Below are 111,562 nucleotides of genomic sequence, written 5' to 3'. Positions count from 1 at the left end.
TATTCTCCGAAGTGCCAAGATTACCGAAGTATTCTACGGACAGCTCCGCAGTATCACCCGCGCTGCCTGCGGTGGTTTCAGTCGCCGGCAGATTGACGCCAAGCGTCATTCGCGTGGTCGGTTCGCCGGTGAACTGGTTCACGTTGATTTGTATCGGTTCCAAACCGTCAGCCGTATCGCGGGGAAAGGTGGGAATCGTACCGTCTGCCTGCGCCGGCCAGCCCATCAGGACCAGACCAGAGTTCGAGCGGAGGTAGCCTTCGCTGTCAGTACGAAAAGATCCTGTCGTCGTCAGGAACATCGGCGTATCGGTGCCACCGGTCACGTCGGAAGCCTGTGAAACCGGAAGAAATCCCCGTCCGCGAACGGCAAGGTCTGTGGCATTAGCAGTCGATACAAGCGATCCGCGTTGATCGATCAAACGCTCTGTGACGGCGCGCACACCACCAGCTGAATACTGGCTGCCGCCAGAGGTAATCACGATGGAATGAAAATCGGTTTCAACCCGTTTGTACCCATGAGTGGACGAGTTCGCGATGTTATCCGAAATGGAGGCCAGCCGCGTCGCGTTCGCTTGAAGCCCCGCCACACCGGCATTGAGCGAAGAAGAAATGGTCATAAGTCAGACACGCCTTTCTGCTGTATCAATTACATTGACCCAACTGATAGACGCGCCGACTTAATTCCCTGCTAACAGATAAAATGCGCGATAATTGCCCGGTGTTAATGTCACTTGTCGTCGCGCAGCAGGACCACTTCGATCCGGTTGTTGCGCTTGGCCATGGTGTCCTGCAGGACAGGTTCGCGGTCGGCATGGCCGGTCACCCGCTTGATCCGATCCTTCGATATATCGACCCCTTCCAGCAGCAACCGCATCACATCGGCTCTGTCAGCGGAGGTTTTCCAGACCTGACTATCCGCCAGCACAATCGCATTGGACGCGACATGCCCGCCAATGGCGACCCCATTGGTCACCGCTTTGGCAGTGGCGGCAATGATGGTCGCCAGATCGCGCAGCAATTGAGTGGGACGGTTGCTGCCGGGTTCGAACAGGGGAATACCCTCAAGTTCAAACAACTCGATTACCAGACCCTCATCGGTGATGCGCGTCACGATATGGCGCATGGCATTTTCCATGACCATCGTTTCCCCACCGCGGCCCATCAGTTCCTCTTCCAGAGCTTCCAACGCTTCGGTTTGGCCCTGCTCATCGGTATCCGATGTGCCGCTGTCCCCGCGAGACTTGTCTTCCTGCGATGTCAGCTTGGTTGTGCCACCTGTACCGCTTTGCGGCAAAGTATTCTCGGAAAAGATACTCTCTCCGCCGAATGCTCCATCCCCGCCACCGGAAATTCGGTTCACCGGAATTGTCGGTGAAAAATAATCCGCAAGCCCTTTGCGTTGTTGTTCCGTTGTTGCATTCAGCAGCCACATCAACATGAAAAAGGCCATCATTGCGGTCACGAAGTCCGCATAGGCGACTTTCCAGGCCCCACCATGGTGCCCGCCGCCTTTAACAACCTTTTTCCGTTTGATGATGACCGGCGCTTCATTTGCTTGCGCACTCATCTCCACCACCTCTATTCACCCAAGGCGTTGGATAGCAGTGCGCTCCTAAAGACCGCTTAACATCTTCAATTGCATCTAATTTCGCGCAGCGAGAACGCGATTAGGTGTCATTGCCCGTCTGTTTAGCCGCGCGGGCCTCTGTCAGCTTGATCTGTTTCTGGCGTTCGCGAAACCGATCCTTGTCCCAATCACTGGTTTGGTCGAAACAATTGTGACAGCTGACGCCCTGTTCGTACTCGGGTCGCTGCATGTCTTGCGGCAGAATCGGCTGACGGCAGCCGTGGCACAAAAGGTGCGGCCCCTCGGTCAGCCCGTGCCCGACGCTCACCCGGGCATCAAAGACAAAGCAATCGCCTTCCCAGGTGCTTTCTTCCGGCGAAACCTCTTCAAGGTATTTCAGGATGCCACCCTTCAGATGAAAAACATCCTCAACACCCTGTCCCAGCAGATAATTGGTGGATTTTTCACAGCGGATACCGCCTGTGCAGAACATCGCCACCTTCTTGTTGTGAAACCGGTGCTTGTTCTGCTCCCACCACTCGGGAAATTCGCCAAAGCTCTTGGTTTGTGGATCGACCGCGCCCTCGAACGTGCCGATCGCGACCTCATAATCGTTGCGCGTGTCGATCACTGCCACATCGGGGCTTTGGATCAAGGCGTTCCAGTCTTTCGGGTCCACATAATTGCCAACCTTGCTGGCCGGATCGACATCGGGCTGACCCATCGTGACGATCTCGCGCTTGATCCGCACTTTCATGCGCGGAAAAGGCGGCGTTTCGCTGGAAGCTTCTTTCCACTCCAGATCCTGACACCCCGGCAGTCTTCGCAAATGTGCGATAACGGCATCAATACCGGCCCGTGGCCCCGCGATGGTACCATTCACACCTTCGCCAGCCAGCAACAACGTGCCCTTCACGCCCTCGCTCACGCAAAGGTCCAGCAGCGGCTCTTTCAGCGCGGCGGGGTTGTCAAACCGGGTAAAGTGATAAAGCGCGGCGATTGTATGCATGGGCGGGGAAATAGGCCTCAAGGGGGCTGTTTTGCAAGGGGGGCTTGGGTTAAAAACCATCACGCTTCACCGAGATAGGAAAGACCATGCAAGCCCTCATCGTGATCGACGTGCAAAACGATTTCTGCCCCGGCGGTGCATTGGCCGTCGCTGAAGGCGATGCGATTGTTCCCGGTATCAATGCGCTGATGAATGATTTCGACGCGGTAATCCTGACGCAGGACTGGCATCCAGCGGGTCATTCTTCATTTGCGTCCTCACATTCGGGTAAGGCTCCGATGGAGATGATCGACATGCCCTATGGCCCGCAGGTGCTTTGGCCGGATCATTGCATTCAAGGCAGCACGGGAGCGGCTTTTCACCCTGATCTGGCCCAAGACCGCGCTGATCTGATCATTCGCAAAGGGTACAATCCCGCCATCGACAGCTATTCTGCGTTTTTTGAGAACGATCATCAAACACCGACAGGGCTGGAAGGCTATCTTCGTACGCGCGGCATAACACAGGTCACACTGGTCGGTCTCGCGCTTGATTTTTGCGTGAATTATTCGGCGGTTGATGCGGCGAAACTGGGCTTCGATGTCACGGTCCGCCAGGACCTGTGTCGCGGGATCGACATGGGTGGGTCAATGGCCGCAGCGATGGAGGGAATGAAAGGGGCGGGGGTCGCGCTGGGCTAGCCTCTAGAACCCATGCAGCACAGGCTTGCCACCAGCGATCACACCCTTGATCAGTTTCAGTCCCTTGGCTTGCGCAGCGCGGTCTCCGAAACGGTCGTTTGAGACGACGGGCAACTGTCTTTCCTGCGCGAATTTCAGGATAAAGGCATCGGCTTCGGTCTTGGCCGGGCACACCATAACCCGGTTGCGCGGCAGCCCGAGGGCAGAGGCGAACCCCTTTTTGTCCAAGGAAGTATCGCCGAGATGGTGCCGCGAGGAAGCGTCCAGAAAGACATAGGGTGCCAGCTTGCGCGCCCGCAATGTGTCTACAACGCTGCGCAACGTTCGCAGGTCCGCTTCCCCATCCCAATACATCACGTTGGTGCCATCGATAACGATCTCCTGCTGCCCTTTCCGCGACGGTTCCGGGTCGGCACTGCCGATAGAGGGCGCACTTCTGACAGGAAGCAACGATTTCACCACCAGCGCAGTCACAAAGACACCAAACGCAGCCCCCCAATAGGTCAGCGTGCCTGCGTTCATGGGCATGCTGCGTGACATCTGAAACGCCAAAGCTGCCGACAGTGCTATAGTCAACCAAAGCCCCCGAGACAGGCACCAGACATAGCCGATGAACGCGAGGACCAGAACCGTGGCGGTCAGTATAAATTCGGGCGACATAAGTTTCTCCAGCGACATCGAACCGATGCTAAAGGGCGATTTTGGCAACCCCATGGCACCCTCACGGAAATCGCCCTTGCTCCGCCCGTGCCAGTTTTGCGACAAGGGAGCGATTGCACAAGGAATACCTCATGGTCGATATTGCCACCCGCGTCTGGAACCACAAATGGAAGATCGATCCAATTGTGCGGTCTGTGATCGACACAGATTTTTACAAACTGCTGATGTGTCAGTCGATCTTTCGCAACAAGCCGGACACACAGGTGACCTTCAGCTTGATCAACCGGTCCAAGCATATCCCGCTTGCCAAACTCATCGACGAGGGCGAGCTGCGCGAGCAACTGGACCATGTGCGTTCCCTGTCTCTCAGCCGCGGCGAATCGACATGGCTGCGCGGCAACACCTTTTACGGCAAGCGCCAGATGTTCCGTCCTGATTTCATGGAGTGGTTCGAGGGCATGACCCTCCCGCCCTATCACCTTGAGCGGAAAGGCGATCAGTACGAGCTGACCTTTGAGGGCAAATGGCACGAGGTCATGCTGTGGGAAATTCCTGCGCTGGCCATCCTGATGGAGCTGCGCGGCCGCGCGGTGCTCGACAACATGGGCAAGTTCGAGCTTCAGGTGCTTTATGCTCGCGCCATGACCCGTGTTTGGGAAAAGATCGGCGCGATGCGCGGCATACCCGATCTGTCCATTGCGGACTTCGGCACGCGGCGACGTCATTCCTATCTCTGGCAGGACTGGTGCGTACAGGCCATGAGCGAGGGTCTGGGCGGCGCCTTCACCGGTACCTCCAACTGCAAAATCGCGATGAGCCGTGAGGTGGAGGCGATCGGCACAAACGCCCATGAACTGCCGATGGTCTATGCGGCCCTCGCGCCCGACGACGCTGCACTGGCGCAGGCCCCCTACGATGTGTTGCAGGATTGGCAGGACGAACACGAAGGCAACCTGCGCATCATTCTGCCCGACACCTACGGCTCCAAAGGCTTTCTGGACAATGCCCCCGACTGGCTGGCTGGCTGGACCGGCATCCGCGTCGACAGCGGCGATCCGGCAACGGCAGCGCAAATTGCGATTGACTGGTGGAAGTCACGCGGCGAAGACCCGTCACAAAAGCGCGTGATCTTCAGCGACGGTCTGGATGTGGAAAAGATCAAAACGCTGCACAGCCAGTTCTCAGGCAAGGTCAATGTCTCTTTCGGCTGGGGCACCCTGCTGACCAATGATTTCCGCAACCTTGTACCCGACGACGCGCTAGCCCCGTTTTCGCTGGTGTGCAAGGCGGTCGCGGCTAACGGCAAGCCCACGGTTAAACTGTCGGACAACCCCAACAAGGCAATGGGCCCGCAGGCCGAGATCGACCGCTACAAGCGTGTCTTTGGTGTGGGGGATCAGGTGGCGGAAGATGTCGTGGTCTAGGCCACCCGCAGCCGCCGCTCTCGCCAAATGATGATCAACCCACCTGCGATGATCAGCAGCGCGCCGGGGAACAGCTCTGACCACGGCGCTTCATCGTAAAACACCCACCCCATCACAAAGGCGATGGGGATGCCGAAATAGCTGAACGGTGCCAGATCGCTTTGGTCCGCCATCCGGTAGGCGGTAATCAGCAGCAGCACGGCACAGCCGCCAAAGGCTCCCATGCCCTCAATCCAGATCAGGTCTGACGCTTCGCGCAGGGGCGTGAAGCCGCCGGTTACATAAGCCAAAACCAGGGATCCCACCGCGGCCAAGCCCGAAGAGTAGAGATTGATCAGCGCGGTGGGCACATCGTCATCCACCATGCGTGAGGTCACCCCGACCAGCGCATAGCAAAATGCCGCCGCCAGTGGCAGCAGGGCCGCGCCCGAAAACGTATCGCGCCCCGGTCCGACCACCAGCACCACGCCGACAAATCCGATCAACACCGCCGCCCAGCGCATCCGCCCCACCTTTTCACCCAGCAGTGGCACCGCCAGCGCAACCAGAAACAATGCATTGGCATATGTGATGGTCGATGCGGTGGCAAAGCTGAGGATGCCAAGCGACAGGTAAAAGCTGAACTGGGCCCCCGTCAGGATCACCCCGCGAAAAAGCGCCATGCGCCATTGCCTGATCCTCAGGATACGGCCTTTGCGATGCCAGTCTTTTGATCCCCAAAGCACCAGCGCCGCCGGGATAAGGCCAAAGAGATTGCGATAGGCCGAAAGCTCTGCCGCGCCATAGTGGGGCGATAGGTGTTTGATGATCAGACCCATCGCATCAAACAACACGATGGCAATCAGCGAGTACAAGATCGCAATTGTCGTTTTGTTCAGGGGCATCGGGACTCCGGCATCGCTGGGGGATTCGCACATTCTATAAGGCAAGCTCCCCCGAGGTTATGCGCAACGAACAGCCGTGACGCCAGTGACTGCGCGTTTTGAGGGGAAATTCGGTCGCAAATGAATCTTGCCTTTGAAGGGCCAAAATGCGAAGCCTGAGATGCTTGGTGTCCCGATGCACAAGTTTGCTTCGTGCGGGACCTAACAGGGAATTCAGTCAAGGCATCCGCCCCAAGCTGAAGCCGCCCCCGCGACTGTAAGCGGTGAGCCCGACCCGATATGCCACTTATCGCAAGATAGGGAAGGCGGGAAACGGCCACGACCCGCGAGCCAGGAGACCTGCCAAGCGCGAGTGAGACATATAAGCCGTCGGGTGTGACGGTAAGGAGAGATAATATGACGACAATGACAAACACACGCAGTGGCCTGCGCATTCTGCCCGCCCTTTTCGCACTGGCGCTGGGCGGTGCCGTAATCGCGTTGACGGGCCATGTTCAGGCAGCGGCATTGCACGATGCGGCACATGACGTGCGGCATGCCACAGGGTTCCCCTGCCACTAAAGCGGCAGACCAAGGGCCGCATCAGGCCGTTTGCCTTACAATCGGTCTGCAGCGCCAATCCCTTTATAGGCGGCGCAAAGCCGCGGCTTTTCATTCGTTTCAGGTATGATCGCGCTTCCGGCTTTCGGGGGCCCGGTTTTGCCGTTTTCCAGACGTGTGCGGCAATGTGGTATTCACATCCGTCCTCCCATACAGGAGCAAACGCAATGTATACGCGTATTCTTGTTTCCGCCCTCTTTGCAGGGGCATGTGCCGGTCTTATTGCCGGCATTCTTCAACTATATTTTGTGCAGCCTGTGCTTTTGCATGCTGAACTATACGAGACCGGCGCGCTGTCGCATTTTGGGGCGGTCCCGATCTCGGCCCATCCAGAGCTTCCCGGCTTTGATCTGATGCGGGACGGTTTGAGCCTGATTTTCACAATGCTGATCTACACCGGATACGGGCTTATCCTTTTGGCGCTGATGTCTTTGGCCGAAGATCGCGGTGCGGTCATCAGCGGGCGCAGTGGCATCCTGTGGGGCATTGCCGGTTTTGTTGCTTTCCACCTGGCCCCGGGGTTCAGCCTTCCGCCGGAAGTGCCAGGTGTGGCGGCTGCTGATGTGACTGTGCGACAGATTTGGTGGTTTGCGACCGTGGGCTGCGCTGCCGCCGCCATGTGGCTGATCGCCTTTGGCGCAAACTGGATGGTGTGGGGGCTGGCCGCAATCCTGCTTCTGGCACCTCATGTGATCGGCGCACCTGAACCTGAAGTCTTTGCGGGTCCTGTGCCTACCGAAATCGCAGCGCTCTTTGCGGCCCGTGCGTTCGGGGTCGGACTGGCGGCATGGGTTTTGCTTGGTTGTTTTGCCGGGTACTTTTGGCAACGCGAAGGCGTGTACGCCGACGCTACCCAAAGCGCGTAGGAGCATCACCATGAGCCGCAGTCTTTCCCTCTTTGCCATTGGCTTGGTTTTTGGTGGTGGTATCGGTTTCGTCACGGCGGCTGGCACGGGTGCCAGCTTTGACGGACACGATCATAGTGATCCTGCCCAGCATCAAGGGATGGACCACAGCATGATGGATCACAGCGCCATGGGCCACGGCACATCAGACCATGCCATGAGCCATGACGCACCCATCGAGGTGACCTCTGATACGCCGCCCACCGTTGCCATCGCGGTTACGCCTGACCCGATGGCGGGCTACAATCTGCATGTGATGACCAAGGATTTCACCTTCTCGCCGCAGAATGCCAGCGGTGCCAATGTTCCCGGCGAAGGCCACGCCCATGTCTATGTAAATGGCAACAAACTGGGCCGCCTGTATGGCGACTGGATGCATATCGACACGTTGCCCAAGGGCGCGGTCGAGATCAAAGTGACGTTGAATGCCAACGACCACAGCCCGCTGGCGGTTGACGGAACGCTCGTCTCCGCCACGCAAACCCTGAATGTGGAATAACCCATGACCGCAACACTCTATGTCTGTACCACCTGCCGCGCGGGCGAAGTGCTGGAAGAAGACGCGCCGCGCCCTGGTGCGCTGCTGCACGCGGCACTCAGCGCAGCGGATGCGCCCGACGACGTCGAGGTTGTCGGCGTTTCCTGTCTGTCCGCCTGTTCGCAAGGGGCCGCCGTTGCTCTGTCTGAACCGGGCAAATGGACTTACGTTTATGGCCGCATGACCCCGGCAGACGCACCTGATATCCTTGCAGGCGCTGCCGCCTATGCCGCCTCAACCGATGGCTTGGTGCCATGGCGCGAACGCCCCGTCCAATTCCGCAAGCAAAGCCTTGCCCGTGTCCCGCCCTTTCAAATGCCTCTGGAGGCCGCCGAATGAACGACCTGTCCAAAATTCCCGTCACCGTGATCACCGGCTTTCTTGGCTCCGGCAAGACGACGCTAATCCGCCATCTGATGCAAAACGCGGGCGGCAAACGCCTTGCGATCCTCGTCAATGAATTTGGCACCGTTGGCGTCGATGGCGAGATCCTCCAATCCTGCGCGATCGAGGATTGCCCGACGGAAAACATTGTGGAACTTGCCAACGGCTGCATCTGCTGCACCGTGGCAGATGATTTCATCCCGACAATCGAGGCGCTGATGGCTCTGCCGACACGGCCCGATCACATCCTAATCGAAACCTCTGGTCTCGCGTTGCCCAAACCTCTGCTCAAAGCCTTCGACTGGCCCGCGATCCGTTCCAAGATCACGGTCGACGGTGTCATCGCGCTGGCCGATGCCGAAGCGGTTGCCGCGGGCCGCTTTGCGCCCGATGTGCATGCCGTCGACGAACAGCGCAAGGCCGACGATAGCATCGACCACGAAACCCCACTGTCCGAAGTGTTCGAAGACCAGATCAGCTGTGCCGACATCATTCTGATGTCCAAGGCCGACCTTGCCGGCGAAACCGGCCTCGCTTCTGCCCGCAAGGTGATTGAAGCCGAAAGCCCCCGCGTGATCCCGATCCTGTCCATGTCCGAAGGCGTGATCGACCCGTCCGTCATCCTTGGCCTGAACGCACAGGCCGAAGACGATCTCGCCGCGCGGCCCTCGCATCATGACGGACACGAAGATCACGAGCATGACGACTTTGAAACTATCGTTGTCCCCATGCCCGAAGTTGAAGATGTGGACGCCCTGGTCGCAGCCATCGAGAAGCTGGCGAACGAACAGCATATTCTGCGCGTCAAAGGATATGTTGCCGTCTCGGGCAAACCCATGCGCCTGCTGGTCCAGGCTGTGGGTGCCCGTGTGCGCCAACAGTTCGACCGCCCTTGGGGCAGCGATGCGCGTCAGGGCCATCTCGTTGTGATAGCAGAGCATGACCACATCGACACAGCCGCCATTCGCGCGACCTTGGGTGCCTAGATAAATGCATGTCGTCTTCCGCGATAGCCACGGGCTGGACGAGACGGAGACCCCCTTTGATCCGGGCCAGACGTCTGCGGATCTGGTGGTCCTTTCTTTCTCGGACAGCGATCTGGGCGCTTTCGCGGCAGGCTGGCACCGGGGGGGCGGGCCGGAGGGCAAGCTGCCAACGCTGCGTCTTTGCAACCTCACGGCGCTGCGCCATCCCGCCTCGGTCGACAATTATGTGGAGCAAACGCTGACGGGTGCCAAAGGCATTCTGATCCGCCTGATCGGGGGCGAAAACTACTGGCCCTACGGCATTATGCAGGTGCAGGATTTTGCCCGCCGCAACGGAATCGCCCTTGCGGTCCTGCCCGCCGACGGGCGCGAAGACCCCGCACTTGATCAACATTCTACCTTGCCTGTCTCGACCCTGCGCCGCTTGTCGCATCTGTGCGACGCCGGCGGTGCCGTTGCCGCACAGGCCGCTTTGGCACAACTCGCCCTCGCGGCAGGGTTCTATGCCGGTCCCGTTACAGGCACAAAAACCGTTCCGGCCTGCGGCTATTACGACCCGGACTACGGTATCGTCACCGCCTGTCCGCACCGCCACGCTGCACCGACAAACCTGATCGCCGTCACCTTTTATCGCAGTTACCTGACCGCCGCCGATACAGCGCCCGTCGACGCATTGATCCGCGAATTGCGCGGGCGTGGGTTTATGGCGATGGGCCTCTTTGTTCCATCCTTGAAAAACCCGCAGGCACGCAATTTCCTTGCCAGCGCGCTTGCGGCCCACCCGCCATCCGCCATCGTCAACGCCACAGCATTTTCCGGGCGCGGTGCGGACGGCACATCGCCGCTGGATGCACCCGGATGTCCGGTGTTTCAGGTCGCTCTTTCCACCGCCCGCCAAAAGGACTGGGCCACCAGCGAACGCGGCCTGTCCCCCGCCGATTTGGCGATGCACGTTGTTCTGCCCGAAGTTGATGGCCGTCTGTTCACCGGCGTCGTCAGCTTCAAAGCGCCCGAGAAAAAAGACCCCTACCTGCAATTCTCGCGCTTTTCGCACCGTGCAAACGCCCCCCGTATCAAGGCCGTGGTCGACCGGATCGCAGGCTGGCACCGCCTTGCCACCACCCCCACAGACCAACGCAAACTCGCGCTTGTGCTGTCTACCTATCCCGGTCGCGAAGATCAGATCGCTCATGCCGTCGGGCTTGATGCGCTGGCCTCAACCGAAGACATGCTGCTGTCGCTTGCGGATGCGGGCTATGCCGTTGAACCCCAAATCGGCTTTGGCAAATCCCTGCCACATACCACAATCCCTTGGTCGATCAGCGCCTATAAAGAGGCGCTGCACCTATTGCCCGACCAATTGCGTCAAGACCTGCACACCGCATGGGGCGATCCGGCAACTGACCCGCTTTACGACGACGATGCTTTCCAGTTCCCTGCTCAAACTTGCGGCAACGCCCTCATCGCCCTGCAACCCGAACGTGGTGTCATCGATCAACGCGAGACCGATTACCACGACCTCGCCCGTGTGCCGCGCCATTCCTACGTTGCCTTCTATCTCTGGCTTCGCACGCAAGGCATTCATGCACTGGTTCACATCGGCGCGCATGGCACGCTGGAGTGGCTGCCGGGCAAATCTGTGGCCCTGTCGGATGACTGCTGGCCCGAAGCGCTGACCGCCGATCTGCCCGTGATCTATCCGTTCGTCGTGAACGATCCCGGAGAGGCCGCGCAGGCCAAACGCCGCATCGGCGCGCTGACCCTCGGCCATCTGCCGCCGCCAATGAAAGACAGCGCGACACCCGATGGCTTGCTACAACTCGAACGGTTGCTGGATGAATATTCCACCGCCGACGGGTTGGACCCCGCCCGGCGGGACCGGCTGATCGAGACCATCCGCTCCGAAGCGCAGGCGGCAGGTGTCGAAGACGATCTGGGCCTCGATGAAAACAGCTGCATGGCCGAAGCGATCACCCGCATCGACCGCTTTGTCTGTGACATCAAGGAATCGCAATACGGCGATGGCCTGCACGTCTATGGCGCGGGGCAGGGCGAAACAGAAGGTTTGCTGCACGCGCTGGATGGCAAACGGATCGAGGCGGGGCCGTCCGGTTCACCCTATCGGGGCCGTTCGGATGTTCTGCCCACAGGCCGCAATCTCTTTGCGGTCGATCCACGGTCGGTCCCGACCCGCTCCGCCTATGCGCAAGGGGTCAAACTGGCGGAGGAACTGATTCGCCGCCACTTGCAGGACAAGGGGGATTACCCAAACGGTCTTGTCGTCGATCTTTGGGGGTCTGCGACCATGCGCACTGCGGGCGAGGAAATCGCGATGGCGCTGCACCTGGCCGGTCTCGCGCCCGAATGGGACACAGGATCGGAGCGCGTATCAGGGTTCGAGGTGCTGCCGCTGACATTGCTGAACCGCCCGCGCATTGACGTGACATTGCGCATCTCGGGACTGTTTCGAGACGTATTTCCGGGCCTCAGCCAGCTGTTCGAGGCTGGCGCGCTGGCGCTGGCAGAGCGTGAAGAAGCGGTTGATATGAACCCCTATCTGACCAAAACACCCCGCGTATTCGGCCCCAAGCCGGGGCTTTACGGCATGAACATGGAAGCCGCGATGCTGGATTATTCTGACGGAGGTCGCGATGCCGCTGGAGAGGCGTGGCTGAAAGCCTCAGAATGGGCCATCGATACGCAGGGAGAAGCGCAGCAGAATCGCGCCGCACTTGAGACGCGCCTGCAAGCCGCCGATTCATTCGCCCATATTCAGGACCTCACTGAATCCGATGTCCTGCTTGCCTCCGACTACGCCAGCCACGAAGGCGGCTTTGCTGCCGCTATGGCGCATCTGGGGGCCGCAAAGCCCAGTATGTACCACGTTGATACAACACAGCTCGGCACGCCAAAGGCCCGCACCATGGCCGAAGAAATCGCCCGCGTGGTCCGTGCCCGTGCCGCCAATCCCGACTGGGCCAGCGGTATGATGGGACACGCCTTTCGCGGAGCAGCAGAAATCGCCGCCACTCTCGACAATCTCGCCGCTTTCGCGCATCTCACCCGTGAGGTGCCGGCCCATCTCTTTGATCTCTATTTTGATGCAACCCTTGGCCGGGACGATCTGGTAGACTTTATGACCCGCGAGAACCCAGCAGCTTTGCAAGCCATGCGTGACCGATTTGCCGCCCTGCGGGATGCGGGCCTATGGGTCACGCGCCGCAATTCCATAGGCGCACAGATGGACGCCGCCGAATGACCGCGCCCGAGGTCAAAGGCTATTGCCCCGGTGCCTTGCGCCCCATGCAATCGGGGGATGGCATTGTCGTGCGCATTCGCCCTTTCAACGGTCGTTTGCGCCGGGCACAGGCGGATGGCATCGCCACGCTGGCTGCCGCGCACGGTAATGGCATGCTGGACCTGTCCAGTCGTGGCAACCTGCAAATCAGGGGTGTGACTGAAAAAAGCTACCCTGCGCTGATCGAAGGCCTGCGGCACATGGGACTGCTTGATCCCGATCCCGAGATCGAAAGCCGGCGCAATTTGCTGGTGACACCCTTCTGGCAAACCGGTGGCGAAACCGAAACCCTCGCGCCGGCCTTGACCGAGGCTTTGTCGCAGCCGGGCGGCCCCGCGCTGCCAGGCAAGTTCGGCTTTGCCGTCGATACCGGGCGGGAGGCCGTGTTGCAGACGGCTTCCGCCGATATCCGCTTGGAACGGGACGCGGGGGGCGGTTTGATCCTTGTGGCGGATGGGTCCGGTAAGGGCAAACTGGTTACCACCGAGACAGCGATCGCGGAAGCAATGGCCTTGGCGGAATGGTTCATGGACACCCGTACCTCCGAGACCCGCATGGCAGCGCTTTTGGCCTCTGGCGCCAGCTTGCCAGCGGATCATTTTGTGCCGCGCCAGCAGCAAAGCTATGTGCCGACACCCGGCTATACCCCGCTGGGGGCGATGGTGGGATTGGCCTTTGGCCAACTGCCAGTGAAAACGCTGGCCAGCCTCGCCAAACAGGGCGGATTGCGGATGACCCCCTGGCGGATGCTGCTTGTTGAAAGCGCCCGCGACCTGCCGGATGTCAAAGGGTTGATCACAGATTCTGGCAATCCTCTGCTGCGGGTTGTGGCCTGTACCGGGGCACCCGACTGTGCGCAGGGGCTGGCCAAAACCCGGCCCATCGCCCGCAAGCTGGCTCCGCATCTTGGGCCGGATCAGATGCTGCATATCTCGGGTTGTGCCAAAGGCTGCGCCCATCCGCGTGCAGCACCGCTCACTGTGACAGCTACAACTGACGGCTTTGACCTGATCCGCAATGGCCGCGCCAGCGACCCGCCCGCGCAGACAGGGCTCTCCTCCGACGACATTATCAAGGCGCTCTGAATGCCCCATAGCTACATCACCGACGGTGCCGAAATTTACCGCCAGTCCTTCGCCACCATCCGGTCAGAAGCCAATCTCGCACGCTTTACGCCCGAGGAAGAAATCGTTGCCGTGCGCATGATTCACGCCGCCGGTATGGTCGGTCTGGAAGAGCATGTGCAATTCTCAGACGGTATGGTCATTGCGGCGCGTGCAGCGCTCGAGGCCGGTGCGCCGATCCTGTGCGACGCCTATATGGTAAGCGAAGGGATCACCCGCAAACGCCTTCCGCGCGAAAACGAGGTGATCTGCACCCTGCGTGACCCCCGCGTGCCCGATATGGCCGCAGATATGTCCAACACCCGCTCTGCCGCAGCGCTTGAATTGTGGCGCCCCGATCTGGAAGGCGCCGTGGTGGCTATCGGCAACGCGCCCACGGCGCTGTTTCATTTGCTCAATATGCTCCAAGATCCGAAGTGCCCGCGCCCTGCTGCAATCATCGGCTGCCCTGTAGGTTTTATCGGTGCGGCGGAATCCAAAGAGGCGCTGATGCAGGACCTGCCGGTCCCTTCAATGATTGTGCGGGGGCGTTTGGGCGGCTCTGCCATCACCGTCGCGGCGGTCAACGCACTGGCAAGCAGGGTGGAGTAGGCATGGGCAAGATCATCTGTGCAGGCCTCGGCCCCGGCGATCCGGAGCTGATGAGCGTTAAGTCCGATCGCATCATTCGGAGTGCTAAGCATCTCGCGTTTTTTCGCAAGAAAGGCCGCGCCGGACAGGCCCGCACCATTGTCAAAGGCATGCTGCGCGATGATGTCATCGAATACCCAATGGAATATCCCGTCACGACCGAGCTGCGCTTTGACAGCGCGGAATATCGCCAGTTGATGGTGGATTTCTACGCCGAATGGGCCGACAAGCTCGAGGCTTTGGCCCGTGATCACGATATTGTCGTGCTGTGCGAGGGCGATCCGTTCTTCTATGGCTCCTTCATGCATCTCCACACGCGCTTGCAAGGCCGCGCCGAGGTCGAGGTACTGCCTGCGATCCCCGGCATGGTGGGCTGCTGGAACGCGCTTGATACCCCGTTTACATGGGGCGATGATGTGATGACCGTACTGATGGGCACGCTGCCTGAGAACGATCTGCTGGATCATATGTCCCGCGCTGATGCGCTGGTGGTGATGAAGACAGGCCGCAACCTTCCAACAGTCAAACGCGCCTTAACCAAGGCTGGAAGGCTGGAGGATGCATGGCTGGTCGAGAAAGGCACAATGCCGGGCCAACGCATTGCGAAACTCGCTGATGTGGATGAAGACGACTGCCCCTACTTCGCGATTGTGCTGGTCCACGGACAGGGCCGCCGCCCCGAGTTCGAAGCGTGAAGGGCACCGTCACAATCGCGGGTCTGGGCCCGGGAAATGACGCGATGGTGACGCCCGAGGTGACAGAGGCGCTGGCCCGTGCCACAGATATCATAGGATATATTCCCTACGTCGCCCGCGTCGCAGAACGCCCCGGTCTGACGCTGCACCCGACGGACAACCGGGTCGAGCTGGACCGCGCATTGCACGCGCTGCAATTGGCCGCAAATGGTGCGCAGGTGGTGGTCGTGTCTTCCGGCGATCCGGGTGTCTTCGCGATGGCCTCTGCCGTATTCGAGGCGATAGAAACACACCCTGAATATGTGGAAACCGACATTCGTGTGCTCCCCGGCATCACCGCGATGTTGGCTGCTGCGGCGGCGGCAGGTGCCCCGTTGGGCCATGATTTCTGTGCCATCAACCTCAGCGATAACCTCAAACCATGGAACGTGATCGAGCACCGCTTGCGCATGGCCGCACGGGGTGATTTCGCGATGGCGTTCTATAACCCCCGCTCCAAATCGCGCCCGCATGGTCTTGAAAAGACGCTCGCGGTGCTGCTGGAGGAATGTGGCCCCGATCGTCTGATCACCTTCGCTCGCGCGGTCAGCACACCGGATCAAGCGCTGCGCACTGTGACATTGGGCGAGGCCACGCCGGAGATGGCCGATATGCGCACTGTGGTCATCGTGGGCAATGCGGCCACGCGCCGTGTCGGGCGCTATGTCTATACGCCGCGATCCGCATCGTGACCCAGCCAGCGCATTACCTCATCCGCATTTCGGGCAACGCGGTCTTCGGGCAGCTTGGGGCGGTCGGCCATCAGCACCGGCAGACCCAAAGCCCGCGCCGCGTCCAGCTTGGCCCGCGCGCCGCTGCCGCCACTGTTTTTGGCGACAACATGGGTGATCCGGTGCTCTTGCATCAAGGCTGTGTCACCCGCGATATCAAATGGGCCGCGCGCTATGACCACGGTTGTATGGGGCAAGGGCAACGGTGCGGCAGGCGGATCAACAAGGCGCAGAAGGTAGTGATGCTGCGGCCTGGCGGCGAACAATCCGACCTGTTGCTTGCCGATTGCCAGAAACACCCGCGCAGGTGCATTGGGCAAGGTATTGGGAATAGCCTCGACCGACGGAACAAGCTGCCAGATATCTCCGTCACTCGGCTCCCATGCAGGCCGTTCCAACCGGATCAGGGGCACCTGCGCCGCAGCGCAGGCGTTGCTGGCGTTTTGGCTCATCCGGGCAGCAAACGGATGGGTGGCGTCGATGACATGGGTGATCTTTTCGCGGTGCAAATAGGCACCAAGCCCGCCCGCGCCGCCAAATCCGCCAACGCGTACCGGCAAAGGTTGAGCCACCGGCGCATCCGTCCGACCCGCATAGGAAAAAACGGCATCCAGTCCAGTCGTGGCCAGTCTGCGCGCCATCATGCTTGCCTCGGTCGTGCCGCCCAGCAGAAGGATGCGCATGTTGGGTGACCCTTGGCTTACAATCATCGGAATGGCCGACGATAACGTGAGGGGACTGCCCCCTGCAAGCCGTGCCGCGATCGATGCCGCCGAAATGATTATCGGGGGTCCGCGCCATCTGGATTTGGTCGAGGCGGGAGAGCGTGGTTGTCCTTGGCCTGTCCCCTTCGACATCGCGCCGGTTCTGGCTGCCCAAGGCAAGTCTTGCGTGGTACTCGCCTCAGGTGACCCATTCTGGTTCGGCGCAGGTGGCAGCCTGATAGCGCATCTTGATCCCGATGACTGGACGGTTCTGCCCTCCCCCTCAACCTTCTCCCGCGTCGCGGGCCAGCTTGGCTGGCGGATGGAGGAGATTAGCTGTCATGGCCTGCATGCCGCCCCGTTTGCCCGCCTGCGACGCGTTCTGTCGCCCAAGGGGCGCATGATCTGCCTTGTACGTGACGGCAATTCACCCGCTGGTCTGGCCGCCTGGTTAAGCAATAACGGCGCAGGTGCAGCGACCCTCACGGTTTGCGAACGCATGGGCGGACCACATCAACGTATCCGCACCACTACGGCCGCTGACTTTGACATCGAAGGTATCGCGGCCCCCGTTGCCGTCGCAATAGAACTGCCTCCGGGCGTTGGCCTGCCCCGTGCCTCCGGCCTGCCGGATGACGTCTTCGCCCATGATCGGCAAATCACCAAACGCCCCGTTCGAGCACTGACCCTCTCGGCTTTGGCTCCGCGCCCCGGTGAAACACTGTGGGACATCGGTGCGGGATCGGGGTCTATCTCCGTCGAATGGTGCTTGGCAGGCGGGCGGTCCACGGCGTTCGAGATCAAGCCTGACCGCGTGGCAAACATCGCCCAAAATATCACGGACTTTGGCATCGACCACCTGATGAAAGTCGTCGAAGGCCCATCGCTGCAAATGATCAAAGAACACCCAAAGCCTGACGCGGTCTTTGTCGGTGGCGGCGGTTCCGCTGAATTGTTTGACCATCTCATGACCGACCTGCCACAGGGCACCCGATTGGTCGCCAATGGCGTCACACTTGAGACTGAGGCTCTTCTGGCGAACTTACATGCTACGCGTGGGGGGAGCCTGTTGCGCATTGAATTGGCTCAGTCACAGCCCCTGGGCACGATGCGGGGCTGGCAACCGGCACGCCCCGTAGTGCAATGGAGCGTGACGCTATGAGAGTGATGGGAATAGGCTTCCGGGCCGCCGCTGATCTGGCGAGTCTGCAAGACGCACTGCAGCGCGCTTTGTCCGCGACGGAAGGCCAGAGGATTGACGCGATTGTCACCGAGGCTGCAAAATCCCGCGAGAAGGTTTTTCAGGAGCTGGCGCAGCTTTTACGCCTGCCCGGTCTTGGTGTCACACAATCCGATCTCGCGCAGATGATCACGCCCACTCAGTCACAGCGCATTCAGGACAGGTTCGGCACTGGTTCTCTGGCCGAAGCTGCAGCTCTCGCCGCCGCAGGCCCCACTGCGCGACTGGTTGCAGAGCGCGTCGTGTCGGGCGATGGTAAAGCCACTGCCGCCATCGCCGAAAGCTAAAGGATAGACCCAAATGACCGTCCACTTCATCGGTGCAGGCCCCGGTGCCCCCGACCTGATCACCCTGCGGGGGCGCGACCTGATCGCGGCTTGCCCTGTTTGCCTCTATGCCGGTTCGCTCGTGCCCGAGGCGCTGCTGGACTATTGTCCGAAGGGTGCGAAAATCGTGAACACTGCTCGTATGTCGCTGGACGAAATCATGGATGAGATCAGCGCCGCCCATGCGGCGGGTCATGATGTGGCGCGATTGCATTCTGGCGATCTGTCGGTCTGGTCTGCAATGGGCGAACAGCTTCGTCGCTTGCGCGGTCTTGATATTCCCTATGATGTAACGCCGGGTGTGCCGTCTTTTGCCGCCGCTGCCGCTGCGCTGAACGCGGAACTTACGCTGCCCGGTGTGGCCCAATCGGTTGTCCTGACGCGCACCTCCGGGCGCGCTACCGCAATGCCCGAGGGCGAGGCGTTGGAGAATTTTGCCAAGACCGGTGCCACATTGGCCATTCATCTGTCGGTGCACATCCTTGAGAAAGTCGTCACGGACCTAACCCCGCATTACGGTGTGGACTGCCCGGTCGCGGTGGTCTGGCGGGCAAGCTGGCCCGACCAGCGCATCGTCAAAGCGACGCTTGAGACTTTGCAAACCGCGATCGGTGCCGAGATGGAGCGCACGGCTCTGATCCTCGTAGGCCATGCCATCGGTGCCGAAGACTTCGGCGAAAGCAGGCTCTATGCAGGCGATTATGACCGCCGCTTCCGCCCGGTCGGAACAGACCCAAGGTTTCCGGAGACAGCAGAATGATCCCGCCCGGCTTGATGATCTCGGCCCCCTCTTCGGGCACCGGAAAAACGACCCTGATGTTGGGCCTGTTGGCCGCATTCCGGGCGCAGGGGGTTACGGTGCAACCCTTCAAAGGGGGGCCGGACTACATTGATCCGGCATTCCACACGGCGGCATCGGGGCGGGCCTCGTTCAACCTTGATAGTTGGTCGATGGATCGCGCCTGCCTTGACGGGTTGGTCGGCAATGCCATCGGGGCCGACCTGATCCTCGCCGAAGGTTCCATGGGTCTGTTCGATGGCGTGGCGGTTCCCGGCCAGTGCGGCAATGGGGCCAGCGCAGACATCGCGGCATTGATGGGCTGGCCCGTGGTGTTGGTGCTGGATGCCTCTGGTGCTGCGCAATCGGTTGCGGCCACAGCGCTGGGTTTCAAGATGATGCGCCCGGATGTGACACTGGCGGGTGTCGTGCTGAACCGAGTCGCCTCGCCCCGGCACGAGACCCTGATCCGGGTGGGGATGGACACCGCCGGCATCACAGTTCTGGGTGCCTTGCCACGCCGCAAAGAGATCGAAATGCCCGAAAGGCACTTGGGCCTTGTGCAGGCGGGAGAGCAGGAAAACCTCCCGCAAATTCTCGGAGAAGCCGCTGGTTTTATCGCGGAGAACGTCGATCTTGCAGCCCTGCGCAGCGCCGCTGCCGGCACTTTAAAGACAGCCCCCGCACCCGCTGCTGTCATACCGCCCGGCAACCGCATCGCGCTTGCGCGGGACGATGCCTTTGCCTTTGTCTATCCGCATCTCCTTGCAGGTTGGCACGCCGCAGGGGCCGAGGTTTTGCCGTTCTCACCGCTTGCCGATCAGGTCCCTGACCCGTCCGCCGATGTGTGCTGGCTGCCCGGTGGGTATCCCGAATTACACGCGGGCAAGCTCGCGGCGGCCGAAAAGTTCCGCTCGGGTATCCAGAGCTTTGCACAAACCAAGCCCGTGCATGGCGAATGCGGAGGCTACATGGCGATGGGCAGTGTTTTGGTCGACAAAGACGGCACCGCGCATCAAATGGCGGGGCTTTTGGGACTGGAAACATCTTTCGAGAAACGTAAATTCCATTTGGGCTACCGTAAGGCCACTTTGAACACAGATATGCCCGGTCATGCATCGAACAGCCGCCTGCGCGGGCACGAGTTTCACTACGCGACGATCCTCAGCGAACCCGATGCGCCGCTGGCCCGTATCACCGACAGCAACGATATCGAGGTGGCCGAGACCGGATCGACCCGCACATTCGAAGGCGGCGGCCGCGCCACCGGCACCTTCTTTCATCTGATCGCGGAGGATGCATGAGCGGTTTTGTCTCTTTCGTTTCCTCCGGTCCCGGTGACCCTGATCTGTTGACCGTCAAGGCGGTGGACCGTCTTAAGAATGCCGAAGTTGTTCTTTTCGACGACCTTAGTGCCGGGCCAATACTGGAGCAGGCGAACCCCGATGCGGACCTGATCGGCGTTGGCAAACGCGCAGGCCGTGCCTCGCCGAAACAGCATCATGTCTCACAGGTTTTGGTGGATCACGCGGTGGCTGGGCTGCGTGTTGTCCGCCTGAAATCTGGCGACAGCGGTATGTTCGGACGGCTTGAGGAAGAGATCACCGCCTTGAATGCTGCGGGCATCGCGTTCGAAATTATTCCAGGCGTTACGTCTGCCTCTGCAGCGGCTGCAAGGGCGGGCATTCCGCTGACCCGTCGCCTGACTGCACGACGCGTGCAGTTCATCACAGGTGCCGATATGACGGGTGATCTGCCGGAAGATGTAAACATGGCTGCCCTTGCAGATCCGATGGCGACCACCGTTGTCTACATGGGAAAACGAACCTTCCCCGGATTGGCAAAGCGCCTGATCGACGCAGGTCTGCCCGGCGACACCCCCGCAATGTTGGCAGAGGCCGTCTCGACCCCGGCCGAGAAGGTGACACGCCACACCATTGCAACGCTGGCAGAGCATCTTGAGGAAACTTCCAGCACGACACCGGCCCTGATATTCTATGGTCCGTTGGCAGAGGGGGGGGCATGAAAGTCTTTGTCTGCCGTACCTGCACAGAAGACACCGCATTTGAGGCGAGTTTGCGCGAGACGCTGCCCGATACCACCGTGGAAAGCATCGACTGCATGTCAGGCTGCACCAGGCCGCAGACCGTCGCCTTTCGCGCGGCGGGCAAAGTGGCCTATCTGTTTGGCGACGTCGGGCCCGCGGACCTGAGCGATTTGCAAAACTTCACCCGGCTTTATGCCGCGTCTTCGGACGGCACCTTTGCCGATGCCCGTGTGCTGGGAAACCTGCGCACCAAAGCCATCGCCCGGATACCGGGGTAGGCTATGCATCTCACCCTCATCGGTATCGGCACCGGCAACCCCGAACACCTGACGCTTCAGGCCATTCGTGCGATGAATGCGCAGGATCTGATCCTGATCCCGCGCAAAGGGGCGGGCAAAGCCGATCTGGCCGAACTGCGCCAGGCGATCTGCGACGAGGTGCTGAGCAACCCCGAGGCGCAAGTGGTAGAGTTTGATCTGCCGGTGCGCGACGCCACGATCAGCAACTATCGCCAGCGTGTTGATCAGTGGCATGACCAGATTGCACTGGCATGGCAGGGGGCGATGACGGGACAGAAGGCCGATAATGTCGCACTCTTGGTTTGGGGCGATCCTTCGCTTTATGACAGCACCTTGCGTATTGCATCGCGGCTCGACCCGCTGCCGCAGGTAGAGGTCATTCCCGGCATTACATCGTTACAAGCATTGACGGCGGCCCATGCGATCCCTGTGAACGAAATCGGCGCACCCTTTACCGTTACCACGGGCCGACAGCTACGCGACAACGGCTGGCCAGATGGCATCGATACAATTGCGGTGATGCTGGACGGCGAGTGCGCCTTTCAGACCCTTCCGCCCGAAGGCATCCATATCTGGTGGGGCGGCTACGTCGGGATGAAAGAACAGATTATCTGCGAAGGACCACTGGTCGAGGTGGGCGCGCAGATTATTCAGATGCGTGCAGAAGCGCGCGAAAACCATGGCTGGATCATGGATATCTATCTGCTGCGCAAAAACAGCTAGCCGTCTCGCCGCCGCTCAGGTGTCCGGATCAACCTTGCCGCGCATGGCTTTGACTTCGCCACGCACCTTCTTGGCTTTCAGCCGCCGTTTTTTTGACCCCAATGTGGGCCGCGTGGCGATACGACGCTTTGGCGGGGTCAGCGCCTTTTTCACCAGTTCGGCCAACCGTTCCCGCGCCAGATCACGGTTGCGGGCTTGGCTGCGCGTCTCGTCACACTGGATCACAAGCGTGCCTTCAGTGGTCCATCGCCGTCCTGCCAGTCGCCGCAGCCGAGTCTTGACCGGGCCGGGCAAGGATGGCGACGATGCCGCCTCGAACCGCAGCTCGACCGCTGAGGAAACTTTGTTGACGTTCTGCCCGCCCGGACCAGAGGCCCGCACAAATTGCTCTGTCAGTTCCCAGTCCTGAATGCTGATTGTATCGCTGATCCGTATCATGGGACCAGCATCGCACCGGAACCCCCCAAGGTGAAGGGGCGTTGGGCTGCGAACTCAAACCAATAGGTGCCCCATGCTTAACCTGCAGTCCCTGATCCAGATCCAGACGACCCGCCAGGACCTCTACGCCTTTCGCATCACCGGCGAAGTCAGCCGCGAAGACATGACGGCAATGGCCGAATTCATGAATGACGTTTTCGATAAACACGAAAAGGTCGACATGCTGATGATCTTTGACCGCTACGAAGGTGCAGAAACCGGGGCCTCGTTCAGCTGGGAAGCACTGAAATCGCGGGTACGGTCAATCACCAATGTAGATCGCTACGTTGTGGTAGGCGCACCCGATGCTGCCCAGTCATTGATCGAAGTGATGGACAGTCTGATGCCCGTCGACGCCGAGACGTTTGATACCGAACCAGCGGCATGGCGTTCCTTGGATGCCGAAGCTGTCGCGCCCTAAGCCCGGAATGCGAAGAGGGCCGCCCCGGAAAGGAGCGGCCCAATCGAATGGTTTACCGAAGGTGTGCCGGTTAGACCGACGTCCACTTTGTGTTTTCGACTGTCAGGGGCTGCCCAAACAGGAACCCTCCAAAGCTGTTCCGACACCTCTCTCCAATACCGTTCTTGACACTGGATCACCTCCTTTACATTTGTTGAACTCACCTAAATCGTTGCACGACCTGGCCCAAACGCAAAGTGTTTTTTTGACGCAGGCCCCAGAAAAACCTACAGATGCCTGTTTTGGGATCAAACCGGTTTTGCCAGTCGCGCCGTGATCATACGGAACGGGATCAGGGCAATCAGCGCGATGCTCAGCTTGACCGCCCAATCCGCAACAGCCAGGGATACCCAGAGTGGCGCCAGCGGCCCGCCGCCCAACAGCGGCACGGCTTCGGCAGCCCAAGCGACATCTGTCGCGGGATGGATAAAGGACAAAGCCCCCGAAAAGGCGATGGAAAAAAACAGCGCTGTGTCGATGGTTGATCCGACCAGAGTGCTGACAAGGGGGGCCTGCCACCAGGCGCGTCCGCGCAAGGAAGCAAAAACAGATACGTCGATCAGTTGCGCCACAAGAAAGGCGACACCGGAGCCGATGGCGATGCGCAACGTAACCAACGGGCCAAATTCGCCCATGATCTGCGTGCCGATCAGCGAACAGATCAGGCCCACAACGAAACCCACCAACACAACGCGCCGGGCGGCGGACGTCCCGTAGACGCGGTTCATCACGTCCGTAACAAGAAAGGCCAGCGGATAGGTGAAAGCGCCGTAGGTCAGCCAGTTGCCGAATAGAAACTGAACGAGGATGTTGGAAGCCACAACGATGGCGGCCATAGCAATGATGCCGGGAAGATAGGTGCGTGTCATAATAAGATACCGTTTTGTGCAAGGGTGCGGCGACTTGGCCTGCGGGGATCGCAGACAGGGGGGCAATAGGGGGATCGCCCGCAATTGGCAAGTCACTCGGTCAGGACAAATTCGACAATCTGGGTAGTTTGCAGGGAAATGAAGTTATCGTCCGAGATTACAATCACACGGGTCGTGCCGGCGGCATCGGTCCAGACACTGAGTGCTTCGAGGTTGTCAAACGCGGCGGGAAACGTCGTAAGCAGCGTTTCAACGACCACCGGATCAGCGTTCAGGTCAAACCGGCGGATCTGACTGCGAAAACCTAACGGCGTGATCGTTCGCTCTAGCAGATAGAGCCGCCCGGCGTCATCAAAATCCGCGCCGACAGGGCGGAACGGTCCGGGAAGTGGTATCCTGTGAGAGATGCGCCAGTTACCGTTGCGAAATTTGAACAAAGGCGTGGTACCAGAACTGTCTGAGGGCATTTCCGACAAGGTAAAGAGCCGCCCGTCAGGGTGGACCGCCAAAGCCTCCAGCCCAGTATTGATGCTAAAATACGCAAAATCGGGATGATCGGGCAGGGGCGTGATCCGACCTGTTTTCAGGTCAAGCGCCCCGACACTTTTGTCATGGGCTTCGAACGAGACATAGGCTTGCCCGTCGCGCCCGATGGCCAACCCTTCGGAATCGCGCGATGTCCCACGAAGGCGACCCCCATCTTCAGTCTTGAGGGTGTCTTGCGACAAAAGCTGCACACCAAGGAGCCTACCCTGCTCTCGCACCAGCCGCGCCCGCACGACTGAGCTACGGTCCGTGATCAAGGTCAGTGCGTTGCCATCAGGCGACACTTCCATACCTGAAAAGCCGCCGAACCAGTCTTCTTCCAGCGTCCATTCAAACTGGGCGTCAACCCGCAGCCGGGGTTCCGCCGCAGCGAAGGTCGCCGCGCAAAACGCGACGATCACGGCGATCACTGTCTGTTTCAGTTGTCCAGAACCGCCTTGCACTGCGCGGGCAGGTCAGCCAGCACCAATTCGCGACGCGGCGGCTTGGGCTTGGCGTTCGGGTCTCGTGGCTTCGGCGGTGGTGGGTTCAAAATATTGGCCTGCCACTGTCGCGCATCGGCGCATCCATCGCCCGCGGGTGGCGGGTTTTGGTTCACGCAGCCACGCACACCTTTTGGACAGTTCAACCGCACATGGAAGTGATAGTGATGTCCATACCAAGGTCTGATTTTACGCAGATAGCTGCGGTCGCCCTTTTCATCGGCACACATCTGCACCTTGGCCCCTGGAAAAACAAAGATGCGCGCAGTGCGCGGGTCTTTCGCAGCGGCCTTGATGATCTCGTGATGAGACCGCGTCCAGGATGAATTGACATAGGCCCCGCTGGCCCGCCGCATGGAGATCGAAGAGATATTCTCGCGCTGCTTCCGGGTCAGGTTCAGTGATTTGGGCGGCAGCATCCAGATGTCGGCGTCGAGACCGATCTGATGGCTGCGGTGTCCGGTCAGCATCGGCCCGCCGCGCGGCTGGCTCAGGTCACCGACATAAAGACCTTTCCACCCCGGTTGCGTCGCCGCAAAGGCTGACAACTTCTTGACCATATCGACGGTTTCGGGATGCGCCCAGTTACGGTTGCGCGACAGCCGCATGGCTTGCCATGTCGGACCTGTTTCGGGCAACTGCGCGCCGCCGGCCATACACCCCTTGGCGTAGCTGCCGAAAGCGGCGGAAGACTGCGAGGTTGCCCTGCTTTTTGCCCCGAAGAGCTTTTTCGCCTGCACATTGCTCAGCGCACCGCCCGAAGAGCCGATGGTCGGCAGGACCTCGCGTGCTCCGCTGATGTCACGTCCCCCACCATTGCCACAGGAAACAAGGGCAAGGGCAAGTGCGGCACAGCCCAGAAAGCGCGAAAGGATCATGATGCGAAATCTCCATCTCGTTTCACCCACACTAGCAGAACCAATCCGATGATGAATAGCCCCACAACCGGTGAAATTCCCAACCTCTGGCTGCCGGTCAGGTCTGTGGTAAGTGCAATCAGCGCGGGGGCCAAAAAGGATGTTGCTTTGCCTGACAAAGCATAAAGCCCGAAGGCTTCGGTCATCCGCTCCGGGTTGCCCTGTCGCGTCAACATATTGCGCGAGGACGCCTGAAGCGCGCCACCCGCAGCGCCAATCAACGCCCCGGCGATATAGAATGCAATATCGGGCAGTGCAGACTCTGCACCGACATCAATGCCCATGATCGAACTGGGTGTGAGCGAGATGATCAGGATCGCAGTCAGGATCAGCGTTATACAGCAAAATACGATCACCGGCATCGGCCCGATGCGCCGGTCCACACGGCCGCCGATCCAGCAGAAAACCGCCCCGGATATGGCCGCGAGGATACCGAAAATTCCGATGTCGATGATGGACCAGTTCAGCACCCCCAAGGCATAAATGCCGCCAAAGGTATACATGCCGTTCAGCGCATCGCGGTAGAACATCGAGGATCCGAGGTAGGCCATGAGCGACCGGTGACGGGGTAGATTGCGCAAGGTACGCCCCAGGTCAGACATGGCCGCCCCAAGCTTGATGCCCGTTCCTTTCTGGGTTGGATCGTCGCGGGTATATAGGAAAAAGGGTACCATGAAGATGACAAACCAGATGGCGACAAACGGCCCTACAACCCGCGTATCCGCTTTGGTCGCCGGATCAAGCCCGAAGAGCGGTGAGAGACCGGCCATCGTGCGCCCGTTGTCACCGGCTTGGAACAAGGCGATCATTGCCACTAGCGCCAGCACGCCACCGACATATCCGAATGCCCACCCGGAGCCTGACAAACGCCCCCGTTCGGTCGGGTCAGGGTCCAGCTCTGGCAGAAATGAGTTGGTAAAGATCGTCGCAAACTCCATTCCGATCAGGCCGATGCCAAAGAAAAACAGCGCCCACAAAGTCGAGAAGTCCTGCGGGGCGGTCCACCACAGGGCGGCGGACCCGACGACATAAAGCGCCGAGAACAGCCAGATCCAGGGCAGCCGCTTGCCCGAGGAATCCGCAATAGCGCCTAGAACAGGGGCGAGAATGGCGATCGTTATGCCCGTGCCCGTCAATCCGTAGCCCCAATAGGCCTGTGCCTGCGCCTTGGCGGCGTCAATTGCCATGCCGTTTTCAACCAACACTGTCGTTGCAGTTTGGGCAAAATAAGGGCCAAAGATAAATGTCAGCAAGAGTGTGTTGTAGGGCTGGCTTGCCCAATCGAAAAAGTACCACCCCCAAATGCGCTTACGCGCTGATATCCGTGCCATATTGTTCCTCCGCCACTGCGCCAAGGGTAGAGCAGGCGCGCTTGTTTCTCGCAAGCTATGACTGACACCGACAATATCATCTGGCAACAATCCTGACGTCATATGAGGCGCTTTGCGGAAATATCTGCTTGCCCTTACTGGGGTTTTTCGTACAAATCCGCGCCACCAACCGTTCCAAACCGAGGCCTACTGTGATCAGAATTCTTTACTTTAGCACTGCGCGTACAAGTGTCAGTCATTCCGATGTCGATGATATTGTGACTCACGCCGTCGAAAACAACGCGCGCATGGGGATCACCGGTGCCCTGGCGTACAACGGTCGCAATTTTTGCCAGCTTCTGGAAGGCGATGAAGGCAAAGTGCGTGCGCTGATCGAGACAATCTCCAAGGATGACCGCCATTCTGGTTTCAAGGTAATCGACGAACGGGCCGTAGAGGCCCGGCACTATGCCGATTGGTCATTGAAGCGGGTATCGGAACTGGATTTCTCAGAGATCATCAACGCAATGCAGGCCTGAGCCGCGCAAGAGAGCAGGTCGATGCACCTTGCACCCCATGAGGCGGACGCTTAATTGTCACGCAACCGCTATTCAAAGGGCCTGCCATGACCTCGATTTTTCAAATCCTGATGTTGTTGCTGAACATCGTTTACTTCATCGTGATTGCCCATGTGATCATGTCATGGCTGATCAACTTTCAGGTGCTGAACCTGCGGCAGCCACTCGTTGCGCAGATATGGGACGGGTTGAACCGCCTATTGGAGCCGATCTACAGTCGTGTGCGCCGTGTGGTGCCGCCGATGGGCGGCCTTGATCTAGCTCCGCTGATCGTCTTGATTGGTGTCGCGGTGGCGCGGATCATTCTGGTGAATAACGCGGCAGCTTTCTACTGAAATTCATAGATACGGCCTGATGCAACCGTTGTGTCGGGTATTTATAAAAGGGTGAAGCCGGGGCCGCAGTGCCCTTGTTTCGCTCTTGTTCATCGTTTCCGGTTATGGGAATCTGCGTAAAAAGAGCAGACAAATTTAGACAGGTTCCCCATGCACACAGGCGCTGCCACGCTTTTACGCGATGTTTTCGGCTTTGACGGGTTTCGACCCGGCCAGCAGGAGATCGTCGAAGCGGTGACAGCAGGCGAAAACGTACTGGCGATCATGCCGACGGGCGGTGGGAAATCCCTGTGCTTTCAATTGCCGGCGCTGATGCGGGACGGGGTCACAGTGGTGATTTCGCCACTCATCGCCCTGATGCGCGATCAGGTGCGGTCTTTGCAAGAGGCAGGGGTCGGCGCGGGAGCGCTGACATCGGGCAATACGCCGGAAGAAACAAATGCGGTCTGGCAGGGGCTTGAGGACGGCACTTTGCGGCTTTTGTACATGGCACCCGAGCGGCTGGCGGCGGGGTCCGTCACGGGCATGTTGCGCCGCGTGGGTGTGAGCATGATTGCGGTAGACGAGGCCCATTGCGTCAGCCAATGGGGTCATGATTTTCGCCCTGATTATTTGCGTATCGGCGAATTGCGGCGTGCGCTTGATGTGCCCTTGGCGGCATTTACGGCAACGGCGGATGCGGAAACGCAGGCAGAAATTATCCAGAAGCTGTTTGACGGCACGCCGCCGAAATCCTTCTTGCGCGGGTTTGACCGGCCCAATATTCATCTGGCCTTTGCGTCGAAGAACAAGCCGCGCGATCAGATCCTGAATTTCGCCGCAGCGCGCAAAGGACAATCCGGCATTGTCTATTGCGGCACGCGGGCCAAGACCGAAGGCATCGCACGGGCGCTGCGTGAGGCCGGACAAAAGGCGATCCACTATCATGGTGGCATGGAGGCGGAAGACCGCCGCATCGCAGAGCGGCAGTTCCAGCAAGAAGACGGGTTGATTGTCTGCGCCACCGTCGCCTTTGGCATGGGGGTGGACAAGCCGGACATCCGTTGGGTTGCCCATGCCGATCTGCCCAAAAGCATCGAGGCCTATTATCAGGAGATCGGCCGTGCGGGGCGCGACGGTGCCCCGGCCGAGACGCTGACGCTTTTTGGACCCGACGATATTCGCCTGCGCCGCACCCAGATTGACGAAGGGCTTGCACCACCCGAAAGGCGGGCAGCCGACCACGGGCGGCTCAACGCGCTGTTGGGGCTGGCAGAGGCGTTGGAATGTCGGCGCAAAACCCTGTTGGGCTATTTTGACGAGACTGAAATCACCTGTGGTCGCTGCGATCTTTGCGACAACCCGGCTGAAGTGTTCGACGGCACTACTGCGGTGCGCAAAGCATTGTCAGCGATCCTGCGCACCGAAGAATGGTTTGGAGCGGGCCATTTGATCGACATCCTTTTGGGGGTTGATACCGACAAGGTACGCCAGCGAGGACACACCAGCCTGCCGACCTTCGGCGTGGGGCAGGAATACCGCCGCCCCGAATGGCAGGCAGTTTTTCGGCAGATGATGGGGCATGACCTGATCCGCCCCGACCCCGAACGCCACGGTGCCTTGCGGATGACCGACGCCGCCCTGCCGATTCTGCGCGACGAGGCCAAGATCAACCTGCGCCGCGATACGATAAAAAGCGCCGGTGCCACCCGCCGCCCGGCAGTCAAACAGATGGTCAGCGAAGAAGACGCACCGCTTCTCTCTGCGCTGAAGGCCAAGCGGCGCGGGCTGGCCGAAGCCGCCAAAGTGCCCGCCTATATCATCTTTACCGACCGGACATTGATCGAAATGGCCGAGGTGCGCCCCCGCGATCTGGATGGCATGGCGCAGATCAGCGGCATCGGCGCGAAAAAACTTGAAACCTATGGGGTGGCTTTTCTTGAGGTCATCAATGGCGAGGCGGAGGCGATGCACCCGACCCGGCGCAAACTGGCCGGGCGCGAGACGGGCCAGGTCTATGACCAGTTGCTGCAAGTGCAGGCGGACCTGTCCCGGGGGGAAGCGGGTACCGAGAAACCGCTGAGTTGCTCAGCGTCGTTGTTGGCCAAAGTGGCGCAGATGCGCAACGCAGATGAAAGCGCGATGGAGCGGGTGCTGGGCGAACGCCGCGCCTCGCGGTTTGGGCCTGCATTTCTCGATGTGCTGCGAGACGCCGGGTAGGCAGGTTTTCCCTTGTGATGGGGCAAACACAAACTATTTCAGTCAAAAGATTCAAAGGGGAACCGAATGCTGGTTGTAATTTCACCTGCCAAGAAACTGGATTGGGAGCCGCGTGATGTGAAGGTCACGCAACCCGATTTTCAGGAAGATGCCGTTCGGCTTGTGAAAACGGCGCGCAATCTGTCGCTGGGTGATCTGAAAGGGCTGATGCACCTGAGTGATGCGCTGGCCAAGTTGAACCGCGACAGGTTCAAATCCTTTGAGGAAGATCCAGCGCCCGATCTGACGCGCCCTGCGGCCTTGGCCTTTGCCGGCGATACCTATCAAGGGCTTGAGGCAAGCAGCCTTGATGCGGATGAAATGGCCTGGGCGCAGGACCATCTGCGTATTCTGTCAGGACTTTATGGTGTGCTTCGGCCGCTTGATGCGATTCAGGCGTACCGCCTTGAAATGGGCAGCAGGCTCAAGACGCGGCGGGGTGCGAACCTGTATGACTACTGGCGCGATGACCTGTCCAAAGCACTGAACGTGCAGGCGGAAAAGACCGGCAGCGCGGTTTTGGTCAATTGCGCAAGTCAGGAGTATTTTGGTGCGGTGGCCCCAAAAGCGCTGAAACCCAGCATCATCACGCCGCAATTCATGGAAGACAAACATGATGGCAAAGGCCCCAAGATCGTCAGCTTTTTCGCCAAGAAAGCGCGCGGGGCAATGGCACGTTTCATCGTGCAGAACCGGTTGACCGACCCGAAGGCCTTGCAAGATTTCGACACCGGTGGGTACGCTTGGCAGGCCGATACCTCAACGCCGGAACGCCCTGTTTTCGTGCGTGATTACCCCTCTTGAGGCACCGTTAAAGGTTCCATAGTGGTCGCATCATGCGCGGCCTCAATTTCGGCAAAAATCATGGGTTTGCGCAGGGGTTTGGTCAGGTAGCGGTCTAGCCCAACGGCCAGAATGTCAGCATCGTCGCCATCCATTGCATGGGCGGTCAGTGCCACAACGGGCGTACGGCGGTCAGTTTCAAGCGTCCGGATCGCAGCGGTTGCCGCGCGCCCGTCCATCTTGGGCATCGAAATATCCATAAAGACCAAATCGGGCGCGATGTTTCGAAACAGTTCGACCGCCTCTTCGCCGTTTCCGGCAAAGGTCAGATCGACATTCAGTTCTTTGAGCATTTTACCAAAGACCAACTGGTTGGTCTTATTGTCCTCCGCCGCGAGTATGCGCATCGGACGTAGTCCGGTCGCATCCTGCGTCAGAGTGGCATGCTGTTGGCCGGCATCTTCAAACTCGAGTTTATCGAGAAGGGAAAAGAGCTCCTGCCTTGGTGGCGGCGTATGAAGGTTGCCGAAAACGGGCACCGGCAAATCGGGCAGTGATCGACCCAGATCGGCCCTTAGCAAGATCAGGGGATAGGATTTAGTCTGTCGTTCCAGATGGGCAGCCACCAGTTCCGCACTGCTTTCTGCGGCAAGGACCAGGTCAATAGTGGGCTCCAGCTTGCGACTGAAATCCGCAGCGGTTGAGCAAGGGGTCACCTTGATCCCAAGCTGCGCCATCTGGCGGATCAGCACGCCGCGATACACATCTGCATCATCTACGACGGCAACGTGGCGCAGACCGTCGGGCGGCGTCCATTGCAGCTTGCTGTCCGTATCGACAAGGCCCAAGTCGATGCGGAATCCAAAGCAAGATCCGTCCCCTTCGGTCGAGCTGACCCAAATGTCGCCATCCATCAACTTGATCAGCCGTTGGGTGATCGCAAGACCCAGGCCTGTGCCGTCGAACTGGCGGTTGCGCTCGTTTTCAACCTGATTGAATTCACCAAACACATGCTCGACCATATCTTCGGGGATGCCGATGCCGGTATCTTCAATCGTGACATGTAGCGACAGTTTGCCAGCGGCTTGGTCGGGCATGCCGACCACACGGATCAGGACATGCCCTTCGCTCGTGAACTTCACGGCATTCCCGATCAGGTTCGTCAAAACCTGGCGAATACGACCCGGATCGCCGATCAAAAGGCCGGGCATGAACAGATCATAATCCATCAGCAAGGACAGCCCTTTATCCTGTGCAGAGGGTTGCAACAGCATCAAGACCTCAAGAATGGCGCGTTCCAGATCAAAAGGCTCCGGGTGAAGGCTCAGGCGGTTCGCGTCAATCTTCGAGTAGTCCAGCACATCGTTGATGATGACCAACAAAGCCTCGCCCGAGTTCTTGATCGTCTGGACAAACAACTGCTGTTCATCGTCCAGATCACCACTGGCCAGCAGGTCAGCCATCCCGATCACGCCGTTCATCGGCGTTCTGATCTCATGGCTCATATTGGCCAGAAACGCCGACTTCGCGCAGTTGGCGCTTTCGGCCACGGCGCGGGCCTCTCTCAGCTTCGCCTCATAGGCCACAGTTGCGGTGATGTTCAGCGCCAAGGACACCACATCGCCTTCGGGTCCGCGATGATCCACCAGTTTGATATGTTCGTCGTTCCAAAGCCGGAGCACAATCGGTTCGGGCCTGTTTTGGATAAACCGTTCAGACATCATCTGCCGCCAATCCGCAGCTGTCAGATCGCCGGTGTTCACGATGCCCTCGTCCGTCAGCGTTTGCAGGATCGTGACATAGTTAACGCCCGGTGCAATCACCTCAAGATCTTCGAAAACCGACAGATAGGAGCGGTTGGCCATGATCATTTCATTGTCAGCGTTGAAAAACGCAAAACCGTCGTGGATCGTCTCGATCGAATGCCAAAGTCGCCGTTCCGCGATGGCAATCTTCTGATTGGCGACGGATAGATCGGATTTGACGCGCTGGTTCTCCCCCCGGATGGTGGCAACCTGCGCGCGGGTTTCGACGATCTCCTCGGTCAACTGCTGGGCATGTTTGCCCAGTTTCCGGTTCGCGGCAAAAAGCTCGGCCTGCTTAAGCTCAAGCATCCGCTCGGCGGCAAGCCTGTTGCGCCGTTCTTCGGTTAATTTATCGGCAAGGCTCATATGCCGCTCCGCTGCCCTTTGGTATCGCGCACCATGCCGCGACAGCGTGAACATCCGCTTAAAACGGATGGCACGTCTTGTCGGGAATCGGGCCGCGTGTCAGGCTGAACCTATTCAAGCTGGAGATTTTCAGATGCGTGTGTTTTTATGGCTGACGGCCCTGTGCCTTCTCGGAAATTTGATTGCGGGACCATCCCTCGCTCAAGACCCTGTGCCAGATCATCGGTACCTCTATACCCGCGATACCGATCTGCCGGGAACGGATCTGGCCCAACTTTTCGACACCACCCAGGACGCCTGCGCGCGGGCCTGTTCGGCACAAGACACCTGTGTGGCCTTCACGTTCAATACCCGCAGCAAAGCCTGTTTCCCTAAATCTGCAGTTGGCAGCGCAACCGCCTATGTCGGTGCCATATCGGCCCGCAAAGTTGTCACACCCCCCGCGCTGACCCAGTCTGCGGCACGCCATAGGGCACAGGCCCCTTTCCTCAGTGATGCTGACATTGCCAGCGCCAATGAATTTGTTGCGACCAATACGCGGCGCTTTACCTTTGGCGGTGAAACCACCGCTGACCTGATCGCGGCCCTGTCGGCCGCTGAACAGTCCGGCGATACCCGCGCCGCGTTGCGCTGGGCGGGCAAGGCTGCAGCCCTATCGGACCGCCCCGATTTGTGGACGTCCTATGCCCGACTGGCCCTGATCCACGCGAAAACCGCCAAACGCGCAGAGCAACGACAGACACGAAGCGAGGCGCTTTCGGCGGCCATCAACGGCTATCTGCGGGCAGAGAGCCCTGCACTGCAGGTTGAAGCATTACGCGTTCTGGCACAGGTGCTGGAGATGACCAATAGGGGTCGTGACATGATCCCGGCGCTGCGTCAGGCATTGGCGGTCCAGCCCCGCGATGATCTGGAGCAGGCGCTTGAGAAGGCTATCGGAAAATATGGATTTCGCGTGACCGAAAACCGCTCCGACAACGATGCCGCGGCCCCCCGTATCTGCGTGCAATTTTCGGAAAACCTTGTTCAGGCAGGTGTCGACTACGAACCCTTCGTCCGCGTCGAGGGGCGCGGAATGGTGGTGCAGGTGGACGACAGTCAGCTTTGTATCGACGGGGTTGCACACGGTCAGCGGTACAGCGTGACCTTGCGTGCAGGTCTGCCTTCAGCCAGCGGCGAGGTCCTGAACCGCGATGTGACGGTGCAGCAATATGTGCGCGACAGAGCGCCCACCCTCCGCTTCCCGGGCCGCGCCTACGTCCTGCCGCGCAGCGCTGATGCGGCCCTGCCGATCGAGACGGTAAACACCAGCACGCTCGATCTGCGTCTGCGCCGGGTCAGCGACCGCAATCTGGTCCGCGCCATCCGCGAAAGCTATTTCGGTCGGCCACTCAGCGGTTATGAGGATGACCAGTTTTCTGCCGATATGGCAGAGGAGATCTGGACCGGTACAGCCGAGGTACAGAACGAACTGAACGTCGATATGACGACCCGCCTGCCAATGGGCGAGGCTCTGCAAGGGCAGTCACCCGGCATCTACACACTCAGCGCAGCGGTGCCGGGACAGGACCGCTACGACTCGCCGCCGGCAATGCAATGGTTTGTCCTGTCTGACCTAGGGCTAACTACATGGGCAGGGATCGACGGGATGCAGGTCGCCGTGCGCGGGCTGTCGGACGCGGCACCGCGCGAGGGGATCACCGTGAGCCTGATCAGCCGTGCTAACGCCGTATTGGGCAGTGCGACCACCGATGCGCAAGGGTTTGCCCGTTTCGCAGCGGGTCTGACCCGTGGCACCGGCGCGGCACGGCCAGCGCTTTTGATGGCGGAGGACGGTGACAAGGACATTGCCTTTCTGTCCCTCACCGATCCGGCATTTGATCTTTCTGATCGCGGGGTTGAGGGCAATCCGCCCGCGCCCCCCATCGACACATTCCTGACTACGGACAGAGGAGCCTACCGCGTGGGCGAGACGATCTTTGCCACGGTGCTGACCCGCGATGCACAGGCCGCGGCGCTGACCGGTCTACCGGTGACGGCAATCCTGAAACGCCCCGATGGTGTGGAATATGCCCGCCACCTAAGCACCAACGCGCAGGCTGGGGGCCATGTCTTTGCTCTGCCGCTGGGCGCGGATGTGCCGCGTGGTGCTTGGCGGCTTGATATCCTGTCTGATCTGGACGCCCCCGCGCTGGCCAGTCAGGTCCTGCTGGTTGAGGATTTCCTGCCCGAACGCCTTGATTTTGATCTGACGCTGCCGGACGCAGCTTTGCGGCTGGCGCAAACGCCGCCTTTGCACGTCGATGTCCGCTATCTTTTCGGCGCGCCGGGGGCCGGGCTCACGGTTGAGGGCGATCTGCGCCTGCGGCCTGCTGCGAAGCTGGCCGGGTGGGAGGGCTACCGCTTTGGCCGTCACGACGCAGGGTTCAGAACACGGACCAGCGGGATTGGCGATGCAAAGACCAATGCACAGGGCCGCGCAACAGTGGCGCTTGAACTGCCGACACTGGACCAGGACCCCGGCCTGCCGTTGGAGGCCGAGGTGATCTTGCGTGTCGCCGAAGGGTCGGGCCGCCCGGTAGAGCGCCGCCTGACACGCGCGATCACCTCCGATGACCCCCTGATCGGCATCAAACCCCGTTTCGAGGGAACACTGCCCGAAGGCAGCGAGGCTGCGTTTGATCTGATTGCTGTCGGCCCCGATGGTTCGGCCGTCGATATGCCGGTGCGCTGGACCCTGAACCGGGTCGAGACGCGCTATCAATGGTACCAGCTTTACGGCAATTGGGAGTGGGAACCGACCACCCGCCGGATTCGCGTTCAAAACGGCGATGTGATGTTGGGCCAAACGCCGACCACTGTGACTGCCCCTACCGAATGGGGCAGGTACGAGCTGATTGTCGAACGCACAGGCACACCCTACGCCGCATCGTCGATACCGTTTTCATCCGGGTGGTACGGCGGCGACAGTGCCACGGATACACCCGACCGGTTGGAATTGTCACTGGATGCAGAGGACTATGCGCCGGGCGACACCGCAACCCTGCGACTGGTCGCACAGGACGCGGGCGTCGCCCTTGTGTCGGTCCTGTCGAACCGGGTGATTGAACGGCGTGTAGTGCCGGTTGCTGCTGGCGAAAATACCGTGTCGCTGACGGTCACCGCCGACTGGGGCACGGGTGCCTACGTCACGGCTTCGGTGCTGCGTGGTATGGATGTGGCCGCCGGCCAGAACCCGTCACGCCAGATGGGGCTGGTCCATGCCGCCGTGCGCCCCGGCACCAGGGCGCTGAATGTGTCCATAGATGCGCCCGAAGCGACCGATGGTCAGGCGGGTGGTTTTCTCGCGGCGGTACAGGTCGATGGTTTGGACGAAGGCGATACCGCCTATGTCACCCTTGCGGCTGTTGATCTGGGTATCTTGAACCTCACCGGATTCACGCCGCCTATTGTTACCGGACATTACTTTGGCCAGCGCCGTTTAGGGGTCGAATTGCGCGATATCTACGGTCGTCTGATTGATGGTATGAACGGGGCCATGGGCGTTGTGCGGTCTGGCGGTGACGCGGCCGCAACGGCACAAGTTCAATCCCCGCCGCCCACGGAAAAGCTGATGGCATTCTTCAGTGGGCCTGTCACTGTCGGGCCGGAGGGCCGCGCAGAGATTGAGATAGAAAAACCTGCGTTCAACGGCACGATGCGCCTGATGGCGGTTGCGTGGTCAGACACCGCTGTTGGTCAGGCGACCCGCGATGTAATCGCCGCCGATCCTGTTGTAGTCAGCGCCTCCTTGCCCCGCTTTCTGGCACCCGGAGACACGAGCCGTTTGCTGCTGGAATTCACGCACACCAGCGGCCCGGCGGGAGAAATACCGTTGAAGGTTTACACCGATGCGGCTGTGGCCCTGGGCAAAACGCCCGAAACCGTCACAATGACGCCACAAGGCACCGCGCAGTTGAACATCCCCGTGACGGGGCGTGAATTGGGCGATCCTGTCATCACAGTTGTTTTAACGACGCCTGACGGCACAGAACTGCGCAAATCATTCACCCTCCCGGTGCGCGACAATGATCCAGAGGTTTCCACAACGCGCCAATTCACACTTGGAGTAGGTGAGAGCTTTACCTTTGACACTGAGGTCTTCGCGGGTTTCCGCCCTGGCATTGCCACGGCCACGCTGACGGCAGGCCCGCTGGCGCGGTTCGATGTGCCCGGATTGTTGCAGCAACTCGACCGCTACCCTTACGGCTGCACTGAACAGGTCACCTCGGGGGCGCTGCCGCTGCTGTATTTGTCGTCGCTGGCGCAAGACGCGGGGTTGGGCACGCCCGACCGTATCGAAGACAAGATCAGCCAATCCATCACCCGCATCCTGTCGCGGCAAGCCAGCAACGGGGCCTTCGGGCTGTGGGGCGCAGGGTCGGGGGAGTTTTGGCTTGATGCCTATGTCACCGATTTTCTGTCCCGTGCGCGGGCGCAGGGCCATGCGGTGCCGGACCTCGCCTTCTCTCTGGCGATGGACAATTTGCGCAACCGGATCAGCTATGCGCCCGATTTTGATAAGGGGGGCGAGGATATCGCCTATGCGCTTCTTGTGCTCGCCCGGGAAGGCGCGGCACGGATGGGTGATCTGCGATACTACGCGGATACCAAGGCGCAGGACTTTGCAACGCCGTTGGCGGTGGCGCAATTGGGTGCCGCACTCGCAGCCTACGGCGATCCGGTGCGCGCCGATGCTCTTTTTGCACACGCAGGCAGGATGCTGAATGCCCAGACCGATACGCGCGTCTGGCGCGATGATTTCGGTTCGCCCCTGCGCGATGCGGCAGCAGTGCTACGGCTGGGTGCCGAAGCGGGCAGCGCGGTTCTGGACAAGTCGGTATTATCCAACGCGATACAAGGCGGTGGCGCGTCCCTCTCAACGCAGGAAGCTGCGCAGGTTGTTATGGCTGCGCATGCGCTGGCTGCCCCTCAGTCCACCCCCGATCTGCGGGTCGATGGCGTGCCTGCAACAGGTCGGGTGGTACAGCGGCTGTCCGATCAGACCGGCGGCGCGTCTGTCATCGAGAATGTCAGCGCCCGTGGCATGGATGTGACCATGACGGCCTTCGGCGTACCAGAGGTGGCCCCGGAAGCGGGCGGTTATGGCTATCAGATCACTCGTCGCATCCTTACGATGGAGGGCGAGCCCGTCAGCGACAGCGTTGCCTCGGGCGAGCGGTTGGTCGTGGTCCTCAAAGTCACCCCCTTTGAGGAGATCGGTGCCCGGCTCATCATAGATGATCCACTGGCCGCAGGGTTCGAGATCGACAATCCCAACCTGATCCGCAGCGGGGATATCGCCGCACTCGATTGGCTGAAAGCCAAACAGACGGAGACTGCCGAGTTTCGCTCCGATCGCTTTGTAGCGGCTGTCAATCACAGCGGCACAGATCCGTTTGAACTGGCCTATATCCTGCGCGCTGTCAGTCCCGGCACCTACCATCATCCCGCCGCCACGGTCGAAGACATGTACCGCCCGGAATACCGCGCCAACACTGCCACAGCGCAAGTCACGATCACCCCATGATCCGCTGGGCACTCTTTGGCCTTGTGTTGGCCCTATGGGCTTTTGCGGCCTCGCGTGACCGTCTGGACAATTGGATCGCCCGCACCGATCTGCCGCCGGTTCTGGTAGAAACATCCGTTGAAGTACGCGATCGAAACGGCGCTTTGATGCGCGTCTTTCCGGTGGAAAACGGGCGGGTGCGGCTGGCGCTGGCCTTGCCTGAGGTGGACCCGGACTTTCTTGATATGCTGATTTCTTACGAGGACAAACGCTTCTTCAGCCATGCGGGCGTTGACCTCTTGGCACTAGCGCGGGCAGCAGCACAGGCGTTGTGGCAGGGCGAAGTGGTCTCTGGTGGTTCAACGCTCACCATGCAGGTAGCCCGACTGATGGAGAATTCGGGCACCGGTCGCTGGCGAGGCAAGTTGCGACAAATGCGGGTGGCACTGGCGCTGGAACGGCGGCTGGGCAAGCGTGAGATACTTGAGCTCTACCTCGCACACGCCCCCTATGGTGGCGCGGTGGAAGGGCTGCGAGCGGGCGCACTGGTGTGGTTTGGCAAGGAGCCGGCACGCTTGACCCCGGCAGAGATGGCTTTGCTGGTAGCATTGCCCCAAGCGCCCGAAGCCCGCCGTCCGGACCGCCACCCCCAAGCAGCCACAGCAGCCCGCGCAAGGGTGTTGAACCGCGTCAACGCGCCAGAACGGACGCATCTAGCGCCGGTGCCAGATCAAATGCTACCTTTCGTTCGGCTCGCGCCGCATTTGGCCGATCATCTGGTTAAGGCCAATCCGCTGGCCGGGCACCATGACCTTACGCTTGATGCAGTTGTGCAGAACCAGATGGAAGGGTTGATCAGGCGCGCTGTGCAAGGCCAGATGCGCGGCGTTTCCGCAGCGGTGGTGGTGGCGGATCACCGCACTTCAGAGGTGCTCGCCTCCGTCAGCGCACCGGTCTACGGCGCGGCAGAGGGCAGGCAGGGCTTTGTCGATATGACCCGCGCCCTGCGGTCGCCCGGATCGACATTGAAACCCTTCATCTACGCGATGGCCTTTGACGAGGGGTTGGCGCATCCCGATACCTTGATCAATGATTCACCAGTGGTATTCGGCCGCTATGCACCCCAGAACTTTGACGGGCGGTTTCGGGGCGAGCTGACGGTGCGCGAGGCGCTGCAACTCTCGCTCAATATACCGCCTGTCCTTTTGACGCAGGAACTCGGTCCGGCCCGCCTGATGGCGATGCTGCGCAAGGGGGGTGCTGCTCCTCAGCTTCCCAGCGGAACGGCGGGGCTGGCCGTCGCTTTGGGCGGCGTCGGTGTCACGCTGAATGATCTCGTGCAGCTTTACGCCGGGCTGGCGCAGGGGGGGCAGGGCCAACCCCTGATCTGGCAGCGTGGCGTCGCGGAACAACGCGGCCAGCGTATGGTCTCCGAAAGTGCCGCCTGGCAGGTGGGACATATCCTTGCTGCGCTGACGCCACCGCAGGGATACGGACGGCGCGGCGGTCAAATTGCGTATAAAACGGGCACGTCCTACGGCCACCGCGATGCCTGGGCGATCGGTTTTGATGGCGCACATGTAATAGGGCTCTGGCTGGGACGCCCTGAAGGAACCCCGGTGCCAGGGGCGTTCGGGGGTGATCTGGCAGCTCCCGTTCTGTTCGAGGCGTTCAATCTTCTGGGCAGCCGCCCGACGCCTCTGCCTCCACCACCGCCCGAGACTTTGATGCTAAGCACAGCATCCCTGCCTCAGCCTTTGCAGCGCTTTCGACCGCGCAATGCCGTGTTCAGCGCCCCTGCCGATGCCCCGCGTGTGGACTTCCCGCCGGATGGGGCGGTTTTGCAGCGGGACGGTGAAGGTGTTGCGCTGAAATTCGGGGCGGGCGTCTCTCCGTTCAGCGTGCTGTTGGATGGTGCGCCTGTGCTGACGAATCTTCACCGTCACGACGCGTTGCTCCCGCTGGTAGAGCCGGGTTTTTCCCGCATCACAGTGGTAGATGCCAAGGGACGCTCCGCTTCCGTTTCCGTGCAATTGCAATAGCGGGATTATGCCGGTGCGGTCGCTGGCAAATCTTGTTGTGCGGGATGGCATGATATATCTCAACGTTATGAAACATGCGCTCTCCCTTATCCTACTGGTGCTGTCGGCGCTGCCGCTGACGGCGCATCCGCATATCTTCGTGGATACCGGCCTCGATCTGCGGTTCGATGATCAGAACCGCCTGATCGAAGTACGCATGACATGGGCCTATGACGACCTCTATTCTTTGCTTATCACCGAGGATCGCGGCCTTGATCCCGACTTTGACGGTGTCCTGACCGAAGCTGAACAGGCCGATCTTCAGGGCTTCGATATGAACTGGAGTGAGGGGTTCAACGGCGATCTGGTGATCTTGCAAGATGGTGCACCGCTTGCGTTGTCTGGCCCCATGCAGGCGACGGCGGTTTATGCCGACGGTCGCATCACCACGACCCATGTGCGTCGCGTCAGTGGTGCGGAAGAGGCCGGCGTGATCGAAGTGAAACCCTACGACAAAACCTATTACACGGCCTATGACATCACGCTTCCAGTGCAGATAGAAGGGTCTGATGCTTGTGGCAAACGGATCGAGGTGCCGGATGTCGCGGCGGGTCTGGCCGCGATGGGTGACCAGTTGAACCAGATGGACGCTTTCATGACCGATGAGGAATGGGCCGCGATGCCGGACCTCGGCGTTCTGTTAACCTCGACCGTGGTGGTGACATGCGATATTTCCTGAGCATTGCCGCGCTTGTTGTGATTGCTGTGCTGGGCTGGCTTTGGTTCAGCGGCGGCTTTGACAGGCTGGGCTATTGGGCGGCGCTTCAACAGCGCGATTTTCAGAACGGCATCGCAGGATCATTGCGCCAGATACGCGGCGGCGAAAGCGGCGCGATAATCGCGCTGCTGGGGGGGTGTTTTGCCTATGGTCTGGTCCATGCGGCGGGGCCGGGGCACGGGAAGGTTCTGATTGGTGGCTACGGATTTGGCCGCAAGGTGCCGATGCTGCGCCTCTCGCTGATCGCGCTCGCCGCCTCGCTAGGGCAGGCGGTCACTGCGGTTGTTTTGGTCTATACGGGTGTTTTGCTGCTCAATCTTGGACGTCAGGCGATGGTGGATGTGACCGAAGCGGTGATGGCACCGCTCAGCTATGCCGCAATTGGATTGATCGGACTTTGGCTGATGTGGCGGGGTCAGCGCAAGCTCTTGCCGAAGCACCATGATCATGCCCATGACCACGGACATGATCATGCACATGAGGGTGACAGCGCAGTCTGTGCCAGTTGTGGGCACGCCCACGGCCCCTCTCTGGAAGAAGTGCAGCAGGCGACCACCCTGCGCGAGGCACTGGTCCTGATTGGCGGTATTGCGATGCGGCCTTGTACGGGGGCGCTTTTTGTCCTGATCATCACATGGCAGATGGGCATTGGTGGCCTTGGCATTGCAGGTGCCTTTGCGATGGCCTTTGGCACAGCGCTGATCACGATATTCGTGGGCCTCGCAGCAGGATCATTGCGAGGCGGTATGCTTGCAGGTCTAAGTGGATCACCGCAAGTGGCGCGCGCTGGCGCAGCCGTCGAGTTTGTGGCGGGTCTCACCGTGGCTCTGCTGGCCACCGGTCTACTGTTGCGCGCGCTTTAACGACGTCCTTCGCGCAGCCATGCAGCGGTGATCAACCCCGCCGAAAGGAGCAAAACGAGCCATCCCGGCAGGATTGCCGTCTGCCGGATGTCACGGGTCTCATAAGCACCACGCGGCGTGATCCCGATCCATCCACGGCCGGCAGCGGGTCGCCCGACCCGGACATCGCGCACACGCGGAAGGCCTTCTTCGACCCGTGCAACACCGCCACGCTGTGCGCTTACAAGCGGATTAAGCGCGTCGGCGCTGGCAATCGTTTCAACAAATTCTCGCGGGGCGGCGGGGCCAAGGCCGATCACCGCTGTTTGATCGCCGTTGTCCAAGCGGTACAGCCCAATCTCCGGCCCTTGATAGGTGCCTTCGAACACACCTGCGCTATTTTCGGTCAGGGGCACTTCGATTACGCTGCCATCGGGGGCTGTCACTGTGACGGGTGGCACCGTGGCTTCCAAGGTCCGCCGCGTGATGCGCATGGATTGACCATCGGCGTTTGCGGTCAACGCCTCCTCTTCCAGCTCCGGCTCTTTCATCATCCAGTGGGCGAGCCTGCGCAGCAGTTCCAACTGCGGTCCGCCGCCCTCATATCCACGGCTCCACAGCCATGCGTGATCCGACGCCAGCAGGGCAACGCGCCCTTCCTCCACCCGGTTCAGCACCAGAAGGGGCCTCCCATCGACGCCCTCCATCACCACATTGCCTTGGGGATCGGAGACATCAATCTGACGCAACCAGCGGCCCCAATCGCCGCCATCCGGCATGTTCGTTGTCACAGGATGCCGCTCTCCCAGATCGGTAACCTTGGGCAAATAGGGTTCTTCAATGACCCGCGCTGTCGGATTGGCGGGTAAAACGCTGCCCAGTGGTGACCGATAAATACTATCGGCGGCGGCAAAGTCCGGACCGGCGGCGACCAGAACCGCGCCGCCATTGCGCACATAATTTGCCACGTTATCGAGGTAGAGTGACGGCAGAATACCACGCCGCTGATAACGGTCAAAGATAATCAGATCGAAATCCTCGATCTTTTCCATAAACAATTCGCGTGTCGGAAAAGCGATCAGCGACAACTCGTTCACCGGCACCCCATCCTGCTTTTCCGGCGGGCGCAGGATAGTGAAATGTACCAGATCGACAGAACTGTCTGATTTCAGCAGGTTACGCCACGTTCTCCCGCCGGGATGCGGCTCTCCGCTGACCAGCAACACACTCAGGCGGTCGCGCACCCCGTTCATCTGGATCAGCGCGGTATTGTTGCGGTCAGTCAACTCGCCCTCGGCTTCGGGCAGGGAAAACCGGATCACGTTGCGCCCGCCATGGGGCAGGGTGATTGGCAGCTCAAGATCCTGTCCAATCGGCACGCGAAAGGTCTGTGCCGGCTCTCCGTCAATTGAAATCTCAAGCGGTGCAAGGTCCTCGCCCGCTGGCGCAGCCCCCAGATCGTCGATGCGTAACGTGAGGGTCACAGGTTCGCCAATGATGGCAAAGGCAGGCGCGTTGCGGACACTCAGGCGGCGGTCCCAATCCGTTTCTTCGCCCGTCATAAGCAAATGCATGGGCGCAGGCAGATCAAGGGGCAGATCGGCGTCATGCACACGCCCGTCACTGATTGCCAGAATGCCAGCGACCCGCGCGCGTGGCTCTTCGGCGAGGGCATCCGCGATGGCGGTCATGAGTTCGGTGCCTGCATCACCCGCGCCATCGGGCACGGACACCCGCCGCACTTCGGTATTGGAGCGGGCAGCAATCTGCGCAGCCAGCGTATCCGCCGCCTCTGTACTTTGCCCGGCGCGGTTGCCCAGCCGTTGGCTCGCGCTTTGGTCTTCGACCAGCAGAACGATATCGCTCAGCGGGGCGCGGTCTTCCTGCTGATAGGAAGGGTTGGCCAATGCGCCCAGCACCACCAAGGCCGCCAACCCGCGCAGCGGCCAGCCGTTCAACCCTCGCAAGATGGCAAGGATCAAGCCCAGCAACGCAATGATCGTCACCACGATCAGCAGCGACGTGGGGATCAGTGGATCATAGACGAGTGTTGCGGTCATTGTCCCAGCCGATCCAGAAGAGCAGGCACATGCACCTGATCTGATTTATAATTGCCCGTCAGCACATGCATGATCAAGTTCACGCCAAAACGGTTGGCAAGTTCGCGCTGCCGTTCGCCGGCATAGCCGCGCCCGATCGGCACCAAAGGACTACCATCGCTGCGCACGGCCCAAGCCGCAGCCCAGTCGTTGCCGCCGATTACCACGGGTGTCACCCCGTCGTTGAGATTGCGGAACGGCATCCCTTCGATCTGTTCGGCATTGGGGGGTGCCGCCTCGACCCAAACATCGCGGGAATTATGGCGGCCCGGAAAGTCCTGCAGGAGGTAAAAGGTGCGGGTAAGCACATGGTCGCCCGGCAGAGGCTCCATCGGTGGGATGTCCAGAGGTGCGGCAAGGTCTTGCAGCTTGCGCCCATTCGGGCTGGCCGCACCGAAGCCGGCGATATCTGCATCCCGCGTATCAAACAGGATTAACCCGCCCGAGCGGAGGTAATCGTTCAACTTGGTATAGGCTTCCGCCGAAGGGCGTGGCTGGTCAGGAGTGACAGGCCAATAAAGGATGGGAAAGAACGCCAGTTCATCCGTTTCAAGGTCAACCGCCGTTGGTGGTGCCGGTTCGATAGAGGTGCGGAAGAACAGCGTGTCGGACAGTCCTTGAAGCCCGGCGGCCGCGACCTCGTCCACGCGCGGGTCACCGGTCAAGACATGCGCCAGTGTCACCTCGGTTGTGGCACCTAGTGCAAATTCATCTGCCTCGGTTTGGGCATTCGCTTGAGGCGCAAAGCCGGGTACCAGAAGTGCCGCCAGGATCAACGCTGCTGTATTGCCGCGGTTCAGAAGCCGACCCGATAGCGCCAAGGACGCGACCACATCGGCCAGCAAAAGCAATATGGAAAGGCTTAGCAGCCAACCCGCCACGGGCTGTTCAGGGGCGACGGCAAGGCCGCGCACCGGCACATCCGAGGGCCATGTCGCGGGCGTTAGCGTATCATCAGCACGAAAGACATTTCGGGCCAGCCGCCGATCGCCGGACCGATAAATACCGGGGCGCAAGGCCGGACCGGCAGGCGCACCAATCAGATCTGCCCCGTCCACGCCCGGAAGCGTGCCTGCATCCGACAAAGCACCGTAGCCGTCCATCACACGTTCGGGTGTCCAAGTCGTGCCTGCAAGATCCCCCGCATCGGGCGATGCCGCAGCAGAGGACACCGCCAGCCGCTCCATCATTTCGACAAACAAGCCAGATAGCGGCAGTGTCGACCATTCGGCCGTAGCGGTTACGTGAAAAAGCACGATCTGGCCTTGGCCCAGCGTCTTGCGCGTGACCAGCGGCGTGCCGTCGCTGAGCGAGGCAATCACGCGGTTCGCTAATGTGGGATCCGGCTGTGCGACCACTTGTGCAGATACTACAACGTCATCCGGTATATTCAGCCCAAAAAAGGGCGAGGTTTCTTTGAAGGCATCAAGAGATTTTGGCTCACCCCAACTCATCGCGCCGCCAACGCTGCGGCCACCGGCCCGCAAGCGCACCGGCATCAGTGGATCTTCGTCAAAGCGGCTGATGTCGCTTGCAGCGACGCGCGGCCCGGCAAAACGGACCAGCATGCCGCCTTCTTCGATCCACTCAAGCAGCGGCGCCGCTTCGGCTTCGGCCAGGGTGGCCACATCGGCCAGGACAATCACATCGGGGTTGGCCGGAAGGACATCTGCGATGGACCCGTCGATCAGGTCTGCCGTCGGGGCCAATGCCTGTTCGATATAGTGGAGGGGGGCCAGCAGTTGCAGGCCTTCGCGGTCATTGCCTGCCCCGATCAGCGCCACTTCGCGGCGACGCAAGGCATCATCCACCAAAGATACCGCCCCGGCGGAACGTTGCCCCGCAATTGTGAAGCCGGTGATCCGGGCGCGCAGTTCGGAGGGAAGGGAAAGCTCGGCCGTTGCCCTAGTCGCGCTTTGGTCAAACGCCGCTGTGGCGGTTGCCAGAATACGCGCATTGCCAGCTGGATCGCGGCCTTCGGCGCGGATCACGACCTCTCGCGCCAGACCGGGGGCCGCACGGGTCACGCTCAGTTTGACAAGGCTGTCTTCGTAGGTGGCGGGAGCGATGGCCAGCACGTTGGCGGCGGTTTGATAGACCTCAACACTGCCCTGCGCCTGCATGGCGCTCAGAACGCGATCTCGGCCCTCATACTCCAGCGCATCGCTGAACCACAGGGTGTCAAATGCATCCAGTTCCGCCATGATCTCGACCGAGCGGTCGATGTTTTCCTGCGAAGGTTGCCAGGCGGCAGGCGTGAAACCGGTCAACCGGCTGCGCCAAACGTCAGCAGATTGGAACGCAGGCGCATCCGGGCGGCTGAGCGCCAGAAAACCCACGGGGCGTTCGGCGCGGCTGGCACGGGTCAGCTGTGCCTCGATCGCCTGTGTCTGTTCCGGCCAGCGGGTGGCACCGGCCCATGTGCCATCAAGCACGATTAACAGGGGGCCATTGCCTTCGGCCTGATCGACTTCGGGGTTCAGGACCGGCCCGGCAAGACCCAGTATGATCGCGGCAACCGCCAACATCCGCAGCAATAACAGCCACCATGGCGTGCGGTCTGATACGGTCTCGTCGTCGCTGAGACCCAAAAGAAGCGCCACGCCGGGAAAGCGGCGGCGGATCGGGGCCGGGGGCACGGCCCGCAGGATCAACCACAGGATCGGCAACGCCAAGAGAGCCGCCAGAAGCCAGGGTGCGGTAAATCCGATGCCGCCCAGAACTGTCATGCCGCCACCCCCGCACGCGCATCAAGCGCGCCATAAAGCCACAAAAGCGCCGATTGCGCCGAGGCATCCGTGTGGTGCAGCCCGTATTGCCAACCTGTCAGTGCGCAAAGCCTTTGCAATTCATCCTTGCGGGCAGCCAGCTGCTCCAGATAGCGGCCCTTCAAGTCATTTGCCTTCAGTGTCTCATGGCTCAGCGTGCCGCCCATGCTTTCGAATATGGTACGGCCGGAAAATGGAAATGATTCCTCGGCCGGGTCCAACACATGGTAAATCACGCCGCGCACACCGCGGTCGGCGGCTTTGGTCAGCGCTGTTTGCACGCCTTCCAGATCGCCCATGAAGTCGGAGATAAACACCGCTCGCGCATGGGGGATCATCGCGCGATGTTCTGGCGGGCTGTAATCCGTGGCATCGTCTTGGCAAAAGAGTTCGGCCAGTCGCAACACCTGTGGATTGCCGCTGCGGGGAGGCAGGGTCGTACCCGTGAGCCCGACCCGTTCACCACCGCGCAACAACATGATGGCAAGGGCCAGACCCAAAAGCCGTGCGCGATCCGCCTTTTGCGGCAGCCCCTTGCCGGAAGCAAAGCGCATCGAGGCACCTTGATCGACCCAAAGCATCACCGATTGCGCGATCTGCCATTCGCGTTCGCGCACAAACTCCTGATCCCCCATCGCAGAACGGCGGTGGTCGATCATACGCCGACTGTCGCCTTGCTGTGCCGGGCGATACTGCCAGAAATCATCACCCGTCCCGGCACGGCGGCGGCCATGCGCGCCCAATAAAACAGCACCCGCCAAATGTTCGGCGCGGGCAAGCAAGGCTGGCAGGCGCGAAGCCTGATCCTCTGCATCACCGCGCAGGTTGCCAGGAGTGTATGCCCCCAAGGGGAGTGGTTCGCTCACGCTGCGGCTTTCGCACCGGTCAGGCGGGTTGCGGTCTGTTCGATCAGATCTTGCAGGCTGTCACCTCGTGCCCGTGCTGCAAAGTTCAGGGCCATTCGGTGCGACAGCACGGGCCGCGCCATGTCGATCACGTCTTCTGCGGAGGGGGCCAAGCGTCCATCAAGCAGCGCCCGCGCGCGTACCGCCAGCATCAACGCTTGAGAGGCGCGGGGGCCGGGGCCCCAAGCGACCGTATCCTGAACCTGCTGGCTGGCACCCTCTTCGTGCGGACGGAAGGCGCGGACCAGATCAAGGATCATCTCGACCACCGACTCGCCCACGGGCATCCGCCGCAGTAGGCGTTGGGCATCCAGCAGTTCCTGAGTGGTAAAGACCTGATTTGCTTGCCCATCACTGTCGCCCGTGGTGGCAAGGATGATATCCCGCTCTGTCTGGCGATCCGGATAGGCCACGTCGATTTGTACCAAAAAGCGGTCCAATTGCGCTTCGGGGAGGGGATAGGTGCCCTCCTGTTCAATCGGGTTTTGTGTCGCGAGCACATGAAACGGAATACCCAGTGTGCGGTCCTGCCCCGCGACAGTCACGGTCTTTTCCTGCATTGCCTGCAACAACGCCGACTGTGTGCGAGGCGAGGCGCGGTTGATTTCATCCGCCATCAACAGCTGACAGAAAACCGGCCCTTCGACAAAGCGGAAGGCACGGCTGCCATCTTCGGCGGTGTCCAGCACTTCGGACCCGAGAATATCGGCGGGCATCAGATCGGGGGTGAATTGCACCCGGTTGCCGTCCAGTCCCATCACCGTGCTGAGCGTTTCGACAAGACGCGTTTTGCCCAAGCCCGGCAGACCGATCAGCAAGCCGTGACCACCGCACAACAGGGCCGTCAACGTCAGGTCCACAACCCGCTCCTGGCCGATGAACCGGTTGGTGATCGAGGTCTTCGCCTCGGCCAGTTTGACGCCCAGCGCCTCGATCTGCGCTACCATGTCTTCGGCTTGGGTCATGACAATGTCTCCAACGGGATTATATGTGTTGATTGTAAACCTATCTCTTTAACTGGAAATGGCAAAAGCTATGAGCGGACAAAAAACCGTTACCCCAACAGCCAGTGGCCTTGCGGCTTCTGTAAATGCCGTAAAAACGCGCGGTTTGCCCCCGGTGGACAGCTGGAACCCGCCGTTCTGTGGTGACATCGACATGCATATCGCGCGGGACGGGACGTGGTTCTACGAAGGAACGCCCATCGGGCGGCCCGGACTGGTAAAGCTGTTTTCGACGATTCTGTTGCGTGAGGGCGACAATTACTTCCTCGTCACGCCGGTCGAGAAAGTCGGCATCACCGTTGAGGATGCGCCCTTCGTGGCGGTGGATTTCGATTCGTCTGGCACCGGTAAAGATCAGGTGCTGACCTTCACCACCAATCTGGGCGATGCTTCTGAGGCCGGCCCTGCGGCCCCGATCCGCGTTGAACGAGATCCTGAGACAGGCGAGCCGGCCCCCTATGTCCTCATCCGTCGCAATCTTGAAGCGCTGATTGACCGCAAAAGCTTTTACCGGCTCGTCGAGTTGGGCGCACACCATGATGGATGGTTTGGCCTGTGGTCAGGCGGTGAATTCTTTGGCATCATCCCTTCAGATGAATTGCCAGAAGATGCCTGATGCCCCTGAAATTCGCAGCGAACCTGACCCTTTTGTGGCCAGAGCTCCCTTATCTTGACCGGTTTTCCGCTGCCGCGGATGCGGGGTTCGACACGGTAGAGATCCTGTTTCCCTACGACCTTGCCGTCAAGGAAACCCAACAGGCGCTTTTGGCCAACGGTCTGCGCCTGATACTGATCAACGCGCCGCCGCCCAATTATACGGGCGGGCCGCGCGGGTTTGCAGCGCAGCCGGAACATGTGGACCGGTTTCGATATGATATGAAGCGTGTCTTTCGCTATGCTGAGGCGCTGGGCGTTCGGATGATCCATGTGATGACAGGTGCCGCCGAAGGGGACGAGGCCCGTGCGGTTCTGATCGACAATATGCGCTGGGCAGCAGGCGCCGCCCCCAAAGGTCTCACGCTGATGCTGGAGCCGCTGAACCCGGTCGCGCAGCCCGGATATTTCTTGAACGACTACGCGCTGGCCGCAGGTGTTTTGGACGAACTGTCCCTGCCCAATGTCGCGCTGCAATACGACAGCTACCACGCCCAGATGATCCACGGCGATGCACTGGCAGTCTTTGACGAATATCTTCCGCTGATCGGCCATATCCAGATCGGAGACAGCCCCGACCGTGGTCCGCCCGGTGCCGGAGAGGTGGACTTCCCCGCACTTTTTGCGCGTATCGACGCATCAGGTTATGACGGCTGGATCAGCGCCGAATACCATCCGGGCGGCAAGACCGAAGATACGTTACATTGGAAAACAACATGATACCGGCCCGCTTTGCATCCGTTGTCTTCGGCTTCATTTTGTCAGGATTGATGTCATTTCTGGTATCAGGCATCGCCACGATACGCACTGCTGGCGTCCCGCCGGATTTACTTTCGCTTTGGGTGGGGGCCTGGGTGCCAAGCTGGCTTATCGCCTTTCCTGCGGTGCTGGTTGTCGCCCCTCTGACACGGCGGTTGGTCGGCAAACTGGTCCGGCAGGAGCCATAACTATTCAGGGAACCGCACGGGCGCATTTTCTGGCTGCCACGGGTCGTATTTCAGCATGATCCGCGCAAATCTGTCGGACGCGAGGAAGGTGCCCAACCAGTCCTGAACAGAGGGCCAGTCCTGCGCATCGAACCATTCCTTGTCGATCATCGCGAACTGCCGCACGAAGGGCAGGATCGCATAATCAGCCAAAGTGGGCTTACCAAAGATATACCCGTGCAATTGTGTGTTCAGATCGGTCAGGAAGGACGACGCGATCGTGCGATGCTGCTCGGGGTCTTCATCGGGATAGCGTGTCGCGTATTTTGTCCGGTCGAGCGCCGATTTGAACGGTCCGTCAAATCGAGCAATCAGATCGCGGCCAAGGGTGGGCATATCCAACCATCCTTCGGGATCATTCCGGGCCAATGCCCAGTCCATGATATCAAGGCTTTCGTCGATGGTTTGCGCGTCCTCTACCAGACAGGGCACCGTCGCACTGGGAGAGGCGTCCAAGAACGCCTGCGGTTTGTCGCGCAAAACGACTTCGCGCAGGTCCACCGACACGCCTGATACATCCAGTGCCAAGCGGGCCCGCATGGCATAGGGACAACGGCGAAAAGAATAGAACGTAGGAAGACTGCCCGTGGAACCGCTCATGCTGTGGCATCTTCCTTGAGTTGACGCAGAATAGACCGGTGGTTCCACCCGCCGCGCAGCTGTCGCGTCAGCAGGGTCGTTGGCTGGAACGTGACGTTGCCTGATGGATCATCTTCGCGTTTGAACACACGGCTAGCAATGACAAGTTTGGTGGCATGTCCCGATGCGGCACCGATGCTCAACTCGATCTGCTCGACGCGGCAATCCTCCGCCAGCCCGAGCCGCCGTTCGGCACGCCAGATCAAATCCCGAAAACTGCCCAGATCCATGTATTCACCGCTTTTCAACGGGCCCAGCGTGGTGCGTTTGATCGGATCATCCAACGTGTCGAGGTTTAATTCCTCGCGGTCGATAACCGATGCCTTGTAAGGTTTCCCGTCGATCGTCAGCTTTGCCAGCGCTGCGATCACATAGATCGGCTCGGTGCCCATATTGGTCACAATGCAGCGGGCGCGGTCATCGCTGGCAGCACCATGGCCGATCATGATCACCGCCTGCCGTTGGCGCACAAATCCCAGATAGAGGATTTGTAGGTAGGCCAACCAGACGACCGCCGAAACCAGTCCAAGACCCAGCTGGAGAATGTCCGCGTTCTGTCTTATCCAATCCATCTGCGCTCCTCCATGCCTGATCTGGACCTAACGCAGCGCGGCGCGATCCGGGTCCGTTCCGGAGCAAGATTAGTGCGCTTCCGCCCAGTTTGCGCCTTGCCCCGCATCCACCGTCAGTTTGACGTCCAGTTGGACGACAGGATCATTGGCATTCTCCATCACGTCGCGGGCCGCAGCGATCAACGCTTCCTCGTGACCTTTTTCAACCTCGAACAACAATTCATCATGGACCTGCAACAGCATGGCTGCTGGAATGTCGGCAATGGCGTCGGGCATCCGGATCATCGCACGGCGGATCACATCGGCAGCCGTGCCCTGAATTGGCGCATTGATTGCTGCGCGGGCTGCAAACCCGGCGCGTGGTCCTTTCGAAGCAATCTCGGGCGTATGGATCTTGCGTCCGAACAACGTTTGAACAAACCCATGTTCCTTGGCGAACTTCTTGGTGTCGTCCATGTAGGTTCGAATGCCGGGGAAGCGTTCGAAGTAGCGGTCGATGAACCCCTGCGCCTCGGCCCGTGGAATGCGCAGGTTCCGCGCCAGCCCAAAGCCGGAAATGCCGTAGATCACACCAAAGTTGATCGCTTTGGCCTGCCGCCGGACTTCTGGCGTCATCTCGTCCAGTGGTACGCCAAACATCTCGGAGGCGGTCAGCGCGTGGATGTCGATGCCATCGGCAAAGGCTTTCTTAAGCTCGGGAATATCCGCGATATGGGCCAGAATACGCAGCTCGATCTGGGAATAATCCAGCGCGACAAGTGTTTTGCCTTCCTCCGCAACGAAAGCCTCGCGGATGCGGCGGCCTTCTTCGGTGCGGATCGGGATGTTCTGCAGGTTCGGATCGGTTGACGCCAGCCGCCCCGTCGAGGCCCCCGCGATGGAATAGGACGTGTGCACCCGGCCCGTGTCCTTATTGATATGGTCCTGCAACGCGTCTGTGTAGGTGGATTTCAGCTTGGACAACTGCCGCCAGTCCAGAATACGTCGCGGAAAGTCATGCTCAGTGGCGAGGTCTTCCAGAATGTCCGCCCCGGTCGAATATTTGCCGTTCGCGCCCTTCTTGCCGCCCTCCAGCCCCATATCCTCGAACAAGACCTCACCCACTTGCGCGGGCGATCCGACGTTGAATTTGCGGCCTGCAAGCTCATAAATCTCATCTTCAAGCCCCGCCATCTTTTGCGCGAAGGCATTCGACATCCGGCTGAGTGTATCACGGTCGACCTTGATGCCAGACCGCTCCATCGCAGCAAGCACCGGCACCAGAGGGCGCTCAAGCGTCTCATAGACTTTCGTCACCTGCGCGGTATGCAACTGCGGTTTCAGAAATTGCCACAGGCGCAGGGTGATATCGGCGTCCTCTGCAGCATATTTCACAGCTTCCTCGAGCGGCACCTTGTCAAAGGTAATCGCGCTTTTGCCCGATCCCAGCAACGGTTTGATCGGGATAGGTGTATGGCTCAAATATCGCTCCGACAGCGCATCCATACCGTGATTATGCAAGCCAGCGTGCTGGGCATAGGACATCAGCATCGTGTCATCAAAAGGTGCAACTGCGATGCCGATCTGGGCAAAAATCTTGGCGTCGTATTTCATGTTCTGGCCGATTTTGAGGATCGACGGATCCTCCAGCATCGGCGTCAGCATTTTCAGCGCCTCTTCAAGCGGCATTTGCCGCTCTGCCAGTTCATCCCCGCCAAACAGATCGTCGCCCCGGTTGGCCTTATGTGTCAGCGGAATGTAGCAAGCTTTGCCCGGCGTGGTGGCCAATGAGATACCGACCAACTCGGCAGTCATTTCGTTCAGCCCGGTGGTTTCCGTATCAACCGCAACATAGCCGACCTCGTAAATCGCATCGAGCCAGCCTTGCAACGCAGCCGCATCGCTAACCTGAGTGTAGGCGGTGGCGTCGAAGGGCACGTCATCCAGCTTGGGTGCATCCGGCATCGGTGGGGCGTCAGCGATGACAGGGGCTTCCGCCCCCAACTGATCGGCTACACGTTTGGACAGGGTGCGAAATTCCATCTCGGCCAGAAAGTTCAGTAGTTTATCAGGATCGGGCGTGCGCACCTCCAGATCGTCCAGCGTAAAATCCAAAGGTGTGTTTTCATCCAGTAGAACCAGCTTCCGCGACAGCCTGATCTGTTCGGCGTGCTCAATCAGTGTCTCGCGCCGCTTGGGCTGTTTGATCTCACTGGCCCGCTCCAGCAGGCTTTCCAGATCACCGTATTCATTGATCAACAGCGCCGCCGTCTTGATCCCGATGCCGGGTGCGCCGGGCACGTTGTCTACGGAATCGCCCGCCAGTGCCTGCACATCCACCACGCGGTCAGGATAAACGCCGAATTTCTCGAACACCCCTTCGCGGTCGATGGTCTTGTTCTTCATGGCGTCTAGCATTTCCACACCGTCGCCGACCAACTGCATCAAATCTTTGTCCGAACTGATGATGGTACAGCGGCCACCTGCCGCCCGCGCCTGCACGGCGAGCGTGGCGATGATGTCATCGGCCTCGTAACCCTCCTTCTCCTCGCATGCGATGTTGAACGCCTCTGTGGCGCTGCGGGTCAGGGGGATTTGCGGGCGCAACTCTTCCGGCATCGCCTCGCGATTGGCCTTGTACTGGTCGTACATGTCATTGCGAAACGTGTGGCTGCCCTTGTCGAAAATTACCGCAACATGGGTGGGCGCATCGGGGCCGGTGTTTCCCTCCACATAGCGGTGCAGCATATTACAAAACCCCGCCACAGCCCCGATCGGCAAGCCATCGGACTTGCGCGTCAAGGGCGGCAGGGCGTGATAGGCGCGAAAGATAAACGCAGAGCCGTCAATCAAATGCAGATGATGGCCTTTGCCGAATGTGCCGGACATGAACGTGCTCCCCTCAGATGCGCATATTCCGTCTTTTGCCACGATGCGGAGTCGCCCGCCAGCGCGCAATGGCTGTCGGCAAGGCGCGTCTGCATGAAGGCCAACCGCGCGGACGCGATGCGCGGATTACTCGACGCGGACGCCGTCGCCGTGGCGGACCGGGTCGCCCGCGCCATCTGGCGACTTGTCCGCGCCGCCCTTGCGGGCGAGGTCCTGTTCGTGATCGGCATGGATGAACCGGCAATCGCAGTAGCCGCATTCGATCCACCCCTGATCCCGCGGGATTTGAAGCCAGACGCGCGGATGGCCCAAAGCCCCTTCGCCACCATCACAGGCAACGCGGTAGGTGTTTACAACCTTGGTCTCTGGCGCGGCTTGGCTCATGGGATCGTCCTTGATATGGGGGCTGGTACACTGCGGTTATGCCCAAACCCGCCTCGCACGGCAAGACCGAGTTGCAGGCCAGCGCCGATCCGGGTCGCCATATGCCGAAAGAGGTTCACGCGGCCCCACCAAGCGGTTAAAAGGCCCCAAAGAAAAAAGGCGGAGCAGGACAGATGAACACGCCAAAACCAGTGGTGCTATGTATTCTTGACGGATGGGGCCTGAGCGACAGCGCTGAGGGCAATGCGCCCATGCTGGCCAAGACCCCGACGATGGATCGGATCACGGCGACCTGTCCCACCTCGACGCTCGTTACCTACGGGCCTGATGTGGGCCTGCCGCGCGGGCAAATGGGTAATTCAGAGGTTGGGCATACTAATATCGGCGCAGGCCGCGTGGTGGCGATGGACCTCGGTCAGATTGATCTGGCGATTGAAGAAGGCACTTTTGGCAAAAACCCTCCCTTTCAGGACTTTATCGCAACGCTCAAAGCCTCTGGCGGCACGGCGCATCTTATGGGTCTCGTCTCGGACGGCGGCGTGCATGGCCACCTGTCCCACATGATTGCTGCCGCCAAAACGCTCGACGCGGCGGGGGTGCCAACTGTCATTCACGCCCTTACCGACGGACGCGATGTGTCTCCGCGCTCGGCCAAGGGGTTCTTGCAAACCCTCCGCGATGGCCTGCCGGACAGCGTGCGCGTCGTTACACTCACGGGGCGCTACTTTGCGATGGACCGGGATACCCGCTGGGACCGCGTTGCCAAAGCAAGCCATGCAATCCTGCAAGGAAATGGCCTGTCTGAAGACAGCGCCGAAAGTGCGGTAGATAAGGGTTACGCGCGGGGCGAGGATGATGAGTTCATCCAGCCCACGGTGATGCACGGCTATGCCGGAGCCAAAGATGGCGACGGCTTCTTCTGCCTCAATTTCCGCGCCGACCGTGCCCGCGAAATTATGGCGGCACTTGGTCAGCCCGGTTTTGATGCCTTCGCCACCGGCCTCCGCCCGGAGTGGGCCGCACTCATGGGCATGGCGCAATACTCGACCGATCACGCAAAATACATGACGACGATGTATCACAAACCCGATCTGCCCAATACGCTGGGCGCCTGGGTCGCAAAACATGGTCGCCGCCAGTTCCGCATCGCCGAGACAGAGAAATACCCTCACGTCACCTTTTTCCTGAACGGCGGCGAAGAAACCGCCGGCGTGGGGGAGGATCGCTTTATGCCCAAGTCGCCCGATGTGGCCACCTATGACATGCAGCCCGAAATGTCCGCACCAGAGGTGACCGACCACCTCGTGCAGGCCATCGAAGACGGGTACGACCTGATCGTCGTCAACTACGCAAACCCCGATATGGTGGGCCATACCGGTGATCTGGATGCGGCCATAGCGGCCTGCGAAGCAGTGGACACCGGGCTCGGCCGCGTTCTCAAAACACTTGAAGCCGTAGGCGGGGCTATGGTGATAACTGCCGATCACGGCAATTGCGAAGTGATGATCGACCCTGAAACGGGCGGTCCGCATACGGCCCATACACTTAACCCCGTCCCGGTGGCCCTGGTGGGTGGCCCGTCAGGCGCAAAGTTGCGCAGCGGCGGGCGGCTGGCCGATCTTGCCCCGACCCTTCTGGCGCTGATGGACATGGCCCAGCCTGAGGAAATGACGGGAAAGTCCTTGATTGTATGAAGGCCTTCGCGCTGATCCTGTTCTGGCTTTTCGGGGCAACTGCGGCTCTGGCCCAATCGGGCGCGGCGCAGCAGGCGCTTGAGGCCGTGGAAGCGCTTGAAGAAGCATCTGCCATGCTGGACGAAGCCGAAGGAGCGCGGGACCGGGTGCGTGCCCTGACCCGAACCATTCAGGCTTTTGAAACGGGGTTGGGGGCCATGCGCAGCGGCTTGCGACAAGCAGCTATCAACGAAGCGCAGCTGACCGCAAAACTGCAGTCCCGCGATGCCGAGGTTGCGGCCTTGCTGGGTGTGCTGCAAAGCATGGGCGGCACACCGTCGCCCGTTTTTCTGTTGCATCCCGATGGTCCTACCGGCACGGCGCGGGCGGGCATGCTACTGGCCGAACTTACGCCGGCGTTGAACCGCCGCGCGGATGCTCTTCGGATTGATCTTGAAAACGTACAGACCCTGCGCACCCTGCAGGCCGATGCGGCGCAGCGGTTGCAGGACGGGCTGACTGAAGTGCAGGCCGCACGCACCGCGCTTAATCAGGCGATGGCCAACCGCACCGATCTGCCCAAGCGCTTTACGGCGGACCCCGTGCGCACCGGTATCCTGATCGCCTCGACCGAAACGCTCGACGGCTTTGCATCTGGCCTGTCAGAAATCGTGACCGAAGAAACCGCCCCTGCACTAGCCACACTGGACGGCGAGATCGGCCAGCTCCCTCTGCCGGTGCAAGGCCTGCTTTTGCGCGGCGCGGGTCAGGCCGATGCCGCAGGCGTGGTCCGCCCCGGCATCATTCTGGCCACGCGCCCCGGTGCCATCGTCACCACCCCGACCGCTGCAACTATCCGCTATCTCGGGCCGTTGCTGGATTTTGGCAATGTGGTGATTCTCGAACCCAGAGCCGAGGCGCTTTTTGTATTGGCAGGTCTGGACGTGGTGTACGGAGAAGCCGGTGAAGTCATCGGTGCCGGCACGCCAATTGGCTTGATGGGGGGCGAAACCGGCGGGATCAGCAGCGAAACCGGCGCTGAATTGTCACCCCTGCGTGAAGGCACTGGCACAGACCGTACAGAAACGCTCTATATAGAAGTAAGAGAACAGAACATTCCACAGGACCCGGCATTGTGGTTCCGAACCGACGAGGATGGTTAGCAAGATGAAGAAGTTTGTAATGGCAGCAGTAGGCGGCACGGTCTTGGGTATTATTGCCACGACCCAGATCGCCGCACCGCTTTTGGCGCAGGAAAGCGCAAAGACCGAAAACGTTTATGAACAGCTGGATCTGTTCGGCGATATTTTCGAACGTATCCGCGCTCAATATGTCGAAGAAACCGACAGCAGCGAGCTGATTGAAGCGGCAATTAACGGGATGCTCACCTCGCTTGATCCGCATTCCAGCTATCTTTCGCCCAAGGATGCGCTGAAAATGCGCGAGCAGACACGCGGTGAATTCGGCGGTCTGGGCATCGAGGTCACGCAGGAAGAAGGCTTTGTCAAAGTTGTCTCTCCTATCGACGGCACACCTGCTGCCGAAGCGGGCATCGAGGCGGGTGACTTCATCACCCATGTGGATGGAGAAAGCCTGCTGGGTCTGGTGCTGGATGATGCTGTCGAGCTGATGCGCGGGCCTGTCGGCTCCGAGATTGTGATCACCGTCGTGCGCGAGGGCGAACAGGAGCCATTTGACGTGTCGATCGTGCGCGACACCATTCAGCTGACCGCTGTGCGCGCGCGCACTGTGGGTGATACTGCCGTACTGCGCTTGACCACCTTTAACGAACAGACCTTCCCGAAAATGAAAGAAGGGCTGGAAGAGCAGATCGAGGCCGCGGGCGGGATCGACAACATCAACGGCATCGTCATCGACATGCGCAACAACCCCGGTGGTTTGCTTAACCAAGCCATCGCGGTGTCCGATGCGTTTCTGGAAGAAGGCGAGATCGTCAGCACCCGTGGCCGCGAGCTGGCCGACGGCGACCGTGTGAACGCCACGCCGGGTGATCTGGCACAGGGCAAACCGATTGTTGTGCTGATCAACGGCGGCTCAGCCTCCGCCTCCGAGATTGTCGCGGGTGCCTTGCAGGATCACCGTCGCGCCATCGTGATCGGTACGAAGAGCTTTGGTAAAGGCTCGGTGCAGACCGTGATGCCCCTGCGCGGCAGCGGTGCAATGCGCCTGACGACGGCGCGGTACTACACGCCGTCCGGCCGCTCCATCCAGGCGCTCGGCGTGTCGCCCGACATCGTCGTGGCGCAACCCCCAGCCCAACCTGAAACAGAAGAGGATAATGACGCAGCAGCGCGTCCTCTGCGCTCAGAGGCGGACCTGCGCGGCAGCTTGAATAACGACAGCCTGACCGACGATCAGATCAAACAGATCGAAGCGGACCGCGAGAAGGCTCAAAAAGCCGCCGACCTGCGTGAAGAGGATTACCAGCTGGCCTATGCGATTGATATTCTGAAGGGTCTGTCGGCGTTGGGTCCGCAGGAATAAATACAGCGGCAATTGCACCCAACTCTATAAGATAAGAAAGCGGCGGGGATATTCCCCGCCCTTTTTGTTTGCGTCAGGTCGTCTCGACGCAATGCCGCCGGAACGCGCTTTTCAGCATATCGAGCTCAGCGCGCAGCAGGTTCACCTCTGCCCTTAGATCTTCGGCAAGCTCATCGCCCGCCATCAGCGTGATATGCCCGATCTTGGTATCGTTCTGTTTGTCGTGGATCATGACAGTCTGAACCCCGTCCGCAATCGCTTGGGGTGGGATCGGGATCGACAACACCCAATGGTCGGCGCTTTGGTTGTGCGTCATCAGCACATCAGACAACACTCGCCCCTCATGGGTCACTTCGACCTGGGGTTCATCCTCGCCCATGCCCAGAATGATACCTTGCCACACGCCTTCTTTCATTTTGGTTTTCGTCAATTGCAGTGCAGACATGCGGCGGCTCCTTGTTAAAGATGGGCGCGGGGGCGACGCGAAAAGGTCAGGTCGCGCAGAATGACCTGGTTCATTTCCGGACCTTCAAAGATCAGATCGATCCAGGCCCGCTCCACCCGTTTCTCGTTCAGATTGGAATAGGCCAGATCAAATTCGACACGGTGGTTTTCTTCATAAAGCGGAAGCTCACGCACGATCTGTTCTGTATTCGGTCCGTGTTTGATGTTCAGGCGGGCAAAGATCTCAAGCGGTTTTTCCATCTCGACAATCGCGTCCATGCGCAAAAGATGTGTGCGTTTCAGACCATCGGTGCCTTCGGTTGGCAAGTCGATCACCAGTGACAGAAACGATCCGTCGAACTGGAAAACATCCAGACGCAGTCCGTAAGGGGCCAGATCGGCCTCGCGCAGGTTGCGCAACTGGCGCAGGGTCAGCTCGGAAAAATCGCAATCATGAAACAGCGTGACCTCATCGCCCAGCATGCTTTTGGTTTGCACGGCAGACAGCCCCGGCGTCGCCAGCGGGCCACGCCATAATTCAGGCCGCCACGCCCAATCGGCATTATGCGGTTTGGGAAAGCTGGTAGAGCCGATCATGGGAAGGGCCAACCGCTCGTCCGCGCTGTGGATCAGGCGATCCAGATGCAGCTTGAGCGCACGGGCATGACTGCGCTGGCGGCGCAGAACAGGTAGATCGGTTTCCTTGGACCGCCGTGCCGCACGCGCCCAACGCTGAATATTGCGCGAAAACACTCTTCCATCCAGAAAGCCGAATGTAATTTTGGACATGATTGCGGTTGCCTGACTGCTTTTACCCGACTGTATCGGTCACAAAGGTTGCGTTCAAATAAATTGGCGACATTCCGATGCGAAATTGGCCTGTGTTGCCAATTAAGAAACAATCGTGGTCAGGAATCTGACTTTGATGCGACCATGATGCTGGACAAAATCTGCCGCCCGTCGCGCCCGGTGGCCCGCCCGTCTTCCTCACCATAAAGCGCAAGGCCCATGATTTGCGAGCCGATTGCGGACGTTCCGCGCCAATGTGTGTCCGACAACCCTTCAGCCGGGGCAGGGCCCTTTGCGCGGAATGTCACGCCATCATCGGTTTCGACCGTATCCGTCACCGCAGCAAGGTTAAGTGCGGCTGCGGTATCCAGCGGACTGGGCAGGCTGCCGCGGCTGGTGGTGAAACTGGCTGTGATGATGCCAATCGGTGCATCACCCGCCTTTGAAGGTACACCGAGCCGGTCACATCGTGCCATCATGGCAAAGTTTTGACGCAAGCTGCGCTTGTCGATGCAGTAGCCGCGTGGTGGGACCAGCGTGACCGCGCCGAAGGCCATCTTGGCCTGTGATAAAGCGACCGGAGCCGCATCAGGCTCCGGTACAGTTAGTGCATCACATGCTGACAGACCCATCAGCAGCGCGGCGATTGCTGCCTTAGAGGTCCATGTAGTCATGGGTTTCCGCCGCAGCGCCCGGATGTGTCACTGCGCCCAGATAGGTTGGGCCGACAAGCTGCGCATATTTCCACAAAGCACCGGAGGCGTAGTTCGTTGGACGTGGACCTGTCCACTCGGCCTTGCGGGCCGCCAGTTCGTCGTCGGTCAGATCGACAGAGATGGAGCCGGTGACCGCGTTCAGCGTGATCATATCGCCGTTCTTGAGCAGACCAATCGGCCCGCCCATCGCCGCCTCTGGACCCACATGCCCCACGCAAAAACCGCGTGTCGCACCAGAAAAACGTCCGTCTGTGATCAGCGCGACCTTCTTGCCCATGCCCTGACCGGACAGTGCCGCAGTCGTCGCCAGCATTTCGCGCATGCCCGGCCCGCCGCGCGGTCCTTCGTTGCGGATCACGAATACATCGCCTTCGGAGTAGGTGCGGTTCTGCACCGCCTCAAAAGCGTCCTGCTCACACTCAAACACCAGCGCGGGGCCAGTGAACACGATATCCTCGTCCGACATGCCTGCAATTTTCACGATCGCACCTTCGGGGGCAAGATTGCCCTTGAGGCCCACAACACCGCCGGTCTTGCTGATCGGGTCGCTGATCGCGTGGATGACTTTGCCGTCTGCCTCGCGTTCGATCCGGTCGAGTTCTTCGCCCATGGAGTAGCCTGTCGCGGTCAGGCAATCGGTGTGGATCAGGCCCGCTTTGCGCAGTTCTTTCATCACAACGGGCACGCCGCCGGCTTCATACAGGTCTTTGGCCACATAAGCGCCACCCGGTTTCATATCGACAAAGTGTGGTGTGTCGCGGAAGATTTCGCAGACGTCTTCCAGGAAGAATTCGATACCCGCCTCATGCGCCATGGCGGGCAAGTGCAGGCCCGCGTTGGTGGAGCCACCGGTACAGGCGACGATGCGCGCTGCATTTTCAAACGCCTCGCGGGTGCATATGTCGCGCGCGCGGATGTTCTTTTCGATCAGATTCATCACGGCGGCACCGGAGGCCACCGCATATTCGTCACGCGATTTGTAAGGCGCGGGCGCACCGGAGGAGTTGGGCAGCGCAAGGCCGATCGCCTCGGACACACAGGCCATGGTGTTGGCGGTGAACTGACCACCACAGGCACCCGCAGAAGGGCAGGCGACACGCTCGAGGATTTCCAGCTCGGCTTCGGTCATGGTGCCGCCCTGCCAGTTGCCGACTGCTTCGAACATGTCTTGCACGGTCAGATCACGGTCAGCGAAAGCGGCAGGCACATCCGCGCCTTCGGGCGCCTTGCCCGGCAGGATGGAACCGCCGTACATGAATACAGACGGGACGTTCAGACGGATCATCGCCATCATCATTCCCGGCAGGGATTTGTCACACCCCGCCAGACCCACAAGCGCATCATAGCAGTGGCCGCGCATCGTCAATTCAACCGTATCGGCAATCGCTTCACGCGAAGCCAAGGAAGAGCGCATGCCCTCGTGACCCATCGCGATGCCGTCGGTGACGGTGATCGTCGTGAACTCGCGGGGGCTGCCCTGTTCCTGCTTTACGCCGACCTTTACGGCTTGCGCCTGGCGGTTCAGCGCGATGTTGCAGGGCGCGGCCTCGTTCCAGCAGGTCGCGACACCGACGAGAGGCTGGTGAATCTCTACATCTGTCATGCCCATCGCATAGTAATAGGACCGGTGCGGCGCACGCGCGGGCCCTTCGGTCACATGACGGCTGGGCAGTTTACTCTTGTCAAAACGCTGGTTGGTGGACATCTGGGCCTCCCTCGGAAATCGTGTCCGTACCGGAATAGTCGCGCAGGCCCGCTGCTGCAAGGCAAAGCGGCGATGTTGTAAAGGATGGCCTACGGCCCTAGGTAAAGGGCCACCGCATTCAGGGACTGATCTGGCCCCTAGCTCCAGCGAAGGTCTGCCCTGATGGAATCCACGATTTTTTCCTTCATCTGGAAATATTCGCGCCGCGATCAACTGTACCTGCTGGCTTTCACGCTTTTCACCTTTCCGTTTCTCTATGCCACGCTGGAATTGCCCAAGCGGATCATCAACGATGCCATTGGCGCTGAAAGCAATGTCATCGACTTTATGGGCGTCGAGCTGACGCAGGTTCAGTTCCTCATGGCGCTGTGTTTTTCCTATCTGGGCGCGGTACTGGTGCATGGTCTGCTCAAGATGCGGCTGAACACCATGAAAGGTGTCCTGTCTGAACGGATGCTGCGGCGGTTCCGCTATCAGTTGCTGAAACGGATGATGCGGTTTCCGCGCAGTTATTTTCAGGAGACATCGCAGGGCGAGCTGGTCAGCATGGTCACATCCGAAGCCGAGCCGATGGGAGGCCTGATGGGCGATTTCATTGCTCAGCCGGTGTTTCAGGCCGGTCAGATGCTTGTCATTCTGATGTTCCTGTTCTTGCAGTCCTTCTGGTTCGGTCTGGCGGGGATTGCCCTGATCCCGCTGCAGGCCTGGCTTATTCCTTTGTTGCAGCGCCAAATCAACGAGCTGAACAAGCAGCGGATCAAGGAAGTACGCCAGTTCTCGGCCGAGATCGGGGAAACGGCTGCGGGAATCACGGACCTGCGCACCAACGGCGGCTGGCGCTACCGGCTGGCGGGTTTTACCGAGCGGCTGGGCAAGCTATTTGAAATCCGCTTCAAGATTTTCCAAAAGAAATTCTTCATGAAGTTTTTGAACAACTTCATCACGCAGCTGACCCCATTCTTTTTCTACGCGGTAGGCGGCTACTTGGCGATCAAGGGTGATATTACTGTGGGCGCTTTGGTCGCGGCACTGGCTGCGTACAAAGACCTGAGCAGCCCGTGGAAAGAGCTGCTGACCTATTACAACCAGACCCAAGACATGGCGGTGCGTTGGGACGTGGTGATCGAACGGTTCGCACCCAACAATATGATAGACGAAGCTCTGTTTGATGGCACACCCGAAGACATGCCCCACCTGCGCGGTGACATCGAGCTTAGCAATATCTCGGTCCGCGGCAGCAGTGGCGATATGACACTGCGGGATATTTCCTTCACGATACCGGCGGGCAGTCAGGTGGCAATCGAAATCAGCAACCAGACTGAACGCACAGCCCTGGCCGAAGTTCTGACCCGTGAAATCACACCCACCCGTGGCAAGGTCATCATTGCGGGGCATGACCTGAGCGATTTGCATCAAGCGGTGATCGCGGCCCGGATCGGTTATGCGCAGGCGCAGCCTTATCTGTTTTTTGGCGATGTCGGGGACAACCTGCTGATGCCGCTTAGGACAAACCCGACAACCGTGCCGTGGGGGTCTCGCAAGATCAATCGCGCCATGATCGAAGCCTGGCGCAGCGGTAACAGCCCTGACAGCACCGATGCCGACTGGCTTGATCCTGAAATCGCCGGGCTGGAAAGCCGCGAAGACGTGAACCGCTTCTTTTACGAAATTACCGATGCGTTGGGTACGGCCGACACCATTTTCGAGCGGATGCTGGAATCGCGCATGGACCCTGCGCAGCATCCTGACCTCGCGAGCCGCATCGTAGGTCTGCGCGACAAGGTGCACCAAAAGCTCAAGCACGAGGGGCTGGAAGACGCGGTGCTGCGGTTTGATCCGGATCAATTCAATCCCGCCGTGCCGCTCGGGGGGAATCTGACCTTTGCCGCGCCCTTGCGTGACATTTCACAGGCCGGGCTGGTCGAACAACGTGCCTTTCTGGCGATGGTGATGGACCAGGGGTTGGGCGAGCAGGCGATTGCAATCTCGCAAACGCTTGTGGAAACCCTGCATGAAACTTTTGGAATGGACGGTACCGATCATCCCCTCTTTACCGCCCTTGGGATCGAAGAGCCGCTCTATGAGCAGTTGGTCGATATTGCCAACCGTCGCAAAGCGCAGGGGGATGAGGCGCTGACCTCCGAAGAATTTGCCCTGCTACTGACGGTGCCCTTTGCACTGACTGCAGAACAGATTGGCCCGTCCTTCCCCGAAAGCTTCAAGCAAGAGATTGTGCGCATCCGCAAATCGCGGGGGATGCAACTGCGCGAACAGGCCAAAGACCTTTTCGTGCCGATCGAGCCGGACAGGTATCTGCCGCGTCTCACGCTGTTGGAGAACCTGATCTATGGCCGGTTTTCCGGCCTGGCCGGGCTGCAGGCCGATCTGGTGCGCGATGTGATCAAAGACCTTTTGACCGAAGCCGACCTCAAGCAGATGATCTCGGCCACGTTGTTTGATGTGCCCACGGCCATTGGCGGCACGAACCTCCCGGCGGTGTTTCAACAACGCGCTGCATTTGGCCGTGCTGCGATCAAACGGCCTGATGTGCTGGTCCTGAACCAATCTTTGATCGGCAGAGACGCGGAAACACAGGCCGCGACGCGCAACAAGTTGAGCACGCTGCTGCCGGATACGACCCAAATCTATATCAATGACAGTTTCGCCAATCCGCAGGACTTTGACCTGCATATCGAGATCAAACACGGCCAAATTGACGGCGTTGAAAAGTCTGACCAGTTTGATCACGAAGACTCTGCATCGGATGATTTGCGCCGCAAATTGCGGATTATTTCCCGCGATTCGCTGTTTTCGTCCCTCAACGGTCGCAACCGTCGGCTTCTGGCCTTTGCGGCGCAGTGGTACACGGCATATGACGGGCAGACAGTTTTCGCGGTTGGGGACCGCTCTGATGCAGTCTATTTGTGCCTGTCGGGGCGTGCAGAGCTGGGCACATTTGGGGACGACGGCGTATTCCATCATATCTCGGATGTCGAGCCGGGCCGTCTGATCGGCGATCTGGCGGTCATCCTGAACGAACCGCGCCAACTGGTGTTGATCGCCCGCGAAGAAGTGCAGTTCCTGCGGATCGGTGCCGAACAATTCCGGTCCGTTGTTGAAAGCGACAAGGTGCTGTTGCTCAGCCTGCTGCGCACCGTGGCAGGCTACCTGACCGCCGCCGCCGATCTGATGATTGCAGCTGGTATTGAACCTCCCCGAGAGCTTGGGCCGCCACCTCCGGCCGTTCAGTCAGAAAGCGCTGCTGAATGAAGCCTGCTCCCTATGCCCCACATGAGGTTTTCATCGCGCCCGCCCGTCACAAACCCGAACTCTGGCGCTTTGTCGCCGGTTTGGTGCTGGCCGGTTTTGCCTATATCCTGCTGAGCCAGGTCTTCTTTCAGGTGGTCTACAACCTTGCCCGCACCAGCTATCCCGCGATGCTGGGCGAATTGATGACAGGGCGGACTGCGCTGGCGATGTATTTGCTATTGCTCAGCTTCGGTTTCATGAGCGTGGGTGTCGCGATCAGTGTGCGCTTGCTGCATAGCCGGTCTTTCCTGAGCCTGTTGGGACCCATACCTGCGCTGCTGCGCGATTTTCGGCTGGTCAGCCTGAGTGTGCTGGCAGTCATGGCGGTTGTGTTTGTGCTGCCTCCCTGGGGCATGGGTGGTGAGTTTATCCCCAATATGCCGGTGCAGAAGTGGCTTGCCCTGCTGTTCCCCTCGCTGATCCTGATCTTTGTGCAGGTCAGCGCAGAAGAGGTCGTTTTTCGCGGCTATGTGCAGCAACAACTGGCCGTGCGCTTTCGCTCGCCTTGGGCGTGGATGGTGCTGCCCTCGGTGCTGTTTGCGCTGGGCCACTACCTGCCTGATACGGCGGGGGACAATGCCCTGATCATCGCCTTGTGGGCGGGAATGTTCGGCATCCTGATGGCGGACCTGACGGCGCGTGCAGGCTCGCTTGGCCCTGCGATTGCGGTTCATTTCTGGAATAATGTCTCTGCCATGCTGATTGTCTCCCTCCCCGAAGACCTGTCGGGCCTTGCGCTTTATCTGACGCCCTTCGGGCTGGAGGATACCGAAGCACTGCGCGCATGGCTGCCGGTCGACTTTGCCATGATGCTCGTGATGTGGCTGGCAGCGCGACTGGCGATCAGGCGTTGATTGCATTTCCCGCGCGGCCCGCTTATCTGGGAGACAGCAAACAGCATTTGAGGCGCTGAATGAACTGGATCACCAATTACGTCCGTCCCCGGATCAACTCGATCTTTTCGCGCCGCGAGACGCCCGATAATCTTTGGACCAAATGCGATGACTGCGGGACGATGCTGTTTCATCGCGAGGTTAGCGAAAATCTGAATGTCTGCACCAACTGCGGACACCATATGCCGATCTCACCGCGTGACCGTTTCACGGCGTTGTTTGATGGGGGCATATTCTCCGAGGTGAACGTGCCAAAACCGGCGGTTGATCCGCTGCATTTCCGGGACCAAAAGAAATATCCCGACCGTTTACGCGCCGCGCAGAAACAGACCGGGGAGGCCGAAGCGATGCTGGTGGCCACAGGTGAAATTGGCCGCACTCCCATCGTTGCCGCCTGTCAGGATTTCTCGTTTATGGCGGGATCAATGGGCATGTATGTGGGCAATGCAATCATTGCCGCCGCCGAACAGGCGGTCAAGCTCAAGCGCCCGCTGATCCTGTTCTCTGCCGCCGGGGGGGCCCGCATGCAGGAGGGTATCCTTTCACTGATGCAGATGCCGCGCACCACCGTTGCAGTGCAGATGCTGAAGGAAGCGGGGCTGCCCTATATCGTGGTGCTGACGCATCCGACCACCGGGGGTGTCACCGCCAGCTATGCTATGCTGGGCGATGTGCATATCGCCGAACCCAATGCGCTGATCTGCTTTGCCGGGCCGCGTGTGATTGAACAGACGATCCGTGAAAAGCTGCCGGACGGGTTTCAACGTGCGGAATATCTGCTGGATCACGGCATGCTGGACCGCGTCACACCGCGCACCGATCTGCGCGATGAACTGATCAACATCACGCGTATGCTGCTGGGCTTGCCGCCTGCTGTGCGCGGTGATCTGCCTCCACCACAGGAGGGCGGTGATCTGGACCATGCGCTGACCGACGCGCCAGAAGAGGCCGCGCAGCCTGATCCCGAAAAATGACATCGCCTTCCTCTGATCTCATCCTTGAACGGATGATGGCGCTGCACCCCAAGATTATCGACCTGACGCTGGACCGCATGTTCCGTCTGTTGGAGGCGTTGGGCAATCCGCAGAATGATCTGCCACCGGTGATCCATGTCGCGGGCACCAACGGCAAAGGCTCGACCCAGGCCATGATCCGCGCAGGGCTGGAAGCGGCAGGTAAGACCGTGCACGCCTATACCTCGCCGCATCTGGCGCGATTCCACGAGCGGATCCGGCTGGCAGGCACGCTGATTGACGAGGATGCGCTGACCGCAGTGCTGGATGAATGTTACGCTGCGAACAAGGGCGGCAACATTACCTATTTCGAGATTACGACGGCTGCTGCTTTGCTGGCATTCGCCCGGACCCCTGCGGATTACACGCTGCTTGAGGTCGGTTTGGGCGGACGTCTGGACGCGACCAATGTGATGGACAAGACCGCACTCAGCATCATCACGCCCGTATCCATCGACCATCAGCAGTTTCTGGGCGACACTCTGCCCGAAATTGCAGGAGAGAAGGCGGGGATCATCAAACCTGGTGTACCTTGCGTCGTCGGTCCGCAGGAAGAGGCAGGGATGGATGTGATCGAAGCGGTGGCCGCCCGGCAGGCCGCGCCGCTTTTGGCTTACGGCCAGCAATGGCATGTCGGCATTGAAGCAGGCAGACTGGTTTACCAAGATGAAACAGGCCTGCTCGATCTGTCTTTGCCCAATTTACCGGGCGCGCATCAGGTCATGAATGCAGGTGCGGCGCTGGCGGCGCTACGGCACTTGGGTGTGGACGACATGGCCTGCGAAGCGGCTGTGACGCAAGCCGAATGGCCAGCCCGCATGCAAAGGTTGAAAACCGGACCTTTGGTTGATCTGGCGGGCACAGCGGAGTTGTGGCTCGATGGCGGGCATAATCCGGCGGCGGGTATCGCACTTGCCAGTGTTCTGGCCGAACGCCCGGCACGCCCAACCTTTTTGATCTGCGGTATGCTCAACACCAAAGACATCACCGGATACCTACGTCCCTTGGCGGATCATGCGACTGCGCTTTACGCCGTGTCGATCCCTGGCGAGAAGGCGACCCTGCCCGCGGCAGAGACTGCTGCTGCAGCGCGGGCTGTGGGTTTGCGTGCGCAGCAGGCCGAGAACATCGCCGCCGCCCTGAGCGCGATTGTGACCGAATGCCCCGAAGCACGTGTGCTGATTTGCGGCTCGCTTTATCTGGCTGGTGCAATTTTACGCGAAAACGGATAATTTTAGCGCCACCCCTGCAAAATTTTGCCTTTTCAGTGTATGCATTTCCTCAATCTGGGGGCGCATCTGCCGCGCACATCCGGAATTTCTGAGGAAGAGCATTATGAAACAGGATGTTAGTAACGCCCGGGGTGACTCTGTCAAAAAGCCATCGCGCGGCCTGTCCCAAACGATTTTTATTCTGATCAGTCTGGCGATTATCGGTGGCGGTGTCTGGACGCTTTATATGTCTGATGCGCCCTATCACCCGCAAGATACTGTGACCCGAGACAATACTTCGCTGGTCGGGGACTAAGGCCTAGCTGCCCCATCCCTCTGCCTGCATTTCACGCAGGCGCGATGCTGTACGTTCAAATTCGAAGGTGCCTTCGCCCTCAAGGTAGAGCATCTCGGGATGCGCTGCCGCCGAGCAGATCAGCCGCACCCGCGCTTCATAAAGCGCATCTACCAACGTGACGAAACGTTTGGCCTCGTTGAAATTACTGCGGCCTAATGTGGGAACGTCATCCAGCAGCAGCACGCGGACAGCTTCGGCCAAGGCTAGGTAATCTGCCGGTCCCAAAGGCTTGCCGCAAATGTCATGAAACCGCGCCCGCGCCATGCCGTTGTGATACTGCGGTATTTCCACATCCCGGCCTTTGACGCGCAAGACCAAGGGCTTACCCGGATCGCCTGCAAGATCGTTCCAGACCGCATCCATCGCGGCCCGTGCCTCTGCATTCACAGGAGTAAAATAGACCTGAGTGCCAGCCAGCCGATCCTGACGATAGTCCGTCGGGCTGGCCAGTTCATGCACGACCATCCGTTCCTTGATCAATTCGATGAAAGGCAGGAACAGGTTGCGGTTCAGCCCCTGTTTATAAAGGTCATCCGGTATCCGGTTTGATGTGGTGACCACCACAACCCCCGCAGAGAACAACGCCTGAAACAGACGCCCGACGATCATCGCATCGGTAATGTCGGTGATCTGCATCTCGTCAAAGGCCAGCAACTTCACGGACGAGGCCACTTCTGCGGCCACAGGCGCAATCGCATCATCAACGCCTGTTTTGCGGGCCTCGTGCATCGCGCTGTGAATTTCCTGCATGAAGGCATGAAAATGCACACGGCGGGACGGAATACCCTCCAAGTGCTCCACGAACATATCCATCAACATGGATTTCCCGCGCCCAACACCACCCCAAAGATAAAGCCCCCGCGGCGGCTCCGGTGCCTTGCGGAACAGACCTTTCTTCACCGGCACCAGCAGCGCCTCGCGGATGCGGTCGAATTCCGGCAGCACGGCTTCTTGCGCAGGGTCGGACGTTAGCCTGCCTTCGTCAATCAATCGGTCATATGTATCGCGCAGGCTGGTCATGGCACAGCCATAGCGCATCTGCAGCGGGGATGAAAAGCACCACTCATCCGGTTTCGTGACGCAAGGTTCACAAGCCTTCATTTGACGCGAGGATGATAAGTGGCGAACGTATGATCGGACATCAAGGATCATCCAATGGAACAGCGCAGCTCGATTTTCACCCCCGTCCTGATCGTTGGGTGCGTGATCATCATGGTCAGCTTTGCGGTTCGTGCGTCCTTTGGCGTTTTTCAGATTCCCATCGCCGAAGAATTCGGCTGGCTGCGGGCTGAGTTTTCGCTGGCCATTGCGATCCAGAACCTCGCATGGGGCATTGGCCAGCCTATTTTTGGCGCTTTGGCTGAAAAGATCGGAGACCGGCGGGCGATCATCATTGGATCATTGGTCTATGCAGTGGGGTTGGTGCTCTCGGCCAATTCCGTGAGCCCGCTTGAGCATCAGGCCTATGCCTGGCTGGTGGGATTTGGCATCGCGGGCTCCGGCTTTGGCGTAATCCTGGCCGTGGTCGGGCGTGCCTCAAGCGATGAGAACCGCTCGATGTCGCTGGCCATTGCCACCGCGGCAGGCAGCGCAGGCCAAGTGTTCGGCGCGCCTGTTGCTGAGTGGATGCTGACGTTTCTGAATTGGCAATCGGTCTTCATGGTCTTTGCCGCCGTGATCTTGTTGATGCTGCTGACGCTGCCGCTGATGCGCGCCCCCGTTCAGGCCAGCAAGGCCGAGCTTGAGGAGAGCTTGGGTCAAATCCTGGTCAAAGCGTTCAAGGATCCTTCCTATACGCTGATCTTTCTGGGCTTCTTCTCCTGCGGCTATCAGCTGGCGTTCATTACCGCACATTTCCCTGCTTTCGTGACCGAACTCTGCGGCCCCATCCTTGCGGGCGGTGTCCTGCACAATATCGGGATCACCACCACTTCCGCTCTGGGGGCGGTCGCGATTTCGTTGATCGGTCTGGCGAATATTGCAGGAACGCTCGCGGCGGGCTGGGCTGGCAAACGGTATTCAAAGAAGTACCTTTTGGCTGGCATTTATACGGGCCGCACCATTGTTGCGGCGCTTTTCATTCTGCTTCCTATCACCCCGGACTCAGTGATCGTTTTCTCCATCGCCATGGGGTCGCTTTGGCTGGCAACCGTGCCGCTCACATCCGGGTTGGTCGCGCATATCTACGGGCTGCGCTACATGGGTACGCTCTATGGCATCATCTTTTTCAGCCATCAGCTGGGCAGCTTTCTGGGCGTCTGGCTGGGGGGGCGCATGTACGACATTTACGGCAGCTACACGGCGGTTTGGTGGATCGGTGTGGGCGTCGGTGCCTTCAGCGCAATCGTGCATCTTCCCATTCGCGAGAAGCGTCTTGAGGGGCTGGTGACCGCCTAGTCCGGTTTGGTCATCCAGCCGCGCATGATGCGCAATACCTCATCGGTATGAGTATAAGTCAGACCGTGGCCCGCCCCTTTGACCGCTTCCTGTTGGGCTGCGCGGTTCCACTCCGCCAGCTTGCCGACAGAGGCTTTAGGGATCACCGTGTCATCGCGCCCCCAGATGGCCAGCACCGGCAGGTTGCGAGCGGCCAGCGCCCTGTGATCGCCGCTTAGGTCGGCACTCAGGATACCGCGCAGGCTGGACAGCACAGCTGGGATAAATCGTTTGAACTCCAGCTCTTGCGCCTGCAACTCTGTCACACGGGGGACGGAGGTTGGCAGCTCACGCTCTGCCTTGTAGCCCTGACGCAGAATGGCGGGATAGATCGCCAGCATCAGCCAATCGCCGATCAATGGCACATTCTTGATAAATCCGCGCAGTCCGGTCGAAATGTTTAACATCCCCGCAGGTGCCAGCAGGATCAGCTGGTGCATGCGGTCGGGATAGGTCGCCGCAAAGCGGGCAGCGATCGCGCCGCCCATAGAATATCCAATCAGGGTCAGCTGGTCGCCGACCCCCTCATGCGCGAGCAGTTCGGCCAGTTGATTGACAAAAAACGTCCCGTCCTGTGGCCCCGGTGGCCGGTCCGAATAGCCGCGACCATAAAGATCATAGGTTAGCACGCGGTAACCCGCATGAGCCAGCGCAGGTGTCATGCCGCGCCAGACAAAGCTGGGTGTGGTCAGCCCGTGCACGCAGACAACCACCGGTCCCCCTGCGGGTCCATGCCAAGCGTAGTGCGTAACGCCGCGTGAAAGCTCTACAAATTGGCCCGACGCCGATCCGCGTGCGGCATCATTCATCACCCGGCGACGGTGTTCGATCACCAGCGGCACGGCAATCACGATGCCGAGGATCAGCAGCACCCAGATCATGCAGCAGCGGTCCAGCGGTCCAGAATATAGCGCGCCGTCATCAAATCCAGATGCGCACCGCCACCGTTCTTGAACAGGGTGATCTCTTTTGGGGTTTGGCGCTTGAACGCGTCCAGCCCGTAGTAATCCGCAATCAGATCGTCGCGTGTGATGGTGCCGGACTCCAGCGGGATGTTGATCTCGCCGATATGGCCGATGGTGGTGTCGAAGCTGTCTACGAAAATACGCGCGCGTGTCAGCGCGGCATTATCCACTTCACGCATGTCCGGGCGGTAGGCTCCGATCAAATCAACATGCTGGCCGGGACGGAGCCAAGCACCTTGGATCAATGGCGCGGTGGACATGGTGGCGCAGGTGACGATGTCTGCAGCATTAACTGCGGCTTCCAGATCATCCGCGATACGCAAGCCGGGCAAATCGGCGGCCATGGCCTCCGCATTAGCGCGGGTGCGGTTCCACAGGGTGAACGCCGCCTCCGGAAAAGCGGCGCTGTAGGCTGCATGCAAAGCGCGTCCCTGATTGCCTGCACCGACAATCAAGATGTTGCGACTGTCAGGACGGGCCAGGCGACGGGCTGCCAAAAGGCTATCTCCGGCAGTTTTCCATTTCGTTACCAGATGGAAATCGACAATCGCCTCAAGCCTGCCATCGTCATCGGCATAAAGCGTCAGCCCTCCGTTCACCATGGGCTGCCCCTTGTCGGGATTGCCGGGAAAGACGGTGGCAGATTTCACCGCGATCCCTAGCCCGTCGATCCAGGCGGCACGGTTCAGCAATGTATCTTTTCCACGGTACAGAAAGGTATCCGCAATCTCGGCGCGGGGCAGGCGGTGACCTGCGGCCAGCGCCTCGGTCAGGCCGATCCAGTCCAGTAAAGGTTCGGCGGCATCAAAGGGGATCATTGGAACACTCATCGTGCTTCATCCTGTGACAGAAGCCCGGCGTCAACCAGCCTGTTGGCCCAAGACTGCGGGTGGTCAAACAAATGTGTCTGCCAACCGCGTGCCGCAGCGGCGGCGATATTATCGGGGCGGTCATCGGTAAACAGCAGCGCCTGCGGCGCGATACCGCTTTGGTCTTCCACCGCTTGATAGATCGCGGGGTCCGGTTTGATCACACCCAGATGACCCGAGATAAAATTGCGGTCGAACTGGTTCAGAAAATCGTAATGTTGGGCGGCCAGTGCGTAAGTCTGGATGCCGAAATTGGTCAGCGAGAAAACGGGCACGCCGTGCGCCTGCAATGCAGCCATCAGGCGAACAGAATGATCAGTGGCCGGTGCCGCCATATCAAGCCAACGGTCATGCCAAAGCATGATCTCCGCCTGCCACTCGGGATTGGTCGCGGCGGTCTCGGAGATCACGTTGAAGAAGGTCTCGCCGCTGTCCACGCGGTCGTTCATCGCGTGCAGATCGACAGCGGCAAACATCGCACGGCGGCGGTCTTTGCCAATGACGCTGTCGAAAAATCGTTCGGGCTGCCATTCGATCAGGACATTGCCGATGTCGAACACGACCGCTTCTGGTTTCATGCTGCCCTCTCCCCCGGGGGTCGGAAACTTTCAAAGTTTCCGACCGTTTTCTTTGAACGAAAACGACTACTGGCGCAATGCCGCGCGTAGTTCACGCTCCAGAGCATCCAAAAAACGCGACCTGTCGGCCTTTGTGAAGCTTTTGCCGCCGCCCTGCCGGAACGGATCAGCGGCGCGCAGGTCGCTCATCAAATCACGGGTGGCCAGCACGTTACCGATATTGGCACCGGTCAACGCTTCGCCATTGTGTTTCAGTACGCGTGCCCCCGCTTCGACGCATTTCGCCGCCAATGGAATGTCACCGGTCACCACCACATCGCCCGGCCCGCAGCGCTCCGCGATCCACATGTCGGCCACATCAGGTCCATCCGCCACAATTACCGTTTCGACCAGCGGGTTCTGCGACGGGCGCAATCCGCCGTTCGACACCACGAACATGCGGATTTTGTGCCGCGTCGCCACACGCTCTGCCTCGGCCTTCACCGGGCAGGCGTCTGCGTCGATATAAAGCGCGGTCACAGATCACCCCGCATAAAGCGCCTCGGCATGGAAAGCGATGTGATCTTCGATGAAAGTCGAGACAAAGAAATAGCTGTGATCGTAGCCTTTTTGCATCCGGAACGTCCCCTCCTGCCGCTTCGCCGCCATCGCCTGCGACAAGGCTTCGGGCTTCAGCAGGTCCAGAAATTGATCCGCCGCGCCCTGATCAATCAGCACCGGACCGTCAAAGCCTACGTCCTGCATCAGCAATGTTGCGTCATGTTTGGACCAGCTGGTCTCGTCACTACCCAGATAAGCGCTCAACTGTTTTTTGCCCCAATCGCTTGCGGTAGGGTTGGCAATTGGTGCAAAGGCTGAGACCGACAGAAACCGGCCCGGCAGGTTCATCGCCAGCGTCAGCGCGCCATGCCCGCCCATCGAATGGCCGGTGATCCCCCGCCGCTCCATATCCAGTGCGAAATTCTTGCCCAGCAATGCGGGCAATTCATCGCTGATGTAATCCCACATCTGGAAATGTGGCTTCCAGGGGTCTTGGGTGGAGTTGACGTAAAACCCCGCGCCCTTGCCCAGATCATAGGCCTCATCATCGGCCACATCGTCGCCGCGCGGCGAGGTGTCGGGGAAAACCACTGCGATACCGTGTTCAGCGGCCCAGGCCTGAGCGCCGGCTTTGGTCATCGCATTCTCATGCGTGCAGGTGAGGCCCGACAGATACCATAGCACCGGCACCGGACCGTCCTTCGCCTCGGCGGGTAGGAACAGGCCAAAGGTCATCTCACAATTGCAGGCGGTGGACGCGTGTGAATAAACGCCCTGCGTGCCGCCAAAGCAGGCGTTTTCGGATATGGTTTTCATAAGGTTCGATCCTTTGATTGTCAGAATGTTGTCACCCATCCCACCACGAGGCTGACGGTCAGGATGCTGAAGACGGTCGACAGGAAAATGGCGGCGGACACGCGGGCGGGAGCCACACCATAATGCTGCGCCAGCATGTATACGTTGCCCGCCACCGGCAAGGCCGAAACCGCGATGATCACGCCCGCCTTGAATGGATCGACGCCAAAGAGAAACAGGGCCGCAAGGCCCACAAACAACGGATGCAGCACCAGTTTGCAAAAGCTGAGCCAGCCTGCGATCTGCATCCGCTCTGCCGATTTTAACGCGAGCGACGCGCCGATGGCAAACAACGCGCCCGGTGTGGCCGCGCCGCCCAATAGCGCCAGAAAGTCATTCAGCGGAACGGGGATCGGGATGTTCAGCCCCGACCATATAAAGCCGAGCGATATTGCCACGATCATCGGGTTTTTCAACAGCCCGACCCCGATAGAACGGATCATCCGCAAGCTGACCTGCCCGTCACGCGCACCGGTGATCAGGATCACGATCAGGCTGGAAAAGACAATCAGATCAATGGCCAGCGCCAGAACGATAGGGCCAATTGCTTCGGCCCCCAGCAGCAGCGTCAGCATCGGCACGCCTAGAAAGCCGGTGTTGCCGATCACGGCGCATTGCGCCTCGATCGCATTGGTGGGCACGTCGAGCCCGCGCAAGAAACCCACCAGAGAGGCAATGCCATAGACAAACGCCGTGCCCCATAGATAAGCGATGACCAACCGCGTGTCCCAGACCTCGGCCAACGACAGGTTCGCGGAGAACCGGAACAACATGGCCGAGAGGGCAAAGTAGAAGACAAATTTGGTCAGATAGGCCGTCGCCTCGGCGCTGAAGAACCGTGTGCGTCCGGCCCAATAGCCAAGGCCGATGACCGCAAAGAACGGCAGGGTTTTCAGGAAGATCGCCAGCATGTCTCAGCAATACCTTGGCATAAGCAGGAGGACTAGCGAAAATCGGGAGGCATTCTTATCTGCTACCCCGACCCGATCAGCACCCCGGCTGCAAAGACCAACGCACCACCCATTACGACCTGAAATGCTGCGCGGAAAAACGGGGTATCCATGTATTTGTTCTGGATCCAGGCAATCGCCCAAAGCTCAACGAACACAACAACAAAAGCGGTGATCGTCGCTGTCCAGAAATCGGGAATAAGATAGGGCAGGGCGTGGCCCAAGCCGCCGACCGTGGTCATGATGCCAGATGCAAACCCGCGTTTCCAAGGCGATCCACGACCAGAAAGCTGCCCGTCATCCGAGGCCGCTTCGGTAAAGCCCATTGAAATGCCCGCGCCAACGGAGGCCGCAAGACCCACAAGGAACGTGGTCCAGGTGTCTTGGGTGGCGAAAGCCACGGCAAAGATCGGGGCGAGGGTGGATACGGACCCGTCCATCAGCCCCGCCAACCCCGGTTGCACCCAGGTCAGCAAGAATTGCCGGCGCGCTTCATTGTCTTCGCTGGACAAGGCCGCATCGTCCAGATGGGTGGCGGCCAGATCTTCGGCCTTGTTCTGATGACCCGCCTCGGCTGCTGCCAGATCCCCCAGCAGGCGCCGTGTATCGGCATCACTCGTTTGCGATGCGGCCTTCAGATAGAACTGCTCCGCATCGTGTTCCATCGCAGCCGCTTCGGCGCGAATGCGTTCAAGACCGAGATTTTCGATCAGCCACACCGGGCGGCGGGCATAGTAACCTGATACATGCTCGCGCCGGATCAATGGAATGGTTGGGCCAAAGCGCGCCTGATGGAGGTCGATCAAACGCTGGCGGTGGCCATCTTCTTCTGCCGCCATGCCATCAAAAACCGCAGCGGATTTCGGATATTCCTCTCGCAGCATTTCGGCGTAGCCCCGATAAATGCGCGCATCATCTTCCTCTGACGAGATGGCAAGCGCCAGCACTTCCTGCTCGGACAAATCCTTAAAGCGTTTGCGGCTGAATGAAAAAAGCATGATGCGCCCCCGTTACTTAGAACCATTCTAATAACGTGAAGATGCCTGCGCAAGTTAGGATTGCGCTCTGTGACATCGACGTTCGGGATGCAGGTCTTTTGCATCTGCGTGGTCACAGCGGATCAGTTTGGAGACTTGTGCAAGGCTGGTTTTCGGTCGCGCTAGGTCTTTAAATTGGGCAATACCGTGTCAGTAGGCGAGATATCTCGCTTTATCGCCGGCGCGGTCGATATGTTTCTGGCAAGCAATGGTGTATGAGCCTGCGAAACTTTTTCAAAACAGGAGAAGAATGATGAAATGGATTCTGGGACTGACCTGTCTGGCGCTGGCTGGATGCAATGCACCGCAAAACGCGGACACAACTGCGCAGACGGGTGGACCTGACACATGCAATGCATCCGCCTATCAGAACCTGATTGGGCAGGATGCGGTTGTCGATCTTTCCTTGCCAGAACCCAAGCGCACCTACCGGTTTGGCGATCCAGTGACGATGGATTTCAATCCGGCACGGTTGAATATCCAGTTGGACGAGACCGACACAATCGTCGCGATCACCTGCGGCTAGCCCTTGGGGCGGTTGTCAATGATCCGTACGGCCTTGCCTTCGGACCTCGGCACGACGCCCACATCGGCCACATCTACGGCGATACTGATCCCGACGGTCTGTTTGATTTGCGCGGCCAAGGCTTTTGCGGCGATGTGACGGTTGGTATCTGATACACTTGCATCGGCGCATTCACACAGAACGCGCATCTGATCCATCCGGTCCGGGCGGCTCAGCTCGATCTGGAAATGGGGCGCAAGGCCTGCGGTCGCCATCAGGGCTTCTTCGATCTGGGTGGGAAAGACGTTCACGCCGCGCAGGATGATCATATCGTCACTGCGCCCCGTCACCTTTTCCATCCGCCGCATCGACCGCGCCGTGCCCGGTAAAAGCCGCGTCAGATCACGGGTACGATAACGGATAATCGGAAACGCCTCTTTCGTCAGCGAAGTAAAGACCAGCTCGCCCTGTTCGCCCTCGGCCACCGGCTCGCCTGTCTCGGGATTGATGATCTCGGGATAGAAATGATCCTCCCAGATGTGCAAGCCGTCCTTTGTCTCAACACATTCCATCGACACGCCGGGGCCCATCACCTCGGACAGCCCGTAGATATCGACCGCATGCATATCAAAGGCCTGTTCGATTTCCAGCCGCATGGCGTTGGTCCAGGGCTCCGCGCCAAAGATACCGACCTCAAGCGAGCTGTCTCGGGGGTCCAATTCTTGGGCGGCGAATTCATCGAGGATCGACAGGGAATAGGAGGGCGTAACGGTGATGCCCTTGGGTTTGAAATCTTCGATCAACCGCACCTGCCGGGGCGTCATGCCGCCCGAGATCGGATAGGTGGAAAGCCCTAGCGCATCTGCCCCCAGATGGATCCCCAGACCTCCGGTAAAGAGACCGTAGCCATAGGCATTGTGCAGCATATCTCCGCGCTGCATCCCCGCCGCCCGCAAGGACCGCGCCACAACACTCCCCCAATTTTCAAGGTCTTTCTGCGTATAGCCAACGACGGTTGGTTGCCCGGTGGTGCCAGAGGACGCGTGAATACGTGCCACCTGTTCGCGAGGGACGGCGAACATCTTAAACGGATAATTGTCGCGCAGATCGGTTTTAACGGTGAAGGGAAATTTGGCCAGATCGCTCAGGTCGTGCAAATCATCGGGGTGCAACCCCGCCGCATCAAAGCTGGCTTTGTAAAAAGGTACGTTGTCATAGGCGTGGCGCAGCGACCATTTCATACGCTCCAGCTGAAGGCTCATGATCTCGTCCCGGCTGGCAATCTCGATCGGGTCCAATGTGTCCTTAGCGGGGGTCAAGTCTTTCATCAGTGGGTTCCTCCTGCGTCTTCGTCGAAATGCTGGCCTTTGACGCTGCGCGACAGCCCGCGAAAAAGCGCCACTATGCGGCCGTCGCCACCCGTTACCGTGACATCATAGATGCCGGAGCGGCCTGCACGAGATGCCTCAAGGGCAGTAGCGGTCAACACTTCGCCTGCCTGTCCGGGGGCCAGATAGGTGATCTGGTTTTGCTGCGCGACAACCATTTGATTGTAGCTGTTGCAAGCGAAAGCAAAGGCGCTGTCGGCCAGTGTAAAGATGAAACCGCCGTGACAAATGCCATGCCCGTTCAGCATATCAGCACGTACCGGCATGGTCAGAACGGCGCGGCCCGGACCCACATCGGTGATCACCATGCCGAGCCCGGCAGAGGCCGTATCCTGCGCGAACATCAACTCGGCGCACTTTCGGGCGCGGGCGTCTGGGGTCATGGGTGGCAGCTTTCATGTTTCATAATTTCAATGCTTCGCATCATTTTGTAACGCTTTCAATATCTTTGGCAGGCTGCCCTCTTGATTTGCCGCAAGAACAGCGCAACTGTGAGCCTATGACCGTGCATAATTCACCGCAAGTGACGCCGTTCCAGCGTCCGCCCGAGCAGATTGCCTTTCACCGGACCGAACTGTCGCTGATCCTGTCTGTCTATGGCCGGATGGTCGCTGCGGGTGAATGGCGGGACTATGGTATTTCGTGTCTGCGCGAGGTCGCGGTGTTTTCCGTCTTTCGCCGCACTGCTGAAATTCCGCTTTACCGGATCGAGAAGAGACCGAAGCTGCGCAACAAACAGGGCATGTATGCGGTGATCGGGACAGGCGGTCAGGTGTTGAAGCGCGGTCATGACCTCAAAGCGGTACTGCGCGTGTTGGAGCGTAAGCTCATCCGAGCGGTAGAGTAATCAGACTTAGGTGCGGCTGATCCGGCGGTGTGCTGTGACCGGGCCATCACCTTGTTCCTGTATCCGCTTGATCGCAGCATCAATCGGTTCGAACACACAGGCCATTTGAAATGCGGTTGCATGGATCAGCAGCGTCTTGTCCCAAACCATCGCCACATGCCCTTTCCAGAACATCAGATCATTGCGTTTGTAGCCATCGGTTGCATCATCGCCGAGTGCCATCTGCATGTCGCTGTCACCGGGGCAGGGGATGCCGCAGGCCAGTAGCGCCGCTTGTACCAAACCTGAACAATCAATGCCCCACCGGCTGTTGCCGCCCCACAGATAGGGCGTGCCCAGAAACAACTGTGCCACATCTGCCGGGTCGTCGAACCGCTGGTGCAAGCCAGACAGGTGGACTGTCGGGATATAACCCAGCGGTGTCTGGGAAAAGCGGCCCGATTGCGCAATCACGGGTACACGGCTGCCAAGGCTGAGGCCGCAAACATCAGAGGCTTTGAAATCAGCATCTGCATAGGCGTGGGTCGCAGGGGCGGTGACCCGATGGGTCGGCGTGTCGATGGACCCTAACGCGTCGCTGCGGACAAAACCACAGTAGCCGTCCTTGCCCGCTTGAACATAAGCCCAACCCGCAGCTTTGTGCAGCAGCGTCACCGCATCACCATAGAGCATCTGACGGTCGCGCGGGCCGTTCGGCGCGCGACACAGATCGGTAACGGGTTGCGTCACATGGGCAGCGTTGCGCTGATCGATCAGCGCGGGATCGGGTGTCAGGCGCGGATCGCTCATGGGTTCAGCAAAGGGCCAAGGGCCGCCAACAGCGCCCGCGTGCCTTGCCCGGCACCACCCTTGGGCCGTGCAGGCGCATCGCTGGGTTGCCAGCCGTAGATATCAAAATGTGCGTAAGGGCTGTCGGTGACAAAGCGGCGCAGGAACAAGGCCGCCGTGATGCAGCCCGCAAAGCCTCCCTTAGGCGCATTGTCCAGATCGGCGATGCCGGGTTCGATCATCGCTTCATAGGGGTCATGGAACGGCAAGCGCCAGACCGGATCAGCTTCGGCCAGCGCGGCAGTTTCCAAAGCAGTCACAAAGGCCGGATCATCACTGAAGTAGGGCGCAAGGTCCGGCCCCACCGCCACCCGCGCCGCGCCCGTCAGTGTGGCCATCGAGATGATCTGATCGGGCTTTTCCTCGTCCGCATAGGCGAGCGCATCGGCCAGCACCAAGCGTCCTTCGGCATCGGTGTTATTAATTTCGACCGTCAAACCCTTGCGCGAGGTCAGGATATCGCCGGGACGGAAGGCATTGCCGGACACTGAATTCTCGACCGCCGGGATCAGTACGCGCAACTGGATATCGGTGCCTGTCGCCATGATCATATGCGCCAGACCCAGCACCGCTGCCGCACCGCCCATATCCTTCTTCATCAACCCCATCGATGCGCCGGGTTTGAGGTTCAGGCCGCCCGTGTCAAAGCAGACCCCCTTGCCGACCAGTGTCAGCTTTGGACCACTACTACCCCACCGCATGTCAATCAGGCGCGGAGCACGGTCGGCAGCGCGCCCTACGGTGTGGATCATGGCAAAGTTCTGCTCGAGCAGCGCATCGCCAGTAATGACACTGATCTGAGCCTTGTGCTTTTCGGCCAGATCCCGCGCCGCTTGTTCCAGGTCGGGAGGTCCCATGTCGGAGGCGGGCGTATTGATCAGATCGCGGGTCAGTGCTTCGCCTGCGGCAATTGCCTCGATCCGGGCGGCGTCAATGCCAGCGGGCGCGACCAGCCGCGCCTCTGGTTGGGATTGTTTGGCATAGCGATCAAAACGGTAGGCGGCCAGAAGCCAGCCCAGTGCTTCGGTCGCAGCGGCATCCTCATCTAGACCGCTCGCAATCGCATAATCACCTTGTGGCAAGGCTCCCGCCGCTGCCGCCAGATGAAACCGGCCGCGTTTACGGGTCTTGCGAGTGCCATAGCCCACTGCGGCGAGGGCAAGCTCTCCGTTTTCTGCGGGGACGGTCACAGCCTGACCCACCGCGGCGGTAAAGCCCTGTGCAGCGATCCATTTCTGAGCCGCCTCGGTTTGTTCAGACAACCACGCCTTTAACCCATCCTCGGCAACAGCATGTAACGGGGTGGCGGCATCGGAAGCGGCGGCAAAGGAAAGAGACATGAGAAACCTGTCAGTTAAGAGACTTAACCCTCAGCCTAACCGTTTCGCCGCCGCCCGCAATGGGTCAGATGGTAATGTCCTGTATGTCCCAGACCGCCGTCAATGATCGCTCTCCGATACGGATCAACCGCGATAGCGTTGCCGCCACCGACACCGTGTTGCCGTGGTCGATGCAATTGGTCACGTCTGCCGCTACGCGACTAAGGGCATGCATCCCGATCTGATCCGCAATTGCAATCAATGAACGGGTGTTTTTGCGCAGGCCCGCCCGATCGTTCTCGTGGAACAGGGTGCTGCATTGTGATAATCGCATGCCCAGTTCCTCCAGCGCGCGGCAGACCACATCCTCGGCCCCTACCGGTCCCAATTGGGAATACAGCGCCCCCAAGCGGTCCTGATCGACGCTGACATTTTCCATTGGTTTCATTTGCAGAACCTGCATCATCACTCACCCTTTGTTCAGCCCCCACGGCTCGCGGCGGAAATTGGCGGATAATAGTGTTTAAATCGTTCAGGTGGCGCACCCTTTTCTCTCGAAACTACTGCAAATTTAGGATAATCCATTCCGAGGACCACAAGGATGACGAAGAGATGAACAAGGCCAGCCCACTCCCGAAAAACTTGGTACAACGCTATCACGGTTGGAAAGCCACCGGGTATGCCGACAATAAAGCCTGGTATCGCCGCCTTGCCTCTGATGGGCAGCACCCGCGGGCGATGGTGATTTCATGCTGTGACAGCCGAGTTCATGTGACGTCCATCTTTGGGGCGGATTCGGGAGAATTCTTCATCCACCGCAATATCGCTAATCTGGTGCCGCCCTATGAGCCCGATGGCGATCACCACGGCACTTCGGCTGCTGTGGAATATGCTGTGCGGGTGCTGAAGGTCAGCAATTTGATGGTGTTGGGCCACTCTAACTGCGGCGGGATCAAGGGCTGCATCGACATGTGTGAGGGCCATGCGCCCGAACTGGAGGCCAAGGACAGCTTTGTAGGCCGCTGGATGGACATTCTACGCCCCCGCTTTGCACTTGTCGCAGATATCAAAGATCCCGAAACGCAGATGCGCAAACTGGAACAGCAGGCGGTGATCACCTCGCTTGAAAACCTCATGACCTTTCCGTTTGTCGCAGAAATGGTCAATGCAGGTCAGCTTACCCTGCATGGTCTGTGGACCGATATCGGTGAAGGCAGCCTTGAGAACTACAACCCCGAGACCGAAACCTTCACTCAGGTATAGGCTCGGGGCGTTCTTTCTGGCGGTACTATGCGTTTTGCGCCGCGATGCGCGTGGCTTTGCCTGCGGGGAACCCCGCACGGTCGAATGTAGACCGATTTGTGCAGTTGCACCGCTCAACATGGGCGGGGGGTTTTTAACCCGGCATTAACCGATTCGCGGGGAGGCTGGGGCATGAAAACCGTCACATTGAAACTGCCGGAAAAACTATTGACCGATGCTGCCCGTGTGGCCTCTGGTCAGGATGTGACGAACGGACATCTGGTACGCGTGCTTCTGGCGAAAGAGGTCGCGCGTCGCTTAAATCCGAAGACGCCCAAACGGGCGGATGCGGGGCTCCTCGCCGCTTTGCAAACGCTTCTCGGCAGGGACATGGCCGACGCCAGTGATTGGGATGATTTGGCGCTGCGTCTACAACGCATGGATACGAGTTGCGCCCTGCTGGTGGGGGCCTTTCCCTGCACAAAGCAAGCTACGGTACACGTGTCTTCAAAGCATCCGAGCTGGGTTTTGCCTACCGGACGCTCCTGCACCGCTTCCGCGCCGCTATGCCCGGACATCCGCACGGTACCCTGGGCGAAAACTTCGTTGAGGTCATCGGATCTGCGCTGCTTTTGAACAACACGCGAAAGGGGCGCTTGCAACGCGCCATGCAGCCGGTCTTCAAGGCAGCGGAAAGTTGGGAAGCGCTCACCGTACAGCTACAGCAGCTTGGGTACACCCTCCGCCCGATGGGCAGCGGATTGGCACTCTACACCGCCCAAGGCCGTACCCACGTTTGCAACACAGCGACAGTCGGATACCGTTACCGCGCCTTGGTCAAAAAATTCGGGTGCCCGATGCCCGGACACCCGCATGGTGCAACGTGGATCAAAACAGCAGACAAGCCGTCCGAACCGCAAGAGATTTACGAGGTGATTGAAAGAGAACGCCCTTTCGATCCCACCCCTTAGCCCTTCTTGAGAACTTCGCGACCCAGCAACTCTGCGATCTGCACCGCGTTCAACGCCGCACCTTTGCGCAGGTTGTCCGACACACACCACAGGTTCAGACCGTTATCGAGCGTGCTATCCTGACGGATGCGGCTGATGAATGTTGCGAAATCGCCGACACATTCGATCGGCGTGACGTAACCGCCGTCCTCGCGCTTGTCGATCACCATGATACCGGGGGCTTCGCGCAGGATGTCACGGGCCTCGTCTTCGTCCAGATGGTCTTCAAATTCGATGTTGATCGCCTCGGAATGGCCCACAAACACCGGCACACGCACACAGGTGGCAGTGACCTTGATTTTGGTGTCGACGATCTTTTTCGTCTCCGCCACCATCTTCCATTCTTCTTTGGTCGAGCCGTCTTCCATGAAAACGTCGATGTGCGGTATCACGTTGAACGCAATCTGTTTGGTAAACTTGTTCGGCGGCACATCGGATGTGGGGTTATAAATCGACTTTGTCTGATCCCACAGCTCATCCGCGCCCTCTTTGCCGGCACCTGACACAGACTGGTAGGTGCTGACCACGACGCGTTTGATCGTGGCGCGGTCATGCAAGGGCTTCAACGCGACGACCATCTGCGCGGTCGAGCAGTTGGGGTTGGCGATGATGTTGCGCTTGGCATAGTCGTGGATCGCCTCGGGGTTCACCTCGGGCACGATCAGCGGCACATCAGATTCGTAGCGGTACAGCGAGGAGTTATCGATCACCACGCAGCCTGCTTTGGCCGCACCCGGCGCATATTTTTTAGTGGCATCCGAGCCTACGGCAAACAACGCCATGTCCCAGCCCGTGAAATCAAACGTATCAAGGTCTTTGCATTTAAGCGTCTTGTCCCCAAAGCTGATTTCTGTGCCCAGCGAACGGCGGCTGGCCAAAGCCACAATCTCGTCCACAGGGAACTGGCGCTCAGCCAGAATGTTCAGCATTTCGCGGCCCACATTGCCAGTGGCGCCCACGACGGCGACGCGATAACCCATCTGATTTCTCCGATATAAATAGGGGTAGTCCGCGGCACATACACCGCTTGTCGTGCGGTGGAAAGACCCTGTGCGGTATCGCTGGCAGCGCCCTATCGCGCCGTGCTACTCTGGCACGAGCAAGCAAGGTGTCCGTGCATATGACCAGCGCAACGTTCTATGACAATCTACCGCGTATCCGCGCATTCGATGAATTGACCCAAACTGCGAAATACACGCCTTTGCCCCCCGACTGGTGGGTTGGCGTGGCGGATATCGTCAATTCCACAGGCTTGGTTGATCAGGGACGCTACAAGGCGGTAAATATGGTCGGTGCGGCTGTTATCTCCGCCATGATGAATGCGCTGAAAGGCCAGGAGTTTCCGTTTGTTTTCGGCGGTGATGGTGCTGGTTTCGCTATTCCTCCGCAAGATTATGACATTGCGCAGGATGCCTTGGCCAAGGTGGCGCGCTGGGCGCAGACCGAATTCGGATTCGAGATGCGTGTGGCGCTTGTCCCGGTCAAAGACACCCGCAGCGCCGGGTTGGACGTGAAAGTCGCGCGGTTTCAGGTCTCTGAAGGGGCAGATTACGCGATGTTCGAAGGGGGTGGCCTGTATTGGGCGGAAACGCAGATGAAAGCGGGAGCATATCTGCTTGAGCCTGCGCCCGAAGGCAGTAAGCCGGATCTGACCGGCCTGTCCTGTCGATGGTCGCCTATGCCGTCACGCAACGGGACGATCCTGTCGGTATTGGTGGCCCCTGTAACGGGTGCGCCCGCGACAGAGATCGCAGAGGTGTACGACCGGATCGTCAATTTGGCCCAGGGGTTGGAGCGCGGCGGGCACCCGGCACCTGTTGCAGGGCCGGGGACAGATTGGCCGCCTGCGGGTGTCGCACTTGAGGCACATGCGACACGCGGTAGCGGATCGTTGGGCGCAGCGCGGGCCAAGGCGCTGTTTGAATCTTTCGTCGCGTGGCTGTTGATACGGACGGGGATCAAATTGGGCGGCTTTGATGCCCGCCGCTATGCCCGTGTGGTTGGGGACAACGCCGATTTCCGCAAACTGGATGACGGCCTCAAGATGACGTTGGATTGCGACCCCGGCACGCAGGCCCGTATCGAGGGCGTGCTGGCCGAGGCAGAGGCCGCCGGTCTGGTGCAGTTCGGCACGGCCACGCAGGACGAAGCCATGATGACCTGCATCGTGCCCTCGATCATGACCGACGACCATGTCCATTTTGTCGACGGCGCAGCGGGTGGATACACGCTGGCAGCTTCCAAAATGAAGCGCCGCGCTCAGTCCGCGTAATCACGGCTGAACAGATAGATGGCAAAGCCGACGGCCAGCACAATTGAGAACAGCAGGAAGACCGCGACATAGGGTGCTGCCAACGTGTCTCCCGGCAGGGCCGCGCGATAGACCCGGCCAGAGAAGAATTGAGCAATTCCAACGCCGCCGATGCTGAACAGGTTGAGCATGGTAACGCCTCGCCCAATCAGATGCGGCGGTAGAAAACTGCGCCCGTGCGCCATGATAACAGGGTAGGTCGCACCAAAGAACCCAACGGCACAAAGACAGATCAAGCTTAAGGTCACCCCGCTCGCGGGCAAGATCACCAGCACCACCCCGGCAGCCAATGTAATACCCGACCCAACCGCGATCAGCCATTTCCGCGAGGGACTGGTCTTGTCAGCAAATCCATAGGCCAAGGCACCCAACACCATCGCCAGCCCCATCAAAAGGCTCGCTTGCCCGATGATTTGTGTATTGGCTTGGAACACGTCTGCCATGTAGGGGCCGATCCACAGCCCGCGCACCGCACCCGGAAAGGCATAGCTGGCCCCCATCAGTGGAAAGATGAACCATAGCGCACGGATGCGTAGGAGTTGCGCCAGCGAGCCGCGCTCTTCCCCGTCCACTTTCGCCGGGTCATTGACCACAGCCAACGTGCCAAAGGCGACCAGCGCACAAAACGCCGATAACCCCCAAAGTGCGTTGCGCCAACCCATCAGCTCTGCCGCCAGTGCCATGGGATAGGATGCGACCAGATTGCCAAGACTGCCGAGCCCCACCATCACCGAGGCCAGGACAGCGAACTGCGCAGGGGGATAGACCCGCGCAAAGATATAGTATGAGGCCATTAGGACCGGCGCACAGCCGACGCCGATCAGCGCCATCGCGATGGTGATGTGCAGCGGTGATGTTGCCAAGGCAAAGACTGCCGCCCCGCCTCCGCCGCCGATCAGCAATAGCCAGCCCGCCGTACGGCGTGGCCCGATGCTGTCGAGAGCTGCACCAATCGGAATTTGGCAGGCGGCGAAGACCAGAAACCAGACGCCTGACGCAAAGGCGAGATCATCGGGAGTAGCCCCGATGTCCGCTTCGAGAATCTCCGAAAGGACTGCCAGAAAGGCACGGAAAAACTGGCTGAGCACATAGGCCAGCCCCAGCAAAAGGATTCCTGCATTCATGCTACTTGCGGCTTTGCCATTTGGAGCTCAGCGCCTGTGCGCTGCGTGCCAGCAGCAACACATCTGCGCCCACGGCCACGAATTGTGCCCCGGCTTCCAGAGCGGCTTCGGTCACGGGATCGTTGGTCGACAGGATCCCCGGCGCTTTGCCTGCTGCCCGGATGCGCCGCAGCGCGTCCATTATGATAGACTGCACATCTTCATGCAGCGCGTTGCCCATGTGACCCATATCGGCGGCCAGATCGGCAGGACCGATAAACACGCCGTCAATCCCGTCGATGGCAAGGATGTCGTCCAGCGCCGCGATGCCTTTTTTGTTTTCCACCTGCACCATCAGACACACCTGTGCATCCGCTGTGGTGCCGTAATCGGTGATCTGCGAAAACCGCGAGGCACGGGTCAGCGTATAACCCACGCCCCGGTCTCCATGCGGTGGATAGGTGACATCGCGCACCAGTTGCCGTGCTTGATCGGCGCTGTCGACCATGGGCACCAGAATTGTTTGCGCTCCTGCATCCAGCACCTGCTTCATCATATAGGTTTCCCCGATCGGCACGCGCACAACCGGATGGCTGTCAGACGCCTCAAGCACCTGAAGATGCGCCAGAATAGAACGCAGATCATTGGGGGCGTGTTCGCCATCAATCAACAGCCAGTCAAAGCCTGCGGTGCCCATCAACTCAGCGCTGAACGTATCAGCAAGGCCGAGCCAGCAGCCGAATTGGACCTTGCCCTCGCTCAGGGCTTTCTTCAACGGGTTCAGGGGTGCGGGCATCTTTTCTCTCCTCCGGGATACTTTGTCGCACCCTAGACATGCCAGACGATCATTGACCAGAGGGCCTGTGCTAAATGACCTTGATCACATCCTTGTCGATGGCCAGCATATAGCCGCGCCGGGCGATGTTCTTGACCAGCAATTCGCTGACGATCTGGTTGCCCAACGTATCGCGCAGTCGCTTGATGCGCGTGGCCCCTGCGGCCTCGTCACAATCAACAGCATCGCGGCCTGATATCACACCCTCGATCTCGGAGCCTGACATCACATCATCATCCATCCGCGCTTCGGCCAGCACGCTCATGGTTTCCATCGCGGCGGCGGTCAGTTTGAAACCGAGGTTGTTCAGATAAACGGTATTTTCTTCGCGGCTGATCAGAAGCGAGTTCACCTGAATGCCCGCCCGTTCAATCTGGGCCATGCGGCGGTTGAAGGTGATTAGCATGATCAAAAACACCATCGCCGCCACCAGCATCGCCGCGGCAAAGACCAGCAGCACAAAGATCACCATGCGGTAGCTGGCCAATGTGTCGGAAAAGGCGGTGCCGGATTGCGCAAGTATCTCCAGCAGTTTGATCTCGGAACCTGAGGTCAGATCATCGTTCTCGACGAAAATACGTTCCACCTGTGCATTAAACAGATTGGCATCCGGCAAGGTCCAGAACAGCACCACGGCCCCGGTGATCAACAGCGCCACAATGCCCGCGATGCCAAAGCCGACAAAGCGGCGCAAATCAGAAGCGGAGGTAATGTGATCCGGCACTGGATTTCCTTTGGGCAAGTCCGTCTTCGCCGAAGGTCGAGACGATGTTCAATAGCGTCCAGCCCTGAGCGGCCAGACGGGGGGCCAGTTCAGCGGCGGCACTGGCCGCATCGCAAGCCCCGTTGATCTGCGCCACACCGTAATGCAGGCGCAGAGGGTTGTCCTGTTTGGCCTTGTAATCGGCAAAGCATCCCGCCGCTTGGACAGCGTGACCCGCCGTAAGAGCAAGGCAAAGGACAAAGAGTTGGACGATATGTTTCATGCTCTATCTCTGCGCCTTTGCGGGACGTTATTCAATATCTCCGCGGTCTGGGGCGGCCTGCTATTGGATAACAGCGCGGCGTTATTGCCTGTCTTTCATCGTCAAAGCGAATGTTGACCTATTAAAGCGCGGGCCCTCCTGCACGCGTATCAAGAAGGATCACACTTATGTACCGCAAGTTCATTGCCACAGTCTCTGCTGCGGCCATCGCCCTGACCGCATTGGGCGCACTGCCGGCCGCTGCCGCAGATCGCGACACAACCCGCGCGCTGGCGGCCATTCTTGGGATCGCCGCCGTCGGGGCGCTGATCCATCAAAACAACAAGAAAGACAAAAAGAAGGTCCAGACACATCGCAAGCCTTCGCCTGTCTATCAAAAGCCGCGCCATGTCGCGCCAAAGCGCCATACTCCGAAATATGTGCAGCCTAGTTACAAGACGCCCCGTGGCCATGGCGTGAAACCCCGCCCTTTGCCGCAGCGCGTCAACCGTAAGCTGCTGCCTCAGCAGTGTTTCCGCACATTCGACACCCGCAAAGGGCGCGTGGCGATGTTCGGCAACCGCTGCTTGCAACGCAATTTTGCGGGGTCGAACCGCCTGCCGCAACAGTGTCAGTCCATGTACCGTACACCCCGGGGCAATCAAGTTGGGTATGACGCCCGCTGCTTGCGCGACCGGGGCTACAGTTTGGCGCGGGGGTAACACCGCGCCATTCTTCGGCGTGTCAGGTCCCTGCCGCCGAAAGACTGGAGGGAGATGTTCGGGCATCTCCCTCTTTTTATGTCTTGTGGTTCGCTGCGGCTTTCGGTCTGACGGGAGCATGACACCTGATTTCGAATTTGAACGTGCCGCGATGGCGCAAGGGTTTGCCCGTATCGCGGGCGTGGACGAGGTGGGTCGCGGGCCCCTGGCTGGTCCTGTGACCGCCGCCGCCGTGGTGCTGGACCCCAATCGCATTCCTGAAGGCCTGAACGATTCCAAGAAGCTGACCAAGAAGGCCCGCTTGCGGTTGCATGATGAAATCATGGAGGTGGCAGATGTCAGTATTGCGCACGCCAGCGTCGAGGAGATCGACGAGATCAACATCCTGCGCGCCAGCCATCTGGCAATGACGCGGGCACTGGACGGGCTGGAATCCCTCGGACGACCCGCCGACTATGCGCTGATCGACGGCAACATGCTGCCCCGCGATCTGATCCTGCCGGCGCAGACCATCATCAAGGGTGACGGCCGTTCGCAAAGCATTGCAGCGGCCTCAATTGTGGCCAAAATCTGTCGAGATTATGTCATGTTGTCCTTGGCGCAACAGCACCCCGGCTATGGCTGGGAGACGAACATGGGATATGGATCAAAAAGCCACATGTCCGCGCTGGAAAATCTTGGGGTAACCCCACACCATAGACGTTCGTTCAAACCCGTACACAAGATGTTGTAGCAAGAATTTTTCTTAAGCAATTGATTCAAAAAACAATTTGACCGGGAATCGCCTTTGACTCATCCTGATCCTCAACCAACGAGCACAAAATGTGCCGGGGACAGAGGCAGAATAAATGAAGACGATTGAGAAGAGCACCGCGGTGCTTCCATTGAACACGATCCTTGATGGCGACTGTATCGAGGCGATGAATGCGCTGCCCGAAGCGAGCGTTGATCTGATCTTTGCCGACCCGCCCTATAACCTGCAATTGCGCGGCGATCTGATGCGCCCCGACAATTCCAAAGTTGATGCGGTCGATGACGAATGGGACCAGTTCGCGAGCTTCAAAGCCTACGATGAATTCACCCGTGCCTGGCTTAAGGCGGCGCGGCGCCTGTTGAAGCCGAATGGTGCGATCTGGGTTATCGGCAGCTATCACAACATCTTCCGCGTCGGGGCCGCCTTGCAGGATGCGGGCTTCTGGATCCTGAACGATGTGGTCTGGCGCAAATCCAACCCGATGCCGAACTTCCGCGGCAAGCGGTTCACCAATGCTCATGAGACAATGATCTGGGCGGGCAAGGACGAGAACGCCAAATACACCTTTAACTACGAGGCGCTGAAGGCGCTGAACGAAGGCATCCAGATGCGCAGCGATTGGGTTCTGCCGATCTGCACGGGTCACGAACGGCTGAAGGACGAACAGGGCGACAAGGCCCATCCGACGCAAAAGCCCAAAAGCTTGTTGCACCGTATTCTGGTCGGTTCCACCAACCCCGGCGACGTTGTGCTGGACCCTTTCTTTGGCACGGGCACCACGGGCGCTGTTGCCAAGATGCTGGGCCGGGACTTTATCGGAATCGAGCGTGAGGAAGCCTACCGCAAGGTTGCAACCAAACGCCTGAGCAAGGTCCGCAAGTTTGACCGCGAAGCGCTGCAAACGACCACCTCCAAACGTGCAGAGCCGCGCGTGCCCTTTGGCCAACTGGTCGAACGCGGGATGTTGCGGCCGGGCGAAGAACTGTTTTCGATCAACGGGCGTCACAAGGCTAAGGTCCGCGCTGATGGCACATTGATCGGGTCGGACTTCAAGGGATCAATCCATCAGGTCGGCGCAGCCTATGAAAAGGCACCCAGCTGTAATGGATGGACGTACTGGTGCTTCAAACGCGATGGGAAACAAGTCTCCATCGATGTTCTGCGCCAACAGATCAGGGCCGAACTGGCCAACTGAACCACATAGATTTCGAACACCGCCGGTGCCTGCGGCCTTCCACATGAAGGACGTCTAAACAGGCACTTACCTTGGCCCCGCCTTTATGGCGGGGTCTTTTTTGGTTGGTCAGGGGATGAAGCCATTCCCCTGCATGAAATCCTCCCAGATCTTTTCGCCCACCTGACAATCGCGGGGGTCGCGGGCCTGTGCCTTGATCATCTGTGGTTGAGGCATGAGGCCCGCAATCTCCAACACCAATTTGCGTTGTACCGCCGCCGAGAAATCGCGCCAGACGTAGACAGGAATCGCAAAGGCACCGGGCCCGCCGATCACGCAGGTTTGGTAGTAGACATCGAGGTTTTCCAGATGGAAAAGCTGTGGCGCGCCGTCGTTCGTCATCAGCGGCAGTCCGTTGATCGTGATGCCTTGCGCCGTCACGCGGTCGCGAGACGTGAGAACAAGCGGGCCGAGATTGTTCGGGCCATCGCCGGATATATCAATCACCCGGCGCAACCCGCGGTAGGCGTTTCGCAAAATGCGCGAGGCGCCGAATTCGAGTGCACTAGAGATAGAGGTGCGCCGCAGGGAAGGATTGGACCGCACCGTGAGTTGATCTGCGAAGCTATCGAGGTCTTGGCGGGTTTCAATCAGCTGCCAATCGACGATGATTTCCTGCGTTCCGGCCCATTCGACATAGGTGAGCGCAAGGGTTTGCAGCAGCCCCGATTGCACCGCCCTAAACACCACATCAGAGCGCAGCGCTTCGGCGTAACCACGGCGTTGCAACTCCAACTCTGCATCGGACATGGATCGAGACACATCGACCATCAGCACAAGTTCGAGGTCGACTTCGGTTTCCTGGGCGGACACGGGGGGTGCGGCCAAAACCAGTAGCACGCTAAGCAGATAAGAGACGAAAGCTCTGAGAGTGCCATTCGACACCAGTCGCGGTTTGAATATCTGCCTGATCATGGGAATTGCCGCACCCTTCTGAAAAAGACCGGATGCCTCAAGCCTATGGAACTGGCTGAAACATGTAAATCAGCCGCTCTTCACGGTCAGTTCATCTGGCGGCTTTTCCCTTTCTGAAGCACGGCATGAACATACTTTGGATCAAATTCTGTTTTGTTCACCACATAGGCAACACCGGCACTGGCGGCTTTTTCCCACATGATGGGCGAGGGCCAGTCACTAACCATTATCACCGGAACACCGGCCAGTTTTGGATCTTTGGCAAGCTCCAGCGCGAAATCCGCGCCCAGACCGTCGGGCAGGTTATTATCCAGCAGGATCAATGCAGGTTCACCCCGTTCAAGCATCCGGCGGGCTGATTTGAGGGTGTTGGCGACTTCGATTCGCATCGAATTGCAGCTTTTGCGCACAACCCGACCCATCTTCAGCTGATCGAATTCGCTGTCTTCAACGATCAGGCAGGTGTCGATTCCCTGCGGGAAATGCGGCGGTACTGCGGTCATTTGCATGTGATGCCCCCTTCCAAAGTGCACCTACAACGCCTGACAGACAGACCTTAAGATTGTGTAAGAAAGCTATCGTGGCAGGGGGGTGAGGTGCTTGTTATAGTCTTTCCAGTCGGTCACCTGAGGATAATACCTGCGCCGCCAATCCCGCACACGCGGGTTCATGACACGCCGCCACAGCGGCGGGATCATCGCAGCCATTGTCATGATCGGATAGCCATAGGGCAGTTGCGGCGCTTCATCCTCGCCATAGGTCTGCAACACCGGAAAGCGCCGGTCGGGTTTGTAGTGGTGATCCGAATGGCGTTGCAGGTTGATGAGCAGCCAGTTCGACGCTCGGTGGGACGCATTCCACGAATGATGCGGCTTGACGTGTTCATATTTGCCATCGCCCAGATGCTCTCGCGTCAGCCCGTAATGTTCGATGTAGTTAACCAATTCCAACTGCCAGATCGCAACGCCGGCTTGCACCAAGAACAACGCCAACCCGACCCAGCCGCCCAGCAACAACGCCAGCAGCAGGCAAAACGCTTGTAGCCCCCAGTATTTCCAGAACGGATTGCTGCGGTGTGTCCAGCCCAGCTTTTTGCGCGCCAGCATATCCGCTTCGGCGTTGAAGGCAGAATGCCAGGACTGCCGCAAAACACGGGGGTAAAAGCGATGGAACCCTTCGTTATAACGGGCTGTCACCGGATCGCGCGGGGTTGCGACGTAGCGGTGATGCACCAACAGATGTTCGGACCGGAAGTGCGAATACAGCACCATCGCCAGCAGCATATCGGCCCAAAATCGTTCCAACCGGTTTTTCTGGTGCATCAGTTCATGTGAGTAATTGATCCCGATGGTGCCGGTGAACACGCCAACCCCAAAGAAAAGTGCGAATTTCTCGAACCCGCTCAGATGCGCGGCCTGCGGGACATACCAAATCAAGCCGAATAGCGTGATGAACTGTGCGGGCATCCAGATCAGCGTGATCAGGCGATACCAAAAGAGGTCAGTCTCTGTTGCTTGCGGGTCTGCGTTGTCAAGGTTTAGGCCCATGACCATGTCCAAGAGCGAAAAGGCAAACCATGTTACCAGCGGCAAGAGCGCGATGGACCAGCCTCCCTGCACTGCGGCAACCCACGCCAGCGGTATCAACCCCAGCGACAGCCAGAAGGGCAAAGCGCGGGACACGCGGCTAAGTTGGGAAGGCGTCAGCAAGGTGCTTTGGGTCGACATGGGACAGGTTCCAAGCGGCGGTCGTTTGGTAAAGTCTAGACCGGAATACTGACGGAACAAAGCGGCGACAATGGGTCACCCCTGCGACAAATCAAACGCTTTTCGCATCACTGTGGGCAGATCGGAGGGGCGGAAACGCTCTGGTGGATAGAACTCGGCGTGATCGGCAAAAGCCGCGGCACCGACGTCAGCGCGTTTGACGGTCAGGATCAAATGGAAATGTGTAAACGTGTGCCGCACATCGCCCGGTAATTCCTGCCAGTCGGCGACAAGCGGTGGTGTGCCAATCGGGCGTGGCTCGGCGGCGTCCACCCATTCAGACCCCGGCCAGCCCAGCATGCCGCCCAGAAGCCCCTTGTCAGGCCGGGTTTCCAGCAGCCAAGCGCCATCTTCCCGCTGTGCCAGATAGACGGTGCCGTGCCGCACGGGCTTCGCCTTCTTCGGCGTTTTCTTAGGCAGCTCCGCTTGTGTGCCGGCCCGCCGGGCAGCGCAGGGATCGCGCCACGGGCAAATGCCACAGGCGGGTGATTTGGGCGAACAGATCGTGGCGCCCAGATCCATCACTGCCTGTGCGTAATCACCGGGCCGCTTTGTTGGTGTCAGCGCTTCGGCCTTCTCCATAAGCGCGGGTTTGGCCGCAGGCAGGGGCGTGTGGATATCGTAAAGCCGCGCCATCACGCGTTCGACGTTGCCGTCCAGCACAGTGTAGGGCAGGTCGAAGGCGATGGATGAGACCGCCGCTGCCGTGTAGGGGCCGATGCCCGGCAGCGTAAGCAGAGCGGCATGGTCGGCGGGAAACACACCCCCGTGATCAGCCACCACAGCGCGGGCGCATTTCAACAGATTGCGCGCGCGGGCATAGTATCCAAGCCCGGCCCATTCCCCCATCACCTCTGCATCCTCGGCCGCCGCCAGATCACGCACCGTGGGCCAGCGGGCAACGAATCGCTGAAAGTAGTCGCGCACCGTGGCAACAGTGGTCTGTTGCAGCATGATCTCGCTCATCCAGATGCGGTAGGGATCCGGGCACACACCGGCCCGCCGCTCCGCCGGACCGATACGCCACGGCATCTGGCGCGCATGCACATCGTACCATTCCAGCAAGAGCTGAGGCAGGTCCGTCTCTGGGATGGTTTCACGCAATCTTTATGGCTCCGGTCGTGGCTTGGGCTGGTGATATAGGGCTAAATCACTATGTTGCAGGTCATAGAGTTTGGGAAACATAGCCATGCCGCGCCGGCGCACCACCACAAAAGGCTTTAAACGCACCGATAGTCTGCTGTCGGGCCAGATCAGGCGTGCGTCCGAGACCCGGGGCTTTGCCCAGTCGCGGCTCCTGACCCAATGGGTTGAAATCGCGGGGGCAGACATCTCCGCTATCGCGCAGCCGGTCGAGATTGGCTACGGGCGCGGCGGTATGGGGGCGACGCTGACCCTTCTGACCACCGGGGCGAACGCCCCCATGTTGGAGATGCAAAAAGAGCAGATCAGGCAAAAAGTAAACGCAGTCTACGGGTATAACGCCATCGCCCGTGTGCGCGTCACCCAGACTGCGGCTACCGGCTTTGCCGACGGCAAAGTTGCCTTCGGCCACAAACCCAAAACCACCCCCATCGCGCCTGACCCGGCCCTGCAGCAGCAGGCGGCACAGGTGGCAAGCCCCGTGGCAGACAGTGGATTGCGCGATGCGCTTGCACGTCTGGGCGAGAACATATTGAACAAGACCAATCGCTGAATGCGAAAACAGTCGAGACAAAGGAAAAATACATGCAACGTAGAAATGTGATCTTGGGCGGCGTCGCTCTGGCTGGATTGGGTGGCTGGGCGCTGACCCGCAATCAGGCGGGTGCACCATCTGACAATCTGACATCCTTGCCAGGGGCTGCCCATGCGCAAACAACACCTGCCGATCTGGATACATCCAGCATCACCGACATGGTGCAGGGCAACCCGGATGCCGCGGTGACAGTGACAGAATATGCGTCATTCACCTGTCCGCATTGCGCGACCTTCCACAATGGGGCCTACAAACAACTGAAAGCCGATTTCATCGACACCGGTAAAATCAAATTCATCTACCGTGAGGTCTATTTTGACCGTCCGGGCCTTTGGGCTTCGATGGTTGCACGCTGTGGTGGACCGGAGCGGTTCTTTGGCATCGCGGATCTGATCTACAAAGGGCAGTCCGAGTGGGTCCGCGCCGGGGAACCTGCGATGATCGTTGAGGAATTGCGCAAGATCGGACGACTGGCCGGGCTGGACAATGACACGCTGAACGCCTGTTTGCAGGACGCCACGATGGCGCAGACATTGGTCGCCTGGTATCAGGAAAACGGGGAGCGGGACGATATTTCATCCACGCCAAGCTTTCTGATTGATGGCAAGAAACAGTCCAATATGCCCTATTCCGAAATGAAAGCGCTGATCGAAACAGCACTCGAAGGCTGATGGCACCGCAGGGGGGGACAGGGCCGCTTGCAGGCCTGAAGGTAATCGAAATGGCGCGTATTCTGGCCGGCCCCTGGGCGGGCCAGACGCTGTCTGATCTGGGCTGCGAGGTCATCAAGGTCGAAAGCCCGGCGGGCGACGATACGCGCCAGTGGGGCCCCCCCTTTGTGACGCGGGACGAGGACGTTTCGGCGTCCTATTTCCACTCTACCAATCGTGGCAAAGCCAGCGTCACCATTGATTTTCGCACCGACGAGGGACAGGCACAGCTGAAAGATCTGCTGAGCGACGCGGATATCGTCATCGAAAACTTCAAGACCGGTGGTTTGGCGAAATACGGTCTGGACTACGACAGCCTCAAGGATCAATTTCCGCAACTGATCTATTGCTCTGTGACCGGGTTCGGGCACACTGGGCCTTATGCCCATCGTGCGGGCTATGACTTTATCATTCAGGGCATGTCTGGCCTGATGTCGGTCACTGGCGAACCCGACCGACAGCCGCAAAAATCGGGCATGGCGATCACGGACATTTTTACCGGTATCTATGCGACCACCGCCATTCTGGCCGCTGTGCATCAGCGCCACCAGACCGGACGGGGGCAGCATATCGACATGGCGCTACTGGATTGCGCGGTGTCGATCATGGGCAATCAGGCGATGAATTACATGACCACGGGCGTCGCTCCCACGCGCATGGGCAACGCGCACCCCAATCTTACGCCCTACGAAGTGTTCGAGACCTCGGATGGGCATATTATCATCGCTACCGGTAATGACGGGCAATTCCAGCGCCTGTGCAAACTGCTGGGACTGGACGACATGGCGACAGCGCCCGACTACCTCAAGAACGCGGATCGTGTGGCCAACCGGCCCGAGATGAACCGCCGTCTGACCGGTGCCACACGTCAGCACAGTCGCGATGATTTGCTGGCGCTCTGTGAGGCGCAGGGCGTACCGGCAGGGCCGATCAACAATCTGGACGATGTAATGGCTGATCCGCAGGTGGTGGCCCGTGGGATGCAGATTGAGTTGGACGGGGTGCCCGGGCTGCGCTCGCCTTTCCGCTTTTCGGACGCGGAACTCTCGCTGCACCGTCCCGCCCCGAAATTGGGCGAGGACAACTGAAGCAGGGGGCGTTTTCTTTGAAAGAAAACGGCCGGAAACTTTGAAAGTTTCCGGTTACGCCGGTTTCGGGAGTTCTTTCAAAGCTGCGAAAAGGGCGTTCTCTGTTGGAAGCCGCAACCGCACGGGCAAGGTAATGACCTTGGTCCTGAAATTTGGCGGAAGCCGCACCGCATCTTTCTCGGTCGTCACCAATTGCGCCGCGCGCAGCATCGCATCCGCTTCCAGCCGGGCCATCAGCGCGGGCGTCAGCGGCTGATGGTCTTCCAGCGCCTCAGCGTGGACCAAAGTTGCCCCCAGCCCTCGCAATGTATCGAAGAACTTCTCGGGGTGGCCGATACCGGCGAAGGCTAGAGCCTGCGTATCAGTCCAGTCCATCCCCGTTTGCAATGGCTCAAGTGCGGCTGTCACATGCGGGATCTGCGCGGGTAGCGGCCTCGCTGCGAAAGCCGCCTGAGCGTCACTGTCACCGATGGACAGCAATAGATCGGCCCGCGCAAGACCCACGGTCACAGGTTCACGCAGCGGCCCGGCGGGCAGGCATAAACCGTTGCCGAACCCCTTTTGCGCATCCACCACGACGACGGCCAGATCATAGGCCAGTGCAGGGTTCTGGAAACCGTCATCCAGCACGATCACACTGGCCCCGGCCTCTTGCGCGGCCCATGCCCCGGCGGCGCGATCCTTTGCCACCCAGACCTCTGCAAAAGCGGCAAGCAATAGCGGCTCGTCGCCGACATCCGTGGCCTTGTGCCGGGCGGGATCGACGCGCAGCGGCCCTTCGACCGTGCCGCCATAGCCACGCGAGACAATATGCGGTTCGTGAAACAACCCGCGCAAGTGTTCGACCACTGCCATCACCGTCGGTGTCTTGCCGGTGCCACCTGCGTTGATGTTGCCTACACAGACCACCGGAACATCCATGCGTTCTGGCACCCCCTGCGCCAGACGCCGGGCCGTCGCCGCCGCGTAAAGCGCACCGAGCGGGCGCAGTGCGTTGGCCCGCCAATCAGGCTGAGGCAGATGCCAGAAGGTCGGTGCGCGCATCATAAGACCCTCTGCCGTTGATCCAGTGCGTTCTGTACCAGTTCAATCACCTGATCGGCCTGAAGCGCCCCTTCCGAGATCACCTCCCAGCCTGCATGGGCCATCGTGGCCGCCTGATCCGGTGCAATCAGCCGTGATACAGCTGTGCCAAGTGCGCCGGTATCATTGACGATCCGTGCCGCGCCGGCACTTGCTAGCCGCGAATAGGACGACATGAAATGGCGTACTTTGGGGCCGTATAGGATGGCGGACCCAAGGGCGGCAGGTTCGAGCGGGTCACAACCGCCGTCCGCCCCGGACAACGTGGTGCCCATAAAACAAACGGGTGCGACGCGGTAGAACAGCCCACGATCGACAGCATCGGCACTGATCATCAATGGGGTGTTGTCGTCGGGGTACTGCCCATCATCCCAGCGTATCGTTGTCAGATCGCGGTCGGCGGCCTGGGCAACTACGTGGTCGGCATCATCAGGGTCTTTCGGCTGCAGGACCAGCAACAGGCGATGTGACAAGCGCAGGGCCTGTTTATGTGCCGCCAGCACAACAGGCACTTCGTCGCGGGTCAACTGAGTGGCGTACCAGGCTGGCCGCCCTTTCATCGCGTCAGACAGATCGGCCAGATCGGTTTCGGCATAGCCAAGCACCTGCCCCCCGGCCAGCAATGGCGGGGTCTGAAAGACCCGTTCATCGGAAAGACCAAGCTGGAGCAAACGCTTTTTCCCAGACGCCGATCGGGCAAAGCTGGCGGCAAAGGGCGCGACCAGGCTGCGCACCTTGTCGGGGCGCCAGCGGTTGCCGGTTTTCTCAAGCCCGCGCGGGTCCGCGTCGATCAAATACATCGGGCAGGCGCGGGCTGCCGTTTCCTGAACCAGCAGGGGCCGCAATCCGCCCCAAACCCAGATACAGGTATCAGGTTGCCAGTGATCCAGAAACCGCTGCACGGCCACAGGATGATCTTCGGGCACGGTAATTTGCAATATTCCCGCCCGTTCCGGCAGGGGCAGGGTGGAGGGGCCTGAGTCATCCGGCACCGTAAAGAGGACATTCAAATCGGGCCGCAAAGCCGCGATCCGCAAGGCCAGATCCTGTACCGCAAGCATATTGCCGGGGTCGCCCACATGAAACCAGATCAGTTCACCCTCGGGGCGCGGCGATAGGGTTGGCGCGGTCTCTTCCTTGGTGCGCCGTGCCAGGGCGCGGTAGGCCGACAGCCCCGGCAAGCGCGTCATGAAGGTTAACCCAGTTCTTCGGTGCTGGACGCCGCCACTTCCTCGTCGCGCAGGCGGTGCAGGTGGGCAATGAAATACCGCATATGTGCATTATCGACAGTGCGCTGGGCTTCGTTCTTCCAAGCGTCATAGGCGCTGGCGTAATCGGGGAACATGCCGACGATGTGAATGTCGTCTACATTCTTGAAGGTGTTCTCGCTTGGGGTGACAAGTTCGCCCCCAAAAACAAGGTGCAGGCGTTGTGTCATGGATATGTCCTTTGTTTGAATACAGACCGGCTTGTCTTGTGGGTACCCAGAAGGCGCATGTCACGCAAGGGCGTCGACCAGGCTGCCGCAGATGCCACCGCCGCCCGCAACCACACCATTCAACCGCGGATCGGCATTGTTGAACGCCAGTGGCGCACCCGTTCGGTCAAGCGCGCATCCCCCCGCTTCGGCAATGATCAGGGCACCGGCGGCGATGTCCCATTCCCAGGAGGGGCGCAGCGTCAGCATCGCCTCAAACCGGCCTTCGGCCACCAAGGCCAGACGGTAGGCAAGCGAGGGCCGGTAGCTGCGTTTGAAAACGGGTGCTGTGCCGGAATGCCAGTGGTCTGCCATCAGCGCGGGTTTGGCCGCCAGCACTGTCGCGTCACCCATCGAGGTCACGCCCGAGGCCCTGATCGGCACACCGTTCAGCGTGGCCCCCTGACCCAAAGCTGCCGCATACATCTTATTGCGCAACGGCAAATAGACGACCGCCGCTGTGACAACACCGCGTTCCGCAACCGCCAAAGAATGCGCCCAAGTGTTGGAGCCTTCGACAAAGCTGCGGGTGCCGTCAATCGGGTCAATGATGAACACCCGTTCGTTGTCCAGCCGCGCCGTGCCGTCTTCGGTCTCTTCAGACAACCACCCATAGTCTGGTCGGGCCAGCCGCAGGGTCGTCTCAAGCATATCATTGACCGCCAGATCAGCGGCTGTCACAGGCCCCGCGCCACCCGGCTTGTCCCACCGCTGCGCGGTTTTCCCGGCAAAGCTGGTGGCAATCCGGCCCGCAATGCGGGCGGCATGGATCAAAAGATGCAGATCATGCGCCGGCAAGGGTCATCCCCGGTACCAAAAGCGATGGCACAACGCGACTCAGGTGCGTGCGCGCATCATTGGCAGGCACAATTTGGCGCAACATGTCGCGCAGATTGCCAGCGATCGTACATTCATTGATGGCATGGGTGATCTCGCCATTCTCGACCCAAAAGCCCGCCGCACCACGCGAATAATCGCCTGTATTCGAGTTGATCGTGCTGCCGATCATCGACGTCACCAACAGCCCGGTGCCCATGTCGCGGATCAGATCATCGCGGCTGTGCGTTCCCTGATCCAGCGAGACATTCCAGTTCGACGGCATCGGAGCCGAAGAGGTGCCACGCGCCGCATTCCCTGTGGGTGCCGCACCCAGTTTGCGGGCATTTGCCAGATCGAGGGTCCAGCCCTGCAGCACCCCGTTTTCAACGATGACGCGACGGTGGGTCGGCAAACCTTCGGCGTCAAACGGGCGGGAGCCACTGGCGCGGGGCCGGTGGGGGTCTTCGATCAGCGACAGATGATCCGGCAACACGGCCTCGCCCAAGGCATCGCGCAAGAAGGACGCGCCGCGTGCCACGGCACTGCCATTCACCGCCGAAAGCAGATGCCCGATGAGGGACGAAGACACACGCTCGTCAAAGAGCACGGGATAGGCCCCTGTTGGCGGCTTGCGCGGGGAAAGCCGCTCGATCGCCCGCATCCCGGCGCACTGCCCGATGTCAGCCGCATCGCGTAGGTCTGCCTGAAAGATGCGTCCGTCACCGTCGTAATCGCGCTCCATTCCGGCACCGGTGCCCGCAATCGCCACGCAAGACAGCCCTTTGTCGGTGCGGGCATAGCCGCCCTCGAACCCGTTGCTCATCGCGGTAAACACTTCTTGCGCGCTGTAGCCTCCGCTCGCGGATTGCACCTGCGTCACGCCTTTGACAGCCAAAGCTGCAGCCTCTGCGCGGGCAGCATCCTCTTGCAACTCCTGCGGCGAGGGCTCGGGCGTGTCATCGTAAAGCTCTAACGCTGCAATGTCCCAATCACACGCCAGCTGGTCGGGATCGGCCAACCCGGCAAAAGCGTCTTCGGGTGCCTCGCGGGCCATCGCCACCGCGCGGGTGGCCATTTCCTCGATGGTGCGTTCAGAGGTGTCCGATGCCGAAACCGTTGCGGCACGCTGGCCGACAAAGACGCGCAAGCCGATGTCTGTGCCTTCAGAGCGTTCAGCCTGTTCCAATGTGCCGCCGCGCACATCGACCGAAAGCGAGGTCGCCCGCACGGCTTTGGCGTCGGCATCATCGGCACCTGCACGGCGTGCCGCCTGCAAAAGGGACTTTGTCAGCGCATCAAGAGGCTGTGACATTGGGTTCGCTCCGTTTGAGAGTTGCAGGTCAGGTAACGCGCTGCCCCCCGCAGGACAAGTGCAGCCCGCAAAAAGGGAGCGCAAGCCACCCTGCGCTCCCCTTGATCAGTCTGCCGATTTAATCAGCGCAGACGCTGTCCGTTGGCCAGAATTTGACCGTCCTGCGTAAACTCGATTTTCGAATTCAGTGTATCGGGTGATGCGCCTGCAACAGCAAAAAGCCCCATCATCATCCGCGCGCCCATCGCCTGATCAGAAGGCAAAAGGCCCATGGCGACCAATTTGTCGATCAGTCCATTCGCACCTGACATGGCCAGATTTACTTCGCCAACAGGGGCGCCAAGGCCGGGCACCATCGAGGGCGCGTTGCCGTCAAAGGTCACAGCGCCGGTGCCTTCAAGTTTTGCGCCAGCCGCAGATACTAGAACAGTATTTAGGTTCAGTGCCTGCAATTCGCCGGGCGCACCCTGCATCTTGGCGGCGGCTTCGGGGTTCATGAAATCAACCAGCAACTTCATCTTGCCGGTCAGATCAAGTGCGATGGTTGCCGGGTCACGCGGCAGTTGGCCCGCAGGGTCAAACACGCTCCAGATCATGTCGGACATGGTGAAATCGCCGAATTTCAAACCAAGAGCGAAATCCTGCGGATCGTCGGATTTCTGCACCGGCATCGAGAGGTTGAAGCCGCTTTCCGCCATGGTGATATCGACCGGAAAGGGAACGCCATTGCCGGTCATGTTCAGCGTCAGATCACGCTGGGCCACCTCATAGGTCAAGCCATCAGCGCCCACTGCTACGCCGAAATCACCTCCGTTCGAGGTGGTGTTCATCAGATAACCGCCGTTGGGGTCTTCGATCGCAATGTTGGATTTCCCACTGGCATAGGAAATCTTGCCAGTCACATCAAAGCCCGCACCGATCATAGCACTCATGTCAGCGCCGGACGCGATATCGGCGGGCAGGCTGCCGCTGCCTTCGACCGTTATTCCGGTCATCTCACCATTGATCGTCGCCGTCTCCTCTCGCGTCATGGGGTCACTGCCCAAGATGCGGTAGCTGACGGTATCAACGCTGCCGGTCTGGTCATACCCGCGCATGTCACCGATGGTCATCGTTGTGCTGGAATCGAGGTTGCCAAGGGTGATTTGAATATTCGCCATTTCATGGCCGGGATTTGCGCCACCGGTTGTCGTCTGCAACAGATCCACCGTCACATCAGCCGCAGTATAATCATAGGTGATATTCTCGGGCGTACCGCTTGCCGTCATTTCGTGACCCGTCTGCGCGTAGGTCATGGCCATCGAGAAAGCTTCGCCCTGCGCGGTGGTGTCCATGCCTGTCACGGTGATGGGCATGGTATCGGGCAAGACAATTGCCACGGTGCCATCGCTGTTCTGTTCGAACGTGACAGTGCCCAAAGCCACCTGAACCGTGCCGCCGACGTCCGCCATGCTCACCCCAAGATTGATCCCTTCAACGGTCAGCAGATCATCGTCGCCCGATGGGGTGCCCTGCACGGTGTAGCCCATGCTTTGCATATAGGCCTGCCAGTCGCCCCAGACCTGTTGTGGTGTCAGATCAGCAAGAGCGGCCTGCGCCATAAAGGAAAGAGGGAGGGCAAGTCCGATGGTAAGGGGATTGAAGCGCGACATGAAATTTCCTTTTTGGCAATTTGGCTGCACCGTCTGACAATGCGTACAATCCGTCAAGGCGGAGTGTGGGGTGGACCACAGGTTGGCTGCACATTACCACAGGGGCAAGCTAGAATGCAAAACCCTGCGGGGCGTGACCTAAGGAGAGCGGCGATGGATATGACAAACAAGACTGTGATGATCACAGGCGCAAGTCGGGGCATTGGTGCCGAGTCCGCCCGGACTTTTGCCGCGGCGGGCGCGAATGTCGTTCTGCTGGCCCGTTCGCAAGAGGCGATAGCCGAGCTTGCCGGCGAAATCGGTCAGAAGGCCATTGCGATCCCCTGCAACGTTGCCCGCTTTGGCGAGATGTTTGCGGCGGTGGAAACCACGCTCAAAGCCTTTGGCGGGCTGGATGTGCTGATCAACAATGCCGGCGTCATTGAGCCGATATCCCATCTGGCAGATGCCGATCCCGATGAATGGGGGCAGGTCATCGACATCAATCTCAAGGGCGTGTTCAACGGCATGCGTGCAGCACTGCCTGTGATGAAAGAGGCAGGCGGCGGTTCGATCCTCACGATCTCATCCGGTGCCGCACACAGCCCCATCGAGGCCTGGAGCCATTACTGCGCATCCAAAGCGGCTGTGAACATGCTGAACCGCTGTGTGCACGAAGAGGAGGCAGAGCACGGCATCCGTGCTATCGGCCTGTCCCCCGGCACAGTGGCTACCGAAATGCAGCGCGAGATCAAGGCGTCGGGCATCAACCCGGTCAGTCAACTGGCATGGGAAGACCACATTCCCGCCGATTGGCCTGCGAAATGCCTCCTATGGATGTGCGGAGCGGACGCGGATCGTTTCAAAGGCAATGAGATTTCCTTGCGCGACGAGGATATCCGCCGCGCCGTGGGCCTGACATGATCGACGTTTCCAAGACAGCGGACATCTGGACCGTCACAATCAATCGTCCTGACAAGGCGAATTCGCTGACCCATGCCATGCTCACCGAGCTGGCGCAGATCATGGAAGATGCCCAAAACGCCCGCGCCGTGATTTTAACGGGCACCGGCAAAGTCTTCAGCGCAGGTGCCGATCTGGACGAAGCCCGCGCAGGCCTTGCCAAATCCGAGATTTGGGAGCGGCTGTCGGGTGCCATCGCCGCCTTGCCGGGGCTGAGCATCGCGGCGTTGAACGGCACGCTTGCCGGGGGCGCGATGGGCATGGCGCTGGCCTGCGATTTGCGGATTGCGGTGCCATCGGCCCGGTTCTTTTACCCGGTGATGAAACTGGGCTTTCTGCCCCAACCTTCGGACCCCGCACGCATGTCAGCTCTGATTGGGCCTGCACGGACCAAGCTTATTCTGATGGGAGGCCAGAAGATTGATGCGGATGAGGCGCTACGTTTTGGCTTGATTGACCGCATCATCGAAGGCGATGCCCTGCTGGATCATGCCGCGGAATTATCGGCACTGACCGTCGCTGCGGACCCCAAGATCGCGCAGGACATCAAGCAAATGTGTACCGCTTCCAGCTGAGGTTTAGATTAGCGGCACAAAAGGCACATCGCAGGCCGCAAGTGTCAAAAGGGCGGTAAGTGTCAGGAAAACGCGCATTTTCTGCCTCATCTTGTTTTGCGCCACCGTCTGCGCGGGGCGACGTGGTGTCAAGTCATCGCTTGCGCTTGCCCCCCGGCACCTTTGAACGGAATCCCGACGGGCGTTTGGCGACCCAGGCGACGAATTTTGCCAGCCGGGGATGAGCGCGCAACGCCTCAGGCGTGTTGTAGTCGCGCGCCAGTTCACCTTCGGTCAATGTCGCGTGGATCTCGCGGTGGCAGATGTGATGCATCAAGACCGTTGGCCCGCCCTTGCCGCCTTTCAGCTTCGGGATCAAATGATGCTGGCTTTGCGGGACGTCTGGTGGAATGGGGCGCGCGCACAGAGGGCAAAGAGGGTCGGACATCAGTAAAACCTTGAACCTGAGGGGGCATGCAGGCAAGAGGATGACGCACGACAACCCGAAAACAAGGCAGACACATGGAGTTTGATCTCTCCTCCCAACCCGAAATCGTTCAGCAGGCCTATGCCTACGCAGAAATGGGATGGGATCTGGCGATGAGCTGGCTGCTCAGCCCTGCCGCTTGGTCGCAGTTCGCTTTACTGGTGTTGGCCTGGCTGTTGGCGGGTTTGATCGCACGACGCTTGCGGCCAGCCTTGGCCGGGCTGATTGACCCGGGCGACAAGGAGAACATGTTCTCGACCCCGCGCCGGTTCGTGCTGCCGTTCCTCGCGCTGATCTCGCCCCTATTGGCATATGCGCTGACCGGAATCGGGGAAAGCATTGTACGGTCGATGTTTGATTCCGGCGCGGTTATTGCCTTTGGCAAACGCCTGTTCCTGTTCATCGCCGCCCGCGTTCTGGTGCGTGACATCATCAGCGATCCGTTCCTCAAGCTGCTGGGCAAATACATCCTGATCCCTATCGCGGCGCTCTATACGCTGGGCTTGCTGGATGCCGCCAGCGTGGCGCTGTCCGAAACCATCGTGGGTGTCGGCAACATCCGCTTTTCGGTGATGACGCTGGTGCGTGGATTGATTGCGGGCTCGCTGCTGTTCTGGCTGGGGCAGTGGTCCAACACCCAGACCTCTGCCTTGATCGCCAAGAACGAAGAGATGCGCCCGTCGTTGCGCCAACTGCTGATCAAGACGGCGGAGTTCACCATCTTCGCCATCGCTTTCCTGCTGTTAATGAACATCATCGGCGTCGACCTGACCGCATTGGCGGTCTTAGGTGGTGCGATTGGTGTCGGCCTTGGCTTTGGCCTGCAAAAGATCGCGTCGAACTTTATCTCCGGTGTGATCCTGCTGGTCGAAGGGCAGGCGACCGTGGGCGATTACGTCGAACTGGACGGCGGCGAGCAGGGCAAAATCGTCAAGATGACCGCCCGTGCTGCAATTCTTGAAACCTTTGACGGCCGCTGGATCGTGATCCCGAACGAGGATTTCATCACCACGCGTGTGGTCAATTACTCCGATAGCGGATCGGCGAACCGGTACGAAGCACCGTTTTCTGTCAGCTACGACACTGACATCAACACCGTACCGGCCATCATTGAAGCGGCGGTTGCCACGCATCCCGATGTGCTTGACCTGCCCTATCCGCCCGATTGCGAGTTGCGCGGGTTTGGGGACAACGGAATTGATTTCGCCGTGGAATTTTGGGTCAACGGGCTGGATGACGGGCCAAATAAATACACCTCAGATGTGCTGTTCCTGATCTGGAATGCGCTGCGCGATGCCAATATCGAAATCCCCTATCCGCAGCGTGTGGTCGAGATTAAGGGCGGTTTGCCGCAAGCCGGGACATGAGCCATGCAGTTGTCATCGGGGCCGGCCCCGCAGGGTTGATGGCTGCCGAAACGCTTGCCCAAGCGGGGGTGCGCGTCACGATTTGCGAGGGAAAACCCTCTGTCGGGCGCAAGTTTCTGATGGCGGGCAAGTCAGGGTTGAACCTGACCAAGGACGAACCCGCCGTGCCGTTCAAAGAAGCCTTTGCCAAGGCACGCAGCCCGCTGACGCCAATGCTGGATGCCTTTGACGCTGAAGCGGTGCAGGACTGGGCGCGTGGTTTGGGGCAGGAGGTCTTTACCGGCTCGACCGGTCGTGTGTTTCCCAATGTCATGAAAGCCTCGCCGCTTTTGCGGGCATGGATGGGACGGCTGGGCGATCTGGGGGTTATGGTAAACACGCGTTGGTATTGGCAAGGATGGACCGACGATAAACTACGCTTTGAGACACCGGATGGTCCCCGGACCCTTGCCGCTGATGCCACCGTTCTGGCCCTTGGCGGGGCAAGCTGGTCGCGACTGGGTGCGACGGGAGACTGGGCGTCCATCCTTGCAGACAAAGGCATCAAACTCGCCCCCTTTGCCGGATCGAACGCAGGCGTTCAGGTGGCATGGTCGGACCATATGACCAAACACTTCGGGGCGGCGCTTAAGGGGGTGGGTTGGTCGTCAGGGCCCTATGTTTCGCGCGGCGAGGCGACATTGTCCGCCCGCGGATTGGAAGGCGGCGGCGTCTATTCCGTGTCGCGCGGCGTGCGTGAAGGGCATGACCTGATGCTTGATCTGCTGCCCGATATGACGGTGCCGCAGATCACGACCAAGCTGCAAGCGCCCCGTGGCAAAGCCAGCTTTGCGAACCATCTGCGCAAGACCCTGCGGCTGACGCCTGTGCAAATTGCGCTGCTACAGGAAATGGCACGGCCCTTGCCTGAAGGGCTGCGGGCGACAGCGCGGCTGATCAAAGCCGTACCAATCAACAACACAGGGCTGCGCCCGATGGATGAGGCGATTTCAACGGCGGGTGGGATCCCTTTTGCCGCGTTGAACGAAAGCCTGATGCTGCGGGATGTGCCAGGAGTGTTCGCCGCTGGCGAAATGTTGGACTGGGAAGCCCCGACGGGCGGTTATCTGATCTCGGCCTGCCTTGCGACAGGCCGATGGGCGGGACAACAAGCCGCCAATTGGATTAAACCCTAACCAGCGACTTTGGCTTGCGCGGCTTTGAAGGCATCCCGCTCGCGCATCGTCTTGGCCCAGGCACCAAGCTTGTCGTTGATGCGGGGAAAGCCTGCTCCGATCGACCAGTTGATGCAATGCACCGCCAGAATGTCCGCATGGGTCATCTGGTCACCCAAGAGATACGGGCCTTCCAGACGTTCTGTCAGTAAATCCGCGGCGCGTATGAATTCGGCCTTCAGACTGTCCTTGATCTCTGGCACACGCTTGTCTTCGGGAAAAACAAAGCTGTGTTTGGCCGCCGCCCAAAGGATCGCGTCGAATTCGTCGATCAGCCAGAAGGTCACAGCATCCTGTTTCGCGCGCGCGATGGTGCCAGCGGGCGCGGTCAGTTTGCCATGTTTGTCGGCCAAATAGGTCATGATCGCCACAGAATCAGTCAGAACCTCGTCGCCATCCAGAAGCGCGGGGATCTTGCCCGAAGGATTGTATTTCTTGGCCTCGTCCGAGCGCGGGCCAGCGTCGATCTGGATATAATCCTCGCCCATTTCCTCGAGCATCCACATGACCCGAAAGGCGCGTGATTTGGTCGATCCAATAACGGTATACATTGTTCTTTCTCCCTGAAAATTAGCGGCGCGCGCCCAGCATGGCGAGGCGAATAAACGCGCGTTCCACCAGCGCCAGCGCCGGTGCCGTCTGCGCGGCAGAGCGCAGCGTGAGGTCGGTATCTGTCAACACGCCCAGGGCCAGCTCAAGATTAGCAGCCCCCCAGCTTTTGGCCTGCCGCGCCACGCGATCACGGTCGCGCACGCCATAGATCGGCGCGCCCGGATTGGCGGCAATGCGGTAGAGCGTTCGGAAATGGCGCGTGGCCATAATCGTCAAGGTCACGGCAGTGACACCTTGCGCCTGTAGCTTGTTCATCACCGGACCGATGTCAGTGGCGCGGGCTTCGGCCACCACATGCAAGATATCGTCGACATCTGCTTCGGTCGATGTGGGCGCACAGGCGGCAATGTCATCGGGGGTTAGCGGCGATGTGTCGTTCAGCTTGTAGAGCGAGAGCTTTTCCAGCGTCT

General features: G+C 59.7%; 110 protein-coding genes, 1 pseudogene and 1 riboswitch (2 of these 112 cut by a window edge). Of the genes and pseudogenes, 56 read left to right on the top strand and 55 right to left on the bottom strand.

The annotated features are described in order from the left end of the window. The 3 genes from Z945_RS0101115 to trhO form a co-directional block, all read right to left on the bottom strand. Positions 1 to 619, bottom strand: the 5' end (the start) of a protein-coding gene (locus Z945_RS0101115; RefSeq protein ID WP_025050287.1) for a flagellar hook protein FlgE. Its footprint begins 686 nt before the window's first position; the window shows 619 of its 1,305 coding nt (coding positions 1-619); it begins with the start codon at positions 617 to 619; its stop codon lies beyond the left edge, outside the window. Positions 620 to 729: 110 nt separating this feature from the next. Beyond that, positions 730 to 1,569, bottom strand: coding sequence for a flagellar motor protein MotB (locus Z945_RS0101110; RefSeq protein WP_025050286.1), 840 nt, complete (start codon positions 1,567 to 1,569; stop codon positions 730 to 732). Positions 1,570 to 1,669: 100 nt separating this feature from the next. Next, positions 1,670 to 2,578, bottom strand: coding sequence for an oxygen-dependent tRNA uridine(34) hydroxylase TrhO (gene trhO / locus Z945_RS0101105; protein WP_025050285.1), 909 nt, complete (start codon positions 2,576 to 2,578; stop codon positions 1,670 to 1,672). 86 nt (positions 2,579 to 2,664) lie between these two features. Here trhO and pncA point away from each other — a divergent pair, with 86 nt between their 5' ends. Then, the gene (pncA, locus tag Z945_RS0101100; protein WP_025050284.1) at positions 2,665 to 3,258 is read left to right on the top strand and encodes a bifunctional nicotinamidase/pyrazinamidase; all 594 of its coding nucleotides are present in this window, start codon (positions 2,665 to 2,667) and stop codon (positions 3,256 to 3,258) included. Between the two features lie 3 nt (positions 3,259 to 3,261). Here pncA and Z945_RS19920 read toward each other — a convergent pair whose 3' ends face one another. Next, on the bottom strand, positions 3,262 to 3,972 hold the full coding sequence (locus Z945_RS19920; RefSeq protein WP_025050283.1) for an NYN domain-containing protein: 711 nt from the start codon (positions 3,970 to 3,972) through the stop codon (positions 3,262 to 3,264). Between the two features lie 77 nt (positions 3,973 to 4,049). Between Z945_RS19920 and Z945_RS0101090 the strand changes: the two genes are divergently transcribed. Further along, positions 4,050 to 5,342 (top strand): nicotinate phosphoribosyltransferase, encoded by a 1,293-nt coding sequence (locus Z945_RS0101090; protein ID WP_025050282.1) that lies wholly within the window; start codon positions 4,050 to 4,052, stop codon positions 5,340 to 5,342. Here the strand turns inward: Z945_RS0101090 and Z945_RS20915 are convergent. Then, positions 5,339 to 6,226: a DMT family transporter gene (locus Z945_RS20915; protein WP_025050281.1), complete on the bottom strand. Its 888-nt coding sequence runs from the start codon at positions 6,224 to 6,226 to the stop codon at positions 5,339 to 5,341. The two genes, Z945_RS0101090 and Z945_RS20915, sit on opposite strands and share 4 nt — an antisense overlap. A 148-nt stretch (positions 6,227 to 6,374) precedes the next feature. Next, positions 6,375 to 6,587, top strand: a riboswitch (cobalamin riboswitch). Between the two features lie 35 nt (positions 6,588 to 6,622). Between Z945_RS20915 and Z945_RS20185 the strand changes: the two genes are divergently transcribed. From Z945_RS20185 to cobJ, 10 genes are all read left to right on the top strand, one after another. Continuing rightward, positions 6,623 to 6,787, top strand: coding sequence for a CbtB domain-containing protein (locus Z945_RS20185; protein WP_081780900.1), 165 nt, complete (start codon positions 6,623 to 6,625; stop codon positions 6,785 to 6,787). A 206-nt stretch (positions 6,788 to 6,993) separates the two neighbouring features. Continuing rightward, the gene (locus tag Z945_RS0101075; protein WP_025050280.1) at positions 6,994 to 7,692 is read left to right on the top strand and encodes a CbtA family protein; all 699 of its coding nucleotides are present in this window, start codon (positions 6,994 to 6,996) and stop codon (positions 7,690 to 7,692) included. 10 nt (positions 7,693 to 7,702) lie between these two features. Continuing rightward, the gene (locus tag Z945_RS0101070; protein WP_025050279.1) at positions 7,703 to 8,230 is read left to right on the top strand and encodes a hypothetical protein; all 528 of its coding nucleotides are present in this window, start codon (positions 7,703 to 7,705) and stop codon (positions 8,228 to 8,230) included. 3 nt (positions 8,231 to 8,233) lie between these two features. Beyond that, the gene (locus Z945_RS0101065) at positions 8,234 to 8,608 is read left to right on the top strand and encodes a DUF1636 family protein (protein ID WP_025050278.1); all 375 of its coding nucleotides are present in this window, start codon (positions 8,234 to 8,236) and stop codon (positions 8,606 to 8,608) included. After that, positions 8,605 to 9,639: a cobalamin biosynthesis protein CobW gene (gene cobW, locus Z945_RS0101060; RefSeq protein WP_025050277.1), complete on the top strand. Its 1,035-nt coding sequence runs from the start codon at positions 8,605 to 8,607 to the stop codon at positions 9,637 to 9,639. Before Z945_RS0101065 ends, cobW begins: the two co-directional genes overlap by 4 nt. A gap of 4 nt (positions 9,640 to 9,643) precedes the next feature. Then, positions 9,644 to 12,898, top strand: a complete 3,255-nt coding sequence (gene cobN, locus Z945_RS0101055) for a cobaltochelatase subunit CobN (RefSeq protein ID WP_025050276.1) — start codon at positions 9,644 to 9,646, stop codon at positions 12,896 to 12,898. Next, entirely contained in the window at positions 12,895 to 14,022 is a 1,128-nt protein-coding gene (gene cobG, locus Z945_RS0101050; protein WP_025050275.1) for a precorrin-3B synthase, read from the top strand. The genes cobN and cobG overlap by 4 nt, the downstream gene beginning before the upstream one ends. Further along, positions 14,023 to 14,652, top strand: a complete 630-nt coding sequence (locus Z945_RS0101045; protein ID WP_025050274.1) for a precorrin-8X methylmutase — start codon at positions 14,023 to 14,025, stop codon at positions 14,650 to 14,652. It begins immediately after the preceding gene. Positions 14,653 to 14,654: 2 nt separating this feature from the next. Further along, on the top strand, positions 14,655 to 15,386 hold the full coding sequence (gene cobI / locus Z945_RS0101040) for a precorrin-2 C(20)-methyltransferase (RefSeq protein WP_025050273.1): 732 nt from the start codon (positions 14,655 to 14,657) through the stop codon (positions 15,384 to 15,386). Beyond that, entirely contained in the window at positions 15,383 to 16,117 is a 735-nt protein-coding gene (cobJ, locus tag Z945_RS0101035; protein ID WP_025050272.1) for a precorrin-3B C(17)-methyltransferase, read from the top strand. The genes cobI and cobJ overlap by 4 nt, the downstream gene beginning before the upstream one ends. On the opposite strand, the gene Z945_RS0101030 is transcribed toward cobJ, so the two are convergent. Further along, positions 16,093 to 16,839, bottom strand: a complete 747-nt coding sequence (locus Z945_RS0101030) for a cobalt-precorrin-6A reductase (RefSeq protein WP_025050271.1) — start codon at positions 16,837 to 16,839, stop codon at positions 16,093 to 16,095. The genes cobJ and Z945_RS0101030 overlap by 25 nt on opposite strands. A 1-nt stretch (position 16,840) precedes the next feature. On the opposite strand from Z945_RS0101030, the gene Z945_RS0101025 reads away from it, so the two are divergent. Genes Z945_RS0101025 through cobF form a run of 7 tightly spaced genes read left to right on the top strand, consistent with a single transcriptional unit; the run spans position 16,841 to position 22,273 of the window. Further along, positions 16,841 to 18,022 (top strand): bifunctional cobalt-precorrin-7 (C(5))-methyltransferase/cobalt-precorrin-6B (C(15))-methyltransferase, encoded by a 1,182-nt coding sequence (locus Z945_RS0101025; RefSeq protein ID WP_025050270.1) that lies wholly within the window; start codon positions 16,841 to 16,843, stop codon positions 18,020 to 18,022. Then, entirely contained in the window at positions 18,019 to 18,387 is a 369-nt protein-coding gene (locus tag Z945_RS19185; RefSeq protein ID WP_037970203.1) for a cobalamin biosynthesis protein, read from the top strand. Before Z945_RS0101025 ends, Z945_RS19185 begins: the two co-directional genes overlap by 4 nt. A gap of 13 nt (positions 18,388 to 18,400) precedes the next feature. After that, positions 18,401 to 19,186 (top strand): precorrin-4 C(11)-methyltransferase, encoded by a 786-nt coding sequence (gene cobM / locus Z945_RS0101015; RefSeq protein ID WP_025050269.1) that lies wholly within the window; start codon positions 18,401 to 18,403, stop codon positions 19,184 to 19,186. Further along, a complete protein-coding gene (locus tag Z945_RS0101010; protein WP_025050268.1) occupies positions 19,183 to 20,508 on the top strand; it encodes a cobyrinic acid a,c-diamide synthase CobB in 1,326 nt (441 codons plus the stop codon). Before cobM ends, Z945_RS0101010 begins: the two co-directional genes overlap by 4 nt. After that, positions 20,505 to 21,230, top strand: coding sequence for a uroporphyrinogen-III C-methyltransferase (gene cobA / locus Z945_RS0101005; protein ID WP_025050267.1), 726 nt, complete (start codon positions 20,505 to 20,507; stop codon positions 21,228 to 21,230). The genes Z945_RS0101010 and cobA overlap by 4 nt, the downstream gene beginning before the upstream one ends. Then, positions 21,227 to 21,529, top strand: coding sequence for a DUF1636 family protein (locus Z945_RS0101000; RefSeq protein ID WP_025050266.1), 303 nt, complete (start codon positions 21,227 to 21,229; stop codon positions 21,527 to 21,529). The genes cobA and Z945_RS0101000 overlap by 4 nt, the downstream gene beginning before the upstream one ends. Before the next feature lie 3 nt (positions 21,530 to 21,532). Continuing rightward, positions 21,533 to 22,273, top strand: coding sequence for a precorrin-6A synthase (deacetylating) (cobF, locus tag Z945_RS0100995; protein ID WP_025050265.1), 741 nt, complete (start codon positions 21,533 to 21,535; stop codon positions 22,271 to 22,273). 15 nt (positions 22,274 to 22,288) lie between these two features. Here cobF and arfB read toward each other — a convergent pair whose 3' ends face one another. Next, positions 22,289 to 22,711, bottom strand: a complete 423-nt coding sequence (arfB, locus tag Z945_RS0100990) for an alternative ribosome rescue aminoacyl-tRNA hydrolase ArfB (protein WP_025050264.1) — start codon at positions 22,709 to 22,711, stop codon at positions 22,289 to 22,291. Between the two features lie 73 nt (positions 22,712 to 22,784). On the opposite strand from arfB, the gene Z945_RS0100985 reads away from it, so the two are divergent. Continuing rightward, positions 22,785 to 23,171, top strand: coding sequence for a SpoIIAA family protein (locus tag Z945_RS0100985; protein ID WP_025050263.1), 387 nt, complete (start codon positions 22,785 to 22,787; stop codon positions 23,169 to 23,171). A 287-nt stretch (positions 23,172 to 23,458) separates the two neighbouring features. Here the strand turns inward: Z945_RS0100985 and Z945_RS0100980 are convergent, their stop codons facing one another. The 4 genes from Z945_RS0100980 to Z945_RS0100965 form a co-directional block, all read right to left on the bottom strand. Beyond that, on the bottom strand, positions 23,459 to 24,079 hold the full coding sequence (locus tag Z945_RS0100980; RefSeq protein ID WP_025050262.1) for a queuosine precursor transporter: 621 nt from the start codon (positions 24,077 to 24,079) through the stop codon (positions 23,459 to 23,461). A 92-nt stretch (positions 24,080 to 24,171) separates the two neighbouring features. Then, the gene (locus Z945_RS0100975; RefSeq protein WP_025050261.1) at positions 24,172 to 25,035 is read right to left on the bottom strand and encodes an esterase-like activity of phytase family protein; all 864 of its coding nucleotides are present in this window, start codon (positions 25,033 to 25,035) and stop codon (positions 24,172 to 24,174) included. A gap of 8 nt (positions 25,036 to 25,043) precedes the next feature. Continuing rightward, entirely contained in the window at positions 25,044 to 25,985 is a 942-nt protein-coding gene (gene mepA, locus Z945_RS0100970) for a penicillin-insensitive murein endopeptidase (protein ID WP_025050260.1), read from the bottom strand. Beyond that, positions 25,982 to 27,355: an MFS transporter gene (locus tag Z945_RS0100965; RefSeq protein ID WP_025050259.1), complete on the bottom strand. Its 1,374-nt coding sequence runs from the start codon at positions 27,353 to 27,355 to the stop codon at positions 25,982 to 25,984. Before Z945_RS0100965 ends, mepA begins: the two co-directional genes overlap by 4 nt. A gap of 191 nt (positions 27,356 to 27,546) precedes the next feature. Here Z945_RS0100965 and Z945_RS0100960 point away from each other — a divergent pair, with 191 nt between their 5' ends. The 4 genes from Z945_RS0100960 (at position 27,547) to yaaA (ending at position 31,289) form a co-directional block, all read left to right on the top strand. After that, positions 27,547 to 27,873: a BLUF domain-containing protein gene (locus Z945_RS0100960; RefSeq protein WP_025050258.1), complete on the top strand. Its 327-nt coding sequence runs from the start codon at positions 27,547 to 27,549 to the stop codon at positions 27,871 to 27,873. An 86-nt stretch (positions 27,874 to 27,959) separates the two neighbouring features. Continuing rightward, on the top strand, positions 27,960 to 28,247 hold the full coding sequence (locus Z945_RS0100955; protein ID WP_025050257.1) for a YggT family protein: 288 nt from the start codon (positions 27,960 to 27,962) through the stop codon (positions 28,245 to 28,247). Between the two features lie 150 nt (positions 28,248 to 28,397). Further along, positions 28,398 to 30,446, top strand: a complete 2,049-nt coding sequence (recQ, locus tag Z945_RS0100950; protein ID WP_025050256.1) for a DNA helicase RecQ — start codon at positions 28,398 to 28,400, stop codon at positions 30,444 to 30,446. Between the two features lie 66 nt (positions 30,447 to 30,512). Beyond that, a complete protein-coding gene (yaaA, locus tag Z945_RS0100945) occupies positions 30,513 to 31,289 on the top strand; it encodes a peroxide stress protein YaaA (RefSeq protein ID WP_025050255.1) in 777 nt (258 codons plus the stop codon). On the opposite strand, the gene Z945_RS0100940 is transcribed toward yaaA, so the two are convergent. Beyond that, positions 31,277 to 33,439 carry an ATP-binding protein gene (locus Z945_RS0100940; protein ID WP_025050254.1) on the bottom strand — a complete coding sequence of 721 codons (2,163 nt, stop codon included), beginning with the start codon at positions 33,437 to 33,439 and terminating at the stop codon, positions 31,277 to 31,279. The genes yaaA and Z945_RS0100940 overlap by 13 nt on opposite strands. A 133-nt stretch (positions 33,440 to 33,572) precedes the next feature. Here Z945_RS0100940 and Z945_RS0100935 point away from each other — a divergent pair, with 133 nt between their 5' ends. From Z945_RS0100935 to Z945_RS0100920, 4 genes are read left to right on the top strand one after another with little or no spacing between them, the layout of a single operon-like run. After that, positions 33,573 to 39,008 (top strand): alpha-2-macroglobulin family protein, encoded by a 5,436-nt coding sequence (locus Z945_RS0100935; protein ID WP_025050253.1) that lies wholly within the window; start codon positions 33,573 to 33,575, stop codon positions 39,006 to 39,008. Next, complete coding sequence (gene pbpC / locus Z945_RS0100930; protein WP_025050252.1) at positions 39,005 to 41,029, top strand: penicillin-binding protein 1C; 2,025 nt, start codon at positions 39,005 to 39,007, stop codon at positions 41,027 to 41,029. Before Z945_RS0100935 ends, pbpC begins: the two co-directional genes overlap by 4 nt. Before the next feature lie 49 nt (positions 41,030 to 41,078). Further along, complete coding sequence (locus Z945_RS0100925; RefSeq protein ID WP_241434445.1) at positions 41,079 to 41,747, top strand: DUF1007 family protein; 669 nt, start codon at positions 41,079 to 41,081, stop codon at positions 41,745 to 41,747. Further along, positions 41,732 to 42,649: a nickel/cobalt transporter gene (locus tag Z945_RS0100920; protein ID WP_025050250.1), complete on the top strand. Its 918-nt coding sequence runs from the start codon at positions 41,732 to 41,734 to the stop codon at positions 42,647 to 42,649. Before Z945_RS0100925 ends, Z945_RS0100920 begins: the two co-directional genes overlap by 16 nt. Here Z945_RS0100920 and Z945_RS0100915 read toward each other — a convergent pair. Genes Z945_RS0100915 through Z945_RS0100900 form a run of 4 tightly spaced genes read right to left on the bottom strand, consistent with a single transcriptional unit; the run spans position 42,646 to position 49,365 of the window. Beyond that, entirely contained in the window at positions 42,646 to 44,688 is a 2,043-nt protein-coding gene (locus Z945_RS0100915) for a membrane protein (RefSeq protein ID WP_025050249.1), read from the bottom strand. The two genes, Z945_RS0100920 and Z945_RS0100915, sit on opposite strands and share 4 nt — an antisense overlap. Beyond that, positions 44,685 to 47,456 carry a DUF4159 domain-containing protein gene (locus Z945_RS0100910; RefSeq protein ID WP_025050248.1) on the bottom strand — a complete coding sequence of 924 codons (2,772 nt, stop codon included), beginning with the start codon at positions 47,454 to 47,456 and terminating at the stop codon, positions 44,685 to 44,687. Before Z945_RS0100910 ends, Z945_RS0100915 begins: the two co-directional genes overlap by 4 nt. After that, complete coding sequence (locus Z945_RS0100905) at positions 47,453 to 48,361, bottom strand: DUF58 domain-containing protein (RefSeq protein ID WP_025050247.1); 909 nt, start codon at positions 48,359 to 48,361, stop codon at positions 47,453 to 47,455. The genes Z945_RS0100910 and Z945_RS0100905 overlap by 4 nt, the downstream gene beginning before the upstream one ends. Then, on the bottom strand, positions 48,358 to 49,365 hold the full coding sequence (locus Z945_RS0100900; protein ID WP_025050246.1) for an AAA family ATPase: 1,008 nt from the start codon (positions 49,363 to 49,365) through the stop codon (positions 48,358 to 48,360). Before Z945_RS0100900 ends, Z945_RS0100905 begins: the two co-directional genes overlap by 4 nt. A 70-nt stretch (positions 49,366 to 49,435) precedes the next feature. Between Z945_RS0100900 and Z945_RS0100895 the strand changes: the two genes are divergently transcribed. From Z945_RS0100895 to Z945_RS0100885, 3 genes are read left to right on the top strand one after another with little or no spacing between them, the layout of a single operon-like run. After that, positions 49,436 to 50,020: a DUF1285 domain-containing protein gene (locus Z945_RS0100895; RefSeq protein WP_025050245.1), complete on the top strand. Its 585-nt coding sequence runs from the start codon at positions 49,436 to 49,438 to the stop codon at positions 50,018 to 50,020. Then, positions 50,020 to 50,778, top strand: a complete 759-nt coding sequence (locus tag Z945_RS0100890) for a hydroxypyruvate isomerase family protein (protein WP_025050244.1) — start codon at positions 50,020 to 50,022, stop codon at positions 50,776 to 50,778. The genes Z945_RS0100895 and Z945_RS0100890 overlap by 1 nt, the downstream gene beginning before the upstream one ends. Beyond that, the gene (locus Z945_RS0100885) at positions 50,775 to 51,005 is read left to right on the top strand and encodes a DUF2798 domain-containing protein (RefSeq protein WP_025050243.1); all 231 of its coding nucleotides are present in this window, start codon (positions 50,775 to 50,777) and stop codon (positions 51,003 to 51,005) included. The genes Z945_RS0100890 and Z945_RS0100885 overlap by 4 nt, the downstream gene beginning before the upstream one ends. Here the strand turns inward: Z945_RS0100885 and Z945_RS0100880 are convergent, their stop codons facing one another. From Z945_RS0100880 to Z945_RS0100860, 4 genes and pseudogenes are all read right to left on the bottom strand, one after another. Continuing rightward, positions 51,006 to 51,644, bottom strand: coding sequence for a glutathione S-transferase (locus tag Z945_RS0100880; protein WP_025050242.1), 639 nt, complete (start codon positions 51,642 to 51,644; stop codon positions 51,006 to 51,008). Next, positions 51,641 to 52,255 carry a hypothetical protein gene (locus Z945_RS0100875; RefSeq protein ID WP_025050241.1) on the bottom strand — a complete coding sequence of 205 codons (615 nt, stop codon included), beginning with the start codon at positions 52,253 to 52,255 and terminating at the stop codon, positions 51,641 to 51,643. Before Z945_RS0100875 ends, Z945_RS0100880 begins: the two co-directional genes overlap by 4 nt. A 69-nt stretch (positions 52,256 to 52,324) precedes the next feature. Then, positions 52,325 to 55,123: a DNA polymerase I gene (polA, locus tag Z945_RS19180; RefSeq protein ID WP_037970199.1), complete on the bottom strand. Its 2,799-nt coding sequence runs from the start codon at positions 55,121 to 55,123 to the stop codon at positions 52,325 to 52,327. 216 nt (positions 55,124 to 55,339) lie between these two features. Then, positions 55,340 to 55,507 (bottom strand): annotated as a pseudogene (locus tag Z945_RS0100860) (zinc-finger domain-containing protein); the annotation flags it as partial. Between the two features lie 173 nt (positions 55,508 to 55,680). On the opposite strand from Z945_RS0100860, the gene gpmI reads away from it, so the two are divergent. The 3 genes from gpmI to Z945_RS0100845 are packed head-to-tail and all read left to right on the top strand — an operon-like array spanning position 55,681 to position 59,685. Beyond that, on the top strand, positions 55,681 to 57,201 hold the full coding sequence (gene gpmI, locus Z945_RS0100855) for a 2,3-bisphosphoglycerate-independent phosphoglycerate mutase (RefSeq protein WP_025050239.1): 1,521 nt from the start codon (positions 55,681 to 55,683) through the stop codon (positions 57,199 to 57,201). Further along, positions 57,198 to 58,343, top strand: a complete 1,146-nt coding sequence (locus tag Z945_RS0100850) for a murein hydrolase activator EnvC family protein (RefSeq protein WP_025050238.1) — start codon at positions 57,198 to 57,200, stop codon at positions 58,341 to 58,343. Before gpmI ends, Z945_RS0100850 begins: the two co-directional genes overlap by 4 nt. 4 nt (positions 58,344 to 58,347) lie before the next feature. After that, a complete protein-coding gene (locus tag Z945_RS0100845; protein ID WP_025050237.1) occupies positions 58,348 to 59,685 on the top strand; it encodes a S41 family peptidase in 1,338 nt (445 codons plus the stop codon). Positions 59,686 to 59,758: 73 nt separating this feature from the next. On the opposite strand, the gene Z945_RS0100840 is transcribed toward Z945_RS0100845, so the two are convergent. From Z945_RS0100840 to ilvD, 4 genes are all read right to left on the bottom strand, one after another. Continuing rightward, positions 59,759 to 60,130 carry a hypothetical protein gene (locus tag Z945_RS0100840; RefSeq protein ID WP_025050236.1) on the bottom strand — a complete coding sequence of 124 codons (372 nt, stop codon included), beginning with the start codon at positions 60,128 to 60,130 and terminating at the stop codon, positions 59,759 to 59,761. 14 nt (positions 60,131 to 60,144) lie between these two features. Beyond that, positions 60,145 to 60,918 (bottom strand): DUF6478 family protein, encoded by a 774-nt coding sequence (locus tag Z945_RS0100835; protein ID WP_025050235.1) that lies wholly within the window; start codon positions 60,916 to 60,918, stop codon positions 60,145 to 60,147. A gap of 119 nt (positions 60,919 to 61,037) precedes the next feature. Then, positions 61,038 to 61,592 (bottom strand): hypothetical protein, encoded by a 555-nt coding sequence (locus tag Z945_RS0100830; protein ID WP_025050234.1) that lies wholly within the window; start codon positions 61,590 to 61,592, stop codon positions 61,038 to 61,040. Next, positions 61,573 to 63,339 (bottom strand): dihydroxy-acid dehydratase, encoded by a 1,767-nt coding sequence (gene ilvD, locus Z945_RS0100825; protein WP_025050233.1) that lies wholly within the window; start codon positions 63,337 to 63,339, stop codon positions 61,573 to 61,575. The genes Z945_RS0100830 and ilvD overlap by 20 nt, the downstream gene beginning before the upstream one ends. 162 nt (positions 63,340 to 63,501) lie before the next feature. Between ilvD and Z945_RS0100820 the strand changes: the two genes are divergently transcribed. The 5 genes from Z945_RS0100820 to Z945_RS0100800 all read left to right on the top strand — a co-directional run bounded on the left by Z945_RS0100820 (position 63,502) and on the right by Z945_RS0100800 (position 70,081). Continuing rightward, positions 63,502 to 66,609, top strand: coding sequence for an ABC transporter transmembrane domain-containing protein (locus Z945_RS0100820; RefSeq protein ID WP_025050232.1), 3,108 nt, complete (start codon positions 63,502 to 63,504; stop codon positions 66,607 to 66,609). Beyond that, positions 66,606 to 67,502: a CPBP family intramembrane glutamic endopeptidase gene (locus Z945_RS0100815; RefSeq protein WP_025050231.1), complete on the top strand. Its 897-nt coding sequence runs from the start codon at positions 66,606 to 66,608 to the stop codon at positions 67,500 to 67,502. Before Z945_RS0100820 ends, Z945_RS0100815 begins: the two co-directional genes overlap by 4 nt. A gap of 59 nt (positions 67,503 to 67,561) precedes the next feature. Further along, entirely contained in the window at positions 67,562 to 68,515 is a 954-nt protein-coding gene (gene accD, locus Z945_RS0100810) for an acetyl-CoA carboxylase, carboxyltransferase subunit beta (RefSeq protein ID WP_025050230.1), read from the top strand. Continuing rightward, positions 68,512 to 69,786, top strand: coding sequence for a bifunctional folylpolyglutamate synthase/dihydrofolate synthase (locus Z945_RS0100805; RefSeq protein ID WP_025050229.1), 1,275 nt, complete (start codon positions 68,512 to 68,514; stop codon positions 69,784 to 69,786). The genes accD and Z945_RS0100805 overlap by 4 nt, the downstream gene beginning before the upstream one ends. A 103-nt stretch (positions 69,787 to 69,889) precedes the next feature. Then, positions 69,890 to 70,081, top strand: a complete 192-nt coding sequence (locus Z945_RS0100800; protein ID WP_025050228.1) for a hypothetical protein — start codon at positions 69,890 to 69,892, stop codon at positions 70,079 to 70,081. A gap of 3 nt (positions 70,082 to 70,084) precedes the next feature. Here Z945_RS0100800 and zapE read toward each other — a convergent pair whose 3' ends face one another. Then, entirely contained in the window at positions 70,085 to 71,143 is a 1,059-nt protein-coding gene (gene zapE, locus Z945_RS0100795; protein ID WP_025050227.1) for a cell division protein ZapE, read from the bottom strand. A gap of 135 nt (positions 71,144 to 71,278) precedes the next feature. Between zapE and Z945_RS0100790 the strand changes: the two genes are divergently transcribed. Further along, on the top strand, positions 71,279 to 72,520 hold the full coding sequence (locus tag Z945_RS0100790; RefSeq protein WP_025050226.1) for an MFS transporter: 1,242 nt from the start codon (positions 71,279 to 71,281) through the stop codon (positions 72,518 to 72,520). Here Z945_RS0100790 and Z945_RS0100785 read toward each other — a convergent pair. From Z945_RS0100785 to mbfA, 7 genes are all read right to left on the bottom strand, one after another. Beyond that, a complete protein-coding gene (locus tag Z945_RS0100785; RefSeq protein WP_025050225.1) occupies positions 72,517 to 73,440 on the bottom strand; it encodes an alpha/beta fold hydrolase in 924 nt (307 codons plus the stop codon). The genes Z945_RS0100790 and Z945_RS0100785 overlap by 4 nt on opposite strands. Next, the gene (locus Z945_RS0100780; protein WP_025050224.1) at positions 73,437 to 74,354 is read right to left on the bottom strand and encodes an ornithine cyclodeaminase family protein; all 918 of its coding nucleotides are present in this window, start codon (positions 74,352 to 74,354) and stop codon (positions 73,437 to 73,439) included. The genes Z945_RS0100785 and Z945_RS0100780 overlap by 4 nt, the downstream gene beginning before the upstream one ends. Then, positions 74,351 to 74,971 carry an HAD family hydrolase gene (locus tag Z945_RS0100775; RefSeq protein WP_025050223.1) on the bottom strand — a complete coding sequence of 207 codons (621 nt, stop codon included), beginning with the start codon at positions 74,969 to 74,971 and terminating at the stop codon, positions 74,351 to 74,353. Before Z945_RS0100775 ends, Z945_RS0100780 begins: the two co-directional genes overlap by 4 nt. A 66-nt stretch (positions 74,972 to 75,037) precedes the next feature. Further along, positions 75,038 to 75,490 (bottom strand): YaiI/YqxD family protein, encoded by a 453-nt coding sequence (locus Z945_RS0100770; RefSeq protein ID WP_025050222.1) that lies wholly within the window; start codon positions 75,488 to 75,490, stop codon positions 75,038 to 75,040. Between the two features lie 3 nt (positions 75,491 to 75,493). Beyond that, positions 75,494 to 76,327 carry an S-formylglutathione hydrolase gene (gene fghA / locus Z945_RS0100765; RefSeq protein ID WP_025050221.1) on the bottom strand — a complete coding sequence of 278 codons (834 nt, stop codon included), beginning with the start codon at positions 76,325 to 76,327 and terminating at the stop codon, positions 75,494 to 75,496. Positions 76,328 to 76,347: 20 nt separating this feature from the next. Next, positions 76,348 to 77,277, bottom strand: a complete 930-nt coding sequence (locus tag Z945_RS0100760; RefSeq protein ID WP_025050220.1) for an AEC family transporter — start codon at positions 77,275 to 77,277, stop codon at positions 76,348 to 76,350. A gap of 62 nt (positions 77,278 to 77,339) precedes the next feature. Beyond that, positions 77,340 to 78,314, bottom strand: coding sequence for an iron exporter MbfA (mbfA, locus tag Z945_RS0100755; RefSeq protein WP_025050219.1), 975 nt, complete (start codon positions 78,312 to 78,314; stop codon positions 77,340 to 77,342). Positions 78,315 to 78,606: 292 nt separating this feature from the next. Between mbfA and Z945_RS19175 the strand changes: the two genes are divergently transcribed. Further along, positions 78,607 to 78,879: an I78 family peptidase inhibitor gene (locus Z945_RS19175; RefSeq protein WP_025050218.1), complete on the top strand. Its 273-nt coding sequence runs from the start codon at positions 78,607 to 78,609 to the stop codon at positions 78,877 to 78,879. Here Z945_RS19175 and paaK read toward each other — a convergent pair. Both paaK and paaI read right to left on the bottom strand, forming a co-directional pair. Further along, on the bottom strand, positions 78,876 to 80,186 hold the full coding sequence (paaK, locus tag Z945_RS0100745) for a phenylacetate--CoA ligase PaaK (protein WP_025050217.1): 1,311 nt from the start codon (positions 80,184 to 80,186) through the stop codon (positions 78,876 to 78,878). The two genes, Z945_RS19175 and paaK, sit on opposite strands and share 4 nt — an antisense overlap. Then, positions 80,186 to 80,629, bottom strand: coding sequence for a hydroxyphenylacetyl-CoA thioesterase PaaI (gene paaI, locus Z945_RS0100740; protein ID WP_025050216.1), 444 nt, complete (start codon positions 80,627 to 80,629; stop codon positions 80,186 to 80,188). The genes paaK and paaI overlap by 1 nt, the downstream gene beginning before the upstream one ends. 116 nt (positions 80,630 to 80,745) lie before the next feature. On the opposite strand from paaI, the gene Z945_RS0100735 reads away from it, so the two are divergent. Next, positions 80,746 to 81,093, top strand: coding sequence for a DUF2794 domain-containing protein (locus Z945_RS0100735; protein WP_025050215.1), 348 nt, complete (start codon positions 80,746 to 80,748; stop codon positions 81,091 to 81,093). A 6-nt stretch (positions 81,094 to 81,099) separates the two neighbouring features. Here the strand turns inward: Z945_RS0100735 and Z945_RS0100730 are convergent, their stop codons facing one another. The 3 genes from Z945_RS0100730 to Z945_RS0100720 form a co-directional block, all read right to left on the bottom strand. Further along, complete coding sequence (locus Z945_RS0100730; RefSeq protein ID WP_025050214.1) at positions 81,100 to 81,882, bottom strand: C40 family peptidase; 783 nt, start codon at positions 81,880 to 81,882, stop codon at positions 81,100 to 81,102. Further along, positions 81,879 to 83,261, bottom strand: a complete 1,383-nt coding sequence (locus Z945_RS0100725; protein WP_025050213.1) for a leucyl aminopeptidase family protein — start codon at positions 83,259 to 83,261, stop codon at positions 81,879 to 81,881. Before Z945_RS0100725 ends, Z945_RS0100730 begins: the two co-directional genes overlap by 4 nt. Positions 83,262 to 83,325: 64 nt before the next feature. Beyond that, on the bottom strand, positions 83,326 to 83,688 hold the full coding sequence (locus tag Z945_RS0100720) for a hypothetical protein (protein WP_025050212.1): 363 nt from the start codon (positions 83,686 to 83,688) through the stop codon (positions 83,326 to 83,328). A gap of 164 nt (positions 83,689 to 83,852) precedes the next feature. Here Z945_RS0100720 and Z945_RS0100715 point away from each other — a divergent pair, with 164 nt between their 5' ends. From Z945_RS0100715 to Z945_RS20565, 3 genes are all read left to right on the top strand, one after another. Then, on the top strand, positions 83,853 to 84,503 hold the full coding sequence (locus tag Z945_RS0100715; protein ID WP_025050211.1) for a carbonic anhydrase: 651 nt from the start codon (positions 83,853 to 83,855) through the stop codon (positions 84,501 to 84,503). A gap of 171 nt (positions 84,504 to 84,674) precedes the next feature. Beyond that, positions 84,675 to 85,118 carry a hypothetical protein gene (locus Z945_RS20570; protein ID WP_161634062.1) on the top strand — a complete coding sequence of 148 codons (444 nt, stop codon included), beginning with the start codon at positions 84,675 to 84,677 and terminating at the stop codon, positions 85,116 to 85,118. Between the two features lie 20 nt (positions 85,119 to 85,138). Beyond that, complete coding sequence (locus Z945_RS20565) at positions 85,139 to 85,453, top strand: hypothetical protein (protein WP_161634061.1); 315 nt, start codon at positions 85,139 to 85,141, stop codon at positions 85,451 to 85,453. Here Z945_RS20565 and Z945_RS0100705 read toward each other — a convergent pair. Further along, the gene (locus Z945_RS0100705) at positions 85,450 to 86,472 is read right to left on the bottom strand and encodes an aspartate-semialdehyde dehydrogenase (protein ID WP_025050210.1); all 1,023 of its coding nucleotides are present in this window, start codon (positions 86,470 to 86,472) and stop codon (positions 85,450 to 85,452) included. The genes Z945_RS20565 and Z945_RS0100705 overlap by 4 nt on opposite strands. A 140-nt stretch (positions 86,473 to 86,612) precedes the next feature. Here Z945_RS0100705 and Z945_RS0100700 point away from each other — a divergent pair, with 140 nt between their 5' ends. After that, positions 86,613 to 87,764 carry a DUF3095 domain-containing protein gene (locus Z945_RS0100700; RefSeq protein ID WP_025050209.1) on the top strand — a complete coding sequence of 384 codons (1,152 nt, stop codon included), beginning with the start codon at positions 86,613 to 86,615 and terminating at the stop codon, positions 87,762 to 87,764. Here the strand turns inward: Z945_RS0100700 and Z945_RS0100695 are convergent. The 4 genes from Z945_RS0100695 to Z945_RS0100680 form a co-directional block, all read right to left on the bottom strand. Beyond that, positions 87,752 to 88,927: an MFS transporter gene (locus tag Z945_RS0100695; protein WP_025050208.1), complete on the bottom strand. Its 1,176-nt coding sequence runs from the start codon at positions 88,925 to 88,927 to the stop codon at positions 87,752 to 87,754. The genes Z945_RS0100700 and Z945_RS0100695 overlap by 13 nt on opposite strands. 1 nt (position 88,928) lies before the next feature. Beyond that, the gene (locus tag Z945_RS0100690; protein ID WP_025050207.1) at positions 88,929 to 89,702 is read right to left on the bottom strand and encodes an aldolase/citrate lyase family protein; all 774 of its coding nucleotides are present in this window, start codon (positions 89,700 to 89,702) and stop codon (positions 88,929 to 88,931) included. Between the two features lie 70 nt (positions 89,703 to 89,772). Continuing rightward, on the bottom strand, positions 89,773 to 90,465 hold the full coding sequence (locus Z945_RS0100685) for a winged helix-turn-helix domain-containing protein (protein WP_025050206.1): 693 nt from the start codon (positions 90,463 to 90,465) through the stop codon (positions 89,773 to 89,775). Further along, a complete protein-coding gene (locus Z945_RS0100680) occupies positions 90,437 to 90,727 on the bottom strand; it encodes a hypothetical protein (protein ID WP_025050205.1) in 291 nt (96 codons plus the stop codon). Before Z945_RS0100680 ends, Z945_RS0100685 begins: the two co-directional genes overlap by 29 nt. Before the next feature lie 167 nt (positions 90,728 to 90,894). Here Z945_RS0100680 and Z945_RS0100675 point away from each other — a divergent pair, with 167 nt between their 5' ends. The 3 genes from Z945_RS0100675 (at position 90,895) to Z945_RS0100665 (ending at position 93,377) form a co-directional block, all read left to right on the top strand. Then, positions 90,895 to 91,428 carry a hypothetical protein gene (locus tag Z945_RS0100675; RefSeq protein WP_025050204.1) on the top strand — a complete coding sequence of 178 codons (534 nt, stop codon included), beginning with the start codon at positions 90,895 to 90,897 and terminating at the stop codon, positions 91,426 to 91,428. Positions 91,429 to 91,546: 118 nt separating this feature from the next. Continuing rightward, positions 91,547 to 92,161, top strand: coding sequence for a ribonuclease HII (locus tag Z945_RS0100670; RefSeq protein WP_025050203.1), 615 nt, complete (start codon positions 91,547 to 91,549; stop codon positions 92,159 to 92,161). Between the two features lie 115 nt (positions 92,162 to 92,276). After that, a complete protein-coding gene (locus Z945_RS0100665) occupies positions 92,277 to 93,377 on the top strand; it encodes a site-specific DNA-methyltransferase (protein ID WP_025050202.1) in 1,101 nt (366 codons plus the stop codon). Between the two features lie 108 nt (positions 93,378 to 93,485). Here Z945_RS0100665 and Z945_RS0100660 read toward each other — a convergent pair whose 3' ends face one another. From Z945_RS0100660 to mutY, 4 genes are all read right to left on the bottom strand, one after another. After that, positions 93,486 to 94,331, bottom strand: a complete 846-nt coding sequence (locus Z945_RS0100660) for a DUF1194 domain-containing protein (RefSeq protein ID WP_025050201.1) — start codon at positions 94,329 to 94,331, stop codon at positions 93,486 to 93,488. Positions 94,332 to 94,417: 86 nt separating this feature from the next. Further along, positions 94,418 to 94,840: a response regulator gene (locus Z945_RS0100655; protein ID WP_025050200.1), complete on the bottom strand. Its 423-nt coding sequence runs from the start codon at positions 94,838 to 94,840 to the stop codon at positions 94,418 to 94,420. Between the two features lie 66 nt (positions 94,841 to 94,906). Beyond that, complete coding sequence (locus tag Z945_RS0100650) at positions 94,907 to 96,058, bottom strand: alkane 1-monooxygenase (protein WP_037970191.1); 1,152 nt, start codon at positions 96,056 to 96,058, stop codon at positions 94,907 to 94,909. Between the two features lie 75 nt (positions 96,059 to 96,133). Continuing rightward, entirely contained in the window at positions 96,134 to 97,201 is a 1,068-nt protein-coding gene (gene mutY, locus Z945_RS0100645; protein ID WP_025050198.1) for an A/G-specific adenine glycosylase, read from the bottom strand. 85 nt (positions 97,202 to 97,286) lie between these two features. Here mutY and Z945_RS0100640 point away from each other — a divergent pair, with 85 nt between their 5' ends. Genes Z945_RS0100640 through Z945_RS0100630 form a run of 3 tightly spaced genes read left to right on the top strand, consistent with a single transcriptional unit; the run spans position 97,287 to position 99,633 of the window. Next, positions 97,287 to 97,793 (top strand): DUF721 domain-containing protein, encoded by a 507-nt coding sequence (locus tag Z945_RS0100640; protein ID WP_025050197.1) that lies wholly within the window; start codon positions 97,287 to 97,289, stop codon positions 97,791 to 97,793. Between the two features lie 32 nt (positions 97,794 to 97,825). Then, positions 97,826 to 98,506, top strand: coding sequence for a DsbA family protein (locus Z945_RS0100635; RefSeq protein ID WP_025050196.1), 681 nt, complete (start codon positions 97,826 to 97,828; stop codon positions 98,504 to 98,506). Next, on the top strand, positions 98,506 to 99,633 hold the full coding sequence (locus Z945_RS0100630) for a CaiB/BaiF CoA transferase family protein (protein ID WP_025050195.1): 1,128 nt from the start codon (positions 98,506 to 98,508) through the stop codon (positions 99,631 to 99,633). The genes Z945_RS0100635 and Z945_RS0100630 overlap by 1 nt, the downstream gene beginning before the upstream one ends. 54 nt (positions 99,634 to 99,687) lie before the next feature. On the opposite strand, the gene lpxK is transcribed toward Z945_RS0100630, so the two are convergent. The 6 genes from lpxK to Z945_RS0100600 all read right to left on the bottom strand — a co-directional run bounded on the left by lpxK (position 99,688) and on the right by Z945_RS0100600 (position 105,976). Next, positions 99,688 to 100,677 carry a tetraacyldisaccharide 4'-kinase gene (lpxK, locus tag Z945_RS0100625; protein WP_025050194.1) on the bottom strand — a complete coding sequence of 330 codons (990 nt, stop codon included), beginning with the start codon at positions 100,675 to 100,677 and terminating at the stop codon, positions 99,688 to 99,690. Continuing rightward, on the bottom strand, positions 100,677 to 101,906 hold the full coding sequence (locus Z945_RS0100620) for a 3-deoxy-D-manno-octulosonic acid transferase (RefSeq protein ID WP_025050193.1): 1,230 nt from the start codon (positions 101,904 to 101,906) through the stop codon (positions 100,677 to 100,679). The genes lpxK and Z945_RS0100620 overlap by 1 nt, the downstream gene beginning before the upstream one ends. 5 nt (positions 101,907 to 101,911) lie before the next feature. Continuing rightward, positions 101,912 to 102,154 carry a DUF4170 domain-containing protein gene (locus tag Z945_RS0100615; RefSeq protein WP_025050192.1) on the bottom strand — a complete coding sequence of 81 codons (243 nt, stop codon included), beginning with the start codon at positions 102,152 to 102,154 and terminating at the stop codon, positions 101,912 to 101,914. A 60-nt stretch (positions 102,155 to 102,214) separates the two neighbouring features. Then, positions 102,215 to 102,991, bottom strand: coding sequence for a 3'(2'),5'-bisphosphate nucleotidase CysQ (locus Z945_RS0100610; RefSeq protein WP_025050191.1), 777 nt, complete (start codon positions 102,989 to 102,991; stop codon positions 102,215 to 102,217). Next, positions 102,978 to 104,324 carry a TldD/PmbA family protein gene (locus Z945_RS0100605; RefSeq protein WP_025050190.1) on the bottom strand — a complete coding sequence of 449 codons (1,347 nt, stop codon included), beginning with the start codon at positions 104,322 to 104,324 and terminating at the stop codon, positions 102,978 to 102,980. The genes Z945_RS0100610 and Z945_RS0100605 overlap by 14 nt, the downstream gene beginning before the upstream one ends. Before the next feature lie 122 nt (positions 104,325 to 104,446). After that, a complete protein-coding gene (locus Z945_RS0100600) occupies positions 104,447 to 105,976 on the bottom strand; it encodes a DUF2125 domain-containing protein (protein WP_025050189.1) in 1,530 nt (509 codons plus the stop codon). A 153-nt stretch (positions 105,977 to 106,129) separates the two neighbouring features. Between Z945_RS0100600 and Z945_RS0100595 the strand changes: the two genes are divergently transcribed. Then, positions 106,130 to 106,879: an SDR family oxidoreductase gene (locus Z945_RS0100595; RefSeq protein WP_025050188.1), complete on the top strand. Its 750-nt coding sequence runs from the start codon at positions 106,130 to 106,132 to the stop codon at positions 106,877 to 106,879. Further along, positions 106,876 to 107,493, top strand: coding sequence for an enoyl-CoA hydratase/isomerase family protein (locus Z945_RS0100590; RefSeq protein WP_025050187.1), 618 nt, complete (start codon positions 106,876 to 106,878; stop codon positions 107,491 to 107,493). The genes Z945_RS0100595 and Z945_RS0100590 overlap by 4 nt, the downstream gene beginning before the upstream one ends. A 133-nt stretch (positions 107,494 to 107,626) precedes the next feature. Here the strand turns inward: Z945_RS0100590 and Z945_RS0100585 are convergent, their stop codons facing one another. Next, on the bottom strand, positions 107,627 to 107,920 hold the full coding sequence (locus tag Z945_RS0100585; protein ID WP_025050186.1) for a hypothetical protein: 294 nt from the start codon (positions 107,918 to 107,920) through the stop codon (positions 107,627 to 107,629). Positions 107,921 to 107,994: 74 nt separating this feature from the next. On the opposite strand from Z945_RS0100585, the gene Z945_RS0100580 reads away from it, so the two are divergent. Beyond that, positions 107,995 to 109,326 carry a mechanosensitive ion channel family protein gene (locus tag Z945_RS0100580; RefSeq protein WP_025050185.1) on the top strand — a complete coding sequence of 444 codons (1,332 nt, stop codon included), beginning with the start codon at positions 107,995 to 107,997 and terminating at the stop codon, positions 109,324 to 109,326. Further along, positions 109,323 to 110,501, top strand: coding sequence for a TIGR03862 family flavoprotein (locus tag Z945_RS0100575; RefSeq protein ID WP_025050184.1), 1,179 nt, complete (start codon positions 109,323 to 109,325; stop codon positions 110,499 to 110,501). The genes Z945_RS0100580 and Z945_RS0100575 overlap by 4 nt, the downstream gene beginning before the upstream one ends. On the opposite strand, the gene Z945_RS0100570 is transcribed toward Z945_RS0100575, so the two are convergent. Both Z945_RS0100570 and holA read right to left on the bottom strand, forming a co-directional pair. After that, a complete protein-coding gene (locus tag Z945_RS0100570; RefSeq protein WP_025050183.1) occupies positions 110,498 to 111,091 on the bottom strand; it encodes a glutathione S-transferase family protein in 594 nt (197 codons plus the stop codon). The two genes, Z945_RS0100575 and Z945_RS0100570, sit on opposite strands and share 4 nt — an antisense overlap. A gap of 19 nt (positions 111,092 to 111,110) precedes the next feature. Beyond that, positions 111,111 to 111,562 carry the end of a DNA polymerase III subunit delta gene (gene holA, locus Z945_RS0100565; RefSeq protein ID WP_025050182.1) on the bottom strand. 547 nt of this gene lie beyond the right edge of the window, so the window shows 452 of its 999 coding nt (coding positions 548-999); its start codon lies beyond the right edge, outside the window — the gene reads right to left on this strand; it ends in the stop codon at positions 111,111 to 111,113.

This window comes from Sulfitobacter noctilucae (assembly GCF_000622365.1).
GTDB classification, from domain to species: domain Bacteria; phylum Pseudomonadota; class Alphaproteobacteria; order Rhodobacterales; family Rhodobacteraceae; genus Sulfitobacter; species Sulfitobacter noctilucae.
Note: the sequence above shows the minus strand (reverse complement) of the source record. Positions and strands in the feature narration are given on the sequence as shown.

What these genes read in the sequence shown, in the direction of transcription:
- Z945_RS0101110 (WP_025050286.1), bottom strand. Translation starts at nt 1,569, where the DNA reads ATGAGTGCGCAAGCAAATGAAGCGCCGGTCATCATCAAACGGAAAAAG.
- trhO (WP_025050285.1), bottom strand. Translation starts at nt 2,578, where the DNA reads ATGCATACAATCGCCGCGCTTTATCACTTTACCCGGTTTGACAACCCC.
- pncA (WP_025050284.1), top strand. Translation starts at nt 2,665, where the DNA reads ATGCAAGCCCTCATCGTGATCGACGTGCAAAACGATTTCTGCCCCGGC.
- Z945_RS19920 (WP_025050283.1), bottom strand. Translation starts at nt 3,972, where the DNA reads ATGGGGTTGCCAAAATCGCCCTTTAGCATCGGTTCGATGTCGCTGGAG.
- Z945_RS0101090 (WP_025050282.1), top strand. Translation starts at nt 4,050, where the DNA reads ATGGTCGATATTGCCACCCGCGTCTGGAACCACAAATGGAAGATCGAT.
- Z945_RS20915 (WP_025050281.1), bottom strand. Translation starts at nt 6,226, where the DNA reads ATGCCCCTGAACAAAACGACAATTGCGATCTTGTACTCGCTGATTGCC.
- Z945_RS20185 (WP_081780900.1), top strand. Translation starts at nt 6,623, where the DNA reads ATGACGACAATGACAAACACACGCAGTGGCCTGCGCATTCTGCCCGCC.
- Z945_RS0101075 (WP_025050280.1), top strand. Translation starts at nt 6,994, where the DNA reads ATGTATACGCGTATTCTTGTTTCCGCCCTCTTTGCAGGGGCATGTGCC.
- Z945_RS0101070 (WP_025050279.1), top strand. Translation starts at nt 7,703, where the DNA reads ATGAGCCGCAGTCTTTCCCTCTTTGCCATTGGCTTGGTTTTTGGTGGT.
- Z945_RS0101065 (WP_025050278.1), top strand. Translation starts at nt 8,234, where the DNA reads ATGACCGCAACACTCTATGTCTGTACCACCTGCCGCGCGGGCGAAGTG.
- cobW (WP_025050277.1), top strand. Translation starts at nt 8,605, where the DNA reads ATGAACGACCTGTCCAAAATTCCCGTCACCGTGATCACCGGCTTTCTT.
- cobN (WP_025050276.1), top strand. Translation starts at nt 9,644, where the DNA reads ATGCATGTCGTCTTCCGCGATAGCCACGGGCTGGACGAGACGGAGACC.
- cobG (WP_025050275.1), top strand. Translation starts at nt 12,895, where the DNA reads ATGACCGCGCCCGAGGTCAAAGGCTATTGCCCCGGTGCCTTGCGCCCC.
- Z945_RS0101045 (WP_025050274.1), top strand. Translation starts at nt 14,023, where the DNA reads ATGCCCCATAGCTACATCACCGACGGTGCCGAAATTTACCGCCAGTCC.
- cobI (WP_025050273.1), top strand. Translation starts at nt 14,655, where the DNA reads ATGGGCAAGATCATCTGTGCAGGCCTCGGCCCCGGCGATCCGGAGCTG.
- Z945_RS0101030 (WP_025050271.1), bottom strand. Translation starts at nt 16,839, where the DNA reads ATGCGCATCCTTCTGCTGGGCGGCACGACCGAGGCAAGCATGATGGCG.
- Z945_RS19185 (WP_037970203.1), top strand. Translation starts at nt 18,019, where the DNA reads ATGAGAGTGATGGGAATAGGCTTCCGGGCCGCCGCTGATCTGGCGAGT.
- cobM (WP_025050269.1), top strand. Translation starts at nt 18,401, where the DNA reads ATGACCGTCCACTTCATCGGTGCAGGCCCCGGTGCCCCCGACCTGATC.
- Z945_RS0101010 (WP_025050268.1), top strand. Translation starts at nt 19,183, where the DNA reads ATGATCCCGCCCGGCTTGATGATCTCGGCCCCCTCTTCGGGCACCGGA.
- cobA (WP_025050267.1), top strand. Translation starts at nt 20,505, where the DNA reads ATGAGCGGTTTTGTCTCTTTCGTTTCCTCCGGTCCCGGTGACCCTGAT.
- Z945_RS0101000 (WP_025050266.1), top strand. Translation starts at nt 21,227, where the DNA reads ATGAAAGTCTTTGTCTGCCGTACCTGCACAGAAGACACCGCATTTGAG.
- cobF (WP_025050265.1), top strand. Translation starts at nt 21,533, where the DNA reads ATGCATCTCACCCTCATCGGTATCGGCACCGGCAACCCCGAACACCTG.
- arfB (WP_025050264.1), bottom strand. Translation starts at nt 22,711, where the DNA reads ATGATACGGATCAGCGATACAATCAGCATTCAGGACTGGGAACTGACA.
- Z945_RS0100985 (WP_025050263.1), top strand. Translation starts at nt 22,785, where the DNA reads ATGCTTAACCTGCAGTCCCTGATCCAGATCCAGACGACCCGCCAGGAC.
- Z945_RS0100980 (WP_025050262.1), bottom strand. Translation starts at nt 24,079, where the DNA reads ATGACACGCACCTATCTTCCCGGCATCATTGCTATGGCCGCCATCGTT.
- mepA (WP_025050260.1), bottom strand. Translation starts at nt 25,985, where the DNA reads ATGATCCTTTCGCGCTTTCTGGGCTGTGCCGCACTTGCCCTTGCCCTT.
- Z945_RS0100965 (WP_025050259.1), bottom strand. Translation starts at nt 27,355, where the DNA reads ATGGCACGGATATCAGCGCGTAAGCGCATTTGGGGGTGGTACTTTTTC.
- Z945_RS0100955 (WP_025050257.1), top strand. Translation starts at nt 27,960, where the DNA reads ATGACCTCGATTTTTCAAATCCTGATGTTGTTGCTGAACATCGTTTAC.
- recQ (WP_025050256.1), top strand. Translation starts at nt 28,398, where the DNA reads ATGCACACAGGCGCTGCCACGCTTTTACGCGATGTTTTCGGCTTTGAC.
- yaaA (WP_025050255.1), top strand. Translation starts at nt 30,513, where the DNA reads ATGCTGGTTGTAATTTCACCTGCCAAGAAACTGGATTGGGAGCCGCGT.
- Z945_RS0100940 (WP_025050254.1), bottom strand. Translation starts at nt 33,439, where the DNA reads ATGAGCCTTGCCGATAAATTAACCGAAGAACGGCGCAACAGGCTTGCC.
- Z945_RS0100935 (WP_025050253.1), top strand. Translation starts at nt 33,573, where the DNA reads ATGCGTGTGTTTTTATGGCTGACGGCCCTGTGCCTTCTCGGAAATTTG.
- pbpC (WP_025050252.1), top strand. Translation starts at nt 39,005, where the DNA reads ATGATCCGCTGGGCACTCTTTGGCCTTGTGTTGGCCCTATGGGCTTTT.
- Z945_RS0100925 (WP_241434445.1), top strand. Translation starts at nt 41,079, where the DNA reads ATGATATATCTCAACGTTATGAAACATGCGCTCTCCCTTATCCTACTG.
- Z945_RS0100920 (WP_025050250.1), top strand. Translation starts at nt 41,732, where the DNA reads ATGCGATATTTCCTGAGCATTGCCGCGCTTGTTGTGATTGCTGTGCTG.
- Z945_RS0100915 (WP_025050249.1), bottom strand. Translation starts at nt 44,688, where the DNA reads ATGACCGCAACACTCGTCTATGATCCACTGATCCCCACGTCGCTGCTG.
- Z945_RS0100910 (WP_025050248.1), bottom strand. Translation starts at nt 47,456, where the DNA reads ATGACAGTTCTGGGCGGCATCGGATTTACCGCACCCTGGCTTCTGGCG.
- Z945_RS0100900 (WP_025050246.1), bottom strand. Translation starts at nt 49,365, where the DNA reads ATGACCCAAGCCGAAGACATGGTAGCGCAGATCGAGGCGCTGGGCGTC.
- Z945_RS0100895 (WP_025050245.1), top strand. Translation starts at nt 49,436, where the DNA reads ATGAGCGGACAAAAAACCGTTACCCCAACAGCCAGTGGCCTTGCGGCT.
- Z945_RS0100890 (WP_025050244.1), top strand. Translation starts at nt 50,020, where the DNA reads ATGCCCCTGAAATTCGCAGCGAACCTGACCCTTTTGTGGCCAGAGCTC.
- Z945_RS0100885 (WP_025050243.1), top strand. Translation starts at nt 50,775, where the DNA reads ATGATACCGGCCCGCTTTGCATCCGTTGTCTTCGGCTTCATTTTGTCA.
- Z945_RS0100880 (WP_025050242.1), bottom strand. Translation starts at nt 51,644, where the DNA reads ATGAGCGGTTCCACGGGCAGTCTTCCTACGTTCTATTCTTTTCGCCGT.
- Z945_RS0100875 (WP_025050241.1), bottom strand. Translation starts at nt 52,255, where the DNA reads ATGGATTGGATAAGACAGAACGCGGACATTCTCCAGCTGGGTCTTGGA.
- polA (WP_037970199.1), bottom strand. Translation starts at nt 55,123, where the DNA reads ATGTCCGGCACATTCGGCAAAGGCCATCATCTGCATTTGATTGACGGC.
- gpmI (WP_025050239.1), top strand. Translation starts at nt 55,681, where the DNA reads ATGAACACGCCAAAACCAGTGGTGCTATGTATTCTTGACGGATGGGGC.
- Z945_RS0100850 (WP_025050238.1), top strand. Translation starts at nt 57,198, where the DNA reads ATGAAGGCCTTCGCGCTGATCCTGTTCTGGCTTTTCGGGGCAACTGCG.
- Z945_RS0100845 (WP_025050237.1), top strand. Translation starts at nt 58,348, where the DNA reads ATGAAGAAGTTTGTAATGGCAGCAGTAGGCGGCACGGTCTTGGGTATT.
- Z945_RS0100840 (WP_025050236.1), bottom strand. Translation starts at nt 60,130, where the DNA reads ATGTCTGCACTGCAATTGACGAAAACCAAAATGAAAGAAGGCGTGTGG.
- Z945_RS0100835 (WP_025050235.1), bottom strand. Translation starts at nt 60,918, where the DNA reads ATGTCCAAAATTACATTCGGCTTTCTGGATGGAAGAGTGTTTTCGCGC.
- Z945_RS0100830 (WP_025050234.1), bottom strand. Translation starts at nt 61,592, where the DNA reads ATGACTACATGGACCTCTAAGGCAGCAATCGCCGCGCTGCTGATGGGT.
- ilvD (WP_025050233.1), bottom strand. Translation starts at nt 63,339, where the DNA reads ATGTCCACCAACCAGCGTTTTGACAAGAGTAAACTGCCCAGCCGTCAT.
- Z945_RS0100820 (WP_025050232.1), top strand. Translation starts at nt 63,502, where the DNA reads ATGGAATCCACGATTTTTTCCTTCATCTGGAAATATTCGCGCCGCGAT.
- Z945_RS0100815 (WP_025050231.1), top strand. Translation starts at nt 66,606, where the DNA reads ATGAAGCCTGCTCCCTATGCCCCACATGAGGTTTTCATCGCGCCCGCC.
- accD (WP_025050230.1), top strand. Translation starts at nt 67,562, where the DNA reads ATGAACTGGATCACCAATTACGTCCGTCCCCGGATCAACTCGATCTTT.
- Z945_RS0100805 (WP_025050229.1), top strand. Translation starts at nt 68,512, where the DNA reads ATGACATCGCCTTCCTCTGATCTCATCCTTGAACGGATGATGGCGCTG.
- Z945_RS0100800 (WP_025050228.1), top strand. Translation starts at nt 69,890, where the DNA reads ATGAAACAGGATGTTAGTAACGCCCGGGGTGACTCTGTCAAAAAGCCA.
- zapE (WP_025050227.1), bottom strand. Translation starts at nt 71,143, where the DNA reads ATGACCAGCCTGCGCGATACATATGACCGATTGATTGACGAAGGCAGG.
- Z945_RS0100790 (WP_025050226.1), top strand. Translation starts at nt 71,279, where the DNA reads ATGGAACAGCGCAGCTCGATTTTCACCCCCGTCCTGATCGTTGGGTGC.
- Z945_RS0100785 (WP_025050225.1), bottom strand. Translation starts at nt 73,440, where the DNA reads ATGATCTGGGTGCTGCTGATCCTCGGCATCGTGATTGCCGTGCCGCTG.
- Z945_RS0100780 (WP_025050224.1), bottom strand. Translation starts at nt 74,354, where the DNA reads ATGAGTGTTCCAATGATCCCCTTTGATGCCGCCGAACCTTTACTGGAC.
- Z945_RS0100775 (WP_025050223.1), bottom strand. Translation starts at nt 74,971, where the DNA reads ATGAAACCAGAAGCGGTCGTGTTCGACATCGGCAATGTCCTGATCGAA.
- fghA (WP_025050221.1), bottom strand. Translation starts at nt 76,327, where the DNA reads ATGAAAACCATATCCGAAAACGCCTGCTTTGGCGGCACGCAGGGCGTT.
- Z945_RS0100760 (WP_025050220.1), bottom strand. Translation starts at nt 77,277, where the DNA reads ATGCTGGCGATCTTCCTGAAAACCCTGCCGTTCTTTGCGGTCATCGGC.
- mbfA (WP_025050219.1), bottom strand. Translation starts at nt 78,314, where the DNA reads ATGCTTTTTTCATTCAGCCGCAAACGCTTTAAGGATTTGTCCGAGCAG.
- Z945_RS19175 (WP_025050218.1), top strand. Translation starts at nt 78,607, where the DNA reads ATGAAATGGATTCTGGGACTGACCTGTCTGGCGCTGGCTGGATGCAAT.
- paaK (WP_025050217.1), bottom strand. Translation starts at nt 80,186, where the DNA reads ATGAAAGACTTGACCCCCGCTAAGGACACATTGGACCCGATCGAGATT.
- paaI (WP_025050216.1), bottom strand. Translation starts at nt 80,629, where the DNA reads ATGACCCCAGACGCCCGCGCCCGAAAGTGCGCCGAGTTGATGTTCGCG.
- Z945_RS0100735 (WP_025050215.1), top strand. Translation starts at nt 80,746, where the DNA reads ATGACCGTGCATAATTCACCGCAAGTGACGCCGTTCCAGCGTCCGCCC.
- Z945_RS0100730 (WP_025050214.1), bottom strand. Translation starts at nt 81,882, where the DNA reads ATGAGCGATCCGCGCCTGACACCCGATCCCGCGCTGATCGATCAGCGC.
- Z945_RS0100725 (WP_025050213.1), bottom strand. Translation starts at nt 83,261, where the DNA reads ATGTCTCTTTCCTTTGCCGCCGCTTCCGATGCCGCCACCCCGTTACAT.
- Z945_RS0100720 (WP_025050212.1), bottom strand. Translation starts at nt 83,688, where the DNA reads ATGAAACCAATGGAAAATGTCAGCGTCGATCAGGACCGCTTGGGGGCG.
- Z945_RS0100715 (WP_025050211.1), top strand. Translation starts at nt 83,853, where the DNA reads ATGAACAAGGCCAGCCCACTCCCGAAAAACTTGGTACAACGCTATCAC.
- Z945_RS20570 (WP_161634062.1), top strand. Translation starts at nt 84,675, where the DNA reads ATGAAAACCGTCACATTGAAACTGCCGGAAAAACTATTGACCGATGCT.
- Z945_RS0100705 (WP_025050210.1), bottom strand. Translation starts at nt 86,472, where the DNA reads ATGGGTTATCGCGTCGCCGTCGTGGGCGCCACTGGCAATGTGGGCCGC.
- Z945_RS0100700 (WP_025050209.1), top strand. Translation starts at nt 86,613, where the DNA reads ATGACCAGCGCAACGTTCTATGACAATCTACCGCGTATCCGCGCATTC.
- Z945_RS0100695 (WP_025050208.1), bottom strand. Translation starts at nt 88,927, where the DNA reads ATGAATGCAGGAATCCTTTTGCTGGGGCTGGCCTATGTGCTCAGCCAG.
- Z945_RS0100690 (WP_025050207.1), bottom strand. Translation starts at nt 89,702, where the DNA reads ATGCCCGCACCCCTGAACCCGTTGAAGAAAGCCCTGAGCGAGGGCAAG.
- Z945_RS0100680 (WP_025050205.1), bottom strand. Translation starts at nt 90,727, where the DNA reads ATGAAACATATCGTCCAACTCTTTGTCCTTTGCCTTGCTCTTACGGCG.
- Z945_RS0100675 (WP_025050204.1), top strand. Translation starts at nt 90,895, where the DNA reads ATGTACCGCAAGTTCATTGCCACAGTCTCTGCTGCGGCCATCGCCCTG.
- Z945_RS0100670 (WP_025050203.1), top strand. Translation starts at nt 91,547, where the DNA reads ATGACACCTGATTTCGAATTTGAACGTGCCGCGATGGCGCAAGGGTTT.
- Z945_RS0100665 (WP_025050202.1), top strand. Translation starts at nt 92,277, where the DNA reads ATGAAGACGATTGAGAAGAGCACCGCGGTGCTTCCATTGAACACGATC.
- Z945_RS0100660 (WP_025050201.1), bottom strand. Translation starts at nt 94,331, where the DNA reads ATGATCAGGCAGATATTCAAACCGCGACTGGTGTCGAATGGCACTCTC.
- Z945_RS0100655 (WP_025050200.1), bottom strand. Translation starts at nt 94,840, where the DNA reads ATGCAAATGACCGCAGTACCGCCGCATTTCCCGCAGGGAATCGACACC.
- Z945_RS0100650 (WP_037970191.1), bottom strand. Translation starts at nt 96,058, where the DNA reads ATGTCGACCCAAAGCACCTTGCTGACGCCTTCCCAACTTAGCCGCGTG.
- Z945_RS0100640 (WP_025050197.1), top strand. Translation starts at nt 97,287, where the DNA reads ATGCCGCGCCGGCGCACCACCACAAAAGGCTTTAAACGCACCGATAGT.
- Z945_RS0100635 (WP_025050196.1), top strand. Translation starts at nt 97,826, where the DNA reads ATGCAACGTAGAAATGTGATCTTGGGCGGCGTCGCTCTGGCTGGATTG.
- Z945_RS0100630 (WP_025050195.1), top strand. Translation starts at nt 98,506, where the DNA reads ATGGCACCGCAGGGGGGGACAGGGCCGCTTGCAGGCCTGAAGGTAATC.
- lpxK (WP_025050194.1), bottom strand. Translation starts at nt 100,677, where the DNA reads ATGCGCGCACCGACCTTCTGGCATCTGCCTCAGCCTGATTGGCGGGCC.
- Z945_RS0100620 (WP_025050193.1), bottom strand. Translation starts at nt 101,906, where the DNA reads ATGACGCGCTTGCCGGGGCTGTCGGCCTACCGCGCCCTGGCACGGCGC.
- Z945_RS0100615 (WP_025050192.1), bottom strand. Translation starts at nt 102,154, where the DNA reads ATGACACAACGCCTGCACCTTGTTTTTGGGGGCGAACTTGTCACCCCA.
- Z945_RS0100605 (WP_025050190.1), bottom strand. Translation starts at nt 104,324, where the DNA reads ATGTCACAGCCTCTTGATGCGCTGACAAAGTCCCTTTTGCAGGCGGCA.
- Z945_RS0100600 (WP_025050189.1), bottom strand. Translation starts at nt 105,976, where the DNA reads ATGTCGCGCTTCAATCCCCTTACCATCGGACTTGCCCTCCCTCTTTCC.
- Z945_RS0100595 (WP_025050188.1), top strand. Translation starts at nt 106,130, where the DNA reads ATGGATATGACAAACAAGACTGTGATGATCACAGGCGCAAGTCGGGGC.
- Z945_RS0100590 (WP_025050187.1), top strand. Translation starts at nt 106,876, where the DNA reads ATGATCGACGTTTCCAAGACAGCGGACATCTGGACCGTCACAATCAAT.
- Z945_RS0100585 (WP_025050186.1), bottom strand. Translation starts at nt 107,920, where the DNA reads ATGTCCGACCCTCTTTGCCCTCTGTGCGCGCGCCCCATTCCACCAGAC.
- Z945_RS0100580 (WP_025050185.1), top strand. Translation starts at nt 107,995, where the DNA reads ATGGAGTTTGATCTCTCCTCCCAACCCGAAATCGTTCAGCAGGCCTAT.
- Z945_RS0100575 (WP_025050184.1), top strand. Translation starts at nt 109,323, where the DNA reads ATGAGCCATGCAGTTGTCATCGGGGCCGGCCCCGCAGGGTTGATGGCT.
- Z945_RS0100570 (WP_025050183.1), bottom strand. Translation starts at nt 111,091, where the DNA reads ATGTATACCGTTATTGGATCGACCAAATCACGCGCCTTTCGGGTCATG.